The following is a 112,625-nucleotide window of genomic DNA, read 5'->3' on the forward strand; positions in this document are numbered from 1 at the left end:
CCCGCGGGGGTGGGGGCCGCGGGGGGGGCCCCTCACAGTGAGGAGTGCCAAAGCGCCCCCCCCCCCCCCCGCCGGGGGGCGCCGGGGGGGGGGCCCCCCCCCCCCGGGGCCCCCCCCCCCCGCGCCCGGCCCCGTACGCAAGGAGTTCCGTTCATGCGTCCGATGACCCGGGAACAGTGGCGGGCGTTCGTCCTGACCGGCACCCGCACCGGCAAGCTGGCCACCCACCGCAAGGACGGCCGACCGCACGTCACCCCGGTGTGGTTCCTCCTGGACGACACCGCCGACGGCCGTACCGAGGTGGTCTTCACGACCTGGCACGCCTCGGTGAAGGCCCACGCCCTGCGGCGGGAGCCGCGGTTCGCGCTCTGCGTGGACGACATGGAGGCGCCGTACGCGTACGTGACGCTCGAATGCACGGCGCGGTTCACCGAGGACCCGGCGGAGCTGAGGGAGTGGGCGACCAGGATCGGCGGCCGGTACATGGGCGGCGAACTGGCGCAGCGGTACGGGGAACGCAACTCGGTGCCGGGCGAGTACCTCGTACGGGCGAACGTCGATCACGTCATCGCCTACGAGGGCATCGCCTCCTGACGTCTCCCGGCACGGACTTCCCCCGTACACGCCGTACACCCGCACAGGCGTACACCCCCGTGCATGCGAAAGTCCGTACGCGCGTATACCTGTACCTCCGTACGTCCGTACGGCGTACGCCAAGTGAATCGACGTCAGGAGAGAAGACTGTGCGCACCGCCGCCGTGACCCCCCGAGGCGACCTGATCCGCTGGGTCGAGCTGCCGGGGGTCGAGCCGGTCCGTGTCTACGTCCACGGGCTGGGCGCCACCTCGCCGGCGTACTGGACCGAGACGGCGGTGCACCCGCTGCTCGCCGGGCACCGCTCCCTGCTGATCGACCTGCTCGGACACGGCATCAGCGACCGGCCCACGGACTTCGACTACTCCCTGGAATCGCACGCCGACGCGCTCGCCGAGGCGCTGACCGCCGCCGGTGCCGTCGGGGCCGAGGTGATCGCCCACAGCATGGGGGGCTCGGTGGCCGTCGTGCTGGCCGCCCGCCATCCCCGGCTGGTGTCGAAGCTGGTGCTCGTCGACGCCAACCTCGACGCCGCCGAGCCGGAGCGCGGCGCGGTCGGCAGCACCGGGATCGCCGCCTACACCGAGGAGGAGTTCCTTGCCGGCGGCTGGGCCGAGGTGCGGGACGCGGCCGGCGCGCACTGGTGGTCGACGATGCGGCTCGCGGGCCGCGAGGCCCTGCACCGCAGCGCCGTCCAGCTGGTCCGCGGCTCGGACCCGGTCATGCGGGAGCTGCTGCGGGACCTGAGGATCCCGCGGACCTTCCTGCTCCCGCGGGCCGCCGGCCCGCTGCCGGGCGCCGCGGAGCTCGTGGCGGCGGGCGTCGGCGTGGTCGAGATCCCGGACTGCGGGCACAACATCATGCTGGACAACCCGCAGGCCTTCGCCGAGGCCGCGGCGGCCGCGCTGGCCTGACCCGGACGCACGCCGACGGGCGGTGCCACCGCGCGGCCGGGCCTACCGCTCGGCGACCGGGTGCGGGACCGCCGCTCCCCGTGCCCCCCGCGGAGCCGTACCGCCCGCGACCGACCTGACCAGGTCCAGGGTGCTGAGGACCACCATCGCGACGCCCAGCGGCACATGGAGCGCCGGCAGGTGGGCGACGCCCAGGGCGACCTGGACCGAGGCGAGGACGAGGAGCCCGGAGGCGTACAGGATCGGCCGGGGGCCGCCGCCGCCCGGACGCCAGGCGACCACCGCGGCGACCACGTACAGCATCGAGGCGCCGTACATCACCCGTGAGCCGACGTCGTGCAGGAGCGCGCCCGTCGGGGAGACGAGCAGGGCTCCGGCGGTGCCCGCCTGGAAGAACAGGGCCAGGGTCTGGAGGGCGACCGCGACCTTGACGGTCCGGTGGAAGGCGGGGCGGGGGCTCGCGGTCGTGGGGACGGTCCGTCCGGGCATCTCCGGGTCCTTTCCGGTGCTGGGGGGCTCAGTGGAGGGTGAGGGAGGTCTCGGCCAGGACGTGGGAGAGCTTCTCGGGGTTGCGGACGTAGTAGAGGCCGCTGATCAGGCCCCCCTCGACGCGCAGTGCCATCACGCCGTCCAGTTCGCCGTCGACGCGCACGGCCAGCGCCGGGGCGCCGTTGACGACGGTCGGCTCGGTGGTGACCGTGGCGTCGTGCTTGCGGGTGCCGCCCAGGTAGAAGCGGGTGACCTTGTCGGCGCCGACGACCGGCCGGAGCGCGGCCCGCTTGATCCCGCCGCCGTCGCTGACGAGGACGACGTCGGGGGCGAGCAGCGCCAGGAAGCCCTGCGGATCGCGGGTCTCCAGGGCCCGCCGGAAGGAGTCCACGACCGCCCGCGCCTCCCGGGCCGACACCGCCGCGCGGGACCGCCGGGCGTCGACGTGCTTGCGGGCCCGGTGGGCGATCTGGCGGACGGCGGCCGGCGTCTTGTCGACGGCCGCCGCGATCTCCTCGTACCCGACCTCGAAGACCTCGCGGAGCACGAAGACGGCCCGCTCGGTCGGCGTGAGCGTCTCCAGGACCAGCATCATCGCCATCGACACCGACTCGGACAGCTCGACGTCCTCGGCGACGTCCGGCGCGGTGAGCAGCGGCTCGGGCAGCCACTGCCCGACGTACGCCTCGCGCCGCCGCTGTACGGTCCGCAGCCGGTTGAGGGCCTGGCGGGTGGTGATGCGGACCAGGTACGCCCGCTGGTCGTGGACCCGCGCCAGGTCCACGCCGGTCCAGCGCAGCCAGGTCTCCTGGAGGACGTCCTCGGCGTCGGCGGCCGAGCCGAGCATCTCGTACGCCACCGTGAAGAGCAGGTTCCGGTAAGCGACGAAGGCCTCGGTCGCCGGGTCCGTGGTGTGCTCGCCGTTCATCTCTCTCCCCGTTCTCGGTCCGCCGGATCAGACCGCGTGCTCGGGGGCGTCCGTCGTGCGGACCGCGCGCTCCCGCAGCCGCCGGGGCCGGACCTCGCCGCCCTTGGGCCAGGAGTGCGCACCGGGCTTGCGGGCCTCTTCGGTCAGGTGCTTGACGCTGAACGCGCAGGCGAGTTCCTTCAGCTTCGCGCCCGCGCGTCCGCCGACGTAGATTCCCATCGCCCGGTCGTCCTTGTGTGCGATTTGGAAGATCGCCGTGCGGCGGCCGAAGCTGAGGCACATCGCGTGGAACGCCAGGTCCACCGGCTCGGGGCGGCGGCCGTCGATCCGGGCCAGGACCGTGTCGGCCGCGTGCGCGCCGAGGCAGCCGGCCACATAGGCGCTCATCCGGAACGGCAGGTCCGACGGGGCCGCGCAGTCCCCGGCCGCGACGATCCGCTCGTCGTCCACGCTGGTCAGCGTCTCGTCGGTGAGCAGGCGCCCGACGGCGTCGGTGCGCAGTCCGCTGCGCGTCGCCAGGTCGGGGACGTCGAAGCCGGCGGTCCAGACGGTGAGGCCGCCGGGCACCACGCGGCCGTCGGCGAGCCGGACGGCCTCCGCCGTGACCTCGGTCACCTTCGTGCCGGGGCCGTCGAGCACGGTGACCCCGAGGGCGGCGAACCGGCGGGCGGCCGAGCGCCGCGCCCTGGGGTGCAGGTACGGCCCGAGGACGCCGCCGCAGACCAGCGTCACCGGGCGGCCGGCCTCGGCGATCTCGGCGGCCGTCTCGATGCCGGTCGGGCCGGCGCCGACGACGGTGGCCGGGGCGCCTGCGGGCAGGTCCGCGAGGGCGGCGCGCAGCCGCTCGGCCGATTCCAGCTCGGCGACGTGGTGGGCGTGGTCGGCGACGCCGGGGACCTCCGGGCGGGCGCCGGTGGAGCCGACGGCGTAGACGAGCCGGTCGTAGCCGACCGTGGCGCCCGACTCCAGGGTGACCACGCGCGCGCGGACGTCGATCCGGTCCACCGAGTCGACGACGAGCCGGACGCGCTCCGCCAGGACCTCCTCGTACCGGACGACCGCCGGGTGGCTGCCGCCGACCAGCTGGTGGAGGCGGAGCCGGGGGACGAAGGACGGACGGGGGTTGATCACCGTCACGTGCGCGTCCGCGCGTCCGCTGAGCCGGTTGGCCGCCATGACCCCGGCGTACCCGCCGCCGATCACGACCACTTCGGTGTTCCCGCCCATGGCGTCGTCTCCTTCGTCCAGGACCGCGCCCCGGACTTCTCCCGGGCCGGTCCCCTTCAGGGGTTCGACCACAGGACACCGGGCGGGCGACGACTGTGACGCGGTGTGACGCAGCTCACGCGCTCGTGGGTGGGATTCGGGGCAGGTGGGGTGCAGGTGAGGGCCGCGCTTCAGCGGAACGGACGGTTGCTGAGCTCTGAATCACGCGCTTTGCACCTTGTGGGTGATCTTCGGCCTACCTAAGGTCGGCCCCGCGCCACTGCCGCCACCACTCTGAGATGGCGTGAGGGTGAATTCGAGGTGGGGGTAGACCCAAGTGTCCAATCTGGTGCAGTCCGCGCCGCCCGCTGGCCGAATAGCGGGCCAGGAGCCCCTGCCTGCCCTGCCCGGAGTCCCACGAGCGCGGAAGCGCGGGCGCCTGTACGTCCTCGACGGCCTCCGCCTCGGCGCGGCGCTCATGGTGGTCGCCTTCCACTACACGGCGATCGGCGCCGAGGCATGGGACCGGCCCGCGTGGACGGTCTTCCCCGAGGTGTCCCGCTTCACCTCGTACGGCTACCTCGGCGTCCAGCTCTTCTTCGTGATCAGCGGCTTCGTCATCTGCATGAGCGCCTGGGGCCGGCCGCTCAAGGCCTTCTTCGTCTCCCGGGTCGTACGGCTCTATCCGGCCTACTGGTTCGCGGTCGTCGCGACCACGGTCACCCTCGCCGTCGTCCCGGGCGAACGGGCCCGCCTCGCCTGGCACGAGGTCCTCGCCAACCTCACGATGGTCCAGGAACCGCTCGGGGTCCGGCCCGTCGACGCGGTCTACTGGACCCTCTTCGCGGAGCTCCGTTTCTACCTGCTCTTCGCCGTCCTGGTGTGGATCGGCCTCACCTACCAGCGGGTGGTCCTCTTCTGCTGCGTCTGGGGCGCGGCCACGATCCTCACGGCCAAGGCCGAACCCGGACCGCTGCGGACGCTGGTCATGCCCGAGTACAGCTGGTTCTTCATCGCCGGAATGGCGTTCTACCTGATGTACCGCTTCCGCCCGAACCTGCTCCTCTTCGGCATCGTCGGCGTCAGCTTCTGCGCCTCGCTCGTGCCCTCCATGGAGAAGTTCCGGCACATCCCCCACATCAACGAGCAGGCCGGCTGGCCCGTGATCGCCGTGATCGCGGTGATCTTCGGGGTCATGGCGCTGGTCGCGACCGGGAAGCTCTCCGGCGCCCAGTGGCGGTGGCTGCCGGTCGCGGGGGCGCTCACCTACCCCCTCTACCTCCTGCACGAGTTCATCGGCTGGGAGGTCTTCGGCCACTTCTCGCCCCGCGGCGTCCATCCGTGGGTCCTCGTCGGCGCCACGACGGCCGGGATGCTGGTGCTGTCCTACCTGGTCCACAAGGCGGTCGAGACCCCCCTCAGCCGGTACCTCAAGCGCCGGCTCGCTTGACCCCTGGTCCGGGTATTGATCCGGACGGGTGGTGTTCATCGGAAGAACTGCGCGGACGCGGCGTCGCTCCGCGGGATCCGGGTGCGCATACAGATCATGAGAAAGGTATGTAAAGCGCGCAACCCGAAATGAACCATCCGAGAACGCCGCATCAGCGAAAGTGAGGGGCCATGGCCACCGCCAAGGTCAAGCAGTTCTGGACCGCCTTCATCTCCGTCCTCTTCGCCCTGCTCGCCTCCGTCGGCCTGGCGGCCCCCGCCGCCGCGCGGAGCCAGGCCCCGGTGACCCAGCCCGAGGAGCCGGCCGCCCCCGCCGCCGCCCCGGCCGCCGCCGAGCGCACCGCGAGGGTCGTGGCGCAGCGGCGGGCGGAGCCCTGGGCGCCGCTCCGCCGCGGCTCGCTGCCGCCCACCATCAAGCAGCGCATCGGCGCCGAAGCGCACGGCTCGTCTCCCGCCGCCCGCACGCTCCGCGCCGCCGCGCCGCTCGCGAGCGACCCCGTCGAGCTGACCCGACTGGCGCTCGCGACGGCCGCCTAGGGTGCGGGGAGAGCGGCACTCCTCCCTCTCCGCACCCCGCGTCGGCCGCGGATCCGGACGGGACGGTCCCCCGTCAACGGCGCTCGTCGGACTCCGTCGACCCGGTCTCCGGCTCCGCCTCGATCCCCGACGCACTCCCGGTCTCGGCCTCCACCACGCTCCCGGACTCCGCGACCACCCGCGTACTGGCCTCCGACTCGACGGACGCGGCAGCGCCCGACGCGGACGGCATGCCCGAGCCCTCGTCCACCTCCGTGGGCGCCGGCGGCTCGACCAGCCAGTCGGGATTGGCCTGCCTGTCCCACCACTTCCAGGCGGCGAACGCGCCGCCGACGAGCACGCCGAGCACGGCGAGCCCCCTCACGAGACGCCCGGTCCTGGCCCGGCGCTCCTGCTTCCTCACGATCTTCCGGACGTCGTCCGGCGTCACCTGACCGCGCAGCGCGGCCCAGGCGGCAGTGGAACGCGACCCGGCCTCCTCAAGGACGGGACCGGTCGCGGCGACCGCGTGCTCGACACGCGGAACGGTGTAGTCGGCCACCTGATGGGCGACGGAGCGGGTCCGAGCCGCAGCGCGATGCGCGGCCTCGTCGACCCGCGGCGGCACGTGCGGCGCCACATGCGCGGCGTACCGCACCCGCGCCTGCGCGCGCGCCTGCCGAGCGGCGCTCGACATCTTGGGCGCGAGCCGCACCCGCGCCTCCTGCGCATAGTGCGCGGCCTGGTCCTTGGCCGTGCCGGCGTACGGCGCCACCACGTCCGCGGCGTGCAGGACGCTTTCCTTCGCCGAATCCGCAGCGGCGCGCACGCTGTCCATGCGAGTCACGGGTTCCTCCTCCTCGGTGGCGAGCGATGTCGGGTTTTCGCCTTTCCATCCTTTTCGGCATCATGCCTGTCCGAACGAAGTCCGGCATGCGGGGCTGGCATCCGGGGCACGCGGGGGGAGCGGGCGGGCCGTTCGCGCCCGTCACGTCGTGCGAGGATCGACTCGCCAGAGCCGTGGACGCGTGAGGCGATCCGTTCCGCGGTGTGACGCGACCAGGGAGGGAAGGCGGACCGTGGCCATGCCGTACGCGATCCTCAAGACCAACGCGGGCGACATCGAGGTGCGCCTGCTGCCGTTCCACGCGCCGAAGACGGTGCGGAACTTCACCGAGCTCGCCTCGGGCGAACGCGAGTGGACCCATCCGGCCACCGGCCGGGTCTCCACCGACCCCCTCTACGACGGCACGGTCTTCCACCGGGTCATCGGCGACTTCATGATCCAGGGCGGCGATCCGCTGGGCACCGGCACGGGCGGCCCCGGCTACGAGTTCGCCGACGAGTTCCACCCGGAGCTCTGGTTCGACCGGCCGTACCTGCTGGCGATGGCCAACGCCGGGCCGGGCACCAACGGCTCCCAGTTCTTCATCACGGTCGGCCCCGCGACCTGGCTGAACCGCAAGCACACCATCTTCGGCGAGGTCGTGGACGCGAAGAGCCGCGCCGTCGTGGACGCCATCGCGCAGGTCCCCACCGATCCGCAGACCCAGCGGCCGCTGACCGACGTCGTGGTCGAGTCCGTGGTGATCGAGCAGCGCTGACCGGGAAGGAGGGGACCCCGCCCATGGACGCGCAGTCCGGACCGCCGCACTGCTACCGCCATCCCGGCACCGAGACCGGCATCCGCTGCACCCGCTGCGAGAAGCCCATCTGCCCGGAGTGCATGATCTCCGCCTCCGTCGGCTTCCAGTGCCCCGACTGCGTCCGCACCGGCTCGGGCACCGGGCACGCGGCCGACGCCAACCAGGCGAGGACGCTCGTGGGCGGCCGGGTCAGGACCGACGACCGGCTGATCACCAAGGCCCTCATCGGGATCTGCGTGCTCGTGTACGGGCTGGTGCTGATCCTCGGCGACCGGTTCGTCGACGAACTCGTGCTGATCGGGTACGCCTCCAACCCGCTCCTCGGCGAGGTCGTCGGCGTCGCGGACGGGGAGTGGTACCGGCTCCTCACCGCCACCGTCCTGCACCAGGAGCCCTGGCACATCCTCTTCAACCTGCTGGGCCTGTGGGTGATCGGCGGGATCGTCGAGCCGGAGCTCGGCCGGACCCGGTACGCGCTGCTGTGCCTGCTCTCCGGCCTGTCCGGCTCGGTCCTCGCCTATGCGGTGGCGGCCCCGAACCAGCCCTCGCTGGGCGCCTCGGGGATCGTCTACGGCCTCATCGGGGCCTGGGTGGTGCTGGCCCGCCGGCGGCGTCACGACATGCGGCCGGTGCTCCTCTTCGTGGGACTGTCCCTGTTGATGACGTTCACCCGTCCGGGGATCTCGTGGGAGGCGCACGTCGGTGGACTCGTGGCTGGCGCGCTGGTGACGTACGTGCTCGTGCGCGCACCCCGGGGCCGCCGCGAGCTCATCCAGTACGGCGCCTGTGGACTGGTGCTGCTCCTCGACGTGGGCGTCGCGGTGGGCAGGACCCTGGCGCTCACCTGAGCGGTCAGGGCTGTGGAAGAGCTGGGGAAGCGAGCTTTCCCCAGAGTTATCCACAGTGAGTGGCGAGTTCTCACAGTCGACTGGGCATGACCGAGCCCCCTACCTCTGAGCTGGGGTTTCTCCCGGGAGGCAGGGGGCTCCAGTCGTCTGTGGACGGGTGTTCGCGGTCATACCGGTGTCAACCCGGTGTGAGTTATCCACAGATCTTCGTAAGTTATCCAGTGCTGTGCACAACGCTGTGGATAAACTCAGGGGTGAGCTTGACGGCGACCGGGAAGACCCGCTAAGCGCCGCTCAGTGGCTCACTTCCACTGCGTGGAGACACCGAAGCCGGCGGCGATGAAACCGAAGCCGACCACGATGTTCCAGTTCCGGATCGACTCGACCGGAAGCGAACCGTCGGTGACGTAGAAGACCACGATCCACACCAGACCGATGGCGAACAGGGCCAGCATCACCGGGGCGACCCAGCTGCGGTTCGTCAGCTTGATGGTGGCGGCCTGCTTCGCCGGCGGCGGCGTGTAGTCGGCCTTCTTGCGGATCCGTGACTTCGGCACGAGGGACTCTCCTGTCGATGCGCTGCGTGACCGCGCAGGGAACTGTGGCTGTCGCCGGGATGTGACGTAGCAGGTCCACTGCGCCCCCCGGGCGTCCGTTAGCGTAGTGGTTCCGCGGCGCAGAAGGGGATCAGGGTACGTTGAGCAATTCCGCCGACACACCGGGCGAACCCCCCGTCGGACCGGGCGGGGCCGGCCGCTGGCGCCCCGTCCGCCTCCTCACCCTGGGCGTCTTCGCCCTCGCCGGGCTGCTCTTCGTCACGAGCTTCAACACCGCCAAGGGCACCAACATCCGCACGGATGCCTCCCTGCTGAGGCTCTCCGACCTGATCGAGGAACGCAGCCACAAGAACGCCGGCCTCGACGAGTCCACCGCCGTGCTGCGCGACGAGGTGGACACCCTCGCCGCCCGCGACGACGGCTCCACGGCCGCCGAGGACCGCCGCCTCAAGGCCCTGGAGACCGCCGCCGGCACCACCGAGATCTCCGGCCCCGGCCTCACCGTCACGCTGAACGACGCCCCGCCCGACGCCCAGGCCGCCCCCGGCTATCCCGAACCGCAGGCCAACGACCTCGTCATCCACCAGCAGGACCTCCAGGCCGTCGTCAACGCCCTGTGGGAGGGCGGCGCCGAGGGCATCCGGGTCATGGACCAGCGGCTCATCTCCACCAGCGCGGTCCGCTGCGTCGGCAACACCCTGATCCTCCAGGGCCGGGTCTACTCGCCGCCCTACAGGATCACCGCCGTCGGTGACCGCGGGAAGCTCGACAAGGCCCTCGCGGACTCCCCCGCGCTCCAGAACTACCAGCTCTACGTGAAGGCCTACGGCCTCGGCTGGAAGGTCGACGACCACAAGAACATCACCCTTCCCGGTTACACGGGCACGGTCGACCTCCACCAGGCCAGGCCCGCCGCATAGCCCGGTCCGGGACCGGTTGTCCACAGGCTTCGGACAGCTTCCCCCCGACGGGGTCCTCGCCCCGTACTCTGGTGCCCGTAACGAACGGAAGGGGCGGTCGGACGTCATGTACGGATGGATCTGGCGGCATCTGCCGGGCAACGCCGGGGTGAAGGCGCTGATCTCGGTCGTGCTGGTCCTCGCGGTCGTCTACGTCCTCTTCCAGTACGTGTTCCCCTGGGCGGAGCCTCTGCTTCCGTTCAACGATGTGACGGTGGACGGCCAGTGAGCGCGCGAATTCTCGTCGTCGACAACTACGACAGCTTCGTCTTCAACCTCGTGCAGTACCTCTACCAGCTCGGCGCCGAGTGCGAGGTGCTCCGCAACGACGAGGTGGAGCTGAGCCACGCCCAGGACGGCTTCGACGGCGTCCTGCTGTCCCCCGGGCCGGGCGCCCCCGAGCAGGCCGGCGTCTGCATCGACATGGTGCGGCACTGCGCCGCCACCGGCGTCCCGGTCTTCGGCGTCTGCCTCGGCATGCAGTCCATGGCCGTGGCCTACGGCGGCGTCGTCGACCGCGCCCCCGAACTGCTCCACGGCAAGACCTCGCCCGTGGTCCACGAGGGCAAGGGCGTCTTCGCCGGCCTCCCCTCGCCGTTCACGGCCACCCGCTACCACTCGCTCGCCGCCGAGCCCGCCGACCTGCCCGCCGAGCTCGAAGTGACCGCGCGGACCGAGGACGGCATCATCATGGGCCTGCGCCACCGCGAACTCCCCGTCGAAGGCGTCCAGTTCCACCCCGAGTCGGTGCTCACCGAGCACGGCCACCTGATGCTCGCCAACTGGCTGACGCAGTGCGGAGACGAGGGAGCGGTCGGCCGGTCCGCGGGGCTCGCGCCGGTGGTGGGCAAGGCCGTCGCGTGACGACGGGCTCGCCGTGGTTCCGGGCCTCCGGGCAGCCCGGGCCCGAGCCGATACCCGAGGACCACGGCCCCCAGGCTCCCGAGCAGCGCCCGTACGAGCAGGGCCGCTACGAGCAGCAGAGCCCCTCCTACGAGCAGCGGGACCCCTACGACCGGCAGGGCTCGTACGACCAGACCGGGTACGGCTACGAGCAGCAGGGCCCGTACCCGTATCCGTACCCGGCCGAGCCGTCGTACGGGGACGGCGGCGGCACGGCGACGGGTGCCGGATACCCGGACGGCCCCGGACACCAGGCACCGCACCCCTACGAGGCCCCCGTGCCGGGCTACGAGACACCGACGCCCGGCTACGCGACACCGGCGACGGGCTACGAGACGCCCGTGCCGGGGTACGAGACGCCGACGCCCGGCTACGGGGCCCCGGCCACCGCGTACGAGGCCCCGGCCGCCGGTCACGGGGCCCGTCCCGCCGCCCACCAGGCCCCGCGCGCCCCTGAACCCCCTCGGGAAGCCGTCCACGCGCCCGTGCGCGAGCCGTACGAGACCGACGGGACCCGGGAGATGCCCGCGCTCGTGGAGGAGGCCGAGAGGCCCGTGGAGGCCCTTCCCGGGCCCGGCCGGGCCGAGCGGCGGCGGGCCGCCGCCAAGCAGGGCCGAGGCAAGGGCCGCCCGACGGCCGGAGCGACCACGGGGGCGTCCGCCGACGGTGCCGCCGAACGCCCCCTCTCGCGGGTAGAAGCCCGCCGCGCCGCCCGGGAGGCGAAGGCCGCCAAGGACAGCGTCGGCGTCGTCGTCGGCGAGCTGTTCATCACCCTCGGCGTCGTCATGCTCCTCTTCGTCGCCTACCAGCTGTGGTGGACCAACGTGCTCGCCGGCCAGGAGACCGACCAGGCCAAGGAGCGCATCGAGGACACCTGGGCCAAGGGCGAGAACAAGCCGGACGTCTTCGCCCCCGGCGAGGGCTTCGCCATCATGTACATCCCCAAGCTGGACGTCGTCGTCCCCGTCGCCGAGGGCATCAGCAAGCCCAAGGTCCTCGACAAGGGCATGGTCGGCCACTACGGCGAGGGCAAGCTCAAGACCGCCATGCCCTCCGACAAGCAGGGCAACTTCGCGGTCGCCGGCCACCGCAACACCCACGGCGAACCGTTCCGGTACATCAACCGACTCAAGCCCGGCGACCCCATCGTGGTCGAGACCCAGGACGCCTACTACACGTACGAGATGGCGAGCATCCTCCCGCAGACCGCGCCCTCGAACATCGCCGTCATCGACCCGATCCCCAAGGGCTCCGGCTTCACCGAACCCGGCCGCTACATCACCCTCACCACCTGCACGCCCGAGTTCACCAGCACCTACCGCATGATCGTCTGGGGAAAGCTGGTCGAGGAACGCCCGCGCAGCAAGGGAAAGCCGACCGCGCTCGTAGGCTGATATGTCCTCCTTTCTCGATCTCCGGCGCCCATGACCGATGTCGTCCGCATGTTCTGGGGTCGAATGTGTGACCTTTCCGTGGTGGTGTCGTTGATCGGATGACAGCACCAGGGGTGAGGGGAGGGTGCCGGTGGCCCGGAGGTTGCCCTTGGGCGAGGGGGAGACGGCTCGTCCCGCCTGCGCGCCCGTTCTGCTCCGGTCAGGTGTGGACGAGAAGACCGGCGAGGTCCTCACCGGTGCCGTTCTGGCGGAGCGGGTGGGCTGGTGCGCCGATCTGGTGGCGGGAATGGCAAGAGTGCTGTTGTCCGGGCACTGGAACACCGCCGACGTGGACGCGCTGGCCTCGGGTGTGGACGCGACGGGCCGGGGCCTGCCGTCCCAGGCGTGGATGGCGCTGCGTCGTCTGGGCTGGGGTGTCGCCCCGCCGGACGGTGTGCGGGTGAACGACCGCATCGTGCGAATGGCGCAGGAGCAGGCCGGGCGGGTGCTGCGATCGGTGAAGTGGCGCGCCGATGTGGTGGCCGGGGTGCTGGCCTCGTGGCCCGCCGATCCGGACAGGCGCACACCGCAGGAGTGGGACACGGTACGTCGCGCGGTCCCCGGCGGGGAGTACCTGCCCTCGGGTGTGATCCGTTCCCGTACCCGCCAGATCGCCGCGTACGTGCGCGGGAGCGGGCGTCTTCCGGTCGATGTGTTCGAGCTGGAACCGTCGCCGGGTGCGTTGGGGATGCTGCTGCTCGCCGCGTGCGACGGCCAGCAGGCCACGATCGAGCGCGCCGACGACGGGCGCCGGGCGCTGCTGAGGCTGCAGCTCCCCGTTCGGCCCGACCCAGGCGCCTACGCGGACTGGAGCTGGGTGGCGTGCCCGCTCACACTGCCGCCCACGGTCCCGGCGAACGCGGTCCTTCACCCGCCCACCCTGCGCATCGCAGGCGGAAGGGTCCGGGCCGATCTGGCCTTCACCCATCCCGTGCCCAAGCCCCGGCGCAGCGGCCACACGGTGGCCCTGGGGGTGGACTGGGGTCTGAACACCCTGCTCAGCGCGGGCGCGCTCCGGCTGCACGACGACGGGAGGATCACCGCCCTCGCGGCGGGTGGGCAGTTCCGCGCCGCAGGTGTGCTGGCCAAGCAGCACCGGCTGCGCCGTACCTCGGAGCACCTGCACACCAAGACCCGCCACTACACCCGGCTCGCCGACCCCGCCCTGGACGGCCGGCAGGCCGTGCTGACCGAGGAGATCCGGCGCGTCGCACAGCGCCGCTCCCGTCTCAACGACGCCCTCGCCCGGAGTGCGGCCCGGTGGGCCGTGGACCAGGCCATCACGGCTGGGGCCACGGTCATCTATCTGGAAGACCTGCGCTCACTGGAAGCCGGTGGCATGGGCAGCACGACGAACACCCGCCTCTCACAGACCGTGCGCGGGCAGATCGTTCGGTGGACGCGGCACGTGGCCGCCGAGACCGGTATCGCCGTCGTCACCGTCCCGCCCCGCGACACCTCCCGGCACTGCCCGCACTGCCTGACCCCGCTGCGGCACCGCAAGGCCCCCGACCGGCCCGCCACACCCGGCTGGAAATGGGCCCTCTGCGCCGGCTGCGGTTGGCAGGGCGACCGCGACCAGGGCGCCTGGCGCCGCATTGCCGCCCGCGGCCTCACCCACCAGGCCAAGACCATCACCGACCGCACCAGCGGGCAGATGGCCATCCGCACGGTGGTCGACCGTCTCGAACGCGGAGCCGTCGTCACCACCGCACCGAAGACCAGCCGGGCGGACCGGTCCAAGACCGGCCTCACCCGGCCACGCACCAACCGCCCCGCGCCCAGGCGACGCGGGGTTCCCTTCCCGGAACGGCCTTCGGGCCGCACCGGCCGGCGTCCGGAGGGACACGCCCCAACGGGCCGACCACGACTGCCCCGTGCAGCCGACCGGTACCAGAGCGTGACCACGATCAGCGCACCCACCACCCGGCACAAGCCACGTGGGGCAGCACTGGGCGCGGGATTCCACCTCCACGCCCACGCCTCCCCACCTAGGTGGACAGCACCCATACCGGACCCTACGGTTCGGATGGGGTCGCTCGGCTGATCAGAGACGCTGAGACCCCACACCTCCAGAAGGGACGAGGGCCGACCCAGTGTCACGCGCGCGCAACCGGATCGCCGGGCTCATCAGCGTCTTCGGTGAACTCCTCATCACAGCCGGCCTCGTGCTCGGGCTCTTCGTCGTCTACTCGCTGTGGTGGACGAACGTCCTCGCCGACCGCGCCGCCGACAAGGAAGGCGCCCAGGTCCGCGGCGAATGGGCCGACCAGGGCCCCGGCGCCCTCGACACCAGGGGCGGCCTCGGCTTCCTCCACGTCCCCGCGTTCGGCGGCGAGGAGATCCTGGTGAAGAAGGGGACCGAGAGCGACGTCCTCAACAACGGCGTCGCCGGCTACTACACCGACCCGGTCAAGTCGGCGCTCCCGCAGGACGAGCGGGGCAACTTCACCCTCGCCGCCCACCGGGACGGGCACGGCGCCAAGTTCCACAACATCCACAAGCTGAAGAACGGCGACCCGATCGTCTTTGAATCCAAGGACACCTGGTACGTCTACAAGGTCTACAAGACGCTCCCGGAGACCACGAAGTACAACGTGGACGTCCTCCAGCCGGTCCCCGAGGAGTCCGGCAAGAAGGAACCCGGCCGGTACATCACCCTGACCACCTGCACCCCGATGTACACCTCCGACTACCGCTACATCGTGTGGGGCGAGCTGGCCCGTACGGAGAAGGTCGACGCGGACCGCACCCCACCGGCCGAACTCCGCTGACGGAGCGCCGAGCAGCCGGAAGGGGAGCGGCGGGAACGGGGAGAGCCCCGGAGTCCTCTTCGGGACTCCGGGGCTCTCCCCGTCTCGCTCGCGGTGGGGGCTCTAACTAGTCGAACCAGCCGCCGATGTTGTTCTCGCCGTTGTTGTCGCCGTTGTTGTCGCCTCCGGGCTGCCCGCCGTTCCCGCCGTTCCCGCCGGGGTTGCCGCCGCCGCCCACGTCCGCGGTGAACAGGGTGACCGAGCCGCCCTTGTCGACCGTCTGACCGCCGGCGGGAGCCGACTGGACGACACGGGCGTCGTCCTTGTCGACACCGGCCACCACGACCGACACGCCCTGGCTCTGGAACCAGTCCCGGACTTCCTTCAGCGTCTTCCCGGCGAGGTCGCCGGGGATGGTGACCGGAGTCGCCTGCGGGCCCTTGGAGACCTTCAGCTTGATCTCGACGTCCAGCGGCTGGTTGCTCGGGCCGCCCGGAGTCTGCTCCAGGACCATGCCCTTGGGCTGGTCGTTGTCGACCTCCTCCTGCTTCACGTTGGTGAAGCCGAGGCCGTTCAGCTGCTGGAGCGCCAGGCTGATGTCGCGGTTCCGCACGTCCGGCAGCTGCGTCAGCTTCTGCTTGGCGACGGTGAGGGTCACCTCGGAGTTCTTCTCGGCCTTGGTGCCGTTCTGCGGGTTCTGCCGCAGGACGGTGCCGGGGTCCTCCGAGGACTCCTCCTCCTCGACCTTGACCTTGAAGCCCTTGCCCTCCAGGGTCTCCTTCGCCCGCTGGAGCGACTGCTCCTGGACGTCCGGGACCTCGACGAGCGGCGCGCCCTCGGAGACCCACACCTGGATCGTGCCGTCGATCGGCATCTTGGCGGCGCCGTCGGAGGCCGGGTCCTGGCGGCAGATGGCGCCGGTGGGCTGGTCGCAGCGCTCCTTGCCGGCTTCCACCACCTGCACCTGGGCGTTGGTCGCGGACTTCTGCGCGTCGGGCACCGTCTGGCCGACGAGCGGCGGCACCAGCGTCTGCTGCGGGGTGTCGTTGGTGTCCATGAGGTACTTCGCGATGAAGATCGCGCCGACCAGGACCAGGACGCCGCAGAGGGCCAGCAGGATCGTCGAGGCGTTCGACTTCTTCTGGCCGCCGCGGCGGCGGTCCGGACGGTCGTCGTAGCCGTCGTGCCCGCCGTACCCACCGCCGTAGCCGTCCTGCTGGACGGGCGGCATCATCGTGGTCTGGCCGCCCGGGTCGGCCTGGCGCAGCGCCGTCGTCGGCTGGTCCTCCGGCGGGTAGCCGTAGCCGTTGTACGCCGGGGCGCCCGCCATGCCCATCGCGGCGGCGGCCGCGACCGGCTGCCCGTCGAGGCACGCCTCGATGTCCGCGCGCATCTCGTCGGCGGACTGGTAGCGGTAGTCGGGGTCCTTGACCAGCGCCTTGAGGACGATGGCGTCCATCTCGGGCGTGATCTCGGCGTCGAAGTTGCTCGGCGGCTGCGGCTCCTCGCGGACGTGCTGGTACGCCACGGCCACGGGGGAGTCCCCGATGAACGGCGGCCGGACGGTCAGCAGCTCGTAGAGCAGGCAGCCGGTGGAGTACAGGTCGGAGCGCGCGTCGACCTGCTCGCCCTTGGCCTGCTCGGGCGACAGGTACTGGGCGGTGCCGATGACCGCCGCCGTCTGCGTCATGGTCATGCCCGCGTCGCCCATGGCGCGCGCGATGCCGAAGTCCATGACCTTGACCTGGCCCGTACGGGTCAGCATCACGTTCGCCGGCTTGATGTCGCGGTGCACGATGCCGGCGCGGTGCGAGTACTCGAGGGCCTGGAGGATGCCGACGGTCATCTCCAGAGTGCGCTCGGGCAGCAGCTTGCGGCCCGAGTGGAGCAGCTCACGGAGCGTCGAGCCGTCGACGTACTCCATCACGATGTACGGGATGGAGACCCCGTCGACGTAGTCCTCGCCGGTGTCGTAGACGGCGACGATCGCCGGGTGGTTCAGGGAGGCGGCGGACTGTGCCTCACGGCGGAACCGGGCTTGGAAGGACGGGTCACGGGCCAGGTCGGCCCGCAGCGTCTTCACGGCGACGGTGCGGCCGAGCCGGGTGTCCTGGGCGAGGTACACCTCGGCCATGCCACCGCGGCCGAGCACCGAGCCCAGCTCGTACCGGCCGCCGAGGCGACGCGGCTCTTCCATAGCTAATCCAGCCCTCTCCGTCTGTCCCGACCGCACCCTGGGGTGGTCCGGCGGTGTGTGCTGTCCGCGCATACGGTACCGGCCCCGAAGAGCCGGACCGCGCGCGGAGGGCAGCTGATATCCGACCGGTACCTGGCGGGCACCGGCCCTTCGCACGATCAGCCGCGGCTCTTCAGAACCGCCTTCATGACCGCCTTGGCGATCGGCGCGGCGAGGCCGCCACCGCTGATGTCCTCACGGCCGACGCCCGCCGCGTCCTCGACGATCACGGCGACGGCGACCGGGGAACCCTGGTCGGTCTTGGCGTAGGAGATGAACCACGCGTACGGGCGCTTGGCGTTCTTCTCGCCGTGCTGCGCGGTACCGGTCTTGCCGCCGACCTTGACGCCGCTCATGTTGAGGTCGGCCTTGGAGCCGGTGCCCTTCGCGACGACGTTCTCCATCATCGCCTGGAGCTTCTGGGCGTTCTCCGGGGAGACCGGCCGGCTCATCTCCTCGGGGTCGTTCTGCTTGATCACGTCCAGGTTGGGGGCGCGCAGCTGGTCGATCATGTACGGCTTCATGAGCTTGCCGTCGTTGGCGATCGCCGCCGTGACCATGGCCATCTGGAGCGGGGTCGTCGCGGTGTTGAACTGGCCGATGGAGGAGAGCGCATTGCCACCGCGGTCGGCGTTCTTGTCGTAGACCGAGGCGGCGGAGCGGACCGGGGTGAACTGCTCGGCGTTGAAGCCGAACTTCTCGGCGGTCTCCACCATCTTGTCGCGGCCGACGTCGTCACCGAGCTTGGCGAAGACCGAGTTGCAGGAGATCCGCAGGGCCTCGTTGAGGCTGGCGTTGGCGCAGCCGCCCGAGTGGTTCTTCATCGGCAGCGTGGAGAGCGGGATCTTCCAGCCCTCGGGGGTGTCGGTCGAGGCGTCGATGTCCTTGACCTTGCCGGCCTCCAGCGCGGCGGCGGCGGTCACGACCTTGAAGACGGAGCCGGGGGGGTAGATCTCGCGCAGGGCGCGGTTCTGCTTGGGCTTGTTCTTGTCCTTCTCCAGGGCGACCCAGGCCTTCTCGTCCTTGCCCGAGTATCCGGCGAAGGACGACGGGTCGTACGAGGGGGTGGACGCCAGCGCCAGGATCTTGCCGGTCGACGGCTCGATGGCGACGACCGCGCCGGTGTTCTTCCCCAGGCCCTCGAAGGCGGCCTTCTGCGCGGCGCCGTTGAGGGTGGTGACGACGTCGCCGCCCTTCTTCTTCTCCCCGGTGAACATCGACAGGGTGCGGTCGAAGAAGAGCCGGTCGTCGTTGCCGGTGAGGATGCCGTCCTCGATCTTCTCGATCTGGTTGGCGTCGTACGCCTGGGAGGCGTAGCCGGTGACGGGGGCCCACATCGGGCCGTTCACGTAGGTCCGCTTGAACTTGAAGTACTCGTCGCCCGAGTCGACGGAGCCGGTGATCGGCTTCCCGTCGACGATGATGTTGCCCCGCTCGTTCGAGTAGCGCTCGATCTGGACCCGCCGGTTCTTCGGGTGCGCGTTCAGCTCGTCGGCGCGGACGAACTGGAGCCAGTTGTCGCGCAGGAGCAGGGCGAGGACGAGCAGGCCGCAGAAGATCGCGACCCGGCGCAGCGGCTTGTTCACGGACGGACCACCTGGGTCATCTCGGCGTCGGGATTCGGGGCGGGGGAGGGCGCCGGGCGGCGCGCGGTGTCGCTGATCCGGATCAGGATGCCGATCAGGGCCCAGTTGGCGATCACGGACGAACCGCCGTACGCGAGGAACGGCATCGTCATACCGGTGAGCGGGATGAGGCCCATCACACCGCCGGCGACGACGAACACCTGGAGTGCGAAGGCACCGGACAGGCCCATGGCGAGCAGCTTGCCGAAGGGGTCGCGGGCGGCGAGGGAGGTACGGATGCCCCGCTCGATGATCAGGCCGTAGATCAGCAGGAAGACCATCACGCCGGCCAGGCCCAGCTCCTCGCCGACGGTGGCGAAGATGAAGTCGGAGTTGGCGGCGAACTGGATCAGGTCGGAGTTGCCCTGGCCGAGACCGGTGCCGAGGATGCCGCCCGAGCCGAAGGACATGAGGACCTGGGTCATCTGGTCACAGGCGTACGCCATGTTGGAGCCCTCGGGCGCCGTCTTGAGGCACTCGAACGGATCGAGCCAGGCGGCCACGCGCGACTGGACGTGGCTGGCGGTGGAGCCGACGGCCACCGCGCCGGCGACGGCCATCAGCAGACCCATGACGATCCAGCTGGTCCGCTCGGTGGCCACGTACAGCATGATCACGAACATGCCGAAGAAGAGCAGCGACGTACCGAGGTCGTTCTCGAAGACCAGAATGAGGAGGCTGACCGCCCAGATCGTCAGGATCGGGCCCAGGTCACGACCGCGGGGCAGGTAGAGCCCCATGAAGCGGCGGCTGGCCAGCGCGAGGGCGTCCCGCTTCACCATCAGGTAGCCGGAGAAGAACACGGCGAGGACCAGCTTGGCGAACTCGCCGGGCTGGATGGAGAAGCCGCCGATACGGATCCAGATCTTGGCGCCGAAGACATCGGTGCCGAGACCCGGCACGAGCGGCAGCAGGAGCAGGAAGAGCGCCACGACCATGGAGATGTACGTGTAGCGCTGCAGGACGCGGTGGTCCTTCAGGAGCAGCAGCACGCCCACGAACATGGCGATGCCGATCGCGGAGTACATCATCTGGTTCGGCGCGGAGGGGCTGAAGGCCCCGTAACTGCGCTTCGCCAGGTCGATCAGCCGCGGCGACTGGTCCAGCCGCCAGATCAGCACCAGCCCCATGCCGTTGAGCAGGGTCGCCAGCGGCAGCAGCAGCGGGTCGGCGTACGGCGCCCACTTGCGTACGACGAGGTGGGCGACGGTCGCGAGGAGCGCCAGGCCGAGCCCGTAGCCGAGCATGCCGGACGGGACCTCGCCGTCCAGCGCGAGCCCCACGTTGAGGTACGCGAACACCGGGATGGCGACGGCGAAGGCGAGCAGCGCCAGCTCGGTGTTGCGGCGGCTCGGCGCCTCGATCGCGCCGATGGTGGTCGTGTTGGTGACAACGCTCATGGTGGTGAAAGGCCCCCTACGGGTCTTACTGCTTGCCGCAGTTCGAGGCCAGCTTCTGCTCCTCGGCGGTGAGGGTGGGACCCGGGCTCGGCGCGGGCGCGGTGGGCTCGGCTCCGGGCTTGGCGTCCGCGCCGTCGGCCGGCTTCTCGGCCTCGGCGGCGGCCTTGTCCTTCTCGGCCTTCTCCTTGGCCACGCGGCGCTCTTCGGTCTTCTTGCAGGCGGAGGCCTGCACGGACAGCTCGGAGATCTTCGTCTGGGCCTTGGCGAGGCTGCCGCCCGCGATGGTGTCCTCGACCTGCTTCCGCTGGTAGGCGGGGAGGTACTTGAGTTCGATCTCGGGGTGGTCCTTCTCGACCTCCGAGAGCTTCACCCACGCGAGGTCCTGGCTGATGCCCCGGTACAGCGCCACGTGCTCGGCGTTGGAGCCCACGTAGTACTGGGTCTGCGTCCAGCGCCAGCCGCCGTACGCGCCGCCGGCGAGGACGCCGAGGGCGAGGACGAGGATCAGGGTGCGGCCGATCCACCGCCGCCGCTTCCGCGGCTTGACGAAGTCGTCGTCCGCGTAGGCGTCGAAGGCGCCGGGCGGGGCGCCGCCGTAGCCGTGGTCGTCGCCGCTGCCGGGCGGGCCGAAGCCGCCGGCGGGCGGCTGGTGGTGAGGGGCGGTGCGGCCGAGGCCGGAGGCGCGGCCGGCCGGGGTCTGCATCGCGCCGCCGTCGTTCAGCTGCTGCTGGTTCTCGGCGACCGCGCCGACGACGACCGGGGTGTCGCTGAGGTGGCCGGCGAGGGTGTCGCCGCCGTCGACGTCGAGGACGTCGGCGACGATCACCGTGATGTTGTCGGGGCCGCCGCCGCGCAGCGCGAGCTGGATCAGCTCCTGCACGGTCTCCTGCGGGCCCTGGTAGCTGGCGAGGGTGTCCTCCAGGGTCTGGTGGGACACCACGCCGGACAGGCCGTCGGAGCAGATCAGGTAGCGGTCGCCGGCGCGGACCTCGCGGATGGAGAGGTCGGGCTCGACGTGGTCGCCGCTGCCGAGCGCGCGCATCAGGAGCGAGCGCTGCGGGTGGGTGGTGGCCTCCTCCTCGGTGATCCGGCCCTCGTCGACGAGCCGCTGGACCCAGGTGTGGTCCTGGGTGATCTGGGTGAGGACGCCGTCGCGCAGCAGGTAGGCGCGCGAGTCGCCGACGTGCACGAGGCCGAGGCGCTGACCGGTCCACAGCAGGGCGGTGAGCGTGGTGCCCATGCCCTCCAGCTGCGGGTCCTCCTCGACCATCATCCGGAGCTGGTCGTTGGCGCGCTGCACCGCCGTACCGAGCGAGGTGAGGATGTCGGAGCCCGGGATGTCGTCGTCGAGGACGACGAGCGTGGAGATCACCTCGGAGGAGGCGACCTCGCCGGCGGCCTGGCCGCCCATGCCGTCGGCGATCGCGAGGAGACGCGGACCGGCGTAGCCGGAGTCCTCGTTGCCCTCGCGGATCATGCCCTTGTGCGAGCCCGCGGCGAATCGCAGGGAGAGGCTCATGCCCACCTGCCCTGTCGCCGCTGCATCGGGGTACAGCCGGTCTCGACCCACACTGCCCACCCTCCGGTCGCTCCGGTCAGCTCGCTCATTGTCGTACTACTTCCGCAGCTCGATGACGGTCTTGCCGATGCGGATCGGCGCCCCCAGCGGAATCGGCGTCGCGGTGGTGAGGCGGGTCCGGTCGAGGTACGTGCCGTTCGTGGACCCGAGGTCCTCGACGATCCACTGGCCGTCCCGGTCCGGGTAGATCCGGGCGTGCCGGCTGGAGGCGTAGTCGTCGTCGAGGACGATCGTCGAGTCGTGCGCCCGGCCCAGGGTGATCGTCTGCCCCTGCAGGGCGACGGTGGTGCCCGTGAGGGTGCCTTCGGAGACGACCAGCTTGGTCGGGGCGCCGCGCCGCGACCGGCCACCGCCGGACGGCGGAGCCTGCTGCTGGCCGCGCTGCGGCGGCGGAGCGGCCTGGCGGCCGCCCTGCTGGGTGCGCGCCTCCTGGCGGCGCGAGCCGCGCTGGGTCACCCGCGTGCCGAACAGGTCACTGCGGATGACCTGGACGGCCACGATGACGAACAGCCACAGAACGGCCAGGAAACCCAACCGCATGACCGTCAGGGTCAGCTCTGACATTGCCCCCGCTTCACCCTTCGGCTTGCCGGTAAACGATGGTGGTGCTGCCCACGACGATCCGCGAGCCGTCGCGGAGCGTAGCGCGGGTGGTGTGCTGCCCGTCCACCACGATGCCGTTGGTGGATCCGAGATCCTGGATCGTCGAGGGCGTTCCGGTCCGGATCTCGCAGTGCCGGCGGGAGACGCCGGGATCGTCGATCCTCACGTCCGCGTCGGTGCTGCGGCCGAGGACCAGGGTCGGGCGGGAGATCTGGTGGCGATTGCCGTTGATCTCGATCCAGCGGCGCACCTGGGCGCCGCCGGGCGCCGCGGGACGGCCGCCGCCGGCGGGCCGGTGACCCGCGCCGCCGGGGGGCGGCGAGGCGGGCATCGGCGGGGCGCCGGGCGGGGGACCCTGCGGCGGGTACCCGTAGCCGCCCTGCCCCTGGTGCGGGCGGGGCTGCTGGTGGTGGGGCTGCTGCCCCGGCTGCGGCTGGGGCTGGGACGTGCTCGACGCGAGCGTACGGCTGCGCACCCGGTACAGACCGGTGTCGAGGTCGTCGGCCTTCTCCAGGTGGACCTTGATCGGCCCCATGAAGGTGTACCGCTGCTGCTTGGCGTAGTCGCGGACCAGCCCGGCGAGCTCGTCGCCCAGCTGTCCGGAGTAGGGGCTCAGGCGCTCGTAGTCGGGCGCGCTGAGCTCCACGATGAAGTCATTGGGGACGACGGTCCGCTCGCGGTTCCAGATCTGCGCGTTGTTGTCGCACTCGCGCTGGAGCGCGCCGGCGATCTCGACCGGCTGGACCTCGGACTTGAACACCTTGGCGAAGGTGCCGTTGACCAGGCCTTCGAGACGTTGCTCGAAACGCTTCAGGACTCCCATGGGGCACCTCCTCCGTCGTTGCCGTCCTGGTACTGCTTACTGATCGTATCCACGCGTCGGGAAATCGGCTGGTTCCCCTTCTCTGCCCTGTGGACGAGTGTCACCTCTCACAGGCCCTCCCCCAGGGATCGTAGAGGGGGCCTGTGGACAGTGTCCCGCACGAGACCGTCCGACAGGAGGGCGGAGGAGGTGAGCCGTCCCGCAGGACGGAGCCGCCGACGCCGCATCCTCCCGCTTCTCACCTGTCCCTCCCGACTCTCCCCTTCTCTCTGATCTCTCCCCTGTGTCCCTTCTCTCCTTCTTCTCCCGATCTCGGGAGGTGTCAGTCTCGGGCCGTGCCGGTCTCGGGAGGTCCCGGCTCCGGCTGTCCCGATCTCGGGCCGTCCCCCGCTCGGGAGGTACTGATCTCCGGCTGTCCCGGTGTCGCGCCGTCCCGGCCTCTTGACTCCCTCGCTCTCCTCCCTCTCCTCCCCCTCTCTGCTCTTCTCCTCTCTCCCCTCCGTCTCTTCTCGCGCCGGTCGGGTCGCCGGTGGGGACGTCGGAGTCTTCCTCCCCCTCTCCTCTGTTCGGCCCGAGGGGGGCCGAAACAACGGATGTGAATCCACCGTCTGCGACGTGCTAATCTTCAGATGTCGCCAGGCGCTCGCACCGAAAGGTGAGAGACCGGGAGACCACCCAATGCGCGGGTGGCGGAATAGGCAGACGCGCTGGATTCAGGTTCCAGTGCCCGAAAGGGCGTGGGGGTTCAACTCCCCCCTCGCGCACCAGACGGAAGCCCCGTAGGTCCCAGACCTACGGGGCTTCCGCGTTGTCCGGACACGGAAGTCGTACAGGTGACGCCTCGCCTTTCGTCGTTCAGGGTCGCGACGAAAGAGGGACGTTCCGGCCCGGCCGCGCTGCCTAGGGTGCGAGCGTGGAAGCGATGCGGGTGGGAACGGCGGCGAAGACGGAGGCCGGGCGCGGGATCGGGGCCAGGGCCGCCGCCGCGTGGAGATGGCTCGTGCCCGCCGGAGAATGGTCGCGGCGCAGGACCGTCGGAGAGGCGGCCCTCACCGCCGTCGTCGCGCTGCTCGCCGCCGGCACCGAGGAACTGCTCGGCGGCGAGGGCGCGCAGCTCGCCGCCGTCGCCCTCGCCGCGGCCGTACTGTCCCTGCTCCGCCGCCGCTTCCCCGCCAGCGTGCTCGTCGTCACCGCCGGGCTCGCGCCCGTCGTCCCCGGCCTCGGCCCGCTGCTGCTCGTCCTCGGCTGGTCCGCCGGCGGCCACATCGTCGGAGTCGGCCGGGCCCTGCACGCGTACGTCGCCGCCTACGTCCTCAACGTCGGCGCCACCCTGCTCGTCGGCTGGGACAAGCAACGGCTGCTCACCCTCGCCTTCATGGCGACCCTCTACTACCTGGGGACCACGCTCGCACCCGGCCTCGCCCACCGCTACTGGGCCCAGCGCCGCACCCTCCTGCACGCCCTCCAGGAGCGCAACGTGCGGCTGGTGAGCGAGCGGGCGATGATCGGGCGGAACGCCCGGCTGCGGGAGCGGCAGCGCATCGCCCAGGACATGCACGACAGCCTCGGCCACCAACTCGCCCTGATCGCCGTGCACACCGGCGCCCTGGAGGTGGACCGCGAGCTGAACGACCGGCAGCGCGAGATCGTCGGCGTGCTCCGGAACGCGTCCGTGACCGCCATGCACGAACTGCGGGAGGTCGTCGGCATACTCCGGGACGGCACCGAGGCCCCCGACCCCGACACCGGGCCCGTGGCCGCCGGCGACGAGACCGGGAGGGCGGCCCGGGGGATCGCCGGAATAGAAGGCCTCGTCGCCTCGGCGCGCGCCGCGGGGACCCGCGTGGAGCTGCGGCGGATCGGCGACGAGCGGCCCCTGGAACCGGCCGCGGGCCACGCCGCGTACCGCATGGCCCAGGAAGCGCTCACCAACGCCTACAAGTACGCGCCCGGCGCCCCCATCAGCGTCGAACTGCGCTACGAACCCGACACGTTCGTCGTCGAGATCTTCAACGAGGAGCCGGTCGGCGGCCCCGCGGAGAACGTCGTCAGCGGCGGCCAGGGGCTGGCCGGACTCGTCGAACGGGCCCGGCTCGTCGGCGGCATGTGCCACGCCGGCCCCGCCGACGGCGGTGGATTCCGGGTCGCCGGAATGCTGCCGTACGGCTCCGCGCCCAGCGGCGAATCAGCGCCTTTCGTCGACGCGGCCGACGACTTCCGGCAGCAGTCGGCGAAGCCCCTCGGGAGGAAGGGTCGTTCCGTACCGGTCGGAGAGCCCGACTGGACCTTCACGGAACGGGAGTTGGCGATGGCGCTGCACGGGGGCAAGACACGGAGCACCGGGGCGTCGATCGCGCTCGGCTGCGGCATCGCCTTCGCGGCGCTCGTCGTCCTGCTCGTCGCCGCGGGCTTCGGCCTCTACCACCTCGTCGGATCCTTCCAGGACTCCATGGTCACGCCCGACACGTACGAGTCGATCGAGGTCGGCACGGCCGAGGCCGACGTCCGGTCCTCGCTGCCCGACCCCGGCTCCCTCGGCGTCCTCGGCGTCAACGGCAAGGGAGGCCCCGCCAGACCCGAGGGTGCCGACTGCCTCGTCGTGCTCTCCACCGAGATGGGTGACGCGTTCGAGGAGGATCCCGTTTTCCGGTTCTGCTTCAAGGACGGCAAGCTGATCGAGAAGAAGTCGTACGTCGTGAGGCAGTAGCGCATCGGCGGCCCGTACCGAAGCGTTGGGGGAGGCGCAGTGCTGTCAGAGCGGACGGGACGGTCCGGACGGGCCGTCAAGGTCGTGGTCGCCGACGACGAGCCGCTGATCAGGGCGGGGATCCGGATGATCCTCAACTCCGATCCGGACATCCAGGTGGTCGCGGAGGCCGCGAACGGCCGCGAGGCCGTCGAGGCGGCCCGCGCGCACGCCGCCGACGTCGTGCTGCTCGACATCCAGATGCCCGTCCTCGACGGGCTCTCCGCCCTCCCGGAACTGCGCAGGGCCGCGCCTGCGGCCCGGGTCATCATCCTGACGACCTTCGGTGAACGGGAGAACGTGCTGCGGGCCCTGGAGCACGGCAGCGCCGGCTTCCTGCTGAAGGACACCGCGCCCACCGAGCTGATCGGAGCCGTACGGGCCGCGGCCGCGGGCGACGCCTACCTCTCGCCGGCGGCGACCCGGCACGTCGTCGAACGGCTCGCCTCCGGCCGCGAGACCGCCCGCGCCGAGGAGGCCCGCAGCCGGATCGCCGCCCTCGGCGAGAAGGAGCGGGACGTCCTCGCGGTCCTCGGCGAGGGCCTCTCCAACGCCGACGCGGGCCGTCGTCTCCACATGAGCGAGGCGACCGTGAAGACCTACGTCAGCCGCATCCTCGCCAAACTCCAGTGCGAGAACCGGGTCCAGGCGGCACTCCTCGCCCGCGACGCGGGGCTGTAGCAGGCGGAGGTCGTCCGGCGGGGCGGATCAGTCGAGTTCGGTCGGGCCTGCCGGACCCGCGGCGTTGTTGTAGCGGAGCAGATAGCCGGCGAACCGGTCCAGGTCCTCGCCGGACCAGTCCTTCAGGCGCTCCTGGTAGGCGGCGCGACGGTTTGCCTGCGCGGTCGCGAGCACCGCGAGACCGGCCTCCGTCGGGTGCAGCACCTGCACCCGGTGGTCCTCGGGGGCGGGCCGGCGCTCCACCAGGCCCAGTTTCTCCAGGCCGGCCAGCTGCCGACTGACCGTCGACTTGTCCAGCAGGTAGTGCGCCGCGAGGTCCGTGGCACGGCAGCCGCGCCGGTCCTCGATGTGGGACAGGAGCGTGTACGAGACCAGCGGGATCTCCGGGTGGACGCGGGCCGCGGAGGCCCGGGCCCGGCGCGCGAAGGCGGTCAGCTCGCGCTGGATGACATCCAGGGAGGCCTCGCGGGGGGCATCGGCCGCGGCGTCGCGCGAGGCGCCGGGGGCACCGGTCGCGGAGGCGGTGGGGGCGTCGGACATAGGGGCTCCCTCGGCGAGCTGGCCCGGCATGGGGTTTCAGTTGTATAGTACAACGGTTCTATGGTTGCAAAAGCCAACCATCTCGTCCACCGCCTTTCGGAGGTCACGGTGTCCACAGGACCGAACCCCACCACCGGAGCCCTACGGCACGTCCTCGGGCACCTCCTCACCCCCCTCCTCATGTGCCTGGGCATGGGCCTCGCCTACCTCGGCGCCTTCCACGCCCCCCAGCCCCACGACCTCCGCGTCGACATCGTCGGCTCGGGACCCGCCACCCAGGTCCTCGCCCAGACCCTCCACGACAAGGCCGACGGCGCCCTCGACGTCCGCACCGTCCCCGACCGCGCCACCGCCGCCACCGCCCTCCTCCACCAGGACAGCTACGGCGCGTACATCCCAGGCGACCACCCCGAGCTCCTCGTCGCCTCCGCCTCCTCCGACACCAGCGCCATGGCCGTCGAGAAGGTCTTCACCAAGGTCGCCGCCGGACAGGACGCCCCCCTCCAGGTCACCGACCTCGCTCCCACCGCCTCAGGCGACCCCACCGGACAAGGCGTCTTCTTCCTCCTCGTCGCCGTCAGCATCGGCGCCTACGCCTCCGTCGCCGTCATCGGCGCGGCCGGAGCCGCACTCCCCATGCGGATCCGCGCCCTCCTCGCCGCCGGCACCGCCCTCGTCGTCAGCCTCATCGGCACCCTCTTCGCAGGCCCCGTCTTCCACCTCGTCGACCACGGCCTCGCCGGCGTCTGGGCACTCTCCTGGCTCTACGCCACCGGCATCCTCCTCATCGGCGTCGGCCTCCACACCTACCTGCGCCGCTGGACCACGCTCGGCGTGATGGTCCTCTTCGTCATGCTCAACTTCACGAGCTCCGGCGGCATCTACCGCCCCGAGCTCCAGCCCGGCCTCTTCGGCTCCCTGCACGCCTTCTGGAACGGCGCCGGCCTCGTCGAAGGCATCCGCAGCCACGTCTACTTCGACGGACACGCCCTCGGCGGCCACCTCCTGGTCCTCGTTCTCTGGCTCCTCGCCGGAATCGTCCTCGTCGCCCTCGCCGGCCGCACCGAGGCCGCACGGACCGCGACCGCCACGGAAGCCGCACGGACCGCGACCGCCACGGAAGCGGCCACCCAGGAGACGGCGAAGCGGACGACGAAGGAGGAGGAGACGAAGCGGGAGGACAACCAGGAGACGAAGGAGGAGCGGGACGAGGACGCGGAGGAGGAAATGGAGGAAGCCGTCGCCGTCTGAACCCGCCTGACCAGGCACTCGACGGTTGTCCACAGGTAGTTGTCCACAGGGGGAGACGGGCGATCAAGACCGGCTGTACCGTCAGGACCCGAAGTCGTCGGACGCACTGTCCGGCCAGTCATCGGGGGAGGTCGTCCCATGGGCGAGATCCAGGCCGTCATGCCCGGACAGCGTGGCGGAACGGACGCGGAGCGCATCCCGCACGTGCCCGGATTCGTACGGCGCGGCACCGCGGAACACTCCGCCAAGGGGCGCGGCAAGCAGCTGCGCACCACCGTCCCCCGCGCCTCCCACGCCGATCTCGCCCTCCCCGCCGGACGCCCCGACGCCGCCCGCGCCGTCGAGGAGTCCAGCCGCGGCCGCGTCCCCGAACTCACCCCCCTCCGCGTCGGCCGCATGGCCGCCAACCCCTTCGCCTTCCTGCGCGGCTCCGCCGGCCTCATGGCCCACGACCTCGCCGGAACCCCCGTCACCGGCATCGCCGCACAGCTCTGCGGCGACGCCCACGCCGCCAACTTCGGCCTCTACGGCGACGCCCGCGGCCGGCTCGTGATGGACCTCAACGACTTCGACGAGACCGTCGTCGGCCCCTGGGAATGGGACCTCAAGCGGCTCGCCACCTCCCTCGTCCTCGCCGGCCGCGTCGTCGGCGCGGACGAGGCCACCTGCCGGGCCGCCGCCTTCGACACCGTCGGCGCCTACCGGCGCACCATGCGCCTCCTGGCCCGGCTCCCCGCCCTCGACGCCTGGAACGCGATACCCGACGAGGAGCTCGTCTCCCACACCGACGCCCGTGACCTCCTCGGCACCCTGGACCGGGTCTCCGCCAAGGCCCGCAACAACACCAGCGCCCGGTTCGCCGCCCGCTCCACCGAGGCCGTCGCCGACCCCGACGGCGGCGGACGCCGCTTCGTCGACGCGCCCCCGGTCCTGCGCCGGGTACCCGACGTCGAGGCCGCGGCCGTCACCGCCGCGCTCGGCGAATACCTGGAGACCGTCTCCGAGGACCGCCGACCGCTCCTGGCCCGGTACGCGGTCCACGACGTCGCCTTCCGGGTCGTCGGCACCGGCAGCGTCGGCACCCGCTCCTACGTCGTCCTGCTCCTCGACCACCGCGGCGAACCCCTCGTCCTCCAGGTGAAGGAAGCCCGCCCGTCCGTGCTCCTGCCCCACCTGCCGACCGGGTTCCCCGCCCCCGAACCCGGCCACGAGGGGCGGCGCGTCGTCCTCGGGCAGAAGCGCATGCAGGTCGTCAGCGACATCCTGCTCGGCTGGACCACGGTCGACGGGCGCCCCTTCCAGGTGCGCCAGTTCCGCAACCGCAAGGGCAGCGTCGACCCCGCCGCGCTCACCGCCGACCAGCTCGACGACTACGGCCGCATGACCGGCGCGCTCCTCGCCCGCGCCCACGCCCACAGCGCCGACCCGCGCCTGATAGCCGGCTACTGCGGCAAGAGCGAGGAGTTCGACGAGGCGGTCGCCTCGTTCGCGGTCGCCTACGCCGACCGCACCACCGCCGACCACGCCGACCTGCTCACGGCGATCCGCACCGGCCGCCTGGCCGCGGTAACGGGCGTCTGAGGTCGGAGGGGGAGACGGAAACGAGGGGGAGGGGAGGGGGGAGGGAGGGGGGAGGGCCCCCCTTGTGAGGACCTACGCTTGAGGGGTCGGGCCGGAACGAGGACGTGGGCAGGCGTGAACGTGAGCGAGGACCAGGACCAGGGCCACAACGAAGGCCGGGACGGGGACCGGCAGCAGGGGCAGGACCGGGAGCCGGAGTCGGGTCAGGGGCCGCAGCGGGAGCCGGAGCAGGGGCCGAACCCCGAGTCGCCGACGTCGTCGGAGCCGGGGGCCGGGCCCGGGGCGGATGCGGGCGCGGACACCGACGGGGAGCGGCCCGAGGCTCGGTTGGAGCGGGCCGTTCGGGTGGCCGAGCAGGCGCTGATCGAGTTCGAGATCGCGGTCGAGACCTTCCGGGTCGAGGTGGAGAACTTCTCGCGGCTGCATCACGAGAAGCTGGGGCCGATGTACGCGCGGCTCGACGAGCTGGACGCGTCGATCGCCGAGGCGCGGGCCGAGAAGAGCGGGGACCCGGAGGATCTGCGGCTGGCGCGGGAGGCGCGGGCCGCCGTGCTGCCGCTGCCGGGGGTCGAGGTGCTCTTCGACGACTGGATCGACTCCGACGGGCTCTCCGCCGAGGCGGCCGCGATGCTGACCGAGCGGCCGGTGCGGCCGCCGCAGCGGGTGCGGCCCAGCGAGGAGGTGCGCCGGCTCTACCGTGAGCTCGCCCGCAAGGCCCATCCCGATCTGGCGCGGGAGGAGGACGAGCGGAAGCGGCGGGAGGAGTTCATCACCCGCGTGAACGCCGCCTACGCGCGGAGCGACGAGGCGCTGCTGCGCGAGCTCGCCGAGGAGTGGGAGGCGGGTCCGGTGCCGGCCGAGGAGCGGCTCAGCGAGAGCGAGGAGCTCTACGCGCGGCTGGAGTGGCTGGCGCAGCGCAAGGATCTGCTGTCCGCGCTGGCGCAGGAGCTGGAGGAGAGCGCCATCGGTTCCATGCTGCGGCTGGCGCCGGAGGACCCGGACCGGCTGCTGGAGCAGATCGCCGAGCAGCTGCGCGGTCAGGTGTCCGAGCGCGAGGCCGAGCTGGCCGCGCTGGTGCAGTAGGTTTTTCGAGGTCGAGGCGGTTCCGCCGTACACGAGAGAAGGTCGTCCCATGAGTTTCGCCCCGCTGCCGTCGGTGCCCGCCGCGTCCGTTCCCGCCGATGCCCTGGTGCTCGACGTCCGGGAGGACGACGAGTGGGCGGCCGGCCGGGTCGAGGGCGCGGTCCACGTGCCGATGAGTGACTTCGTGGCGCGGTTCGCGGAGGTCGGCGAGGTGCTCGCCGAGCGCGGCCGCGCCTATGTGATGTGCCGGGTCGGCGGCCGGTCGGCGCAGGTCACGCAGTACCTGGTGCAGCAGGGCTACGACGCGGTGAACGTGGACGGCGGGATGGTGGCCTGGGAGGGCGCCGGGCGGCCCGTGGTCGCGGACGGCGGTCCCGGGTTCGTCGCCTGAGACGCGGTCGGGCCCTTGGACCGGCCAGAGTCCTGGTACGGCTGGGAGGCCTGAGACCGCCGGGAGTCCCGGCACGCCTTGGAGGCCTGAGACCGGCCAGAGTCCTGTGAGGGCTGAGAGGTCTGAGACCGCCGGGAGTCCCGGTACGGCTGACAGGTCTGGGACGGCTGGGGTAGCGGAAGAGCTCCGGCCGGTTGCAGTGGCTGGGGCGGTTCGAGGTGACTCGGGCCGGTGCGGCGCTTCCGGCGCGGGGTTCGCGTCCTCGGGGTGGCGGTCAGTCCAGCGGGTGGGCGGCGATGAGGTCGCCCAGGGTCTCCTCGTGGGCGGCGGCCGGGCCCAGGGAGAGTTCGAGGTACTTCGCCCAGGCGTGGTACCGGTGCAGCGGGTAGGCGGTGTCGGCTCCGAAGCCGCCGTGCAGGTGCTGGGCGGTCTGGACCACGCGGCGGTCCCCTTCCGCCGCCCAGATCTTGGCGACGGCGAGGTCCGCCTCGACGGGCAGGGCCGCTTCGGCGGCGGTGGTGACGCGCCACGCGGCCTGCCACAGGGTGGCCTCCATCGCGCGGAGGTCGATGTAGCGGTCGGCGGCCTGGACGGCGACGGCCTGGAAGGTGGCCACCGGGTGGCCGAACTGTTCGCGCTTCCCGGTGTACTGGCTCGTCATGGCGAGGACCTTCTCGCCGAGGCCGAGGCCGAGGCCGAGGCCGAGGGCGAGCGCGCAGGTGCCGGTGGTGAGCAGGGCGCGCAGCGACGGCCAGGCGTCGGCGGCGTCGAGGACGCGGTCGGCGGGGAGGCGGACGCCGTCGAGCCGCAGCCGGGCGAGGCGTTCGCCGTGGGTGCCGTACTGGGCGTCGAGGGTGAGGCCCGCGTGGTCGCGGGGGAGCAGGGCGAGGACTGTGCGGCCGTCGGCGGTGTGCGCGGGGACGGCGGTCAGATCGGCCTGGTGGGCCCAGGGGACGTGGTCGGTGGTGCCGTCGAGGATCCAGTGGTCGTCGTCGGGGCGGGCGGTGACGGATCGTTCGGCGGGCTCGTGGCCGGTGGCGCCGTGGGCGGCGGCCGTGAGGACCAGTCGGCCCGTGGCGGCCTCCGGCAGCAGGGCGGCGGCGGTGGCGGCTGGTGCGTGGTGCCCGAGGACGTGGGTGACGGCGGTGGTCTCCAGGAGGGGGACGCGGGCCAGGACGCGGGCGGACTCGCGCAGGACGAGGCAGAGGAGGTCGGTGGCGGCGAGCCGCTGCCACAGGCGGCGGTCGAAGTCGTCGGCGACGGCGGTGGGGGTGAGGGCGGGGCTGGGTACGGCGTCGGGGGCGACGTCGGCGAAGACGGTCCGGGCCGTCTCCGCGGCGGCCTGCTGCTCCTCGGTGAACGTGAAGTCCGTGGCCCGGTCCTTCCGTCGCTGTCCATCGCCCGTCCGCCGGCCCGTCGGGCACACGCGCCTGACGGGCCGTCAAGACAGAACAGGTTCCAGCGGAAGGGAATGGGCTCAGCGGTCGAAGTCGAGCTCCACCTCGGGGGTGGCCGGGTGGGACTGGCAGGCCAGGACGTAGCCGGCGTCGGTCTCTTCGGGTTCCAGGGCGAAGTTGCGGTCCATGCGGACCTCGCCGCCGACGACGAAGGCGCGGCAGGTGCCGCAGACTCCGCCCTTGCAGGCGTAGGGGGCGTCGGCGCGGGCGCGCAGGACGGTGTCGAGGAGGGCTTCGCCGCGCTCGACGGGCCAGGTGCCGGAGCGGCCGTGGAGGGTGGCCGTGAGGGTGGCGTGGGCGGGGGTGTCGGCGGTGGGGACCGGCGCGGGGCCGTTGCCGTCGTCGACGTGGAAGATCTCCTGGTGGACGCGGGCACGGTCGACGCCGAGGCCGCGCAGGGCCCGCTCGGCGCCCTGGACGAGGCCGAGGGGTCCGCAGAGGAACCAGCCGTCGATGGTGCCGACGGGGAGGAGGGCGGGCAGGAGGTCGGCGAGCCGCTCTTGGTCGAGGCGGCCGGAGGGGAGGCCCGCCTGCTGTTCCTCGCGGGAGAGCACGGTGACGAGCTGGAACCGGTCGGGGTGGCGGTCCTTCAGGTCGGCGACCTCGTCGAGGAACATCGTGGAGGCGGCGGTGCGGTCGCTGCGGATCAGGCAGAACCGGGCCTCGGGTTCGCGGTCGAGGAGGGTGGCGGCCATGGAGAGCACCGGGGTGATGCCGCTGCCGCCGGCGACGGCGGCGAAGTGGCCGGGGCGCGGGTCGAGGACGAAGCGGCCGGTGGGGGCCATGACGTCGACGGTGTGGCCGGGGGCGAGTTCCTTGAGGGCCCAGGTGGAGAAGGCGCCGCCGTCGACGAGGCGGATGCCGACGCGGAGTTCGGGCCGCTCGCCGGCGGGCGCGGCGGGGGAGCAGATCGAGTAGGTGCGGCGGATCTCCTCGCGGGACTCGTCGGTGCGGCGCAGGGCGAGGTGCTGGCCGGGGCGGTGCCGGAAGGTCTCGTGGAGCTCGTCGGGGACCGCGAAGGTGACGGCCACGGAGTCGTCGGTGAGCCGTTCGACCCGGCTCACCGGGAGCGGATGGAACATCTACAGCTCCTTGAAGTGGTCGAACGGTTCGCGGCAGGCGGCGCAGCGGCGCAGGGCCTTGCAGGCGGTGGAGGAGAAGCGGCTCAGGAGCTCGGTGTCCGTGGAGCCGCAGTGGGGACAGCGGATGGCCAGGGTGAGGGCGACGGGTCCGCCGGCGGGGCCCTGGGGGCGGGGCGGGGCGATGCCGAACTCGGAGAGTTTGCGGCGGCCTTCCTCGCTGATGTCGTCGGTGGTCCAGGCGGGGGCGAGGACGGTGACGACGGTGACCTCGGGGATGCCGTGTTCGTGGAGGGCGTGCTCGATGTCGGTGGACATCGTCTCCACGGCGGGGCAGCCGGTGTAGGTGGGGGTGAGGGCGACCTCGACGCGGCCGGGTCCGGTGATCTGGACGCCGCGGAGGACGCCGAGTTCGGCGAGGGTGAGGACGGGCAGCTCGGGGTCGGGGACGGCGCCCGCGATCCGCGCCAGCTCGGCCTCCAGGGGGGTGGCGGTGGTGGTCACCATGTCGCCCCCGGGTGGCTGCGGTGGAGGTGCTGCATCTCGGCGAGCATCCGGCCGAAGTGTTCGGTGTGGAGGCCCTGGCGGCCGGCGCCGGCGCGCCAGGCGCCGGTGCGGGGGCCGGTGGGGACGGTGAGGCCGGCGCGGGTGAGGACGCCGGTGACGGAGTCCAGCCAGGCGGCTTCGAGGGTGGTGGGGTCGAGGGCGAGGCCGTCGAGGGGCTGGAAGAGCTCGCCGGTGTACCGCCAGAGGGTGTCGCAGGCGGTCTGCATGCGGCGGTGGCTCTCGTCGGTGCCGTCGCCGAGGCGGAGGGTCCAGTGCTCGGCGTGGTCCTGGTGGTAGGCGACTTCCTTGACGGCCTTGGCGGCGAGTCCGGCCAGGGGGCCGCCGTCGGCGGCGAGCGCCGCGTACAGGAGTCGCTGGTAGGTGGAGAAGTACAGCTGGCGGGCGATGGTGGGGGCGAAGTCGCCGTTGGGCTGCTCGACCAGCTGGACGTTGCGGAAGTCGCGCTCCTCGCGGAGGAAGGCGAGTTCGTCCTCGTCGCCGGCGAGGGAGAGGAGGACGCGGGCCTGGCCGAGGAGGTCGAGCGCGATGTTGGCGAGGGCGACCTCCTCCTCCAGGACGGGGGCGTTGCCGGCCCACTCCCCCAGGCGCTGGGCGAGGACGAGGGCGTCGTCGCCGAGGGCGAGGGCCGCGGCGGCGACGGCGGGGTCGGTGCCCGGCGCGGGCGCCTTCGCGGTGGTGCCTTCACCCGCGGTGCGGACACCCGCGGCGGGGGTGCCGGTGGTGCGGGCGCCCGAGGTGGGGGCGCCGGTGGTGTCGGTGGCGGTCACAGGTGCTTCACCCCCTCCGGGATCTCGTAGAAGGTCGGGTGCCGGTAGGGCTTGTCGGCGGCGGGCTCGAAGAAGGGGTCCTTCTCGTCCGGGGAGGAGGCGGTGATGGCGGCGGAGGGCACCACCCAGAGGGAGACGCCCTCCATGCGGCGGGTGTAGAGGTCCCGGGCGTTGCGCAGGGCCATCTCCGCGTCGGGGGCGTGGAGGCTGCCGGCGTGGGTGTGGGAGAGCCCTCGGCGGGAGCGCACGAACACCTCCCACAGGGGCCAAGTGTCGCTGCTCATGCCTGTGCCTCCCCGTGCTGTCCGGTGTGCTTGCGCGCGTAGGCCGCGGCGGCCTCTCTGACCCAGGCGCCGTCCTCGTGGGCCTGGCGGCGCTTGGTGATCCGCTCGTCGTTGCAGGGGCCGTTGCCCTTGAGCACGTCCCAGAACTCGTCCCAGTCGATGGGGCCGAAGTCGTAGTGCCCGCGCTCCTCGTTCCACTTCAGGTCGGGGTCGGGGAGGGTGAGGCCGAGGGCCTCCGCCTGCGGGGCGGCGATGTCGACGAAGCGCTGGCGCAGTTCGTCGTTGGAGTGGCGCTTGATCTTCCAGGCCATCGCCTGGGTGGAGTGGGTCGACACGTCGTCGGGGGGGCCGAACATCATCAGGGACGGCCACCACCAGCGGTCCACCGCGTCCTGCGCCATGGCGTGCTGGGCCTCGGTGCCCCGGGAGAGGGCGAGCAGGGCTTCGTACCCCTGGCGCTGGTGGAAGGACTCCTCCTTGCAGACGCGGACCATGGCCCGGGCGTACGGGCCGTAGGAGCAGCGGCAGAGGGGGACCTGGTTGGTGATGGCGGCGCCGTCGACGAGCCAGCCGATGGCGCCGACGTCGGCCCAGGTGAGGGTCGGGTAGTTGAAGATCGAGGAGTACTTCTGGCGGCCGCTGTGGAGCTTGTCGAGGAGCTCGTCGCGGCTGACGCCGAGGGTCTCGGCGGCGCTGTAGAGGTAGAGGCCGTGGCCGGCCTCGTCCTGGACCTTGGCCATGAGGATGGCCTTGCGGCGCAGCGAGGGCGCGCGGGTGATCCAGTTGGCCTCGGGCTGCATGCCGATGATCTCGGAGTGGGCGTGCTGCGCGATCTGCCGGACGAGGGAGGCGCGGTACGCCTCCGGCATCCAGTCGCGCGGCTCGATGCGCTCGTCGGCCGCGACCGCGGCGTCGAACGCCGCCTCGCGGGCGGCCTGCGCCGCCGCGTCCGCGGCGTGTGCGCCGGGCGCTTCCGCGGTCACTGCCGTCCCTGCCGTCCCTGCGGTCATCGGACCCCCTACCGACCGATCGTTCGGTTGAATGACTTCAATGGTGGGTCGGCGGCCCGTATGGTGTCAACCCTGTGGATAACCGCCTGCTCCGATCGGGGCGCAGACGAGCGGGCCACCGGTGGGACGGGATCGGGTCGGGAAGCCCGGGATCGGGGTGGAATGAGCGCGCACATCGACGGCAGCGCGGAGCGACGGCCGACCGGGGGGATCCTGGCGCTGTCCATGCCGTACCAGGTGGTGGCGGCGGTGGCGCTGGCCTCCCTGGCGGTGCTCGCGGGCCTGCACCTGGCCATGGTCTTCCTGCACGTGGCGCCCTCGAACACGATCACCAAGCAGCACGGCCAGGCCGTCGACGACTGGATCTACCCCGAGTTCGAGCAGAACTGGAAGCTCTTCGCGCCCAACCCGCTCCAGCAGAACGTCTCTGTACAGGTCCGCGCCGAGGTGACCGGCGCCGACGGCGCCCGCCGCACCACCGGCTGGATCGACCTCACCGCCCAGGACGTCGAGGACGTCCGCGGCAGCGTCTTCCCGAGCCACACCCAGCAGAACCTGCTGCGCCGGGCGATCGACTGGTACGGCAACGCGCACGACGACGAGGGCCGCCCCAAGGGCATGCGGGGCCGGCTCTCGGAGGAGTACATGCGCCGGATCGTGCTGACGCGCATCGAGGGTCCCGGAGCGCGCGCGGACGTCGGTGGGACGGTGGAGCGGATCCAGCTCCGCCGCACCGTCACGCCCGTGGCCGCCCCGCACTGGAGCACCGAGAAGCGCTCCACCCAGCCCACGAGCCGGCTGATGCCCTGGTGGGAGATCACCGACGCCGACCGCCGCACGGAGACCAGCCGATGAACGCCGCCAGTCGCACGGAGCGCCGCCGATGACCGTCCCCAGCCCCGCACCGGCCGCGGCCCCGGCGCGCGTGCCCTTCGACCGCAAGCTGGCCCGGGCGGCGCAGACCGTCACCTCGCGCGCACTGGGCCCGTACCAGACCGCGATCGTCCGGATCGGCTTCTCGCTGACCTGGCTGTTCTTCCTGGTGCGCGAGTTCCCGCACCGGCACGAGATGTACGGCCCCGACGGCCCCTGGTCGTTCGAGCTGGCCCGCCGACTGATCGCCGACAACCGCGCGTTCACGGTCCTCATGTGGTCCGACGGGCGGCTCTGGTTCGAGGTGGTCTACGGCCTCGCGGTGGTCGCCGCCGTGCTGCTGCTCCTCGGCTGGCACACCCGGGCGGTGTCGGTGGTCTTCATGGTCGGCGCGCTGTCGCTGCAGAACCGGTCCGTCTTCCTCGGCGACGGCGGCGACAACGTGGTGCACCTGGTCTCGATCTACCTCACGCTGCTGCGCTGCGGTCAGGTGTGGTCGCTGGACGCCCGGCGGGCCGCCCGCGCGGCGGCCCGGGGCGAGGAGGCGGGCCGACGGGTCGAGCTCGTAGGCCCCGCCCTGTGGGTCGTCCTCGGCGGGTTCCTCGTCGCCGCGACCTGGTTCAGCCCGGTCACCGGCGAGTGGTGGCTGTACGTGCTGCTCTGGGTGCTCTGGCTCGGGCAGGGGCTGTGGTGGCTGGTCGAGCAGTACGCGCCCGGCGAGCCCCGCGTCCTGCTGGACGTGCTCGCGAACCTCGCCCACAACGCGACCCTCGTCGTCCTCATGGCCGAGGTCTGCCTCATCTACGCCACCGCCGGCTGGTACAAGATCCAGGGCTCGCGCTGGCAGGACGGCACCGCGCTCTTCTACCCCCTGCACCTGGACTACTTCACGCCCTGGCCGGCGCTCTCCGAGCTCCTCGCCTCCAGCGGGATCATGGTCATGCTGCTCAGCTACGGCACGGTGATCGTGCAGGTCGCCTTCCCGTTCACGCTGTTCAACCGCAAGGTGAAGAACGTCCTGCTCGTCGCGATGATGCTGGAGCACGCGGGCATCGCGCTGCTGCTGGGCCTTCCGGCCTTCTCGCTGGCGATGATCGCCGCCGACGCCGTCTTCCTGCCCACCGTCTTCCTGGTGTGGCTCGGCGCGCGCGTCGCCGGGGGCCGGGACCGGCTGCTGCGCCGGAAGCCCACCGCGGCGGAGCTGCCCCCGCCGCGCCCCGCGGAAGCGGAGCCGGGCGGGGAGACGGGCGGCGAGGCCGCTCCCCGTACCCTCGTGGGGTGAGCACCACCGAAGAGACCCCCGTCCCGGCCGGGGCCGAGCCGCTCCAGTACGACGAGGGGTACGGCCCCGAGGTCGGCGTCGGCCCGCACCCCGAGCCGTGGCCCGAGGACCCGCGCTACGATCGCGCCCTGCTGGCCGAGGGCGACCGGCGCAACGTGGTCGACGCCTACCGGTACTGGACGCGGGAGGCGATCGTCGCCGACCTCGACACCCGCCGGCACGACTTCCACGTGGCCGTGGAGAACTGGGGCCACGACTTCAACATCGGGTCCGTGGTGCGCACCGCCAACGCCTTCCTGGCCAAGGAGGTGCACATCGTGGGGCGCCGCCGTTGGAACCGGCGCGGCGCCATGGTCACCGACCGCTACCAGCACGTGCGGCACCACCCCGACACCGAGGCGCTCACCGCCTGGGCGGCGGCGGAGAACCTGCCGATCATCGGCATCGACAACCTGCCGGGCTCGGTGCCGCTGGAGCGGACCGTGCTGCCCCGCCGCTGCGTGCTGCTCTTCGGGCAGGAGGGCCCGGGGCTGACCGAGGAGGCCCGCCGCCACGTGCGGACGGTCTGCTCGATCGCCCAGTTCGGCTCCACCCGGTCGATCAACGCCGGGGCGGCCGCCGCGATCGCCATGCACGCCTGGATCCAGCGCTACGCCGACGTGCCGGCCCCCGAGTAGGGACCGGCACACCGGGGCGGGCCGCCGGGTCAGGCCTGGCGGCGCACCTCGACCACCCGGAAGCGGTTGGAGACGAAGGCGCCGTCGCACAGCGCCGCGTTCGCCGCCGGGTTGCCGCCCGAGCCGTGGAAGTCGGAGAAGGCGGCCGTCTGGTTCACGTACACCCCGCCCGTGAGGTTGAGCGAGAGCTGCGCCGACTCGTCGAGGCAGATCTCCTCGACGGCCCGCTCGGTGTCGGCGGAGGTCGTGTACGCGCCCACCGTCATCGCGCCCTTGTCGCGGATCGTGCGCCGCAGCAGCTCCAGGCCGTCGGCCGTGGAGTCGACCGAGACGGCGAAGGAGACCGGGCCGAAGCACTCGGAGAGGTACGCGGCCTCCGCGTCCGGCTTGGAGCCGTCCAGCTTCACCATGACGGGGGTGCGGACGACCGCCTCCGGGAAGTCCGGGTTGGCGACCTCGCGGGAGGCCAGGGCGACCTCGCCGAGATCGGCGGCCGCCTCCAGGCGGGCCTTCACGTCCGGGTTCACCAGGGCGCCGAGCAGGGCGTTGGCCCGGGCGTCGTCGCCGAGGAGCCCTCCGACGGCGGCGGCCAGGTCGGCCACCACCTCGTCGTAGGACTTGGGGCCCTGGTCGGTGGTGATGCCGTCGCGGGGGATCAGCAGGTTCTGCGGGGTGGTGCACATCTGGCCGCTGTACAGGGACAGCGAGAACGCCAGGTTGGACAGCATGCCCCGGTAGTCGTCGGTGGAGTCGATCAGGACCGTGTTGACGCCCGCCTTCTCCGTGTACACCTGCGCCTGGCGGGCGTTGGCCTCCAGCCAGTCGCCGAACTCGGTGGAGCCGGTGTAGTCGATGATCCGGATCTCCGGACGGACCGCGAGGGTCTTCGCGATGCCCTCGCCCGGACGCTCGGTGGCCAGCGCCACCAGGTTCGGGTCGAAGCCGGACTCGGCGAGGACCTCGCGGGCGATCTTCACGGTCAGCGCCAGCGGGAGGACCGCGCGCGGGTGGGGCTTCACCAGGACCGCGTTGCCCGTCGCGAGGGAGGCGAAGAGGCCCGGGTAGCCGTTCCACGTCGGGAAGGTGTTGCAGCCGATGACCAGGGCGACGCCGCGGCCGACCGGGGTGAACTCCTTGGACAGCTCCAGCGGGTCCCGCTTGCCCTGCGGCTTGGACCAGGCGGTCCGGCCGGCGGGGGTGCGGGTCTGCTCCTCGTACGCGTACGCCACCGCCTCCAGGCCGCGGTCCTGCGCGTGCGGGCCGCCGGCCTGGAACGCCATCATGAACGCCTGGCCGCTGGTGTGCATGACCGCGTGGGCGAACTCGTGGGTGCGGGCCGAGATCCGGGACAGGATCTCCAGGCAGACCAGGGCGCGCGTCTCCGGCCCGGCGTCCCGCCAGCCGGGCAGGCCCGCGCGCATCGCCGGCAGCAGCACGTCCACGTCCGCGTGCGGGTACTCGATGCCGAGCGCCGGGCCGTACGGCGAGACCTCGCCGCCCGTCCAGCCGTCGGTGCCCGGCTGGTCGAGCTCGAAGCGGCCGTTCAGCACCGCCTCGTGGGCGGCCAGGCCGGCGGCCGCGTCCAGCGAACCGTCCGCGCCGTACGCCTTCGGATGCTCGGGATGGGGCGACCAGTAGGCGCGGGTGCGGATGGTGGCGAGGGCCTGATCGAGTGTGGACCGGTGCTTCTCGGCCAGAACGTCGGTGATCGGCTGGGCGGTGGCCATGGAGGACCAACTCCTCGTCGAGCTGGGCAGGGAGACGCGTACGGAGTTAGAGTAACCGAACGATCGGTCGGGACAAGGGGGTCCGTCGATCCTGTGGAAAACCCATCGGGGAGGATCACTCCTATGAGCGCCGGCAGCGAAGCGGACACGCGGGTCAACGGAACCGTCAGGGGGAGCGCCACCATGGACGACGCGAGCACGGCGGGCGAGGCGATCGGGCGGGACCGGACCGTCGCCGTCGTCGGCACCGGCACCATGGGCCAGGGCATCGCGCAGGTGGCGCTGGTCGCCGGCCATCCGGTACGGCTCCACGACAGCGCCCCCGGCCGCGCGGCCGAGGCCGTCGCCGCGATCGGCGCCCGCCTGGACCGGCTCGTCGAGAAGGGGCGGATGTCGTCCGCCGACCGCGAGGCCGCCGCCGGCCGGCTGCACGCCGCCGCGGACCTCGCCGAGCTCGCCGACGCGGCCCTCGTGGTCGAGGCGATCGTCGAGGACCTGGCGGTCAAGAAGCGGCTCTTCGCCGACCTGGAGAAGGTCGTCGCCGACGACGCCCTCCTCGCCACCAACACCTCCTCGCTCTCCGTCACCGCCATCGCGGGAGGCCTGCGGCTGCCCGGCCGCTTCGTCGGCCTGCACTTCTTCAACCCGGCGCCGCTGCTCCCCCTCGTCGAGGTCGTCCGCGGCTTCGCGAGCGACGAGACCGCCGCCACGCGCGCGTACGAGACGGTGAAGGCCTGGGGCAAGACGCCGGTGCGCTGCGCCGACACCCCCGGGTTCATCGTCAACCGGATCGCACGGCCCTTCTACGCGGAGGCGTTCCGGGTGTACGAGGAAAGCGGCCTCGACCCCGCGACGATCGACGCGGTGCTGCGCGAGAGCGGCGGCTTCCGGATGGGCCCCTTCGAGCTGACCGACCTGATCGGGCAGGACGTCAACGAGGCCGTGACCCGGTCCGTGTGGGAGTCCTTCTTCCACGACCCGAAGTTCACGCCGTCGCTGGCGCAGCGGCGGCTGGTCGAGTCCGGGCGCCTCGGCCGGAAGACGGGCCACGGCTGGTTCTCGTACGCGGACGGCGCCGAGCGGCCCGAGCCGCGGACCGCGCCGCCCGCGAAGGCGCCGGAGCGGATCACCGTCCGCGGCGACCTGGGGCCGGCCGAGCCGCTGGTGGGGCTCTTCGAGGAGGCGGGGATCAAGGTCCGCCGCAAGAGGGGCGACGGCTTCGTCGAGCTGCCGGGCGGCGCGAAGCTCAGCCTGGTGGACGGCGAGACCTCCTTCGAGTACCACCGCGAGGACATCGTCTCCTTCGACCTCGCGTTCGACTACGCGGCCGCCACGCGGATCGCGCTCTCCGCCCGCGAGGACATCGACCCGGACGTGCTCGCCGAGGCGGTGGGCCTCTTCCAGGCCCTGGGCAAGAAGGTGTCCCTCGTCGGCGACCTGCCGGGCATGATCGTGGCCCGTACGGTCGCGATGCTCGCCGACCTCGCCGCCGACGCGGTCGGCCGGGGCGTGGCCTCCGCCGAGGACATCGACACGGCGATGCGGCTCGGCGTCAACTACCCGGCCGGCCCGCTGGAGTGGGCCGCGAAGGCGGGGCACCGCAGGCTCGCCACCGTGCTCGACGACATGGACACGCGGTACCCGGGCGCCCGGTACACACCGAGCCTCGCGCTCATGCGCCTGGGGTACGCCGAGGCAGCCCAGGAGGACCGATGACCACGGCCAGACGTGACACGTACACCCCCGAGACGCTGCTCTCGGTCGCGGTGCGGGTCTTCAACGAGCGCGGCTACGACGGCACCTCCATGGAGCACCTGTCCAAGGCCGCCGGCATCTCCAAGTCCTCGATCTACCACCACGTGACGGGCAAGGAGGAGCTGCTGCGGCGGGCGGTCAGCCGGGCGCTCGACGGGCTCTTCGCGATCCTGGAGGAGCCGGGCGCGGTGCGCGGACGGGCGGTGGAGCGGGTCGAGTACGTGACCCGGCGGACCGTCGAGGTGCTGATAGCGGAGCTGCCGTACGTGACGCTGCTGCTGCGGGTGCGGGGCAACACCGCGACCGAGCGGTGGGCGATGGAGCGGCGCCGGGAGTTCGACCACCGGGTGGCCGAGCTGCTCGGTGCGGCCGCCGCCGAGGGCGACCTGCGGTCCGACGTGGACATCCGGTTCGCGACCCGGCTCCTCTTCGGCATGATCAACTCGCTGGTGGAATGGTACCGGCCGCACCCGGACCAGACCGAGCGCGAGCAGCTCGCCGAGACCGTCGTCCACCTGGCCTTCGACGGGCTGCGGAAGGCCCGCTGACGGGCCTGGGGGCGGGGGCGTCGGGCGAGGGCCCGGGAGCGGATCCGGGGCCCTCTCGTACGACGTCCCCGTCCCCCCGGGCTTCCCGCGTCCCCCCCCCCGGGCTCCCCACGTCGTCTCCCGGGCCTCCCACGTCGTCTCCCGGGCTTCCGGCCCTCTCTGCGGGGCCTCTCGCCCTCTCCCCGGGCCTCCCTCGCCCGCTACCGGGTCTCTCCCGACGTTTCCGGGCCTCTCCGCCCCAGGGGCCCCTCGTGCCTCTTCGGGGGCGTCAGGGCCTCGGGTCGGCGTTCAGGTCCATCTCGTCGAAGACGAGCAGGGTCCGGGTGGACAGGACCTCGGGGATGGCCTGGAGGCGGGTGAGGACCAGCTCGCGCAGGGTTCTGTTGTCCGGGGTGTGGACCAGCAGGAGGACGTCGAAGTCTCCGCTGACCAGCGCGATGTGCGCGGCTCCGGGGAGCGCCTTGAGCTGCTCGCGGACGGTGCGCCAGGAGTTCTGGACGATCTTGAGGGTGATGTAGGCGGAGGCGCCGTGGCCGGCCCGCTCGTGGTTGATACGGGCGCTGAAGCCGCGGATCACGCCGTCGTCGATGAGCCGGTTGATGCGCGCGTACGCGTTCGCCCGTGAGACGTGGACCCGCTCGGCGACGGAGCGCACCGAGGCGCGGCCGTCCGTCTGGAGCAGTCGCAGGATGTCCCGGTCTATCGCGTCCAGCGGGCGCGCCGGGGCGGCGTGCGCCGGCGTGTCCGAGGGGGCGCTCAGCTCCTCGCCCGTGACGTCCCCGGCCGACTCGTCCGGGGCACCGCCCCGGACGTCGGCCATTTGTTCATCCGCCATGTGCCCCCGCCTCTCTCCGGTGGACGACCTGCCTCTATCCCAGGCCGTGGAGAACCGTTTGTCCACAGGCTGGAGGTGCCTGTAGCCAAAATGCCTCCACGACCGAACAATCGGTAGGTGAGGCGCGCCACACCCGCGCCACCCGCCTTCGGGTGTCATGCCCGCTCCCACGAGGAGGTGGACTCGTTGCAACAGCGCAGTTCGACAGTCCAGGAGCCGCTCGCCGAGACGGCCTACCGGCCCACGCCGCCGCCCGCCTGGCGGCCGCGGACCGATCCCGCCCCGCTGCTGCCCGACGCCGAGCCGCTGCGCGTGCTCGGCACGGACGCGGTCGCCGACGCCGACCCCGCGCTGCTGCGCCGGCTCTACGCGGAACTGGTCCGCGGCCGCCGGTACAACGCCCAGGCGACCGCCCTGACCAAGCAGGGCCGGCTCGCGGTCTACCCGTCCACCACCGGCCAGGAGGCGTGCGAGGTCGCCGCCGCCCTCGCCCTGGAGGAGCGGGACTGGCTCTTCCCGTCCTACCGGGACACCCTCGCGGCCGTCGCCCGCGGCCTCGACCCCGTACAGGCGCTGACCCTGCTGCGCGGCGACTGGCACACCGGCTACGACCCGCGGGAGTACCGCGTGGCGCCGCTGTGCACCCCGCTCGCCACCCAGCTGCCGCACGCCGTGGGCCTCGCCCACGCGGCCCGCCTGAAGGGCGACGACGTGGTCGCGCTCGCCATGGTCGGCGACGGCGGCACCAGCGAGGGCGACTTCCACGAGGCGCTGAACTTCGCCGCCGTCTGGCAGGCGCCGGTGGTCTTCTTCGTGCAGAACAACGGCTTCGCGATCTCCGTGCCCCTCGCCAAGCAGACCGCCGCCCCCTCCCTCGCCCACAAGGCCGTCGGCTACGGCATGCCGGGCCGCCTGGTCGACGGGAACGACGTGGTCGCCGTGCACCAGGTGCTCACCGAGGCCGTGGCACGCGCGCGTCGCGGCGGCGGCCCGACCCTGGTGGAGGCCATCACCTACCGGATCGACGCCCACACCAACGCCGACGACGCCACCCGCTACCGCGCGGAGGGCGAGGTCGAGGCCTGGCGGGCGCACGACCCGGTGCTGCTCCTGGAGCGCGAGATGACCGAGCGGGGCCTGCTCGACGAGGACGGCCGCCGCGCCGCCGCCGAGGCCGCCGAGACGATGGCGGCGGAGCTGCGCGAGCGGATGAACGCCGACCCGGTGCTCGACCCGATGGACCTCTTCACCCACGTCTACGCCGAGCAGACCGCGCAGCTGCGCGAGCAGGCGGCGCAGCTGCGGGCCGAACTCGAAGCGGAGGGCGAGAGCCGATGACGACGGCGACGACCGGCGCGGCCTCGAAGGCGGCGGGCCGGACCAAGCCGGCCACGATGGCGCAGGCGCTCCTGCGCGCCATGCGCGACGCGATGGCCGAGGACCCGACCGTCCACGTGATGGGCGAGGACGTCGGCACCCTCGGCGGGGTCTTCCGGGTCACCGACGGGCTCGCCAAGGAGTTCGGCGAGGACCGCTGCACGGACACGCCGCTGGCCGAGGCGGGCATCCTCGGCACCGCGGTCGGCATGGCCATGTACGGCCTGCGGCCGGTGGTCGAGATGCAGTTCGACGCGTTCGCCTACCCGGCGTTCGAGCAGCTCGTCTCGCACGTGGCGAAGATGCGGAACCGCACCCGCGGCGCGATGCCGATGCCGATGGTCATCCGGGTGCCGTACGGCGGCGGGATCGGCGGCGTCGAGCACCACAGCGACTCCTCCGAGATCTACTACATGGCCACCCCCGGCCTGCACGTGGTCACCCCGGCGACCGTCGAGGACGCCTACGGCCTGCTGCGGGCGGCCATCGCCTCCGACGACCCGGTCGTCTTCCTGGAGCCCAAGCGGCTCTACTGGTCCAAGTCCGACTGGTCTCCCGAGGCCCCCGCGCGCGTGGAGCCCATCGGCAAGGCCGTGGTCCGCCGGCCCGGCACCAGCGCCACCCTGATCACCTACGGTCCCTCGCTGCCGGTCTGTCTGGAGGCCGCCGAGGCGGCCACCGCGGAGGGCTGGGACCTGGAGGTCGTCGACCTCCGCTCGCTCGTGCCCTTCGACGACGAGACCGTCGCCGCGTCGGTGCGGCGCACCGGCCGCGCCGTCGTGGTCCACGAGTCCGGCGGCTTCGCCGGGCCCGGCGCGGAGATCGCCGCCCGGGTCACCGAGCGCTGCTTCCACCACCTGGAGGCGCCGGTGCTGAGGGTCGCGGGCTTCGACATCCCGTACCCGCCGCCGATGCTGGAGCGGCACCACCTGCCGGGCGTCGACCGGGTCCTGGACGCGGTCGCCCGCCTCCAGTGGGAGGCGGGGAACTGATGGCACAGGTCCTGGAGTTCAAGCTGCCCGACCTCGGTGAGGGACTCACCGAGGCGGAGATCGTCCGCTGGCTGGTGGCCGTCGGCGACGTCGTCGCGATCGACCAGCCCGTCGTCGAGGTCGAGACCGCCAAGGCGATGGTGGAGGTGCCGTGCCCGTACGGGGGCGTGGTCACCGCCCGCTTCGGCGAGGAGGGCACCGAACTGCCCGTCGGCGCCCCGCTGCTGACGGTCGCGGTCGGCGCGTCCGCCGACACGGGGGCGGCCGCCGCGGCGCCCGCGACCGCTTCCCCGTCCGGGACCTCGGCCGCGCCCGCCGCCGGGGCGGATCGGGACGCCGATCAGGCGGTGTCCTCGGAATACTCGGGCAATGTGCTCGTCGGCTACGGCACGGCGGGCCCCGCGGCCCGGCGCCGCCGGATCCGACCCCAGTCCCCGGCCGTCGCGCACACCACGCCGAACGCGACGGCCGGTCCCGCCCCGACGGCACCCGCCGCCCCGACGGCACCCGACGCGGCCGCCCCGGCGACGACGGCCGACGCCGCGCGGTCCGCGGGGCCGGTCCCCGTGATCTCCCCGCTGGTGCGGAAGCTGGCCCGGGACCGGGGCCTCGACCTGAGGGAGGTGCGCGGCTCGGGACCCGAGGGCCTGATCCTGCGCGCCGACGTCGAGCGGGCCCTCACCGCGCGCGAGACCCCCGCGGCACCTGCGGCACGGCCGGCGGCCGCCGCGACCGCGCCGGCCGCCGCCGTCCCCGGCGCCGAGCGGATCCCGCTGCGCGGGCTGCGCGGAGCCGTCGCCGACAAGCTTTCCCGGAGCCGTACGGAGATCCCCGACGCGACCTGCTGGGTGGACGCCGACGCCACCGAACTCATGGCCGCGCGGGCGGCGATGAACGCGGCGGGCGGGCCGAAGATCTCGCTCCTCGCCCTCCTCGCCCGGATCTGCGTCCACGCTTTGGCCCGCTTCCCCGAGCTCAACTCCACCGTGGACACGGCCGCCCGGGAGATCGTCCGGCTGCCCCAGGTGCACCTCGGCTTCGCCGCCCAGACCCCGCGCGGGCTCGTCGTCCCCGTGGTCAGGGACGCCGGGACCCGGACCGCGGAGTCGCTGACGGAGGAGTTCGCCCGGCTCACCGAGACGGCCCGGCAGGGCACGCTCACCCCGGCCGACCTCACCGGCGGCACGTTCACCCTCAACAACTACGGGGTGTTCGGGGTGGACGGCTCCACGCCGATCGTCAACCACCCCGAGGCGGCGATGCTCGGCGTCGGACGCATCATCCCCAAGCCCTGGGTCCACCAGGGTGAACTGGCCGTCCGTCAGGTGGTGCAGCTCTCGCTCACCTTCGACCACCGCGTCTGCGACGGAGGCACGGCCGGAGGCTTCCTCCGGTACGTCGCGGACTGCGTCGAACAGCCGGCGGTGCTGCTCCGCACGGTCTGACCGCCACCGCGCCCCGCCACCCCGCCGGCCGCCGCCGCGCGCCGGTGCGGGGTCCGGTGCCGGGCCCCGGCCGCCCGTCTCCGTCTCATCCAGGGGACCGGGCGGGCGGGCGTCGGGGGCGGCGGCCCATACTGCTGGGGTGACCACCGCATTCGACGCCGTCGTGCTCGCCGGAGGCGCCGCGCGGCGCCTCGGCGGTGCGGACAAACCAGGAGTACGCGTCGGCGGCCGCACCCTGCTCGACCGGGTGCTCACCGCCTGCGCCGGGGCGCGCCGGACCGTCGTCGTCGGCGCCCCCCGCCCGACCGTCCGCCCCGTCGGCTGGACCCGCGAGGAGCCGACCGGGACGGGGCCGGTGGCCGCCCTCGCCGCCGGCGCGACCGCGCTCGGGGACCCCGGCACCCTGCTCGTCCTCTCCGCCGACCTGCCCTTCCTCGGCGAGCGGACGGTGCTGCGGCTCCTCGCCGCGCTCGACGCCGACCCGGGAGCCGAGGGGGCGCTGCTCGTCGACGGGGACGGGCGGGAGCAGCCCCTCGTCGCCGTCTACCGGGGCGCGGCCCTGCGCCGGGAGCTCGACGGGCTCCGCCGGGCACGCGGGGAGCTCGACCACCTGCCGCTGCGGTCGCTCGTCGGGGGCCTGCGGCTCGTCCGGGTCCCGGCCGGAGCGGAGGAGCCCGCTGCCTCGTTCGACTGCGACACCTGGGAGGACATCGCCACGGCCCGGGCGCGCATCAGGGACCATGGGTCCGTGCTGGACGAATGGATCACCGCAGTCAAGACCGAACTGGGCATCGACCTGGACGTCGACACCGGCGTCCTGCTCGACCTGGCCCGGGACGCCGCCCACGGCGTCGCCCGCCCCGCCGCGCCCCTGACGACCTTCCTCGTCGGCTACGCGGCGGCCCGGGCCGCGCAGGGCGGTGCCGCCCCCGCAGAAGCCGTGGCCGAGGCCTCCCGCAGGGCCGCCGCCCTCGCCCTCCGCTGGGAAGCCGAAGCGGCCGAACAGGCAGGGCAGGCCGGACAGGGCGGGACGACCGCGCGGGCCGGGGAGGGCGAGCAGGCCGGGCAGCCGCCGCGGGACGCCACGGACGAGGCCGGATGACCGCCGGACAACCCGCCTCTCCCCCCACCCCCGCGCGGGCCCACGGGCACCATCGCGCCACCCCCTGGCCCGAGGCGCGTGCCCTCGCCGTCCTGGCGGGCACCGCGGCGCGGGCGGCGGTGGAGCGCCCGGCGGTGCGCGTGCCGCTCGGGCGGGCGCTCGGACGCACCCTCGCCGAACCGCTGCGGGCGCTCACCGATCTGCCCTCCTTCGACAGTTCCGCCATGGACGGCTGGGCGGTCGCCGGACCGGGGCCCTGGACGGTGCGCGAGGAGGCGGTCCTCGCCGGGCACGCCGGAGCCGCCGCCCTCGCCCCCGGGCAGGCCGTACGGATCGCCACCGGCGCCCGCGTCCCCGCCGGCGCCACCGCCGTCATCCGCACCGAACACTCCCGCACCGAGGAGCCGTACGACGAGGGCTCCCGCACCCAGGAGCCCCACACCGAGGACCCGTACGACGAGGACTTCCGCGCCCAGGAGTCCCGCAACGAGGAGACCCGCACCGAGGGCCCCGACACCCGGAAGTCCCCCGCCGAGACCGGAGCGGTTCTGCTGTACCCCCTCCGGGAGGTCGTGACCGGGCAGGACATCCGCCCGCGGGGCCAGGAGTGCCGGGCCGGTGACGAGTTGCTGCCCGCCGGGTCCCCCGTCGGTCCCTCCGTCCTCGGTCTCGCCGCCGCCGCCGGATACGACGAGCTCGTCGTGGCACCCCGCCCCCGGGTGGAGGTCCTCGTCCTCGGCGACGAACTGCTGGCGGAAGGTCTCCCCCACGAGGGGCTGATCCGCGACGCGCTCGGCCCGATGCTCGGCCCCTGGCTCACCGCGCTGGGCGCGGAGGTCCTGGCGACCCGCCGGATCCGGGACGACGCCGAGGCCTTGTACACGGCCGTCACGACGTCCGCCGCCGACCTCGTCGTCACCACGGGCGGCACCGCCTCCGGGCCCGTGGACCACGTCCACCCGGTCCTGGACAAGGCCGGAGCCACCCTGCTCGTCGACGGGGTGAAGGTCCGCCCCGGCCACCCCATGCTGCTCGCCCGGCTGGACGCGGGACGCCATCTCGTCGGGCTGCCGGGCAACCCCCTGGCCGCCGTCTCCGGCCTCCTCACCCTCGCCGCGCCGCTCCTGGGCGCCCTGGCGACGCCCCCGCCCGAGCCCCCCGCCGCCGCACCGGCCACGGCCCCGGCCGCCTCCGCGCCGAACCCGTCCCCGACCCGCGCCGCACCGAGCGACGTTCCCGCACCGAGCGACGTTCCCGCGCCGAGCGACTCGCGGGCGCCCCTCCGCGACCCCGTCCAGGGCCACCCGTACGACACCCGGCTCGTGCCCGTCGTGCACCGGGACGGCTTCGTCGTGCCCCTGCGGTACAACGGGCCGGCCATGCTGCGGGGCATCGCCGCCGCCGACGCCATGGCCGTGGTCCCGCCCGGCGGAGCCGAGCCCGGACAGCGCCTTGAGCTGCTCGCCCTCCCCCGGCCGACCGAGCCTCCGTTCGCTCAAGGAGCATGTTTCACGTGAAACTTCCCAACCGTGACGTCATGGCCCGCCATGCCGAAGAGAAGGTCACCGGGGCGCGGATCCATCTGCCCAGCCGCTCCGTGGACCCCCTCCGGCAGGTCGCCCGGCGTCTTCTCATGGCCCTCGGGGTGCTGTTCCTGACGGTCCTGATCGTCTACGTGGACCGCGACGGCTACCACGACAACGCCAACGAGACCGTCGACTTCCTCGACTGCGCCTACTACGCGACCGTCACCCTCTCCACCACCGGATACGGCGACATCGTCCCGTTCAGCGACTCCGCGCGACTCGTCAACATCCTGGTGATCACGCCCCTGCGCGTGCTCTTCCTCATCATCCTGGTCGGCACCACTCTCGAGGTCCTCACGGAACGGACCCGGGAGGAGTTCCGCCTCAAGAAGTGGAGGTCCCACTTGCGCGACCACACCGTGATCGTCGGCTTCGGAACGAAGGGGCGGTCCGCGATCCAGACCCTCTGCGCCACCGGCCTGCGCAAGGACCAGATCGTCATCGTCGACCCGTCCGGCAAGGTCATCGAGGCCGCCAACCTCGACGGCTTCGTCGGCGTCGTCGGCGACGGCACCCGCAGCGACGTCCTGCTCAGGGCCGAGGTCCAGCGGGCCCGCCAGATCGTCATCGCCACCCAGCGCGACGACACCGCCGTCCTGGTCACCCTGACCGCCCGCCAGCTCAACCGGGGCGCGAAGATCGTCGCCGCCGTCCGCGAGGAGGAGAACGCGCCGCTGCTCCGCCAGTCCGGCGCCGACGCGGTCATCACCAGCGCCTCCGCCGCCGGCCGGCTCCTCGGCCTCTCCGTGCTCAGCCCCAGCGCGGGCACCGTCATGGAGGACCTGATCCAGCAGGGCTCCGGCCTCGACCTGGTCGAGCGCCCGGTGACCAAGGCGGAGGTGGGCCGCAGCGTCCGGGAGACCGGCGACCTGGTGGTGAGCGTGCTGCGCGGCCACCGGCTGCTCGGCTACGACGACCCGGCGGCCAGCCCCCTCCAGCTCACGGACCGGGTCATCACCATCGTCCGGGCCACCCCCGGCGTTCCGCTCACCACGCCGCCGGAGGACTGAGCGTCCCCGACGGACCGGGAGTAGCCTCGCGCCCATGCATGCGATCACGATTCCGGAAGCCGGTGGCCCCGAGGCCCTCGTCTGGGCCGAGGTGCCCGATCCCGTGCCCGGCGAGGGCGAGGTCCTCGTCGAGGTGGTGGCCAGCGCCGTCAACCGCGCCGACGTCCTCCAGCGGCAGGGCTTCTACAACCCGCCGCCCGGCACCTCGCCCCACCCCGGCCTGGAGTGCGCCGGACGGATCACGGCCCTCGGCCCCGGGGTCTCCGGCTGGTCCGTCGGCGACGAGGTCTGCGCCCTGCTCGTCGGCGGCGGCTACGCCCAGCGGGTCGCCGTCCCCGCCGGCCAGCTGCTTCCGGTCCCGAAGGGCGTCGACCTGGTCACGGCCGCGGCGCTCCCCGAGGTCGCCTGCACGGTGTGGTCCAACGTCTTCATGATCGCCCACTTGCGGCCCGGGGAGACGCTCCTCGTGCACGGCGGGGCGAGCGGCATCGGCACGATGGCGATCCAGCTGGCCAAGGCGGTCGGCGCGAAGGTCGCCGTCACGGCGGGCAGCCCGGAGAAGCTGGCCCGCTGCGCCGAACTCGGCGCGGACGTGCTGATCGACTACCGCACCCAGGACTTCGTGGAGGAGCTCCACAAGGCCACCGACGGGGCGGGCGCGGACGTGATCCTGGACATCATGGGCGCCAAGTACCTGGACCGGAACGTCCAGGCCCTCGCGGTCAACGGCCGTCTGGTGGTCATCGGCCTCCAGGGCGGCGTCAAGGGCGAGCTGAACCTCAGCGCGCTCCTCGCCAAGCGGGCCGCCGTGATGGCGACGACGCTGCGCGCCCGCCCGCTCCAGGAGAAGGCGACGATCGTCGCGGCCGTCCGCGAGCACGTCTGGCCGCTGGTCGAGGGCGGCACGGTCCGCCCGGTCGTCGACCGGACGCTCCCGATGCCGGAGGCCGCCGAGGCCCACCGCGTCCTGGAGTCCGGCGCCCACGTCGGCAAGGTCCTGCTGCTCGCGCCGTAGCCGCCGGGGCGGTACGCGAAAGGGCCCGGCGCTTCCGAAGCGCCGGGCCCTTCCCCGTGACGACCGCCTTGCCGGCCACGGTCGATTCCCCGTGACGACCGCCTTTGCCGGCCGCGGTCGATCGCCTTTCGGACGCGTCCGATCCGGCCGACCCCTACAAGTACGGCCCCGAGCCGACCGCCCGGCCGTGGCCGCGGCCGCCGGGCTCGTCGTCGTCATCGTGTGAGGCGCCGGGCGGCAAGGCCCGCCGCATCTGCTCCAGTTGGGCGCGGGCCGCCATCTGCTGGGCGAACAGCGCCGTCTGGATGCCGTGGAAGAGGCCCTCCAGCCACCCGACCAGCTGGGCCTGCGCGATGCGCAGTTCCGCCTCGGAGGGGATGGCCTCGTCGGTGAAGGGGAGCGAGAGCCGCTCCAACTCCTCGACGAGCTCCGGCGCGAGGCCGTCCTCCAGCTCCTTCACCGAGCTGGCGTGGATGTCCTTCAGCCGGACCCGGCTGGCCTCGTCGAGGGGTGCCGCCCGCACCTCCTCCAGAAGTTGCTTGATCATGCTGCCGATCCGCATGACCTTCGCCGGCTGCTCGACCATTTCCGTCACCGGGACCTCACGGGGTTCGTCGTCGCCCTGGGCGCCGCCGAGAGCCATCCCGTCCTGTCCCACGATGAGGACCTGGGGGCTCTCCGGCGACCTGTCATTCCTCGGCATCTCCATGCCGCCATTCTCTCGCACACACGCTTCACCACCAGGTGTGCCCGGGGAGGAGGGTGATCCACCCTCCTCCCCGGGCACGGTCGGCCGCGGAAAGACGTCAGGTCGCCTCGCGGCGGGCCACCGCCCCCTTCGAGCGGGTCACCAGGGCGGCGAGCAGCGCCGCGCCGAGCGGGACGATGACGAGCAGCGCCCCGAGCGTCTCCCAGGGGATCACGATCGGCACGTACGGCGGGGTGAGATCACTGCCCCAGCCCTCCGCGAGGGTCTGCTCGTGGAAGCGGATCTGTTCGCGTTCCTCGGTGAGCCGCAGCCCGACCGCGGGAAGCAGTCCGGCGACGGAGCCGAGGACGACGCCCATCGCGGCGACCACCCCGCACTGGAAGCCGCTGAGGGTGCGGCGGACGCGCGGCGGGGCGCCGACGGCGGCCAGCGTCTTCAGGTCGGCCTCGGCGTCGGCCTGGGCGAGGCCGGTGGCGATGCCGGCGGCACCGATGGTGACCAGACCGGCGAAGACGGTCAGCGCGAGCAGGAAGATGCTGTCGTCGGAGACGTAGCCCTCCTCCACGGTGAGGTCGACCCCGGCACCGAGGGTGGCCAGTTCGGCGTCGAGCTTCTGGCGCTGCTCGCTGCTCGGCAGGGCGTCGGTGCTGAAGTAGGCGCCGACGGGCGCCGTGGCGAGGCCGGCGGCCTTGGCGGCCGCGGGGCTCATGAGGACCTGGAGTCCGTAGGAGTTCGGGTCGCCCGGCACCAGGTGGGCGGGGACGCGGGAGACCTTGCCCGGGGTGGGCTTGCGCGCCATCGCGGCCCGCTCGGCGGCCTTCAGGTCGGTGACCTGCTTGATGCCGATCGTGCCGTCCTTCTCCATCAGGGGCCGGGAGAGGACGACGGCCTTGCCGTCGGCGAGGGCGCGGACGGCGCCGGGGTCGTCGATGCCGAGGACCTTCAGGAGCCGGGCGTCGCCGACGAGGAGTCCGCCGTCGACGTAGACCCCGCCGCCGCCCGAGGTCTGCTTGCAGCGCCAGTCCTCGTGGATCATCGTGCGCCGCTGCTCGGGGGTGAACTTCTCGGACGGGTCGCTGCCGTCGGTGGTGGTCGCCCACATCGGGCACTCGTTGGCGGGCGGCATCAGCAGCTCGTACTGGCCGCAGCCGTCGCCGCCGCCCCAGGCGGGGCAGCCGGGCTTGCCGACGGTGACGCGGGAGACGTCGGCGCGGGTCTCGACGGAGAAGTAGCGCTGGACGGCGTCGGCGACGGCGGGGACGTCCCGGCCGCCCTCCTCCACCTGGAAGAAGGAGACGGCGCCGTGCGGCAGGCTGGCGGTGTACTGGGCCCGGTACTGGGCGTCGCTGCTCGACGTGAACGTGGCGACGGCGACGGTGCCGGCGACCGCGGCGAGGACGGCGGCGACCGCGGGCGCCGTGCGGCCCCGGTTGCGGACGGCGTCGCGGAGCGCGAGCCGCGGGGAGAGCGGCAGCCAGCGGCCGACCCGCCCGAAGAGCCCGACGATGGCGGGGGTCATGGCGACCACGCCCAGCTCGGCGACGGCGGAGCCGCCGGCGACGATGATGAACTGGTCGGTGACGACGGAGCCGTAGAGGGCGATCGCCGCGCCGAGGAGCAGCGCGATCAGGCCGACGACGGGCAGCACCTTGCTGGTGGAGCGGACGCCGCGGCGGCCGGTGAGCGAGGCGAGCACGGTCTGCCGGGAGGCGGTGACGGCCGGGACGATGGCGGCGAGCAGGCCGGTGAGGACGGCGAGCAGCGCGATGCCGAGGAGTTCGAGCGGCCGGACGTCGAAGGCGCCGAACCGCTGCCCCATGAAGTCCTCCAGGAACGGCTGGAGGACGAGGGTGAGGAGCAGGGCGAGCACCGTGCCGACGACGGCGGCGGAGACGCCGATGACGAGGCCGCCGCTGAGGACGATGGCGCGGATGTGGCTGCGGGAGCCGCCGTTGGCGCCGACCAGGCCGAGCTGGCGGCGGGAGCGGCGGGCGCCGACCGCGAACGCGGGTCCGGCGAGCAGGCAGATCTCCAGCATCGCCAGGCCGACGACGGTGGCGAGGGAGGCGAGGAGCATGGCGTCGGCGCCGTCGCTCGACCGGAAGTCGCCCCAGCCGTCCTGCTGGTAGAGCGGGACCTCGGAGTCGGCGGGCGGGTCGAGCTGGACGGCCCGGGAGGTGACCGAGACGCCCTTGGCGTTGATCGCCTGTACGTCGTTCCACGTGAAACCACCGGGACGCTGCACGAGGTACGAGGTGGTGGAGCCGGGCGCGAGCGCCCCCGCCTTCTCCGCGGCCTTCCCGTACGGGGCGAGGAAGGCCCCGGGCAGCGCGGTGATCTGCGCGGTGTCCAGTTCGTCGGGGAGCTCGTAGGAGCCCACGATCCGGTACGGCCGGTCGAAATTGCGAGCGGAAACGGTCGAGCCGACGGAGAGCCCGCTCTTCTCCAGGAACGCCGAGGTGGCGATGACCTCGTCGGCCTTCTCGGGGTGGCGCCCGTCGAGGAGCGTGACGATGCCCCGGGCCATCGGGTCGGCGGTCTTCAGCTCCCGGACGTCGGTCTGGAGCAGGCCGTGCACGGTGGTGAGCTTGGCCGCGCCCTGGGTGTCGGTGATCCAGCGGGCCCCGGCCGGTATGACCTTGCCGGGGTCGGTGGAGCCGCTGGGCCAGGGCTCGTTCTCCGCCGGTTCCCTCGCCGGATAGACGTTGTCGCCGTCGGGCGACTGGTGGACCGCGACCTCGCCGAAGCCGGGGTCGCGGAAGGCGGCGTCGGCGGCGCCGATCGACCGCTCCAGGCGTTCGGTGACGGAGAGTTCGGAGCTGCGGATGGTGAGGTCGGCGGCGCTGACCCCGAGGATGGGGAGGGCGATCATCGCGAGGACGAGCGAGCTGCGGCCCTTGGCGCGCCAGGCGTCGCGGCGGGCGATGCGGATCGCCGCCCGCCAGGAGTGGAACCAGGTCTTCACGCTTCCGCCACCCGGCCCGTCAGGAGGGAGTCGGCCTCGCTGCGCACGGTCTGGTCGACGATGGCGCCGTCGCGCAGGAAGACGACCCGGTCGGCCCAGGCGGCGAACCGGGGCTCGTGGGTGACGAGGACGCCGGCGGCACCCGCGTCGCAGCGGGAGCGGAGCAGGGCGAGGACGGACTCGCCGGTCTCGGAGTCGAGGGCGCCGGTGGGCTCGTCGGCGAGGACGAGGCGGCGGTCGCCGACGAGGGCGCGGGCGATGGCGACGCGCTGCTGCTGACCGCCGGACATCTCGTCGGGGAAACGGTCGGCGAGGTGCCCGAGCCCCATCTCCTCCAGGGCGGCGAGCGCCTCCACGCGTGCCTTGCGGGCCGACACGCCGTCGAGCTCGCGCGGCAGGGAGACGTTCTCGGCGGCGGTCAGGGCGGGGATGAGGTTGTAGTCCTGGAAGACGTAGCCGATGCTGCGGCGGCGCAGGGCGGCGAGCTCCTTCAGTCCCGCGGTGGTGATGTCGGTGCCCTCGACGATCACCTGTCCGGAGGTGGGGGTGTCGAGGCCGCCGGCGATGGTGAGGAGCGTGGACTTGCCGGAGCCGGACGGCCCCATGACGGCGACGAGTTCGCCGGGGTGCACGTCGAGGTCGATGCCGCGCAGGGCGTGCACCTCGGTGGCGCCGGACCCGTGGACCCGGGTCAGGTTCTGCAGGCGCAGCACGGGCTGCGCGGCGAGCGGTGTGGACATGAAGGGTCCCCCTAGGGTGCGCGGAGAACGCACGGTGAGCGGTGTGATGGAAGAGCGGACGGAGTCGTACGGGGGCTCGGGCCCCGGTCAGCGGGCCCGGCCCGCGGCCCCGCCCCGCGGAGCCACCCCCGACCCGGCCCCCACGCCCCCGACGCCCGTCCCCGCCCCGGGCCCGGGCCGGGCCCCCGCGTCCTCGGCACCCGTCCCGGAGGCGGGTGCGGGGGCGGTGGGGGCAGGGGCGGTGGCGGAGAGGCGGATCAGCCGGGACTCGCAGTGGTCGAGCCAGCGGGCCTCGGCCTCGGTCTGGAAGATCAGTTGTTCCAGGACGAGGAGCCAGGCGATGTCGTCGCGTTCGCGGCTGCCGGTGCCTTCGAGCGCGGTGAGGGCCTGGGCCTTGAGGCGGGTGTAGTCCTGCATGGCCTTCACGGTGTGGCGGCGCTGGGACTGGATGACCTCGCGGATGTCGACGCCGGGCGCCCCGACGGCCATGGCGAGCTTGATGGCGAGCTCGTCGCGGGCGGGACTGGTGCGGTCCACCGGCTGCTCGAACCAGGTGCGCAGTTCGGTGCGGCCGGCGTCGGTGATCGCGTAGAGAGCGTGGCCGGCGCCGTCCTCGCCGTTCTGGGCCACGAGGCCGTCCCGTTCGAGCCGGCCGAGGGTCGTGTAGACCTGTCCGACGTTGAGGGGCCAGGTGGAGCCGGTGCGGGACTCGAACTCGGTGCGCAGCTGGGAGCCGTAGCGGGGGCCGTGCTCGAGGAGGGCGAGGAGCCCGTGGCGGATCGACATACCGAGTATGTATACCGGGTATGTCGAGGCCGGCAACCGTCCTGAGAGGGAGGCGGAGGGTCCGCCTCAGGAGGGACCGGGGGTGGCCGGACGGGCCGTCAGCGGCGGCGGAGCCGCAGCCCGAGGAAGCCGAGGCCGAGCCCCATGAGGGTGAGCCCCACGCCGAGGGTGAGCAGCGGAACGGGCTGGTCGGGGGTGGTGCCGGGGGTCCGCAGGGCGAGCTGCGGGACGGTGGCGGGGTGGGTGGCGCGGGCCGCTTCGGGGCGGCCGGCGGCGTCCTCCCCGGGTACCGTCGCGTCCTCCTCGGGGAGCGGGTCCCCGGCGGATTCTGTTGCGGTTCTGTCACGTGAGGAGGGGGCGGATCCGGAGGTGTCGGTGGGTTCCTCGGTCGTCGGGTCGGGCGTCGCGGGTTCGCTGCGGCCGGGTCGGGGGAGGCCCTCGCCGACGGGCCGCCCGGCGAGCGAGGGGGAGCCGGTGGGCGCCGGTGCGTCACTGGTGCGGGCGGCGGGCTTCCCGGGCCGGGGCATGGCGCCGCTCGTGGGGGAGGCCGGGGCCGTGGTGGGCGGGGCGGTGGTGCCGGTCGCGGCGGGGGTGCCGGTGGCGGTTCCGGTGCCGGTGGGGCCCGGCCGGCCGGTGGCGCCCTGCCCCGGGGGCGTACCCGGTCGGGTGGTGGCGGGGGTGCCGGTCGCGGTGGGCGGGGCGGCCGGGGAGGAGGGGGCGGCGGGGCTGGAGGCGCCGGGCGCGGTGGGCCCGGCGGTGGGGCCGTGGGCGGCGGCCACGGTGCCGCCGTACAGGGTGAAGGCGCAGGCCAGGGCGGGGGCGAGGGTGGCCGTACGGAGGGCGGTGCGGGAGCCGAGGCCCGCCGCCCGCACCTGTCCGACGGCCCTGGCCCGTGCCGGTCCGCGCACCTGTCGGCGTGCCCGTACCCGTCCGCGTACCCGTACGCCACCGCTTCCGCCGTGTGTGGGAGCCACCGGGAATCCCTCCCTGCCGTGCCGCCGAGGTGTCCGACTCAGCGTCACATGTCGGGACGATTCCGGCATCCCGGACTGCTACTGCTGCGGGTTCCCGGTGGAGACGTCCAGGGTGAACTCGGCGTCCTCCGCGGAGATGTCCGTGCCGGCCTTCGGGTACTGCTGGAGGACCGTGCCCTCGCCGTAGGTGTTCTCGTTCACCGGGATCTCCTTGGTGACCTTCCAGCCGGCGGCCCGGAGGCAGTCCTTCACCGAGGTGATGTTCTTGTAGGTGAGGTCCGGCACCTCGAACTTGTCGGGGTCGTCGCTCGACTCCCGCGGTTCGGTGCAGTCCTTCGTGTCGATGGTCTTCGACAGGTCCGGGCCCTTGTGGCCGGGGGCGTCCGTCTGGGTCTGGGTCTGACCGGTGCCGCCGGTCGCCCCGCCGGTGCCGCCCGCGGTGGGGTCCTGCTCCTTCTCCCACGGCTTGAGGGCGATCAGCGTGCCGCCCACGGCGACCAGGACGACGAGGACCGCGCCGATGAGCACCGGCATGTTCCGGCGGGGCGCCGGGGCGGCGGGGGCGGGCGCGTAGGAGACCGGCGGCGGGGTCTGGAAGGAAGGCGCCGGCGCCTGCTGCGGGTAGCCGTAGCCCGGGCCGGGCGCCGGGGTCGGCGGGCCGTACGGGCCGGGCTGCTGCGCCGGCTGGTACGGCTGCTGGACGTGCGGGGCGGGGGTGTGCGGCGGCGGGGTCTGGCCGACCGGCGGGAAGACGGCCGAGCCGACGCCCGAGCCGCTGCTGACCGGGGCCCCGGCGACGATCACCGGGGCGGCGGACTGGCCGGCCGAGAGCACGCGCAGGCACTCGTCGCGCATGGCGGCGGCGCTCGGGAACCGCTCGTTCGGGTTCTTCCGCAGCGCGCGGGCGACCAGCGCGTCCATCGCGGGCGTCACCGACCGGTTGACCGAGGACGGGGCGACCGGCTCCTCCTGCACGTGCGCGTAGGCGATGGCCAGCGGCGAGTCCGCGTCGAAGGGCAGCCGGCCCGTCAGCAGCTGGAAGAGCATGATGCCGACCGAATAGAGGTCGGAGCGGGCGTCCACCGGCCGGCCCAGGGCCTGCTCGGGGGAGAGGTACTGCGGGGTGCCGACGACCATGCCGGTCTGGGTCATCGAGGTGACGCCGGACTGCATGGCGCGGGCGATGCCGAAGTCCATGACCTTCACGACGCCGCGCTTGGTCATCATCACGTTGCCGGGCTTGATGTCGCGGTGGACGAGCCCCATCTCGTGGCTGACCTCCAGGGCGGCGAGCACGTCCGCCGTCACCTTCAGCGCCTTGTCGGCGGGCATCGCCCCGTACTGGCGCACGTCGGCGGCGAGGGCCGAGCCGAGCGGCTGCCCCTCGACGTACTCCATGACGATGTACGGCATCAGTCCGCCGTCGAGGGTGTCCTCGCCGGTGTCGAAGACCGAGACGATGTTGGTGTGTGAGAGCTTCGCCACGGCCTGCGCCTCGCGGCGGAACCGCTCGCGGAAGGACGCCTCGCGGCCCAGCTCGGTGTGGAGCGTCTTGATCGCGACCTGTCGGTCCAGCGCGCTGTCGTACGCGAGGTAGACCGAGGCCATGCCGCCCTCGCCGAGGAGGTCGCGCAGCTGGTAGCGGCCGTTCGCGACCGAACCGCCCGCGTAGCGGCCGCCCTGAGCGCCGTCGTGGCTCATGTGTGCTGTCCCCCTGCGCCCCGCGGCGTCGGTCCGTCGGCTTCCGGCCGGAAGTCCGTGTCCGGCTTGATTCTGCGCCAAGTCTGCCCGAGGCCCCTGACACGTCAAGCCGAGTGCCCGTTCCGTGACCCTCTGCACCGCCCGCGTCGCGCAGGGGTCGGGTGAAACTCCCGGAATTTGCACAGGCGTACACGAGAAGGGTTGGATGGCCGGTCATCGCGGACCGTGTTGTCGTACGAAGCCTGTAGCGTGACGACTGGACACACGGCACGCACAGACGACGGCGAGGACTCATGGAACCCGGATCCGACGCAGGTGGCGGTGTGCCGGGCGCCGCTGGGGAGTCGTGGGGGCTCGGGCGGGTCGTCGGCGACGGCCGCTACCGCCTGACACACCGTCTGGGGCGCGGCGGCATGGCCGAGGTCTTCGCCGCCGAGGACGTGCGGCTCGGCCGCACCGTGGCGGTGAAGCTGCTCCGCTCCGACTTGGCCGAGGACCCGGTCTCCAAGGCGCGGTTCACGCGCGAGGCGCAGTCGGTCGCGGGCCTCAACCACCACGCGATCGTGGCGGTGTACGACTCCGGCGAGGACGTCGTGGAGGGCCGCCCCGTGCCCTACATCGTGATGGAGCTCGTCGAGGGCCGCACCATCCGCGACCTGCTGGTCAGCGCGGAGGCGCCCGGCCCCGAGCAGGCGCTGGTGATCGTCTCCGGCGTCCTGGAGGCGCTGGCGTACTCGCACCAGCACGGCATCGTGCACCGCGACATCAAGCCGGCCAACGTGATCATCACGAACACCGGCGCCGTGAAGGTCATGGACTTCGGCATCGCCCGCGCCCTGCACGGCGCGCAGGCGACGATGACGCAGACCGGCATGGTCATGGGCACCCCGCAGTACCTCTCCCCGGAGCAGGCGCTCGGCAAGGCCGTCGACCACCGCTCCGACCTGTACGCCACGGGCTGCCTGCTCTACGAACTGCTTTCGCTGCGGCCCCCCTTCACCGGCGAGACGCCGCTGTCGGTGGTCTACCAGCACGTGCAGGACATCCCGGTCCCGCCGTCCGAGGTCCGCGGCTCGACGCCGCCGGAGCTGGACGGCCTGGTGATGCGCTCGCTCGCGAAGGAGCCGGACGACCGGTTCCAGAGCGCCGAGGAGTTCCGCGGGCTGATCCAGTACGGCCTGGAGATGCTCCGCCAGCAGGGCGGCCACACCGGCACCTGGAGCACCGGCCCGGTGGCCGCGCACGAGGGCGGCCACACCCCCGGTCACGGCATGGCGGCGACGACGGCCATGGGTCACCCGCCGCTGGGCGAGACCGCCCAGGGCCAGATCCTCCCGCTGCCCAACCCGGACGACGGCGGCTACTACGACGGCACGGGCAGCACCGGCGGCTACGGCCCCGGCGGCGGGAACGGCGGCTACGGCGGCCAGGACGGCGGCGGGGGCAAGCGGACCCGGATGGTGCTGTTCGCGGCGCTCGCGCTGGTCGCGATCGTCGCGGGTGCCGTCTTCGCGGTGCGCATGGCCGGGGGCGGGGGCGAGAAGAAGACCCCGGTGACGACGCCGACGACGGTCTCGTCCGCGCCGTCCACGGCCTCCGAGGAGCCCACCCCGTCCGAGGAGCCGTCCGAGAACACCTACGAGCCGCCGTCCAGCGGCGACGGCGGCACCACGCAGAACCCGTGGCCGCCGACCACGCAGCGGCCGACGACCGCGCCGACCCCGACGCAGGAGCCGACGACCGCGCCGACGCCGACGGGCGAGCCGACGACCGCGCCGACCCCGACGGACGAGCCGACGACCGCGCCGACCCCGACGGGCGGCACGACGACCGCGCCGACGGACGGCGGCGCCACCGGCGAGCCCGACCCGACCGGCGGCGACAACGGCGACCCGGAGCCCCCGCCGACCGGCGGCCCGGAGGGCGACACGGGGTCCACCCCGTAACCGCCTTCCCGGGGACGGCGGACGTCAGGCGGCGAAGGCGTCCCGGACGGCGTCGTACTCCCGGGTCCACCACACGGCCAGGGCCGACACCGCGGGGAACTGCGGGTCGGCCCTCTGGTCGTGCAACTGGTAGCGCCAGCGCAGCGTCCAGAAGTCGTTGAGCCGCTCCCACCACACCCGGTGCACCGCCGCGGCCAGCTCGGCGCCGTCGGCGCCGGCGGCCCGCCGGTAGGCGCGCGCGTAGGCCCGCACCTTCTCCAGGTCCAGCTCGCCGCCCGGCCGTACGAAGAAGATCGCGGCGGCCCGGACGGCCTCCTCGGCCCGGGGGCGGACGCCGAGGCGGTCCCAGTCGACGATGGCGGCCGGTTCCGCGCCCCGGTAGAGCAGGTTCAGCGGGTGGAAGTCGCCGTGCACCCAGCCGGCCGTGGCGGGCGCCGGAGGGCGCCGGTGCGCGTGCTGGGCGAGCAGCCGGCGCCGTTCCCGCAGCCGGTGCTCGGCGAGGACGTCGAAGCCGTCGTACGGGCGGTGGGCGCGGGCCAGGCGGATCAGCTCGGCGATGTCGGCGAAGGTGTCCTCGGGGCGGGCGCTGTCGTGCCGTTCGTCGGCCGGCGGGGGCTCCATGACCCGGTCGAGGGTGGTGTGGACGCGGCCGAGGAGGGCGCCGAGGCGGCGGGAGCCGCCGGTGCTGAGCTGGGCGCCGTCGCGGTGCCGGCCCTCGATCCAGGGGTGCAGGGCGTAGCAGCGGCCGCCGATGACGGCGACCGTGCGGCCGCGGCTGTCGGGGAGCGGCGGGGCCACCGGCAGGCCGAGGGCGTGCAGCCGCTGGGTGGCGCGGTGCTGTCGGGTGATGGTGGCCCGGTCGGCGGTGGGGGCGTCGAGGTGCTGTTTGAGGAAGTAGCGGCCGCGGGTGGTGGCGAGGCGGTAGCCGCGGTTGAGCAGGCCCTCGGTGACGGGGACGCAGGACAGGGGCTCGCCGGCGTGCGGGTGCCGGCGCAGCAGGGCGCCGACCGGAGGAGCGGAATGTTCAGATGAGCGCGGCACCCCGCAGATGGTAGATCACGTCACGTGATCGAGCGGTCGCGGTGGGGAGTTGCCCCCGGGGCCGTAGTCCATGGTGTGCACGGTGACGAACTGGGGTTCGATGCGCAGGTAGACCGGGGCGAAGGGCTCGCCGTCCACGGTCCGCGGCTCGGGGCCGAAGGCGGCCCGTTCGGACTCGGTCGGCTCGACGAGTTCGGCGGTTCCGGTGAACTGCACCGAGCAGAGGGTGCCCGACTCCGGATCGAGGTCGTCCGCCCCGTAGGCGACGACGCTGCCGCTGCACGCCTGGTGGTGGCCGAGCCCCTCGTGCATCCGGATCAGGACGCCGCCGTCGGAGACGATGTGCCGGGCGGGCGCGACGAAGGGCATCGCCCGCATGCTCGTGGCGATCCGGCCGTACGGCGCACGGCCGAGCAGTTCGATCGCGCGGATCTCCTCGGTGGACATCCCCCCACTCTCCGCCACCGGCGCCCGTCGGGAAAGGGGCCGGGGCCCCGCCCGGCCGGGGACGTAGGTCCCGAACGCCGTCCGGACGGGCACGGAGGCCTCCGAACGCCGTCCGCGGGCCCCGGGATGCTCCGCCGGGGGGAGGCGGGCCTCAGTGCCGTTCGGCCTGCAGGCGGGCCACGTACGCCGCCGCCTGGGAGCGCCGCTCCATGCCGAGCTTCGACAGCAGGCTGGAGACGTAGTTCTTGATGGTCTTCTCCGCGAGGTGGAGGCGCTCGCCGATGGCCCGGTTGGTGAGGCCCTCGCCGATCAGGTCGAGGATCTTCCGCTCCTGCTCGGTGAGGTGGGCGAGCCGGTCGTCCCCCTTCGGGTGGTTGCCGTCCCGCAGCCGCTCCAGGACCCGCGCCGTCGCCACCGGGTCGAGCAGGGACCTGCCGGCCGCCACGTCCCGGACGGCGTTCAGCAGTTCGTTGCCCCGGATCGCCTTGAGGACGTATCCGGAGGCCCCGGCCATGATCGCGTCGAAGAGCGCCTCGTCGTCCGCGTACGAGGTCAGCATCAGGCACTTGATCGACTCGTCCTGGGAGCGCACCTCGCGGCAGACCTCGACACCGCTGCCGTCGGGCAGCCGCACGTCGAGCACCGCCACGTCGGGACGGGTCGCGAGGATCCTGACCAGGGCGTCCGCGGCGGTTCCGGCCTCACCGACCACCTCGATGTCGTCCTCCACGGAAAGCAACTCGTGGACGCCGCGCCGGACGACTTCATGGTCATCCAGCAGAAATACCCGGATTTTTCCTTCTTCGCGCACGGGGTCAGTCTCACATATTGGCTCTTCCGGTGCCCGGGGTGTGCGGGTTACGGTGCCGGATGTTCCGACGACGGTGTCGGGCCGTTGCCCAACGCGCTGACCAGGGCGAGCTTCCGCTTTTCCGAATTTACTTGGAAATCCAAGCAAATTCCCAGGTCAAGAGGGGTTTCGCAGGAATGCGGCGTGATGGGTAACGTGCCTTCTGACGGCGTTCGCCGGGACAACTGTCACGCCCGACCCCGGCCGCGTCGCACCCACCCCGTGCGCAGGGTACGGATAAGGCGGAGAGCCGCACTGGCCCACCGGCGAACCCGGGGGCCGGACCGACGGAGGAGCACGCACGTGACCGTGGAGAGCACTGCCGCGCGCAAGACGACGCGACGCAGCAGCGGCGCCAAGCGCACCACCGGCGCCAGCGCCGGCGCAAAGAAGGCCGACCAGGCCCCGGCCGGGGAGCCCGAGCTCGTACAGCTGCTGACGCCCGAAGGCGAGCGGGTCCAGCACCCCGACTACGACATCGACCTGAGCGCCGAGGAGCTGCGCGGGCTCTACCGCGACATGGTCCTCACCCGCCGCTTCGACGCGGAGGCGACCGCGCTCCAGCGCCAGGGCGAGCTGGGCCTGTGGGCCTCGCTCCTCGGGCAGGAGGCCGCGCAGATCGGTTCGGGCCGCGCCCTGCGGGACGACGACTACGTCTTCCCGACCTACCGCGAGCACGGCGTGGCCTGGTGCCGCGGCGTCGACCCCACCAACCTGCTGGGCATGTTCCGCGGTGTGAACAACGGCGGCTGGGACCCCAGCACCAACAACTTCCACCTGTACACGATCGTCCTCGGCTCGCAGACCCTGCACGCCACCGGCTACGCCATGGGCATCGCCAAGGACGGCGCGGACTCCGCCGTGCTCGCCTACTTCGGCGACGGCGCCTCCAGCCAGGGCGACGTCAACGAGTCGTTCGTCTTCTCGGCGGTCTACAACGCCCCGGTCGTGTTCTTCTGCCAGAACAACCAGTGGGCGATCTCCGAGCCCATCGAGAAGCAGACCCGCGTCCCGCTCTACCAGCGCGCCCGCGGCTTCGGCTTCCCCGGCGTCCGCGTCGACGGCAACGACGTCCTCGCGTGTCTGGCCGTCACCCGCTCGGCCCTGGAGCGCGCCCGCCGCGGCGAGGGCCCGACGCTGATCGAGGCGTTCACCTACCGGATGGCCGCCCACACCACCTCCGACGACCCGACCCGCTACCGCCGCGACGCGGAGCGCGAGGCGTGGGAGGCGAAGGACCCGATCCTGCGCCTGCGGGCGTACCTGGAGAACGAGGGCCACGCCGACGCGGCCTTCTTCGAGGAGCTGGAGGCCGAGAGCGAGACCCTCGGCAAGCACGTCCGCGAGGTCGTCCGCGCCATGCCGGTCCCCGACCACATGGCCATGTTCGACCACACGTACGCGGACGGGCACGCGCTCGTCGACGAGGAACGCGCGCAGTTCGCCGCCTACCAGGCGTCCTTCGCGAACGGAGAGGCCGAGTAATCATGGCTGTTCAGAAGCTTCCCCTCGCGAAGGCGCTCAACGAGTCGCTGCGCAAGGCCCTGGAGACCGACCCCAAGGTCGTCGTCATGGGCCTGGACGTCGGCAAGCTCGGCGGTGTCTTCCGCATCACCGACGGCCTCCAGAAGGACTTCGGCGAGGACCGCGTCGTCGACACCCCGCTCGCCGAGTCCGGCATCGTCGGCACCGCGATCGGCCTCGCGCTGCGCGGCTACCGCCCCGTCGTGGAGATCCAGTTCGACGGCTTCGTCTTCCCGGCGTACGACCAGATCGTCACCCAGCTGGCGAAGATGCGGGCCCGCTCGCTCGGCACCGTGAAGATGCCGGTCGTCATCCGCATCCCGTACGGCGGCGGCATCGGCGCGGTCGAGCACCACTCCGAGTCGCCCGAGTCGCTCTTCGCGCACGTCGCGGGCCTCAAGGTCGTCACCCCGGCGAACTCCTCCGACGCCTACTGGATGCTCCAGCAGGCGATCCAGAGCGACGACCCGGTCATCTTCTTCGAGCCCAAGCGCCGCTACTGGGACAAGGGCGAGGTCGACACCGAGGCCATCCCCGGCGAGCTCCACAAGGCCCGGGTCGCCCGCGAGGGCACCGACCTGACCCTGCTGGCCTACGGCCCCATGGTGAAGACCTGCCTGGAGGCCGCAGCGGTCGCCGCCGAGGAGGGCAGGTCGATCGAGGTCGTCGACCTCCGCTCGGTCTCCCCGCTCGACTTCGACACCATCCAGACCTCGGTCGAGAAGACCGGGCGCCTGGTCGTCGTCCACGAGGCGCCGGTGTTCTTCGGCTCCGGCGCGGAGATCGCCGCCCGGATCACGGAGCGCTGCTTCTACCACCTGGAAGCCCCCGTCCTGCGGGTCGGCGGCTACCACGCGCCGTACCCGCCGGCGCGCCTGGAGGAGGAGTACCTGCCGGGCCTGGACCGCGTGCTCGACGCCGTCGACCGCTCGCTGGCGTACTGAGGAGAGCACGACCATGACGATCCGCGAATTCAAGATGCCCGACGTGGGCGAGGGCCTGACCGAGGCCGAGATCCTCAAGTGGTACGTCCAGCCCGGTGACACCGTCACCGACGGGCAGGTCGTCTGCGAGGTGGAGACGGCCAAGGCCGCTGTGGAGCTGCCGATCCCCTTCGACGGCACCGTCCACGAGCTGGTCTTCCCCGAGGGCACCACGGTCGACGTCGGCCAGGTCATCATCTCGGTGAACGTCGGCGGCGCCGCCCCGGCCGAGGCGCCGGCCCCGGCCGCCGCCCCCGCCGCCGAGGCCCCGGCGCCGGTCGCGGCCCCCGCCCCCGCCCCCGCGGCGGAGGCCGAGCCCGAGGGCCGCCAGCCGGTCCTCGTCGGCTACGGCGTGGCCGCGAGCTCCACCAAGCGCCGGGCCCGCAAGGCGGCCCCGGCCGCCTCCGTCCCGGCCCCGGCCGCCGCCGCGCCCGTCGCGGTGGTGCCCGAGCAGCTGAACGGGCACGCCCCGGCCGGCCCGCGTCCGCTGGCCAAGCCGCCGGTGCGCAAGCTCGCCAAGGACCTCGGCGTGGACCTGGCCTCGGTCGTCCCGACCGGTCCGGACGGGGTCATCACCCGCGAGGACGTGCACCGTGCCGCGGCCCCGGCCGAGGTGCCCGCCCCGGCCCCCGTCGAGGCCGCGCCCGCTCCCGTCGCGGCTCCGGCCCCGGCCGCGGCCCCGGTCGTCGAGGCCGGTGCGCGGGAGACCCGCGTCCCGATCAAGGGCGTCCGCAAGGCGACGGCGGCGGCGATGGTCGGCTCGGCCTTCACCGCCCCGCACGTCACCGAGTTCGTGACCTTCGACATCACGCGCACGATGAAGCTGGTCGAGGAACTCAAGGCCGACAAGGACATGGCCGGCCTGCGGATCAACCCGCTCCTCCTCATCGCCAAGGCCGTCCTGGTCGCGGTCCGCCGCAACCCGGAGATCAACGCGGCCTGGGACGAGGCGGCGCAGGAGATCGTCCTCAAGCACTACGTGAACCTGGGCATCGCCGCGGCCACCCCGCGCGGTCTGATCGTGCCGAACATCAAGGACGCGCACGCCCAGACCCTGCCGGAGCTCTCCCGCTCCCTCAGTGAGCTGGTCGCCACCGCCCGCGAGGGCAGGACGACCCCGGCGGCGATGCAGGGCGGCACCTTCACCATCACCAACGTCGGCGTCTTCGGCGTCGACACCGGTACGCCCATCATCAACCCGGGCGAGTCCGCGATCCTCGCGGTCGGCGCGATCAAGCTCCAGCCCTGGGTCCACAAGGGCAAGGTGAAGCCGCGTCAGGTCACCACGCTGGCCCTCTCCTTCGACCACCGCCTGGTCGACGGCGAGCTGGGCTCCAAGTTCCTGGCCGACGTGGCCGCGATCCTGGAGCAGCCGAAGCGGCTCATGACCTGGGCGTAGTGCCCCACCCGCACGTGTCCCGTTTCACGTGAAACAGGCCCGTCCGCGATGCGGACGGGCCTGTTAGTTGCACACCCCTTGTATCTATGCTGTGCGCATGCCCTCAGCCGCGCCGCCCTCCACCGAGCAGCCCGCCACACGCCCCGTCAGGCGGCCGCCCGCCGCCGAACGCGTCTACAGCCACGTCAAGCGGGCGGTCCTCGAACGTCGTTACGAGGGCGGGACCCTGCTCACCGAAGGGGAGCTGGCGGAGGCCGTGGGCGTCTCCCGGACCCCCGTCCGCGAGGCGCTGCTCAAGCTGGAGATGGAAGGGCTGCTGAAGCTCTACCCGAAGAAGGGGGCCCTCGTCCTCGCCGTCTCCGCCCAGGAGATCGCCGACGTCGTCGAGACTCGGCTGCTCGTCGAGGAGTTCGCCGTGCGGCGGGCCGTGCCCGCACCGCCCGCCCTCCTCGCCCGGCTCGAAGAGCTCCTCGCCGAGCAGGAGCTCCGGGCGACCGCCGGCGACCTCGCCGAGGTCGCCGACACCGACCGCTGCTTCCACGCCGAGATCGTCCGGCACGCCGGCAACGAGATCCTCGCCCGGCTGTACGACCAGCTCCGCGACCGGCAGCTCCGCATGGGCGTCGCCGTGATGCAGGCCCACCCCGACCGGGTCGCCCAGAACATCGCCGAGCACGCCGAGATCCTCGACCGCCTCCGCGCCGGCGACGCGGACGGTGCCGCCGCCGCCGTCCGCGGCCACCTCGGCCGCGTCGGCGCCCTGGTCCGGGGTGAGGGCCGGTGAGCCGCGACGGACACGGCTCGGCCGTCAGCCTCCCCGGCGACCCGCCCGGCGGCCGGCGCGCCGCCCTCGTCTGGAGCGTCGGCGTCGGCGTCTACTTCGTCGCCGTCATCTTCCGCACCTCGCTCGGCGTCGCCGGACTCGACGCCGCCGACCGCTTCCACGTCGGCGCCTCCGCGCTCTCCACCTTCTCCATACTCCAGCTGCTGGTCTACGCGGGCATGCAGATACCCGTCGGCCTCATGGTCGACCGGCTCGGCACCAAGAAGGTCCTCGCCCTCGGCGTCGTCCTCTTCACCCTCGGCCAGCTGGGCTTCGCGCTCTCCCCCACGTACCCCATGGCCCTCGCCTCCCGCGCCCTCCTCGGCTGCGGCGACGCCATGACCTTCATCAGCGTCCTGCGCCTCGGCGGCCGCTGGTTCCCGGCCCGCCGCGGCCCGCTCATCGCCCAGCTCGCCGGCCTCATCGGCATGGCCGGCAACCTGATCTCGACGGTCGTCCTCTCCCGCGCCCTGCACGGCCTGGGCTGGACCACCACCTTCGTCGGCAGCTCCCTCGCCGGCGTCCTCGTCCTGGTCCTGCTCCTGGCCTTCCTCAAGGACCACCCCGAGGGCCACGAACCCACCCCGGTGCACCACGCGGGCGCCGCCTACGTCCGCCGGCAGATCGCCGCGTCCTGGCGCGAGCCCGGCACCCGCCTCGGCCTGTGGGTGCACTTCACCACCCAGTTCCCCGCGATGGTGTTCCTGCTGCTGTGGGGGCTGCCGTTCCTCGTCGAGGCCCAGGGCCTGTCCCGCGGCACCGCGGGCGAACTGCTCACCCTCGTGGTGCTCTCCAACATGGCCGTCGGCCTCGCCTACGGGCAGATCATCGCCCGGCACGGCGGCGCCCGCGCCCCGCTCGCCCTCGGCACGGTCGCCGCCACGGCCCTGCTGTGGGCGGCCACCCTCGCGTACCCCGCCGACCACGCCCCGATGTGGCTGCTCGTCACCCTCTGCCTGGTCCTCGGGGCCTGCGGACCGGCCTCCATGATCGGCTTCGACTTCGCCCGCCCGGCCAACCCGCCGGAGCGTCAGGGCACCGCCTCCGGGATCGTCAACATGGGCGGTTTCGTCGCCTCCATGACGACGCTGCTCGCCGTCGGCGTGCTCCTCGACGCGACGGGCGACGACTACCGGATCGCTTTCTCCTCCGTCTTCGTCCTAGAAGCGCTCGGCGTCGCGCAGATCCTCCGCCTCAAGTCCCGCACCCACCGGCGCGAGCGCGAACGCCTCGTCGCCAGCCGGGTGGAGGCCGTCCACGTGCCCGTCTGAGGACCACTCAGTTCGGCGTCACCGCGAAGTGGCGCAGGATCGCGGCGGCCAGGTCCGCGTCGCCCTCCACCTTGACCCGGTCGGCCACCTCGGCCGGCCGGACCCGGCCGCAGGCCAGGCGCACGTACGTCTCCCAGTCCGTCGCCAGAGTCACCGCAGGGCCCAGCGACGGCGCCCCGTCGATCGTGCCCCGCCCCTCCGCGTCCACCCGCACCGTCCGCAGGAACTCCACCGGACCCGTCACGTCCACCACGACCGCCGAGCTCGCCGGCGCGCCCGCGTCCTTCGCGACCACCTTCGGCAGCGCCTGCAGGAGCATGTCCCGCACCACGAACGCGCCCGGCGAGTCCAGGTTCCCCGGCACCCCCAGCGCGAACCGCAGGTCCTGCTCGTGCACCCAGGTGTCGAAGGCCCGCAGCCGGTAGCCCTGCTCCAGGGTCTGCTCACCGCCCAGCGGCGCCCGGATGACGTGGTCGGGCGAGCGGTTCTCGTTCCGCAGCCGGCGGGCCCGGCGGATCAGGACGTACTCCAGCTCCGAGGTCATCTCCGGCGCCGTGTGGTGCCGGCGGACGTCGACCTGCACCTCCATGTAACGGGCGAAGTCACTGCGCACGTGGAACAGGTCGCGGGGGAGCGAGTGGATCGGCCGCGGGTCCCCGAGCATCTCGGTCTCCATGCCGATCACGTGCGACACGATGTCGCGGACCGACCAGCCCGGGCACGGGGTCGCCCGGTTCCACTCGCCCTCCACGAGCGGCTGCACCAGCTCGGCTATCGCTTCGAGGGAGTGGGTCCAGGCGTCGGCGTAGTTCTGGAGGCTGGGATGGACGGTCACGGGACCCCTCGACGTTCTTCGGTACGGGCTGAAAACACGACTAGCGCGACGGTGGAATGGGAGGCTCGGACGCTAAGTTACGCTCCCCGGGAGCACCCCGGCAGTGCTTTCGTGTGACGATCGTAGGCCGGTGTTGACGGCTTCAACGCCAGGACGGTGGTAGTGTGCGCGCCTCGCTGATCCAGATCGCGGTAGACCCGGACGAACCGGTCGCCGACCGGCGGGCCCGCGCGGCCCGCCTCGTACGGGAGGAGCACGGGGCCGCGGACCTCGTCGTCCTCCCTGAACTGTGGCCCACGGGAGCATTTTCGGCCGATCTCTGGGCCGCCGAGTCGGAGCCCCTCCACGGCCCCACCTACACGACCATGGCCCACGCCGCCCGGGACGCCGAGGTCTGGCTGCACGCCGGCTCCTTCGTCGAGGCCGCCGGCGGCTCCCTCTACAACACCTCCCTCGTCTTCTCTCCCGACGGCGAACTCGCCGCCTCCTACCGCAAGATCCACCGCTTCGGCTTCGACCAGGGCGAGGCCGTCCTCCTGGCCGCCGGCGAGGACCTGGTCACCTTCGACCTGCCGCACCTCACCGTCGGTGTCGGCACCTGCTACGACCTGCGCTTCCCCGAGCTCTTCCGCGGCCTCGTCGACGCCGGCGCCGAGGCCTTCGTCGTCCCCGCCGGCTGGCCCGCCCGCCGCCGCTCCCACTGGCGGCTCCTCGCCCAGGCCCGCGCCGTCGAGAACCAGGCGTACGTCCTCGCCTGCGGCACCGCCGGCACCCACGCGGACGTCGAACAGGCCGGACACTCGCTGGTCGTCGATCCGTGGGGAGAGATCCTCGCCGAGGCCGGACCCGGCGAGGAGGTCCTGCGGGCCGTCCTCGACCCGGCGAAGCCCGCCGCGATCCGCGAGGACTTCCCCGCCCTCAAGGACCGCGTCCTGGGAGTCGCCGCGCCCCGCCGCACCCCCGCCCGATGAGCCCGGACCCCCGGGACACCGGCGCCGACGCCGTCGCCGCCTTCGCCGGGCTCTTCGGGCCGCCGCCCGAGGGCCCCGCGATACCCGTCGACTGGACCGCCGTCGAGGAGTGGATCGGGCTCCGGCTGCCCGCCGACTACAAGGCGATCGCCACCGTCTACGGCCCCGTCCTCCTCGGCGAGCGGTTCTGGATCCAGACGCCGTACGCCGACGCGCACGGCCTCTTCGACTACGGCCGCTTCGTCCAGGAGTACCGCCGCATGGCGCCCGGCGTCCTCCCCCTGGGCGAGACGCGCACCTCCGGCGCCCTCTTCTGGGACACCTCCGCCTCCGACGACCCCGACGCCTGGCCGGTGCTCCTCCACGACCCGCACGAGAAGGACCGGGGCCGCGACCCCTGGCGCCGCACCGGCGCCACCCTGCTGCCCGCCCTCGCGCTCCTCGTCGGCGAGGGCCTGCCCCGGACCCTCGCCCGCAGCGCCCGCGCCGAGGACGCCACCGGGCCGTGGGTCCCGCCGCCGCGCCGCCCCGCGCCGACGGCCGCGCAGCGGGCCGCGTTCGCGAGCGGCGGCACCGGCCTCGACACCCTCCTCGCGGCCGTCCCGCCGCCCCCGGAGCCGTATCTCGGCCCGCGCGACTGGGAGTGGACCTACGACCAGCTCGGCACCGAACTCCCGGGCGAATACGTCCGCCTGATGGAGGCGTACGGCGGCGGCGTCTGGTGCGACTGGTTGCGCTTCCCGCTCCCCTGGGGCACCGACCCGTACGACCTGGCGCCCTGGGCCGAGTGGTACACCGGCAACTACCGCTCCCTGCGCGCCGACCACCCCGAGTTCCATCCGCTGGCCGTCTGGCCCGAACCCCGCGGCTTCCTGCCCTTCGCCTCCACCATCGACGGCGACCAGCTCGGCTGGCTCGCCGACGGCGACGACCCGGAGACCTGGCCGCTGATCATCGACCCCCGCCACGCGCGCGTGGGCCCGCCGCTCACCGGCACCCTCACCGGGACGCTCCTCTCCTGGCTGCGCGGCGAACTCGCCGTCGAGGGCCTGCCCGCCCTCGCGTACCCGCACGAGGACCCGATCGAGCAGGTCACGTACAAACCTCGGACGGCGCCCGGGCGGTGAGGCCCGGGCGCTCCCGGGCCCGTGCTCAGGAGGCGAGTTCGGCGGCGTCCGGGAGGAGGTCCGTCAGCGACTGCCACAGCCGCTTCGGCGTCACCCGGCGCAGCCGGAAGGCGCTCTGCGGCGTCACCGACCCCTCGGCGACCGGCTCCGCCGGCAGCTCGCGCAGCCAGTAGCCCAGCGGCCCGCAGTCCCAGGCCGCCACGATCCGCGCCACGACCTCCCGCCGCTCCTCGGGGCCGCCCTGCCACGCGGCCGTCACGCGCCACTGGGAGCGCAGCTCGACGATCAGGTCCGCCAGCGGGGCGGCCGGCCCGCCCGCCGCCTCCAGGGCCGCCGCCACCAGCGCCCGCTCGTCCGCGCCCGGCGTCGACGCCGCCTTCTCCAGGGCGGCCAGGCCCGCCTCCAGGGCTCCGATCGTCGTCTCCACGACCGCCTCGTCCGCCGGCGCTCCGCCGGACTGGCGGAGCGCGACCAGGTCGGCGAGCGTCCACACCACCGTCCGCGGCTCCACGAGCCGGTAGACCGCCTCCTCCTCGCCCGGCCAGCTCTCGTGGCAGACGACGTGCTCCTCGCCGATGAGGAGACCGTGCTGCAGGCTGCCCTGGCGGCCGCCGGCCTCCAGGGAGACGATCACGTTCGGCTGGACGACGGTCTTCATCAGGGGCAGCAGCAGGGCGGACAGCTCCCCGCCGGCGTTGATCAGACCGGCCTCCCGCAGCGCCGCCCGCGCGCCCTCCAGGGCCTCCGGGACCGGCTGCCCGGTCGCCATCTGGGCCAGCACGAACACATGGTCGTCACCGAGGCGGAAACGGGACCGGGTCACATCGAAGGAAGGCATCTTTTCGCTCACTCGCTCGGAAGAAGGAAAGGGGGTGGGGAAGGAGGGCGGGTCAGTACTGCGATTCCGCGAACAGGTGCGTCACCCGCGAGATCCCCGCCTTCACGGCGCCCAGCCGCGTCAGCGCCGACCGGTCCACCCCCGCGAAGATCAGCGCCAGCGACAGGTCGCCGCCCTCCGCCCGGCCGGCGACTTGCACCTGGAGGCGCTGCTTCTTGCCGCGGCCGGACTCCCGGACGGTGACGGTGACGCCGGGGTCCTCGTCGTCCGGCAGGCGGGTGAGGACGTAGCCGCGCTTGTCGAGCGCGGAGAGCCGGTAGTCGTCGCCCGCGTACCGCAGGTGCAGGGCGCGCTGGTCGAGGGTGAGGCCCGCGCGGTTGCGGGACATCGGGACGACCCGGTCGCCGACGCGGAGGGTGGACCGGTTGAGGGTGGGCAGCTTCACGACGTCGGTGTGGATCCCGCGCGCCTCGAAGGAGGCCGTCGGGAGCATGCCGCCCCGCAGCTCGGAGACGACGGCCGACTCCGCGTTGCTCCGGGGCAGCGGAGCGGTGAGGACGATCTCGCCGAACTCCCGCGAGTCCCCCTTGAAGCCGGCCCGGTAGTCGTGCCGGCCCCCCTCCTTCCACCGGTGCAGCTCGAAGGGGGTGACGTCCGTGTGCATGATCCCTGTGTCCCTCTCGGTCGAATCCCGGCCGCTGCTCAGTCGAACGGGTTCAGCGCGCTGCCCAGCTTCTTCGCGCCGTCCTTGATCCCGTCGCCGATGTCGGACGCCTTGTCGCCGACCCAGTCGCCCGCCTGTTCCAGACCCTTGCCGATGGCCTCGTGGTTGTCCCAGATCAGGGCCGCGCCGTAGGCGACGCCCGTACCGATCGCGAGGCCGAGGGTGACCGGCGTCGGGGCGACGGTGAGCGCCGTCATCGACGCGCTGAAGGCCGTGCCGGTCAGGTCCGAGGCGAACTTCGCCGGGTCCGCCTTGATCATGTCGGTGTTGTACGTGGTCAGGTTGGCCACGCCGTAGGCGGTGGCCGCGACGCCGCCGACCACACCGGCGCCGCGCAGCCAGCCGGCCGCCTTCGCCGCGTTGGCGAGGCCGCCGTTCTGCGCGACCTTGATCAGGTTGGCCTCGGCGGCCGTCGGCATGAAGAACGAGCCGTTCCGCATGAACCCGCCCCACATGGCGGCCTCGTCGGAGCCGGTGAGCGCGGTGGCGAGGCCCGGCGGCACCTTGCTGAGCAGACTGCCGGGCGCGGCGCCCGCGAGCCGCATGTTGAAGTGCTTGGAGAGGAAGGTGCCGGGCGCGGTCGGATGCACGAACGGCGGCCGCAGCGCCTTGGACAGCTTGTACGAGTACATGCCGACGGCCGTCAGCGCGCCGGTGAACGCGCCCGCCGTGATCGTCCCGTTGGTGAACTTGGTGACGAGCTCGGCGAGTTGCGGATTGCCGGTGAGCCGGGTGAGACCTTCCTTCTGGAGCCGCTTGACGTAGTCGTCGAGCGTCTCGTTGTCCTTCATCTCCAGCCAGGCCAGGTCCATCCGGTCGGCCTTGGCCTTGTCGTCGGCCGCGGCGACCTTGTCGGCACCGGCGTTGAAGCCGGTCCCGCGCGTCTCGTCGTTCTTGCCGCCGCCGGCGTCCTTCACCACGGCCTCCAGGTCCTTCTTCAGGTCCTGGTCGGCGAGGTCGAAGGCCTTCACGCAGCCGTCGAGCTGCTCGGCCCAGGCGGTCTCTGCCTCCCGGATGCTCCTGGCGTAGTCCGGGTCGTGCGCGACGGCCTGCCGCTCGCCCGGGGTGAGCCGCCCGTAGTCGTAGGCGACCCGGCCCTCCTCGGACACCTTCATGCCGGCCTTCACCGCGTCGGCGCGGGCCGACTCCAGCTGCTTCTTCAGCTCGACGAACTGCTGGTGACCGTTGCGCAGCAGCGTCGCGGTGGCCTTCGCCTGGGTCTGGGCCGCCTGGTACTCGTACCGGGTCGCGGCGAAGTTGGTCCGCGCGGCGTTGGCGCTCACGCCGATCCAGGCCGGGGAGTCGGGCAGCGTCTGCACGCTGTCCCGGTAGCGCCCCTCGACCCGGTGCAGCTCCTTCGCCATCTCGTCCCACTTGTCGGCGGCGGCGGAGAGCTTGCCCAGGTCGGTGGTCATTATCTCGGAGTAGGTCAGCATGTCGGCACCCTCCTCAGTAGCCGGAGATCGAGGAGACCGGCGGCACGCCCGCGATCTGCGCGCGGACGCCCACGTCCTGACCGGAGAGGGTGGTGATGGTGCCGCGCAGCGCGCCCTTCTCGTGCGCGAGCCGCCCGAGCAGCGCCTTGACCTGGTTGTTCCAGGTGGTGTCGACCGTCTTCAGGCCCGCGGCGACGGACCAGCCGCCGAAGGCGGAGACGGCCGCGGTGGTGGCCTCGTCGGCCCACCGGGCGGCCTTGCCCGTGGCGGGCTCCAGCTCGGTCTCGATGGTGTTCGCCGCCGCCCGCTTCTTCTCCGGCGAGGTCTGCAGATCCGGGGCGCCGCCTCCGATGCCGCCCCGGCCGCCCGTGCCGTCGTCCAGCTGGTTCAGGCGCATGGCCCCCGGCCCTCCGGCCGGCGCCGGCGCGGCGGACCCGATGGACCCCGGGCCGGAAGATTCCTCGTCAAAACCCATCTCGCGAAGCCCCCATGGCGGTACGACGGACAGCACTTTGCAGATGCACCCGTATGTTTCCCGGTCCGAGCGCAGGAAACAAGCCGCGTTGGCCAGAGCCTTACAGGACCCACCCGGCTCCGCTGCCCGATCGCTACCGCCGCATCCCCTCTCCCCGCCGCCCTTGCCCGTACCGCACCCCCCGTCGGTTCCTCCCCGTCAGTCCCCTCCCCGCTCGGCCATCCGGATCACGCACACCGCCACCGCGATGAGCAGGGACGCGTCGGCGTCCTCGCGGAGGACGTCCACCGCGTAGGTGTCACGCACGCGGAACCAGCGGCGGGAGATGTGCGCGAGGAGTTCGCCCTCGTACTCGACGGCGAACTCCCGGTCCAGGATCCGGCCGCTGACGTCCAGCTCGGTGCCGTCCGCGAGCGTCACGCGGTAGTGGTTGCGCAGCAGCGAGAGCCGCTTGCGGCGGATGGTCGCCAGCGGGTGCTCGTCCCGTTCGATCGTCATCGCGTCCCGCAGGCTGAGGAGCTTCTGCCGCAGCGTGACGAGCACCCGCCCCTCGGGATCCTTCAACTCCAGCGTGTCGCGCAGCCGCAGGGCCTTGCCGTCGACGAGGAACGCGGGCCGACCGTTCTCGTCCTCGATCCAGTAGTCGTCACCGATCGCGAAGATCTTGTCCCTTACGAGATATTTCATGGTGAATGTCTCCCTCTCGCTGTTTCACGTGAAACAAGGGGAGAGGGCAGGAAGGGGCGGAATCACGCGAAGTAGCGGGTGAAGGCCTCGGGCCCGGTGCCCAGCACCTCCCCGAAGGGCGCGTCGAGCTGATGGATCAGCAGCACGGTGAAGGCGATGAATCCGGCCAGACCCATCACCATCACTACATGGGTGGCGCTGCGGCTGATCCCGAAGATGAACATGAAGGCCAGGGTGAGGAAGCCGCCGAGGATCAGCCCCGTCCACAGGATCGGCGACAGCCGCTCCTGCGCGGCCGCCTCCCGGCTGCGCCGGGCGTCGTCCACGTTGCTGAGCTGGGCCAGTACTTCCTGCGCGGCGATCTGCTGCGAGACGGTGGCGGTGTCGCCGACTTCGCCGGCCTGCCGGAGCTGTTCGAGCAGCCGCCAGCCGGAGGGGTCGAGCGGATGCCGGGCGGCCATCATCGGCCACTCGACGTCCACGACGTGGTCGGCGTACGTCCGCGCCGCCTCCCGCAGCGGCTCGCGCCGGTCCTCAGGGAGGGCGTCGGCGAGCAGATACGTCTGGTGCAGGGCGCTCGCCTCGGCCTGGACGTTGTCCGAGGCGGAGGAGCGGGTGTCCCAGACGGAGACCAGGCACAGGCCGAGCACGATGGCGTACAGCACCGAGACCATCATGGCGATGTACTCGGCGACGTCCTCGCGCGGCTCCTCGTCCTCGCCGGCGGGGAAGAGCCGCGTCTTGACCACGACGGCGAGCGCGCCGAGCACGGCGACCCCGACGATGACGAAGAGCGTTTCGAACAGGGCCACGGGTCAGGTCCTCCGGTTCCCGAGGAGCGCGGCGGCGAGGGCCGCCGGCACCAGGATCAGCAGCAGCATCACGACCACCCCCATCTCGTCCGCCTCCCGCCCCCGCCGCCGCAACCGGCCGAGGAACCCCTCGTCGGCGAGCGTCGCGGCCCGCCGCGCGGCCTCGGGCGGGGTACGCCCCCCGGTCGACGCCTCGCCGGTGGCACCGGTGCCACCTGCCCCGCCGGTACCGCCGCTCCCACCGGAGCCGCCCCCGTCGGCGCCCCCCGGCACGGCGGGACCGGGCTCCACCAGTCCCTCACCGACGCCCGCGCCAGCCCCGGCACCCGCACCGGCCCCGCCGGCACCGGCACCGCCCCCGGCACCGGCACCAGCGCCCGCACCGGCCCCCGCCCCGACCCCGGCCTCCCCGGGGGCGGCGGCCCCGCCGAGGCCCGGAAGGGCATCGGCCCCGGGCGGCCCCAGGGGAAGCACACCCGTCAGCGGAGGTACGGGCGCGGCGGCGACACCCCCCGGCGCACCCGGCGCACCAGGCACACCAGCCGCCCCCAGAGCCCCCGCCGCAGGCGCCCCGGGTGCGCCGGGCGCCCCGGGCGCCCCGACGACAGCCGACCCCCCGGGGCCCGCCGCTGGCGCCTCCCCTCCGGGCGAGGGCACGGGCGCAGGCCGGGGCTTCGGAGCCGGCGGGGGCTCCGGCACCGTGAAGGAGGCGTCGGCGCGGGCGGTGAGCAGGGGCGCGCCCAGACGGCGCCCGTCGGGGGCGTACGTGGTGATCCGGTCGGAGCCGGTGGCGACACCGGTACTGCGGTGGACGCCCGGCGGGCGGAGCACGGTCGCGGTGCAGCGCGCGGAGGCGCCGGGGGCGAGCAGGGGAACGATCCCGGCCCGCCCGCCGCAGTCCAGTTCCCGGCCGGAGAGCCGGAGCGCGGGATCGGCCAGGCGCACGTCGTACAGGGCGTGGGCGCCGGTGTTGGAGACGGTGTACGTCAGGGTGGCCCGGCCCGTCGCGGCGACCGGCGCGAAGGCCGCGCGCCCGGCCCGCCCGGCCCCGGTCCGCGGTGCGGCGACGGCGACCCGCTCGCGGAGGACGAGTGACGAGGCGATGCCGGTGTAGCCGCCGCGGCCGCTCGCACGGGCGGTCAGCCCGAGGGAGGGGATCGACCCCTCGGCGCGGACGGGGGCGTCGTGGGGCCCGGGAAGGGCACGGAAACGGGCGGTGCACTCCATGGAGGTGAGCCCGACGAGGATCCGCCGGGGGCAGCGCGGGACGACACCCGCGGGGAGCCCGGGATCGTCGACCCGCACCGCGTACAGATCGGCCCCGCTCCGGTTCACGAGCCGGTACCGCTTCACCACCTCGGCCCCCGCCCGCACCGGGACCGGCCCCTCACCGCCGTCCCGGCCGTTGACGACGACGCTCAGCCGCAGCCCCTTGCTCCCGGCCCCGTCGGCCCAGGCGGCGCCTCCGCCGGAGAACACGAGGCACGGCACTACGAGCACCCCGGCGAGCACCCCGACCAGGGTCCCGGCCCCCACCCGGACGCCCCGCCCGGCCCGCGCCACGCGCCCCCGCCTCACCCGGAAGCGGGAGTAGTCCGATGATCTGCCCGCACACGTCATGCGCCCATGCCACCCCCCGCCCCACCCCCCACCCGCACCAGGACACGCCCGCATCCCCCCACCCGGCCCCACCGATCCACCCGTACGCCCGCGACAGGCCCTTCACGGCCCGTTCACGGGCGGATGGCAAGCTTGAAGGATGAACGACGCTGCCCCGGCGCCCACCCCCGCGCCCGCCCCCCGTTCCCGCGCCCGTGTCCGTGCCCCCGAGCTGATCGGCAAGGGCGGTTGGCTCAACACCGGCGGGAAGGACCTGAAGCTCGCCGACCTCCGAGGTCGCATATTGATCTTGGATTTTTGAGAGTAGGCAACAGGACACCGAACTCTTCGTCACACTGAGTGTGTGCACCAAGCCACGATCTGTGATCTCTACCTCCGTCTGTCCCTCGACCGGGACGGCAAGACCGCGATCGAACGGCAGGAAGCCGACTGCCGTGCCTGGGCCGAACGCAACGGACTGACCGTCCGCAAGGTCCACATAGACAGAGGGCGCTCCGGCTACAAGACCGTTGAGCGCAAGGGCTTCGACGCCGCGCTGGCGGCCGTCACAGCGGGCGTCGTCGGCACGCTGATCGTCTGGAAACTGGACCGCCTGTCCCGCAAGGGCATCGGCCAGGTGGGCAAGGTGCTGGACGACATCGAGAAGGCCGGCGGCCGTCTCGTCTCAGTCGTGGACGGTCTCGACACCTCGAACGACTCGGCGCGCATGGTCGTTGCCATGCTCGCCGAGCTCGCTCGGTCCGAGTCGAAGAATCTCGGCACACGAGTCGGCCATGCCAAGCGCTACCTACGCAGCAAGGGCCAGTGGATCGGCGGACAGCCTCCGTACGGGCTGCTCATCGACCCGCAGACCAAGAAGCTCGCCCATGACCCGGAGCACGCCGTCTACGCCCGTCTGATCGCGGATGAAGCGCTCGCCGGAACGTCGCTGGTCAAGATCGCCCGACTCCTCAACGAGTACGAGATCCTTTCGCCCAGGGGCGGGCAGTGGAACGCGGCCAGCATCATGCAGCTCCTGCGCTCCCCAGCGTTCGCCGGCCTGATGCCGGAGACCGAGACCGTCGAGACGGACGACGGCGAGCGGAAGTACACAGGCAGGGTCTTCCCATACCGCGATCCCCAGACCCTCGACACGGTCGAGATCGGTGAGGGGATCATCACGGTCGGAGAGCGTGAACAGATCATCCGCACCCTGGAATCCAGGACGTTCGTGCACGCAGGAATGCGGCGGCCGAAGCCCGAGGGGACGGCGCTGCTCACGGGACTCGTCTACTGCGCGGTTCCTGGCTGCGGTCGCCGGATGCACCGTGTGGGAGGCAGCTATCAGTGCATGGCTCGCCGCGCGGGCAACCAGTGCATCGGAGCGTCGGCGCTGGCTGAGGCGGTTGACCAGTACGTGACGGAACAGTTCCTCACCAAGCTCCCAGCGCTCGAACCGGACGACCCGCTGCTTGTCGCGATCGCAGATCGCTGGGTGCACCGCGTGGACCCGGAGACCTTCGCGAAACGTGATGCTCTCACTGCGGAGATTCAGGACGAGGAAGCCCGCCTGGCTGATCTGGAGGATGCACGCTACGTGCGTGGTGAGTTCAGTGGCGCGGCTGCCGTGGAGCGCTACAACAGGCTTTCAGAGCGCCTGAGGGGACGAATCGACGGCCTCCGCGTCGATCTTCAGAGACTTCCCGTGCCATCCGTGGACGTGTCTCCGATGCTCGACGGCGTCACCCTGCGAGAGGCGTGGGCGGATGCGACGAACGAGGACAGGCGCGAACGGCTGTCGCTCGCCATAGACCGCGTTGAGGTGACCAAGGGAGTGCGCGGACAGCGGATCATCCCCGAGCAACGCATCCAGATCCATTGGGCGAAGCTGACGGTGGCCAACACCGCCGGCTGAGCGCCACGGCAAGCCCCCCGCTGTCGGCAGCGGACAGGCGTGACGAAGTGACGAAATGACGCTCCCGTCCGGTTACCTCTAATAGTGGCGGTGGTCGAGCGTGCCCAGTGAGGGGGTCAGTCACCGACCTGGTGTTCCACGCGGTGGCGGATGTACTCGTCCGGATGGGACCGGGCTATCGCCACGGCCGCGTCCACCAGGTCGTGCAGCTCCGGCGGATAGGCCGACTTCCGGAGCGGCAGGCCCGGCAGGATGCAGCGCCGGACGTCCAGGTGCTCGTTGCTCACGAACTCGCGTAGCGCGGTTTCGTACCACTCGGCCCCCACGGTCGGGGCGTCGTCGGGCTCCGCCGGACCGGTGGCTGCGGGGTGCTCCGCCCGTACGCTGGGCATACGCAGGGGTAGAGCCGACCAGTACCAGGCATTCGCCGCGCCCGCCCGCTCGAGGTCCGTGCCCGCCCGCAGGTATTCGAGCAGCGAGGCCTGGACCCGCCTGTGCCCGAACGCGTTCAGCGCCGGCTCGAGGAAATGGCGGTTGAAACTCGGGTCGGGGTCGTAGACGGCTGCCTTGATCAGCGTCTGGAAGGACTCCTCGGAAAGGATCAGGTCCCGGCGGCAGGCCTTGTACAGCGCCGTCCGAGCATGTTTCACCCAGGTTCGTGGATCGCCGCGCTGCGGCTCGTAAGCGACATCGAGCCCGAGGACCCGGACGACCTCCGCCACACATCCGGCGAACACCTCCCTGCGGTTCTCCACGGGCCCCGGCCGCGCCATGAACCCCTGCACCGTCCGCGTCGTCTCGCCAGCTGCCGTCTCGTTCTCGTACGTAGCCAACCTTCGCTCCCCTGTCGTAGGTCCTGCCGTACGCGTGTGATCCGATGTTCATACCAGGATGGCAAGCTTGAAGGATGAACGATGCTGCCCCGGCGCCTGCCCCTGCGCCCGCACCCCGCAAGCGTGCCCGTGTCCGTGCCCCCGAGCTGATCGGCAAGGGGGGCTGGCTGAACACCGGCGGCAAAGAGCTCACCCTCGCCGACCTGCGAGGTAAGTGCGTTGTTGTGGATTTCTGGACCTTCTGCTGCATCAACTGCCTGCACGTCCTCGACGAGCTGCGGGAGCTGGAGGAGGAGCACCGGGACACGCTGGTCATCGTGGGGGTGCACTCGCCGAAGTTCGTGCACGAGGCCGAGCACCAGGCGGTCGTCGACGCCGTGGAGCGGTACGAGGTGCACCACCCGGTGCTCGACGACCCGGAGCTGGCGACCTGGAAGCAGTACGCCGTGCGGGCCTGGCCGACGCTCGTGGTGATCGACCCCGAGGGGTACATCGTCGCCCAGCACGCCGGTGAGGGGCACGCCAACGCGCTCCGGACGCTGGTGGAGGAGCTGGAGGCGGAGCACGAGGCGAAGGGGACGCTGCGGCGCGGCGACGGGCCGTACGTGCCGCCGGAGCCGGTCGCGACCGATCTGCGCTTCCCGGGGAAGGCCGTCGTCCTCCCGGGCGGGAACCTCCTCGTCTCCGACACCACCCGGCACCAGCTGGTCGAGCTGGCCGCCGACGGCGAGACCGTGGTGCGCAGGATCGGTGGCGAGGGCGTCTTCCGGGAGCCGCAGGGTCTCGCGCTGCTGCCGGACGGGACGGTCGTCGTCGCGGACACCGTGCACCACGCGCTGCAGCGGTTCGATCCGGCGACGGGCGAGGTGGAGCGGATCGCCGGCACCGGCAGGCAGTGGTGGCAGGGTTCGCCGACCTCCGGGCCCGCGCTCGACGTGGACCTGTCCTCGCCGTGGGACGTCGCCTGGTGGCAGGGCAAGGTGTGGATCGCCATGGCCGGCGTGCACCAGATCTGGACGTACGACCCCGGGACGAAGACCGTCGAGGTCGCCGCGGGCACGACGAACGAGGGGCTCGTCGACGGCCCCGGCGCCGAGGCCTGGTTCGCGCAGCCGTCCGGGCTGGCCGCCGCCGGCGACCGCCTCTGGATCGCCGACTCGGAGACCAGCGCCCTGCGTTTCGTCGACACGGACGGCGCCGTGCACACCGCGGTCGGCACCGGGCTGTTCGACTTCGGGCACCGGGACGGCGCCGCCGACCAGGCGCTGCTCCAGCACCCGCTCGGCGTGACCGCCCTGCCCGACGGCTCGGTCGCGGTCTCCGACACGTACAACCACGCGCTGCGCCGCTACGACCCGACCACCGGCGAGGTCACCACGCTCGCGACGGACCTGCGCGAGCCCAGCGACGCGGTCCTCGTCGGCGACGACATCGTCGTCGTCGAGTCGGCGCGCCACCGCCTCACCCGGCTGCGGCTCCCCGAGGAGGCCGTGCGGGTGGAGGCGGTGGCCCACCGCACGAAGCGGGAGGCGACCGACGTCGCGCCCGGCGCCTTCCGGCTCGACGTCGTCTTCCAGGCGCCGACGGGCCAGAAGCTGGACGAGCGGTACGGCCCCTCGACCCGCCTGCTGGTCTCCTCGACCCCGCCGGAGCTGCTGCTCTCCGGGGAGGGGACGGGTACGGACCTCTTCCGCGACCTGGAGCTGAACCCGGACCTCGCGGAGGGCGTCCTGCACGTCTCCGCGATGGCCGCGTCCTGCGACGACGACCCGGCCAACGAGTACCCGGCCTGCCACGTCCACCAGCAGGACTGGGGCGTCCCGGTGCGGATCACGGGAGACGGCGCGAGCCGCCTCCCGCTGATCCTCGCGGGCATGGACGCCTAGGCGTCGGCGCTCAGCCCTCCAGGAAGGCGACCAGGGCGTTGGCGAGGAGGTAGGGGTCCTCGGCGCCGCAGAGTTCCCGGGCGCTGTGCATGGAGAGGATCGCCACGCCGATGTCGACGGTGGTGATGCCGTGGCGGGCGGCCGTGATGGGGCCGATCGTGGTCCCGCAGGGCATGTCGTTGTTGGAGACGAACGACTGCCACGGCACGCCCGCCTTCTCACACGCGGCGGCGAAGAGGGCGCGGCCGGTGCCGTCGGTGGCGTACCGCTGGTTGACGTTGACCTTGAGGATCGGGCCGCCGTTGACGCGCGGGTGGTGCGTCGGGTCGTGCCGCTCCGCGTAGTTGGGGTGGACGGCGTGGCCGGTGTCGGAGGAGAGGCAGACGGTGCCGGCGAAGGCGCGGGCCCGGTCCTCGTAGCCGCCGCCGCGGGCGTAGACGGAGCGCTCCAGGACGGTGCCGAGGAGGGGGCCCTGGGCGCCGGTGTCGGCCTCGGAGCCGTTCTCCTCGTGGTCGAAGGCGGCGAGGACGGGGATGTACGGGAGGTCGTCGCGTCCGGCGGCCTCGATGAGCGCGGCGACGCCGGCGTGGACGGAGATCAGGTTGTCCATGCGGGGGCCGGCGACGAGTTCGCGGTCGCGGCCGAGGTAGGCGGGGGCGTCGACGGCGTGGACCATGAGGTCCCAGCCGACCACGTCCTCGGCGTCGACGCCGGCCTCGCCCGCGACGAAGTCGACGAGGTCGCCCTCGTGGACCTCGCCGGTGCCCCACACGGGCTGCATGTGGCGCTGGCGGTCGAGCTTGAGTCCGTCGTTGGCGGCGCGGTCGAGGTGGATGGCGAGCTGCGGGACGCGCAGCAGCGGCCGGTCGACGTTGACGAGGCGGTGGCTGCCGTCGCGGAGGGTGAGGCGGCCGGCGAGCCCGAGGTCGCGGTCGAGCCAGGTGTTGAGGAGGGTGCCGCCGTAGATCTCCACGGCGATCTGCCGCCAGCCCTGGGTGCCCATGTCGGGGCGGGGCTTGACGCGCAGGTTGGGGGAGTCGGTGTGGGCGCCGACGATCCGGTACGGGGTGTGCGGGGCGGCGCCCTCGGGCACGTACCAGGCGATGATCGCGCCGCCGCGGATGACGAACATCCCGCCGGTGCCCGCGGGCTTGCCCGCCGATGTCGCCGCGTCCCACGCCGCGGTCTCCTCGACGCGGCGGAAGCCCGCCTTCTCCAGCCGGTCCGCGGTGTTGGCCACCGCGTGGTACGGCGAGGGGGAGGCCGCGAGGAAGGACATCAGGTCATCGGTGTGCCCGGGCCCGAAGGGTGCGGACGCCGGTCGGGAAGCTGCGCTGCTCATGCGCCCACCTTACGGGGACCCCTCTCGACCCCCCGGAGCCGGTCGTGAGCCCGGCCGCCGCGCCCCGGAGACGAGCCGGGCCCCGGAAAAGGGCGGAACGGCCCGCCCCCCTCCCCGGGGACGGGCCGTTCCAGTAAGGACGAGATGCGTTCGGTACCGGGGTACTAGAACGCGGCCTCGTCCAGGTCCATGAGGCTGCCGTCCACGCCGTCGGCGAGGAGGCGCTCGGTGGAGACGCCGGGCAGGACGTTCGCGGCGAAGAACTTCGCGGCGGCGATCTTGCCCTGGTAGAAGGGGACGTCCTTGCCGGTGGCGCCCGAGGCGAGCTTCTCGGCGGCGACGGCCGCGCCCTTGAGGAGCAGGTAGCCGACGACGACGTCGCCGGAGGCCATGAGCAGGCGGGTGGTGTTGAGGCCGACCTTGTAGATGTTCTTGACGTCCTCGCCGGTGGCGGTGAGGTCGGTGATCATCTTGCCGACGATCGCCTCCAGGTCGACGGCCGCCTTGGCGAGCGCGTCGCGGGCGGCGGCGAGCTCGTCGCCGCCGGTGCCGACCGCGAGGAACTTCTTGATCTCCTCGGAGAGGGTGTTCAGCGCGGCGCCCTGGTCGCGGACGATCTTCCGGAAGAAGAAGTCCTGGCCCTGGATGGCGGTGGTGCCCTCGTAGAGGGTGTCGATCTTGGAGTCCCGGATGTACTGCTCGATCGGGTACTCCTGGAGGAAGCCGGAGCCGCCGAAGGTCTGGAGCGACTGGGCGAGCTGCTCGTAGCCCTTCTCGGAGCCGTAGCCCTTCACGATCGGCAGGAGCAGGTCGTTGAGGCCGTGGAGGGCCTTGGCGTCCTCGCCGGCCGCCTCCTTGACCTGGATGGCGTCCTGCACGGAGGCGGTGTAGAGGACGAGGGAGCGCATGCCCTCGGCGTACGCCTTCTGCGTCATGAGCGAGCGGCGGACGTCGGGGTGGTGCGTGATGGTGACCTTGGGGGCCGCCTTGTCCATGAAGTTGGCCAGGTCGGTGCCCTGGACGCGCTCCTTGGCGTACTCCAGGGCGTTGAGGTAGCCCGTGGAGAGGGTGGAGATCGCCTTCGTGCCGACCATCATGCGGGCGAACTCGATGATGAGGAACATCTGGCGGATGCCGTCGTGCTTGTCGCCGATGAGCCAGCCCTTGGCGGGGTGCTTGTCGCCGAAGGTCATCTCGCACGTGTTGGAGGCCTTGAGGCCCATCTTGTGCTCGACGTTGGTGGCGTAGACGCCGTTGCGGGCGCCGAGCTCGCCGGTCTCCCAGTCGAACTCGTACTTCGGGACGAGGAAGAGGCTCAGGCCCTTGGTGCCGGGTCCTGCGCCCTCGGGGCGGGCGAGGACGTAGTGGAGGATGTTCTCCTCCATGTCGTGCTCACCGGAGGTGATGAAGCGCTTGACGCCCTCGATGTGCCAGGAGCCGTCCTCCTGCTGGATGGCCTTGGTGCGGCCGGCGCCGACGTCGGAGCCGGCGTCGGGCTCGGTGAGGACCATCGTGGAGCCCCAGCGGCGCTCGACGGCGATCTGGGCGGCCTTCTTCTGCTGCTCGTTGCCCTCGGTGTAGAGGATGCCGGCGAACGCGGGGCCGGAGGAGTACATCCAGATGGCCGGGTTCGAGCCGAGCAGCAGCTCCGCGTAGGCCCAGATCAGGGAGCGCGGGGAGACGGTGCCGCCGATCTCCTCGGGGATGCCGAGGCGCCAGTACTCGGACTCCATGAAGGCGTTGTACGAGGCCTTGAAGGTGGCCGGGACCGGGGCGGTGTTGGTCTCCGGGTCGAAGACCGGCGGGTTGCGGTCGGCGTCGGCGAAGGACTCGGCCAGCTCGTTCTCGGCGAGGCGGCGGATCTCGTCGAGGATGCTCTTGGCGGTGTCGACGTCCATCTCCTCGAACGGACCGGTGCCGTACACCTTGTCGCGGCCGAGCACCTCGAAGAGGTTGAACTCGATGTCGCGGAGATTCGACTTGTAGTGCCCCATGGCGACGGCTCCGTAAAGATCGGGGAGGGATTCCTCGTACCGAGGGCCACCCGCTTCCTACTCACGGGTAGCGCACTTTTCTCTACGATGATGCTACCCACCGGTAATAAGAGCAACCCCCAGCGGGTGATCTGTGACGCAGTAGGCTCAGGGCCCATGTACGGCTACGAGCAGAATCCGGGTGCGCAGCAGCAGTACGGGATGCCGGGGGGCATGCAGGGCGGGATGCCGAACGGCATGCAGGGGGGCGTTCCCGGCGGGTACGGCCAGCAGCAGGCCCCGCTCTATCCCGAGCCCTCGCCGCCCTCCCTCGCCGACGCCGTACGCGCCTTCACCACCGGCACCATGTCCGCCGAGGACTTCCAGCAGATCTTCGCCGGCTCCAAGGTCTACTGCCCGCGCGGCGACAACCCCGGCTTCCTCGCCCTGCACAACACCCAGCATCCGGTGATCCCCATGTTCACCACGCTGAAGGAGCTGCGGCGGTACGCCGGCAAGGAGTCGAAGTACTTCGTGATCACCGGTGCCGAGGTGATCGACCTCCTCCCGACCGGCTACGGCTTCGTGCTCGACATGGAGGGCGACCACCGGATGGTCTTCGACGCGAAGGCCGTGGAGCAGATGGTGGACTTCGCGATGCGGCGGATGTACGGCTGACCCATCCTGAGACCAGGAGAAGAGAGCGCCCGGGAGGAATTCCTCCCGGGCGTTCCGCGTTCCGGGTGGCAGGAAGTTCATCATTCAACTAAAGTGGGGGCACGAGGACAGGCCGGAAGGCCATCGAGCCCTCAGGCCGTACGAAGGAGGTCCCGCCATGCCCGCCGTGACTGTCGAGAACCCGCTCACCCTGCCGCGCGTCGTCGCCCCGGCCGACGCCACCCCGCGCCCCGTGCTCGCCGTCACCACGGCCCCGCAGGGCTTCGAGGGCGAGGGCTTCCCGGTCCGCCGGGCCTTCGCGGGGATCAACTACCAGTACCTCGACCCGTTCATCATGATGGACCAGATGGGCGAGGTGGAGTACGCGCCGGGCGAGCCCAAGGGCACCCCCTGGCACCCCCACCGCGGCTTCGAGACCGTCACCTACATCGTCGACGGCATCTTCGACCACCAGGACTCCAACGGCGGCGGCGGCACCATCACCAACGGCGACACCCAGTGGATGACCGCCGGCTCCGGCCTCCTCCACATCGAGGCCCCGCCGGAGTCCCTGGTCGTCTCCGGCGGCCTCTTCCACGGCCTCCAGCTGTGGGTGAACCTGCCCGCCAGGGACAAGATGATGGCCCCCCGCTACCAGGACATCCGCGGCGGCCAGGTCCAGCTCCTCACCTCCCCCGACGGCGGCGCGCTGCTCCGCGTCATCGCCGGCGAGCTCGACGGCCACCAGGGACCCGGCATCACCCACACGCCGATCACGATGATCCACGCCACCCTGCGCCCCGGCGCCGAGATCACCCTGCCCTGGCGCGAGGACTTCAACGGCCTCGCGTACGTCATGGCCGGCCGCGGCACCGTCGGCGCCGAGCACCGCCCCGTCCACCTCGGCCAGACGGCCGTCTTCGGCCAGGGAGGCTCGCTCACCGTCCGTGCCGACGAGAAGCAGGACGCGCACACCCCGGACCTGGAGGTCGTCCTCCTCGGCGGCCGGCCCATCCGCGAGCCCATGGCCCACTACGGCCCCTTCGTGATGAACACCCAGGCCGAACTCCGCCAGGCCTTCGAGGACTTCCAGGCGGGCCGCCTCGGCACCGTCCCGGCCGTCCACGGCATGGGCGAGTAACACCCGGAAGACTCCCGGGGCATCCCCCGCGCCCCGGGGAGCGACATGACGGGCCGTCGCCCGGACGGCCCGTCATGTCCGCGTTTCCCGCGCGATGGTGTGATCTTATGGACGGGTGCAGACCAGTCGAGCGCCCCTCCTGCCCGAGCCCGCCCGCAAGCTGGCCGCCTGGTGCGCCGTGGCGCTGCTCGTCGCCGGGGTCGCCGCCGTCTTCGTCTGGCTCTGCGTGGTCTTCAAGGCCGCCGTGACTCCGGTGCTCCTCGCCATCCTCGGGACGGCGCTGCTCGGGCCCCTCTACCGGCGGCTGCTGCGGATGAGGGTGAGTCCGTCCCCCGCCGCCGGGATCACCGTCCTCGCCGTCCTCGTCGTCGTCGGCGGAGCCACGTACATCGTCGTCGCCGCGCTGATCGAGACCGGGGACCAGATCGTCGCCTCGCTGCGGCGGGCCGCCCTCGACATCGCCGAGCACTTCGGGGCCGCCGGGACCTCCCTGGAGGACCTCGCCGAGAACGCGCGGACGCTGCTGGAGAAGTTCGGCGGGACCGCCGCCTCCGGCGTCATCTCCGGCATCAGCGTCGTCGGCCAGATGCTCGCCACCGCCGTCCTCGCCCTCCTCCTGATCTTCTTCTTCCTCCGCGACTCCGACAAGGCCGCCGGCTCCCTGCGCGCCCTCGTCCCCGCCGGCACCGGCGACACCGCCGAGGCCATGGCCCGCCGCGCCTTCGAGGCCGTGGAGGGCTTCATGCGCGGCACCACCCTCGTCGCGCTCGTCGACGCCGTCCTCATCGGCGTCGGCCTGCTCGTGCTCCAGGTGCCCGGCGCCGTCGGACTCGCCGCGCTCGTCTTCGTCACCGCCTACATCCCCTACCTCGGCGCCTTCCTCTCCGGCGCGGTCGCCGTCCTCGTCGCCCTCGCCGACCGCGGCTTCGTCATCGCCCTGTGGGTCCTCGGCGTGGTCCTCGCCGTCCAGGTCATCGAGGGCAACGTCCTCCAGCCGATGGTCCAGAGCCGCACCGTCCAGATGCACCCGGCCGCCGTCATGCTCGCCATCACCGCCGGCGCCTCCGTCGCCGGGATCCTCGGCATGCTCCTCGCCGTCCCGCTGACGGCCGCCGCCACCGGGATCCTCGGCGAACTCCGGGCCCGGTACGGCTCCGGCCCGGCGCCCGAGCCGGCCCCCGGCCCGGACGCCGGGCCGACCGGCTAGACCGCCGCCGCGCCCGGCTCGAAGGACTTCAGCATGGCCTCCAGGGCCGCCTGGTCGGGGCCGACGAAGGGATCGGAGTCCGGCGCCGCCGCAAGCGTCTCCAGCATCCGGTCCGTCATCCGCACGGCCGGCGGCAGATGCGTGCAGAGGACGATCTCCGGGTTCGCCTCCCGCAGCGGCGCCAGGGTCGCCCGGTACTTCTCCGGGTCCACCAGGTGCACCCACGGGCTGTCGAGCGTCGCCCACAACAGCTGCGAGGCCCGCAGCTCCTCCGGCTTCAGGTCGCTCGCGTGCCCGCTCTCGGCGAGTTCGGCCGTCGGCATCGGCCCGCCGAAGCAGTCCGAGCTGAAGGCGATCCGGGTGCGGTCGTCGTAGAAGCCGACGGTCGCCGGACTGTCGAAGAGCGGCGGCCGGAAGGCGTGCAGTCCCCGGTCGCCGACGTCGAGGGTCTGCCCCGGGTTGAGGAAGTACACCCGGTCCATCGGCAACGGCCGCTCGGTCGTCATGATGCCGAAGCCCAGGAAGGTGGTGATCACGCGCGCGTGCGGGGCGGCCTCCAGGAGGTCGAAGATGCCGCCGGTGTGGTCGCGGTCCGGGTGGGAGAGCCAGATCCAGCGCACGTCCGCGGGGTCGATCACCCCGGCGAGCGCGGCGACGAAGTCCCGGTCGGCGAGCGACAGTCCGGTGTCGACGACGACGGGTTCGGCGGCGGTCAGTACATAGGCGTTGACGGGGATGTGTCCGATCCCCGGCACTTCCAGGCTGTCGGCCAGGACGGTGGTGTCACTGCCGACCTTGTGGGTGTCCATGGCGTGCTCCGTGGTCCCCCCGGCGGCCGTACGCCTCCAGTCTCCGCCGCCCGGACGCACCCCGCGCGCGGAGGGGGCGGGGTCAGGCGGGCGCGGGGGATGCCCGGCTCGCGTACGGGCGGGGGTCCGCCTCGCGTAGGGCCTCCGAGCGGAGGCCCCGCCCCGGGTACCGGCGGAGGCGCCCCCCGTACCGGCCCGGAGGCGCCCCCGTACCGGCCCGGAGGCGCGGGGGAAGCAGCGCCCTACGGGCAGCAGCCCTCCGGTCCCGTCGGCTCCGTCAGTTCGAACCAGATCGTCTTGCCCTCGCCGCGCGGCGCGACGCCCCACGCCTCGGCCAGCATCTCCATCAGGACCAGGCCGCGGCCGCTGGACGCCATCTCGCCCGGGTGCCGCTTGTGGGGCAGTTCGTCGCTGGCGTCGGAGACCTCGATCCGCAGCCGGCGGGCCTTGTCGCCGCAGGAGACCTCCGCGGTGAGGAGCGCGTCGCCGTCGGTGTGGACGAGGACGTTCGTCACCATCTCGGAGACCATCAGGACGGCCGCGTCCAGCTGGTCCTCGTCCGTCCAGTCGTGCAGCAGCTGCCGCACCTGCTCGCGCGCCTCCGCGATCCGCTCCGGCTCGGCCTGGGCGATCGTCATCAGGGTGCGGCGCGGGGTCTGCCGTGCCGTCGTCGCGGGCCGGCGGGACAGCAGCAGGACGGCGATGTCGTCCTCGCGCCGGTCCGCGAGCGGGCCGGTGGTGTGGTGGGAGCCGGGCCCGTGGACGGCCTCCACGAGGGAGTCGGCCAGCTCCTCCAGGTCGTCGCCCCGGTGCGCCTCCAGCAGCCGCTTGACCCGCTCCCAGCCGGTGTCGAGGTCGTGCCCGCCGGTCTCCAGGAGGCCGTCGGTGCAGATCATCAGGGTCTCGCCGGGATCCAGGGTGAGCCGGGTCGTGGGGTAGTCGGCGTCCGCGTCGATGCCGAGCGGGAGCCCGCCGGCCGTCGGCCTCAGCAGAACCGTTCCGTCGACCATGCGGACCGCCGGGTCCGGGTGGCCCGCCCGGGCGATGTCCACCGTTCCCGTCTCCAGGTCGACCTCCAGGTACAGGCAGGTCGCGAAGCGCGGCCCGCCGCCGGGCGCCCCCGGCCCGTCGGCGCCCTCGTACCCGTCGTTCACCCCGTACAGGAACCGCGAGGCCCGCGACAGCACCGCGTCCGGCCGGTGGCCCTCGGAGGCGTACGCCCGCAGCGCGATCCGCAGCTGCCCCATGAGGGCCGCCGCCCGCACGTCGTGCCCCTGGACGTCCCCGATGACGAGCGCGATCCGGCCCGCGCCGCCGCCCGTACCGCCGTCCGTGCCGCCGGGCAGCCGGATCATGTCGTACCAGTCGCCGCCGACCTGGAGACCGCCGCCGGTCGGCACGTACCGCGCCGCCACCTGGATCCCCGGGATCCCCGGCCCGAGCACCGGCATCATCGTCCGCTGGAGGCCGAGCGACAGCTCGCGCTCCGACTCCGCGACCCCGGCCCTGGCCAGCGCCTGCGCCAGCATCCGCGCCACCGTGGTCAGCACCGACCGCTCGTCCGGCGTGAACGCCACCGGGTGCTTGAAGGCCGCCATCCAGGCGCCCATGGTCCGCCCCGCCACCACCAGCGGCACGAACGCCCACGACTGCCGTTCGAACGGCTCCGCCAGCGGCCACGTCGTCGGGAAGCGGCGCCGGTACTCCTCCGGGGACGGCAGGTAGATCGCCCGCCCGGACCGCACCACCTCCGCCGCCGGGTAGTCGGTGTCCAGCGACATCGACGTGAAGGGGCCCTCGTCGCCGTCCCGCTGCCCGTGGTGCCCGATCACCGTCAGCCGGTCGCCCGACATCCCGAAGACCGCGAGCCCGTCCGGCGAGAAGCCGGGCATCGACAGCGAGGCCGCCACCCGCAGCACCTCGGCCGTGGACCGCGCCTCCGCCAGGGCCCGCCCCGCGTCGAGCAGGAACGCCTCCCGCGAGCGCCGCCAGTCGCCGGTGATCGCCGTGTGCGGGCCGGCCGTCCCCGGCTGCGGGTCCGCCACCTCCTGGAGCGTCCCGACCAGCTCGTAGTGGCTCCCGTCGATCAGCGGCTTGGACCGGCTCCGCACGGTCCGGATCACCCGGCCCTGCTCGTCCATGATCCGCAGCCGGGCCTCGGCGAGCGTGTCCTCGGCGACCGCGAGGCTGACGACGCCGTCGATCTCGTTCCAGTCCACCGGGTGGAAGCGGGAGCGCACCGCCGCCTCGCTGAGCCGCACCGGCTCGGCGGGCAGTCCGAGGAGCCGGGCGGCCTCGGCGTCGAGCGAGACGATCCCGGAAGCGTTGTCCCAGCGCCACAGGCCGGTGGCGATCGCGGCCAGGACGTCCTCGATGCGCATTGCCCCACTTTATGAATATCGGACCGCGTGTCGCCACCGAGAGTATTCGAATCGCGATCTTGGGTGTCCCGGTAGGCTTGGGAAGGCCCTGGCACTGCCCCGGGCCGAGGTTTCTCTCCACCGATCCCGAAGACTGGATGAACGACGATGCATCGGTACAGGTCCCACACCTGCGGCGAGCTCCGCGCCTCTGACGTCGGCACCGACGTCCGGCTGAGCGGCTGGCTGCACAATCGGCGCGACCTGGGCGGCATCCTCTTCATCGATCTGCGCGACCACTACGGCATCACGCAGCTCGTCGCCCGCCCCGGCACCCCGGCCTACGAGGCCCTCGACAAGCTGACGAAGGAATCCGTCGTCCGCGTCGACGGCAAGGTCGTCTCGCGCGGCGCGGAGAACGTCAACCCCGAGCTGCCCACCGGCGAGGTCGAGGTCGAGGTCGGCGAGGTCGAGGTCCTCGGCGCCGCCAAGCAGATCCCCTTCACCATCAACGCCGACGACGGCGTCAACGAGGAGCGGCGCCTGGAGTACCGCTTCCTCGACCTGCGCCGCGAGCGCATGCACCGCAACATCATGCTGCGCTCCGCCGTCATCGCCGCCATCCGCTCCAAGATGGTGGCCCTCGGCTTCAACGAGATGGCGACCCCGATCCTCACCGCGACCTCCCCCGAGGGCGCCCGTGACTTCGTCGTCCCGTCCCGCCTCAACCCGGGCAAGTTCTACGCGCTCCCGCAGGCCCCGCAGCAGTTCAAGCAGCTGTTCATGATCTCGGGCTTCGACCGCTACTTCCAGATCGCGCCCTGCTTCCGCGACGAGGACGCCCGCGCCGACCGCTCGCCCGGCGAGTTCTACCAGCTCGACGTCGAGATGAGCTTCGTCGAGCAGGAGGACGTCTTCCAGCCGATCGAGAAGCTCATGACCGAGCTCTTCGAGGAGTTCGGCGGCGGCCGCCACGTCACCTCCCCCTTCCCGCGGATCCCGTTCCGCGAGTCGATGCTGAAGTACGGCAACGACAAGCCCGACCTGCGCACCTCCCTCGAACTCGTCGACATCTCCGACGTGTTCGAGAACTCCGAGTTCAAGGCCTTCGCCGGCAAGCACGTCCGCGCGCTCGCCGTCCCGGACACCGGCGACCAGCCGCGCAAGTTCTTCGACTCCCTCGGCGACTTCGCGGTCTCCCTCGGCGCGAAGGGCCTGGCCTGGGTCCGCGTCGGCGAGGGCAACGCCCTCACCGGCCCCATCGCCAAGTTCCTCACCGAGGAGAACGTCAAGGTCCTCACCGAGCGCCTCGGCCTCGCCCCCGGCCACGCGATCTTCTTCGGCGCCGGCGAGTTCGACGAGGTCTCCAAGATCATGGGCCCGGTCCGGGTCGAGGCCGCCAAGCGCGCCGGCCAGTTCGAGGAGAACGTCTTCCGCTTCGCGTGGATCGTCGACTTCCCGATGTACGAGAAGGACGAGGAGACCGGCAAGATCGACTTCTCGCACAACCCCTTCTCCATGCCCCAGGGCGGCCTGGAGGCCCTGGAGACGAAGGACCCGCTGGACATCCTCGGCTGGCAGTACGACATCGTCTGCAACGGCATCGAGCTCTCCTCCGGCGCCATCCGGAACCACGAGCCCGACATCATGTTCAAGGCCTTCGAGATCGCCGGCTACAGCCGCGAGACCGTCGAGACCGAGTTCGCCGGCATGCTCCGCGCCTTCCAGTACGGCGCCCCGCCGCACGGCGGCATCGCCCCCGGCGTCGACCGCATCGTGATGCTCCTCGCCGACGAGCCCAACATCCGCGAGACCATCGCCTTCCCGCTCAACGGCAACGCCCAGGACCTCATGATGGGCGCCCCCACCGAGCTCGACGAGTCCCGCCTGCGCGAGCTGAACATCCAGCTCCGCAAGCCGGTCGAGAAGAAGACCGCCGACGACCGCCCGGTGACGGAGTCGGTCCACCCGGACGCGGCGCGGTAAGGCCCCCTCGTACGAAGGGCCCGGAATCCTCACGGATCCCGGGCCCTTCGTCATCCGGCGGCGACGGACTCCCACCGCACCTCACCGTCGTGCAGCACACCCGTCCGTACGAGCCCGGCGGCGCGGGCGACGGCGGCGGAGGCGGCGTGGTCGGGGTGGACGTGCGCGACGACGGTACGGCCCCGGTCCCGCAGCCACCCGACGAGCGCGCGGGCCGCCTCGGAGGCGTACCCCCGCCCCTGCCAGGCGGTCCCGACGACCCAGGCGACCTCGGCCCCGTCCCCGACGACGGTCGCCTGCACGGTCCCCACGAGCCGCCCGTCCTCCCGGGCCCGCACCACCCAGTTGCACCAACTGGTCCCGGGCTCCGGCGCCCCCGCCACCCACCGCGCGTACCGCGCCCGCAATTCCTCCAGGCCCTCCGGCGCACCCCCGATGAAGGCGTGCAGCGCGGGGTCGTTCAATACCGCGGCCATCTCCTCGGCATGCCCGACCTCCAGCGGCACGAGGTCCAACCGCTCCCCGGCCGGGATCGCCTCGGCGACGACACTTTCCGACATCCTCGACTCCTCTTGCGCGAGTGCTCCGGCTCAAGGCCCTCCGTCGTTCCCGCCTGGGGATGTGGTGGCGCGGCTCAGTCGACGCCGTTGGTGTAGGCAGAAATCCGTGAAATGTAGGCCATTTCCGCGACGGCGTGCAACCGGATCGGAACGGATTCGATCCCCAGCGTGATTCCGTCCTGGGCTCGCAGGGAGATCGACACCACAGGGTTCGAAGCGAACCCGTTGAGCGAGACGCTTCGCAGACCGGAGAGGCCCAAGGTGACCTGGACCGTATTGAAGCCTTGGACACTCCACTTCTTCGGAGGCTGCTTCGGAAAGGACGGCATGTCGAACCTCAGGTTCAGCGCCGGACCTTCGCGAAGGATTTCGACCTCGTGGAGCGACACGTTTGCGAGGTCAGGAACATGTCCTCCGTAGATTCTCTCGAATCCTGCGGAGTCGGTGAGAAGGGAGATCCATGTCATCCGCTTGTCCTGTCAGTAGTCATAGTGTCTCGCCGTGCCGGGAACATGTCCGGTCCGGGTGTTCTCGATGGGCCTGACGTTGAAATGGCTGCCCTGGTCTCCTTGGCCGCCCTCGCCGTAGTAGTGACCTGCGGCGTGGTCCTGGATCATGACACGGCTGCCGTCCGCCCGGGTGAAGATGTATTCGCGCGTCATGACGAACTGATTGTTGTCGTCCAGTATCCGGTTGCCATCACGATCGGTCATGGGAACCCGTTGGATTTCGTCAGGATGCTGCCACATGGGAATTCCCAAATGTTGTTTGGCCTTCCGAAACGCCTCTCTTCTGCTCTCGGAGGTGTCATGACTGGGATCCTCGCACGGACTCAGACCAAGAGGGTCGCTCCATGTGTTCGGGTTGTGGACGTACGTGGACGGGTCGTCCGCCGGAGCGAGGCCCAGAGGGTCCTGGGTGAGGTAGTGGGCGGATTCCGGGTCGTAGTAGCGGAAGTAGTTGTAGTGGAGGCCGGATTCGGGGTCGAAGTACTGGCCCGGGAAGCGGAGGGGGGTGTAGGCGGTGGCCGTCTTGTTCCAGGTGGTGGTGCCCCAGAGTGTGGCGCGGGTGCGCCAGGCCAAGTCGCCGGATTCGGAGACGAGTTCCGTCGGGGTGCCGATGAGGTCCGTGACGATCGCGAAGAAGCGGTCCTCGTCCGTGTCCGTGCGGCGTTCCGTCTGGGCGAGGGGGCGCAGGCCCGCGTGGTCCCAGGTGAGGACGACGTTCTCGGTCGTCTGCTCGCAGAGGGTCGTGCCGTCCCAGGTGAAGTGGACCGTTTCCAGGTCGGAGTGCTTGGAGATGCGGTCCAACGGTCGGCCCGTACCGCCGTGACGCGGCCCGCGCCGTCCAGGTCGAAGTGGCGGGTGCCGGGGAGGGCGACGCCGGCGGAGGCGCGCTCGGGGTGGACGTGGACGACGGCGGTACGGTCCTGGTCCCGCAGCCACCCGACGAGCGCGCGGGCGGCCTCGGAGGCGTACCCCCGCCCCTGCCAGGCGGTCCCTACGACCCAGGTGACCGCGGCGCCGTCCCCGACGGCGACGCTCCCTCGACTTCAGACCATGCCTACCTCCGGAGTCGTTTCACGAGGCTCGGTGTTCGTCTCGCGGTGGGGGAGGCCGCAGCGATGGGGTGTCACCGCCTAAACGGCACTCAGTCGGCGGAACTCGTGTGCCGGGAGGGGGAACAGGGTGGAGAGGATGCTCGACTTCAGTTCTCCGTCGAGGCAAGAAGCGAGGAACTGGGTGCACGTGACAGGGAAATGCTCCCAGCGTTCGCCCCGGGCCTCGTTCACCATGACCGTCCATCGATCAGGATCGACGCCTGGGCGGACGAGCCAGTAGAGGAACTCCCCGTTATCCGTGGTGGCCCAGGGTAGGACCCGGGCCCCCTTGGTCTCGAGTTCTGTGGGCTTCTTCTCGACCTCCCACAGGTATTCGAGGTCCTCCGCCTGGTCCCTCGCCCACTTGATGAGGTCATAATGCTTGTTGGGGCATTCCGGCTCAAAGGCGTAGAGGTAGTCGTCCCATTTGCTTCCGCCGTAAATGCCGATGAATTCCTTGTAATCGGAAGGGAGCTCGGATCCCAAGGTGGCCTCGAACGCATCCCAGGCCTTCGTCACAGGCCCTTCGGGTGCCGGGGTGATTTCGAGCAGTCGAGAAATTCCACTTGTCATGCGTGGGTACCTTTCCCAGGTGTCATAAATTCGATCTGTGGAGGATCCTAATTCGATTGCTGCATCCAATCGGCCCTCGGCTGGTTCGGTATGAACGCAGTATTCGTGAGCTCGGTGACACCGGCGGTTCTGTGCTGGGTGAACTGAAATCCGCCCGCGCGTCGAGGTGGTCCCGGAGCGGCTCGTCGATGAGGCCGGCGTTCTGGGCCTGGTCCAGCTGCGCGTCGAGGACGTCGTAACCGGTGTTCTTCCAGATCTGCTTGACCTCTTCATGGGCGGTGCTGAAGGACTCGCCGCTCCAGTCCGGGTCGTCCCACGGCAGCTGGTCGCGGATGGTGTCCCAGCGCATCTGCTTGACCTCGTCCTCGGAGAGGTGCGGGTTGCCGTTGAGGGAGTTCACGCCGATCTTGATCGTGTCCTTGACGTAACGATCCTGCTCGGCGAACGAGCCCGCCGACAGGCCGACCCCCTGTGCGAAGGCGTTCCCCCGCAGCGTCAGATCGCGGACGCCCCACTCCCACCGCTCGCAGAACGTCTCCAGCACGGAGGTGAGCCCCGGATGCCCCAACTCCAGCCCTGTCAGAGCGAGATCGGAGAATCCGCGTCCCATAGTCGCCGACCCGATCATGCCGAGCTCCTTCAGCTCCGCATGCGCCAGGTCGATGCCTTTCGCTATCGCCGCCAGCGCCTCCGGCGGCGCGGCCAGATCAGGTTCGTTCCCGCTCATCGCTCCCCCGTCTCCCCTGCCTCTTCCAGATCGACCGCCACCGAGTCCGGGACGATCCCCGCCACCGGCGGGAACACCATTCCGTCGGCGCTGCCCGCGTCGAGGGCGACTCCGCCCGGACCGGGCAGCATCGGAACCATCGCGTCGAGCAGCCGCGCACCGAGGACCGCGCGGTACGACCACTCCCGGCCGGCCTCTCCGCGTGCCTCGGCGAACCGGGCGAGCGCCTCCTCGTTCGAGAACGCGTAGATCCACCGGACCCCCTGGAAGTCTGCCGTCCAGGGACTGTCGTGCTCGTCGAGGGGCACCAGGACCGCCGTCCGTCGGAATTCGCCGAGCAAACGGGCAAATTGGCGCCGTGCCGCTGACGTCGCGTCGATCGGCCGTTGTACCGCAGCGATCCGATCAGCCGGAGTGGGTGGTGCAGAGTCTGTCAAGTCGGTGATTCTGGAGTGCTGTTGAGGTCCGGCAGCACTCTCCCCGTTGTCCTTCACACAGGAAGGGTGTCACGTCGGGGTTTTCGCCAGCAACGATTCGGCCGGTCGTGGGGCGGTCAGGAGGGCGGTGGTGGGGGCCGGTACGCGGACGGTACGGGGTCGGGGTTGCCGCACGTGGGGCAGGGGGTCGCGGGTGGGGCTCGGAAGCAGGTGTCGCAGGTCTCGCAGTGGAGGAGGGGGCGCGGCGGCGGAGCCGCCGGGGGTGGGGCGGTGAGTGGGGGTGCCGGGGGGAGGTTGACGGTGAGGCGGTGGGCCAGGAGGGCGGCGGGGCGGCGGAGGCGTTCCGCGGGCAGGTCGGTCGACAGGGCGTCGCGGACGGTCTCGGGCGGGACGCCGCGTTCCAGCCAGGCCGCCACCCCGGGGGCGAGGTGCTCGGCGTCGGCCTCGGAGACGTACAGGCGGGGGTCGGCGTTCCGCAGGTCGACGAGGACGGCGAGAGCCGCGCGGAGGAGGTCCTGGGCGGGAAAGCCGGGGCGGGGGACGGAGGGGAGGGAGCGGGGCGAGCGGGGCGAGCGGGTGGTGGTGGGTGTGGGCGGGGGCGTGGGCATAGGGCGGGGGGCCGGGGGTGATGCCCGTCGGCGTGGCGGTTGCGGCTGCGGTCGGTGCTCCGGGGCGGGCCGCTGGGCGGGTTCCTGGGGGCGGGGGCGGCCGGGCGCGGGGGTGCCGGGGCTGTGGCAGATGACCGTCTGGGTGATCAGTCGGCCCCTTGCCGTGCGGATCACCGTGCGGCGCAGGTAGCCATGCTGTTCCAGGGCGTGGAGGGCGTCCGCGACCTTCTGCCGGCTGAAGCCGAGGCGGTCGGCGAGACACCTGATGGTGACGGAGGTGCCTTCGGGGACGGACATCATGTGGCAGCCGACCGCGATCGCCACGCCACCGATGGTGGGGTGCTGGAGCAGGCGGTTGCTGATGACCGTGAAGTCGCGGGTGTGGCGGGTGGTCTCGTGGACCGCTCCGCGAGAAGTACCCCGGGAAGAGTGGTTCTTGGCGTGTGAGCGGGGCGAGGCCGGAGCGCGGCGGCTAGGCTGGAGAGCATCCATCGGGAAGTGGGTTTGACTTCCTGCTTGGTAGGCCCTCGCACTGGGACGGCAATCCCGGCGGGGGCCGACGCATTTCTGCGGTCGGGTGGGTTCTTTCGCTGAGCGTAGGGCACGTAACCTGGCTCGAACCGCCTCCCGTTGGCATATTCACTCGCGGGAGTGACCGCGCTCCCACGCGGCGGTCGGGGTGGGTGGGGGGAGTTCTTTCCCCGGTTCTTCGTCTTTCGGTTCTTGGGTGGTTGAGTGCCCGCGAGCTCGGCGGCCGGTCCTCCGGAGCCCGGTCCGGCGGGCTCCGGAGGACCGGGCCGTCGATGCCTCCGGTGGTGTCATCCGCCCGAGTGATCGAGCTCCGCCCACACCGTCTTCCGGGGCGGCGGGCCCGGCGTGACCCCCCAGCGGTCCGACAGCCTTTCGACCAGCAACAGCCCCCGGCCGCAGCTCGGTTCGGGCAGCACGTCCCCGCGGGTGTCGCTGACCTCGATCCGCAGCGTTCCCGGCCGGAACGCCAGGGCGAGACGGAAGTCGCGGCCGGCGACCCTGCCGTGCGTCACCGCGTTCGCCGTCAGCTCGGCGATGACCTGGGCGACCGCCTCGGTGACGGCGTACGGGAGGTCCCGGCGGAGCCGCAACCACTCCAGGGCCAGGAGGCGGGCGAGCCTCGCCCCGCGTGGAGTCGGGGAGAGCTGGAGGTCGAACTGGTCCTCGGTGGGCGGGAGTCGAAGCGTCCCGTTCTTCTCGTTCACGCCACCGAGCGTGGCCGCGTACGGCTAGCGTGAACGGTCACTCCGCCGATACGTAGGGTGACTGTCCGGGGCTTGTCCACTGCTGTCCGGTCTGTCGGGGACCGCGTGGCGGGTAGGGGGTTGCGGCCACACAGGACACGCGGAGGGGTGCGGGATGTCGGTTGACGAAAGCGGTTGGGAAGTCGATCCGGACGACGAGTGGGGTGTCGCCGTCGTCGCGACGGTGGGTCGCCAACTGCGGTTGCGCCGAGAGGCGGTGGGCATGCGCGCCGCCGAGTTCGCGGAAGCGGTCGGTTACGGCGAGGACCTCGTCTACAAGATCGAGGGCGGCAAGCGGATCCCGCGCCCCGAGTACCTGGACAAGGCGGACGAGGTGCTGCGGGCTGAGGGCTTGCTGTCGGCGATGAAGGACGACGTGGCGAAGGTTCGGTACCCGAAGAAGGTGCGGGAGCTGGCGAAGCTGGAGGCGAGGGCGGTGGAGATGCAGTTGTACGACCCGCTCAACATCCACGGCTTGTTGCAGACACCCGAATACGCACGCGCGCTGCTGATGATGAGGCGTCCGGCCTATACGCAGGACGAGGTGGAGCGGTACATGGCCGCTCGCGTCGCTCGTAAGTCCGTGTTCGACCGGGAGCCGGCGCCCGAGCTGAGCTTCGTCCTGGAAGAGGGAACCCTTCGCCGCCCGCTGGGAGGACGGGCGGTACTCCGTCGTCAGCTCGAACACCTGCGGGAGGTGGCACGGGAACGGCAGGTGGAGCTTCAGGTGATGCCGATGAACCGCGAGGAGCACGCGGGCCTGGCGGGTGGCATCGAGGTGCTGAAGTTCGAGGACGGGACGGCGGTGGGTCGGTCACCCGCAGTTGCCAACGGGCGGCCCGTGACCGACCTCCGGCAGCTCCGTATTCTGGAACTGCGCTATGGGATCATCCGGACGCAGGCCCTCACTCCCAGTGAGTCCGCCGCCGTCATCGAGCGACTGCTAGGAGAGACATGACGCGCAGCACCTCGTCAGGGGATGTCTCTGATTCGGTCTGGTTCAAGAGTTCCTACAGCAGCAGTAGCGAAGGCGACTCGTGCGTCGAGGTCGCCGCCGCTCCCGGTGCCGTGCGCGTCCGGGACTCCAAGGACCTCGGTCTTCCCCAGCTCGTCCTCTCCCCGGAGGCCTGGGCCGGGTTCGTCGGGTTCGCGCGTCACGGCGGCTGATCCGGCCGCCGGTCTCGCCGTCGGGTTTCAGTGGGCGTGCTCCTTCAGGAACGCCCCCGCCAGGGCCGCCGCCTCCTCTTTCGTGGGGGCGGCGGTCGTGGCGCTTCTGGTGCCGTCGGCGGCCGTGGCCGTCCACGTCCAGGTGTCGTCGGAGGGGGCGAGCTCCGCACGGCCGCCGAAGAGGGCGAGGGTGGTGGCGCCGGGGGCCGGGCGGGTCACGGCGTCGGGCCATTTCTTGCGGGCGCCCTGGCGGGTGATGCCCCAGACGGCGCCCAGCTGTTCGTAGCTCGCGCCGTACGAGCCGGCCGTGCCGGCGGCGACGGCGGTGAGGCGCTTGACCTCCTGGTCGACCACCTTCCAGGCGGCGAGGACGGAGAGCGCGATGTCCACCGGCTCGCCGTGCCACATCTGCTGCTCGGGCTGCCCGGTCGTGCGGGCGCGGAGGGCTGCGGCGAGGGGGTTCAGGGCCTCGTACAGCGCGGATTCGAGGCCGGTCAGTTCTTCCGCGGGAAGCTGCTCCGAGAACGTCATGAGGGAACTCTAGTTTACGGAGCCCCTCTTTGGGAACTTTTGTTTACGTGAATCGTGAGTTCGTGTTCTCCGCCTTCGCCGTCACACCCTCGCCGTCCGCTCCGTCACTCCGGTGTACGGCCCCTCCCGGGGGCCACGACCGGAGGAGTCCCGATGTCCACCACCGCCACCGTCGTCACCGCCGTCGCCGCCTTCATGGCGGGGTTCTCGGGCGTCTCGGTACTGGTCCGGGCGGCGTTCGTCGTCGGGCCGCTCGGCGCGTACGGGGTGCCGGAGGCGGCCTGGAACCTCCTCGGGGTCCTCAAGCTTGCCGGGGCGGCTGGGCTCGTCGTCGGGTTCTTCGTGCCGGTGGTCGGGACGCTCGCCGCGGTCGGCCTGGTCCTGTACTTCGCCGGGGCGGTGATCACCGTGGTGCGGGCCCGCGCCTACGGGCACGTGCTGTTCCCGCTGGTCTACATGGCCCCCGCGGTGGCCGCGCTGGCCCTCGCGTAACCTCCCCCGGTGACACGAACCCGTACAACGACCACCCGATGGCGCTCGCGCGCCGCCGCCGCGACGGTGTCGGCGCTGGGCCTGCTCGGCCTCACCCTGACGGCGGCTCCGCCCGCCGCCGCCGCGACCCCGGTCGCGCCCATGGACGCCACGAAGATGCGGCTCACCGCGAGCGGCTTCACCGAGCGCAGGGCCGCCATCGACGACCTGGAGGCCTCCGGGAAGGTCACCAGCTTCCCCGGCCGGACCGCGCTCTCGCCGCTCTTCGACCCGGGCGTCACCGGCGGTGTCACCGGCACCTCCGGGCTCTGCCACACCAGCAACCTCAACACCGCCTACAGCATCGGCGGCTTCTGCTGGAACAAGGAGGACGACGTCTCCAGCACGTGGACGCCGCAGGGCTTCACCGGCTCCCACGACGCCCAGCCCACCGGCACCTGGGACGGCAGGTACCTCTACATCGCCTCCTGGCACAACGCGGACGACACCCGGGCCCGCATCACCGTCGTCGACAACAGCAGCCCGAACGTCGCGCCGGTCTACCACCGCATCCTGCTCGTGGACCCGTACGGCTCCGGAGACGCGGCCGGCTACCGGGCCGTGGGCGACAGGACCAGCCCCGCCCTCCCGCGCCCGGGCGGCCACGCCGACGGCGTCACCTGGTACGGCAACAAGCTCTTCGTCGCCACCGGGCACCAGATCCAGGTCTACGACCTCCGCCACCTGTGGAAGACGACCCGCGACGCCACCAAGGTCGGTGTCGTCGACGGCACGGCGTACTCCGGGGACCACGACTGGGCCCTGCCGATGATCGGCATGTACTCCAACGGCGCCTACGGCGCGGCCTGCACGGACACCGCGCCCTGCCTGACCTCGCTCAGTCTCGACCGCACGGGCACCGACAGCCTGATCACCTCCGAGGTCGGGGCGACGGGCGGCCGTCCCCTGGTCCGCTGGCCGCTCAACGCCACCGACGCGCTCCTCGACACCGACGGCGCCGACAACCACACCGGCGAGGTGCAGGCGAGCGCCGCGTACCGCGTCCCCGTCTGGAAGGTGCAGGGCGCCGCGACCGACGGCACGTACTACTACTTCAGCGGCGAGTGCCCCGAGTACGCCGGCACGACCGACTCCGACGTCCCGTACTGCATCCACCGGGCCAAGCCCGGCGAGGCGCCGCACGTCCTCACCAAGGCGCCGCCGCTCACCCAGAACCTCTCCTGGTCCCCGGCGGTGCACCGCCTGTGGGGGATCAACGAGCGGGCGAACTACTCGGGGCCGGGCAAGCGGGTCGTCTTCACTCTGAACCCGCCGTACAACTAGCGGGGACCGACGACGGCGAAGGCCGCCGGACCCCGTTCTGCCAGGGGCCGGCGGCCTTCGTTCGCGTACGCGCGGACGTCAGTCCTTCTTCGGGTCCTCCAGGCGCGGGAAGAGGACCGCGCCCTTCGTGACCGTCGCGCCGGCCGGGAGCTGTCCCCAGCGGGCCGCGTCCTGCACCGGCTGGGCGGCCAGGGCGCCGAGGGACGCCTCGGCGCCGAGGGAGTCCCAGAGCTTCTGGGAGGTCTCCGGCATGACCGGGTTGAGGAGGACGGCGACGGCGCGCAGGGACTCGGCGGCGGTGTAGAGGATCGTCGCCAGGCGGGCCTTCCCCTCGGGAGACTCGTCCTTGGCGACCTTCCACGGCTCCTGCTCCGTGATGTAGCCGTTGACCTGCTTCACGAAGTCGAAGATCGCCAGGATGCCGGCCTGGAAGTCCAGTTCCTCGCCGATCTTGGCGTCGGCCGTCGCGACCGCCTTCGCCAGGCCGTCCTGGACCGCCTTCTCGGCGTCGCCGTCGGCCGTCGAGGCCGGCAGCTCGCCGCCGAAGTACTTGCCGACCATCGCCGCCACGCGGGACGCGAGGTTGCCGTAGTCGTTGGCCAGCTCGGAGGTGTAGCGGGCGGAGAAGTCCTCCCACGAGAACGAGCCGTCCTGACCGAAGGCGATGGCCCGGAGGAAGTACCAGCGGTACGCGTCCACGCCGAAGTGCGAGGTCAGGTCCTGCGGCTTGATGCCGGTCAGGTTCGACTTCGACATCTTCTCGCCGCCGACCATCAGCCAGCCGTTGGCCGCGACCCTGCCCGGGACCGGGAGGCCCTGCGCCATCAGCATCGCCGGCCAGATCACCGCGTGGAAGCGGAGGATGTCCTTGCCGATGAGGTGGACGTTCGCCGGGAAGGTCTCCTCGAACTTCTCCGGGTTCTCGTTGTAGCCGACCGCCGTGGCGTAGTTCAGGAGAGCGTCGATCCAGACATAGATCACGTGCTCCTTGTCCCACGGGACCGGGATGCCCCAGTCGAAGGTCGAGCGCGAGATGGAGAGGTCCTCAAGACCCTGCTTGACGAAGTTCAGGACCTCGTTGCGGGCGGACTCCGGCTGGATGAAGCCCGGGTTCGCCTCGTAGAAGTCGAGCAGCTTCGGGCCGTACTCGCTCAGCTTGAAGAAGTAGTTCTCCTCCTTGAGGATCTCCACCGGCTTCTTGTGGACGGGGCAGAGCTTGGTGCCGTCCTCCGCCTCGATGAGATCGCCCGGGAGCTTGAACTCCTCACAGCCGACGCAGTACGGGCCCTCGTAGCCGCCCTTGTAGATCTCGCCCTTGTCGTACAGGTCCTGCACGAACTCCTGGACGCGGTCCGTGTGACGCTTCTGCGTGGTGCGGATGAAGTCGTCGTTCGCGATGTTCAGGTGCTCCCAGAGGGGCTTCCAGGCCTCCTCGACGAGCTTGTCGCACCAGGCCTGGGGCGTGACGTCGTTCGCCTCGGCCGTGCGCATGATCTTCTGACCGTGCTCGTCCGTGCCGGTGAGGTACCACACCTTCTCGCCGCGCTGACGGTGCCAGCGCGTGAGCACGTCGCCTGCGACGGTCGTGTAGGCGTGGCCCAGGTGAGGAGCGTCGTTGACGTAGTAGATGGGGGTCGTGACGTAGAACGCCTTCGCCCCCTGCTTCTCGGATCCAGTGGCCGCCATGGTCGAAATCCTAACGGGCCCACGAAGATCGACTCACATCGATGAGCAGGGGGCGGAACGAGGGGTTCAGCGGGTGTTCAGAGGGAGAGGGCGGAGAGGATCCCCCGGTAGAACTCCGCGTGCGGGGTCTCGGCCGGCGTCGGGCCCGCGAAGTGGGTCGCGGTGCGGACGGCGGTGAGCTTCCGCAGGTAGTCGAAGGCCTTGCCGTCCTCCTCGCCCCAGGCCGTGAAGCGCCAGTGCACGGGACGGTCGGCGGCCTCCGCCAGGGCCTGCGTCGCGGCGGTACGGGACTCGGGCGCGCCGTCCGTCTGGAAGATCACCAGCGCGGGGCGGGCCGGGTCGGACTTCTCGTGGTGGGCCAGGAGCTCCTCGACGGCACGGTGGTAGTTCGTCCGGCCGAGGCGGCCGAGGCCGGCGTTGATCTCCTCCACGCGGGTGGGGGTGAGGTCGGCCGGGGTGAGGTCGACGACCCCGTCGACGTCGGTCGAGAAGAAGACCGTCGTCACCGTCGCGTCCTCGTCCAGGTGCGCGGCGAGCGCGACGGCCTGCTCGGCGAGGCGCTGCACGGAGCCGTCCTTGAAGTACCCGCGCATCGACCCGGACCGGTCGACGACCAGGTACACCCGTGCCCGCGCCCCCGCGAGGCCCTCCTTCCGCAGGACGCCCCCGGCGGCCTTGTACGCCTCCACCAGCGCGGGCGTCCCGACCGCCTTCACCCGCGCGAGCGCCACCGCGGGCGCCTGCGCGGCCTTGCCGGTGTCGGGGGCGGTGCCGGTGCCGGTGCCGGTGCCGGTGCCGGTTGCGGCGTGGCTGTCGGTGTCGGTGTCGTCGTCGGTGCCGGGGGTGGTGTCGCCGGTGGGCTGCGCGTCCGCCTCCGTCGCGGCGGCGACGGGCTGCGCCTCGGCCGGTACGGCCTCCGGGGCCGGGTCTGCGGCGGGGGTGGGCTGCGGCTCGGCCGCGGCCTCGGGCTCGGCGCCGACCGGGGCGGCGTCGGCCGCCGGGTCAGTGACGGCCGCGGCGTCGGGCTCGGTGCCGGCCTCCGGCTCCGCCTCGGGGGCGGCCGTGTCGGCTTCCGCCTCCGGTGCGGCCTCGACGGGAGCCGCTTCGGTGACGGCCCCGGTGTCGGTGTCGGTGTCGGTCTTGGTCCCGGTCTCCGGGGTGGGCTCCGCCTCGGCGGGGGCCGACGGTGCGGCTTCCGCCGCCAGGCCGGCCTCGGGCCGCGCCGTGGCCGCGGTCTCCGCCTCCGGCGCCGTGTCAGCCGCCGGGTCGGCGGTCGGCTCCGTGTCGGGGGAGGTCGCTACCGCCTCCGCCTCGTCCGTGGTCCCCGCCTGCGGGGCGGTGCCGGTCGCCGGATCGGAGGCCTGCTCGGCCTCGGCGGCGGCCTCGGTGTCGGCCGCCGGTGCGGCCTGTGCCTGCGCCTCCGGCGCGGTGTCCACTGCCGGGGCGTCTGCCGGCTCAGCCTCGGTCTCGGTGGACGGCTCGGTCCGCGCCTCTGCCTCCGGCGCGGCGTCGGCCGCCGGGTCGGTGATCGGGTCAGCCTCGGCGGCGGTCTCGGTCTTGGTCTCGGTCTCGGCCGACGGCTCGGTCTTCGCCTCTGCCTCCGGCGCGGCGTCGGCCGCCGGGGCGTCTGCCGGCTCCGCGTCGGTGGAGGTCGCTACGGCCTCCGCCTTCGGCTCGGCGTCGGGAGCCGCCGCTTCCACATCCGCCTTGGGCGCGTCCGCATCCGCGCCCGCCTTCAGCGCATCCGTACCCGCGTCCGCATCCGCCTTCGGCGACTCCGCGTCCGCCCCCTCCAGCGTCTCCGCATCCGCCCTCGGCGACTCCGTCTCCGCCCCCTCCACCTGGCCCCTCCGGGCCTTCGGGATCTGGGGGTTGTCGAAGGCGGCGGCCACCAGGTCGTCCGCGGCCTTGCGGGCTGCCGACTCCGGGGCCTCCGGCGCCGCCTGGGCCTCGGGGGCCGCCGCGGTCCTCGGCGGGAGCGGCGATTCCTCGGGCGCCGGGCTCAGGGGCTCCGGTTCGCGGGACTGGGGAGGGACGGAAGGAGTCGCGGGATCTTCGCGGTCGCGGCCGAATACCTTGCGCAGCAAGCTCCGAATACCCATGGGCGAACCCTTTCGCATGAGTTGGATGCGGTATGCGTCCTTCATCCCTGGCCAGGGCGGACACGTAAGGTTAGCGGCCGCGTCCGCCGGTTCCCGGGACCCCGTCGGTCACGGTTGCCGTGCATTCATCCGGCGTTCACTCCGCCGCTGCCCGCGTGCAGATGTGCACACATACCGTCACGGCCGAACGGATTCCCGACACCATGTCGGCGCAGTGCTGCGCCGGAGGAGGACCAAGTGCGCAAACTGCTGCCGCTGATCGGTACGAACCCGCACGGAGGCGGCCGTTCCGCCCTCACCTGCCGGTTCCGGTGTGGTGACGCCTGCTTCCACGAGGTGCCCAACACCAGCGACAACGAGTACGTCGGCGACGTCATAGCCGGTGTGCTGTCGCGCCGTTCCGCGCTCCGCGCCGCCGCCGTCGTGACCGTCGCCTCGGCTGCCGGCGGTGCCGTGGTGCTCGGCGGGGCGCCCGCCGCCGAGGCGCACCCGGGTAGGAAGCCCGCCCCCAAGGCGGACGGTGCCCGCGGGCTCCGGTTCGCTCCCGTCGCGCCCAACACCACCGACGCGGTGACCGTGCCGGCCGACTACGGCCAGAACGTCGTCATCCGCTGGGGCGAACCGATTCTGCGCGGTGCGCCCGCCTTCGACTCCGAGAAGCAGACCGCCGCGGCGCAGGCCGGGCAGTTCGGCTACAACAACGACTTCCTCTCCCTGCTGCCGCTGCGCGGCGAGCGCGGGCGACAGGTGCTCGTCGCCAACCACGAGTACACGGACGAAGTCCTGATGTTCCGCGGTTACGACTCCGAGAACCCGACCCGCGAGCAGGTCGAGATCGCCTGGGCCGCGCACGGCCTCTCCGTGGTCGTGGTGCAGGAGGAGCACCGGACGGGCAAGCTCTCCCCGGTGTCCCGGCACTACCTGAACCGTCGTCTGCACACCACGAGCGAGTTCGAGCTGACCGGGCCCGCCGCCGGTTCCGCGCTGGTGCGGACCTCGGCCGACCCGGAGGGCCGTACCGTCCTCGGCACGCTCAACAACTGCGCCGGCGGCACCACCCCGTGGGGCACGACCCTCCACGGCGAGGAGAACTTCAACCAGTACTTCGCCCACGGCTCGTCCGCCACGGACAAGCGGTACGGCGTCGGCACCGGCGCCTCCGAGCGCAAGTGGGAGCGGTTCGACAGGCGCTTCGACCTCGCGCAGGAGCCGAACGAGGTCCACCGCTTCGGCTGGGTCGTCGAGCTCGACCCGTACGACCCCGAGTCCACCCCGCGCAAGCGCACCGCGCTCGGCCGCTTCAAGCACGAGGCCGCGCAGCCCCGGCTGACCGCCGACGGCCGCCCGGTCGTCTACATGGGCGACGACGAGCGGTTCGACTACTTCTACAAGTTCGTCTCCTCGAAGCGGATGATGAAGGGCGAGTCGCGGAAGGCGCGCGCCCACAACCTCACCCTCCTCGACGAGGGCACCCTGTACGTCGCCAAGCTCACCGGCGACTCCCCGGCCGCCGAGATCGACGGCACCGGCAAGCTCCCGAACGACGGCGAGTTCGACGGTTCCGGCACCTGGATTCCGCTGGCCACGGCCACCGGGGACGGCGCCGTCTCGCACGTCCCCGGCATGACCGCCGAGGAGGTTTTCGTCTTCACGCGCCTCGCCGGTGACAAGGTCGGCGCCACGAAGATGGACCGCCCCGAGGACGTCGAGCCGTCGCCGCGCTCCGGTCGCGTCTACGTCGCCCTGACGAACAACTCGAACCGCGGCAAGGGCACCAACCCGGGCGCGGACGAGGCCAACCCGCGCAACCTCAACAAGCACGGGCAGGTCCTGGAGCTGGCCGAGCACTGGGACGACCCGTCGTCGGACGGCTTCGCCTGGCGCCTCTTCCTCGTCGCCGGCGACCCGAACGACCCGGCCACCTACTTCGCGGGCTACCCGAAGGAGAAGGTCTCGCCGATCTCCTGCCCGGACAACGTGGCCTTCGACCCGCACGGCAACCTGTGGATCTCCACCGACGGCAACCAGCTCGGCTCCCACGACGGCCTCTTCGGCGTCGCCGTGCACGGTGACCGCCGGGGCGAGCTGAAGCAGTTCCTCACCGTGCCGCGCGGCGCCGAGACCTGCGGCCCGATCATCCAGGACCGCCGCGTCCTGGTCGCCGTGCAGCACCCGGGGGAGATCGACGGCGCCTCCGTCGAGAACCCGGCCTCCACCTGGCCCGACGGGCCAGGCAAGATCGTCCGCCCGTCGGTCGTCGCCGTCTGGCGCACCGACGGCCGCGACATCGGCGTCTGAGACCGGGTACGGCCCGGGGGTGGCGTCAGGCCACCCCCAGGCCCTCCCGGAAGCGGACGAACTGCTCCTCCGGGTCGCCCGTGTACGCCCACGGGACCCACGCGGCCCGCACGCCGAGCAGGCCCATCAGCTCCCGTGCCAGCTCCACCTGCCCCGCGTAACAGGCGGCGTGGGCGAGGAAGTTGAGCTCGCCCACCTCCTCCGGCCGGATCGGCAGGTCCGGGTCCCGGCCGCCGATCCAGCGGTCGTGGGTGCGCCGCAGCTCGGTCACCGCCAGCTCGTGCTTCCAGTGCTGGTCGAAGCCGCGCACCGGGCCGCGCCCCAGGGCGCCGTCCGCGATGTAGCGGTACTCC

At 72.3% G+C, this 112,625-nt stretch carries 103 protein-coding genes, 1 tRNA gene and 1 pseudogene (1 of these 105 cut by a window edge); 51 read left to right on the plus strand and 54 right to left on the minus strand.

Going from position 1 to position 112,625, the window contains the following annotated elements; genetic code table 11:
- The first annotated feature begins 162 nt into the window (after positions 1–162).
- Both ACFZCF_RS12040 and ACFZCF_RS12045 read left to right on the plus strand, forming a co-directional pair.
- Positions 163–594, plus strand: coding sequence for a PPOX class F420-dependent oxidoreductase (locus ACFZCF_RS12040; protein ID WP_388443492.1), 432 nt, complete (start codon positions 163–165; stop codon positions 592–594).
- Positions 595–743: 149 nt separating this feature from the next.
- Positions 744–1,508 carry an alpha/beta fold hydrolase gene (locus ACFZCF_RS12045; RefSeq protein WP_388442474.1) on the plus strand — a complete coding sequence of 255 codons (765 nt, stop codon included), beginning with the start codon at positions 744–746 and terminating at the stop codon, positions 1,506–1,508.
- 42 nt (positions 1,509–1,550) lie between these two features.
- On the opposite strand, the gene ACFZCF_RS12050 is transcribed toward ACFZCF_RS12045, so the two are convergent.
- Genes ACFZCF_RS12050 through ACFZCF_RS12060 form a run of 3 tightly spaced genes read right to left on the minus strand, consistent with a single transcriptional unit; the run spans position 1,551 to position 4,152 of the window.
- Positions 1,551–1,997, minus strand: coding sequence for a hypothetical protein (locus ACFZCF_RS12050; protein ID WP_388442477.1), 447 nt, complete (start codon positions 1,995–1,997; stop codon positions 1,551–1,553).
- Between the two features lie 28 nt (positions 1,998–2,025).
- Positions 2,026–2,925, minus strand: coding sequence for an RNA polymerase sigma-70 factor (locus ACFZCF_RS12055; RefSeq protein ID WP_391286330.1), 900 nt, complete (start codon positions 2,923–2,925; stop codon positions 2,026–2,028).
- Positions 2,926–2,952: 27 nt separating this feature from the next.
- Positions 2,953–4,152: an FAD-dependent oxidoreductase gene (locus ACFZCF_RS12060; RefSeq protein WP_391286332.1), complete on the minus strand. Its 1,200-nt coding sequence runs from the start codon at positions 4,150–4,152 to the stop codon at positions 2,953–2,955.
- A 316-nt stretch (positions 4,153–4,468) separates the two neighbouring features.
- Here ACFZCF_RS12060 and ACFZCF_RS12065 point away from each other — a divergent pair, with 316 nt between their 5' ends.
- Positions 4,469–5,581 carry an acyltransferase family protein gene (locus ACFZCF_RS12065; RefSeq protein ID WP_391286334.1) on the plus strand — a complete coding sequence of 371 codons (1,113 nt, stop codon included), beginning with the start codon at positions 4,469–4,471 and terminating at the stop codon, positions 5,579–5,581.
- 170 nt (positions 5,582–5,751) lie between these two features.
- Positions 5,752–6,117 (plus strand): DUF6344 domain-containing protein, encoded by a 366-nt coding sequence (locus ACFZCF_RS12070; RefSeq protein WP_391286336.1) that lies wholly within the window; start codon positions 5,752–5,754, stop codon positions 6,115–6,117.
- Positions 6,118–6,190: 73 nt separating this feature from the next.
- On the opposite strand, the gene ACFZCF_RS12075 is transcribed toward ACFZCF_RS12070, so the two are convergent.
- A complete protein-coding gene (locus tag ACFZCF_RS12075) occupies positions 6,191–6,943 on the minus strand; it encodes a DUF5324 family protein (RefSeq protein WP_388442488.1) in 753 nt (250 codons plus the stop codon).
- Between the two features lie 238 nt (positions 6,944–7,181).
- Here ACFZCF_RS12075 and ACFZCF_RS12080 point away from each other — a divergent pair, with 238 nt between their 5' ends.
- Both ACFZCF_RS12080 and ACFZCF_RS12085 read left to right on the plus strand, forming a co-directional pair.
- Positions 7,182–7,700: a peptidylprolyl isomerase gene (locus ACFZCF_RS12080; RefSeq protein WP_388443498.1), complete on the plus strand. Its 519-nt coding sequence runs from the start codon at positions 7,182–7,184 to the stop codon at positions 7,698–7,700.
- Between the two features lie 23 nt (positions 7,701–7,723).
- Positions 7,724–8,590, plus strand: a complete 867-nt coding sequence (locus ACFZCF_RS12085) for a rhomboid family intramembrane serine protease (RefSeq protein ID WP_391286339.1) — start codon at positions 7,724–7,726, stop codon at positions 8,588–8,590.
- A 302-nt stretch (positions 8,591–8,892) separates the two neighbouring features.
- Here the strand turns inward: ACFZCF_RS12085 and crgA are convergent, their stop codons facing one another.
- Complete coding sequence (crgA, locus tag ACFZCF_RS12090) at positions 8,893–9,147, minus strand: cell division protein CrgA (RefSeq protein WP_388442494.1); 255 nt, start codon at positions 9,145–9,147, stop codon at positions 8,893–8,895.
- Positions 9,148–9,287: 140 nt separating this feature from the next.
- Here crgA and ACFZCF_RS12095 point away from each other — a divergent pair, with 140 nt between their 5' ends.
- The 6 genes from ACFZCF_RS12095 (at position 9,288) to ACFZCF_RS12120 (ending at position 15,216) form a co-directional block, all read left to right on the plus strand.
- A complete protein-coding gene (locus ACFZCF_RS12095) occupies positions 9,288–10,067 on the plus strand; it encodes a DUF881 domain-containing protein (RefSeq protein ID WP_388442497.1) in 780 nt (259 codons plus the stop codon).
- A gap of 106 nt (positions 10,068–10,173) precedes the next feature.
- Positions 10,174–10,335, plus strand: coding sequence for a hypothetical protein (locus ACFZCF_RS12100; RefSeq protein ID WP_391286342.1), 162 nt, complete (start codon positions 10,174–10,176; stop codon positions 10,333–10,335).
- On the plus strand, positions 10,332–10,970 hold the full coding sequence (locus ACFZCF_RS12105) for an aminodeoxychorismate/anthranilate synthase component II (protein WP_169092882.1): 639 nt from the start codon (positions 10,332–10,334) through the stop codon (positions 10,968–10,970). Before ACFZCF_RS12100 ends, ACFZCF_RS12105 begins: the two co-directional genes overlap by 4 nt.
- Positions 10,967–12,403 carry a class E sortase gene (locus ACFZCF_RS12110; RefSeq protein ID WP_391286344.1) on the plus strand — a complete coding sequence of 479 codons (1,437 nt, stop codon included), beginning with the start codon at positions 10,967–10,969 and terminating at the stop codon, positions 12,401–12,403. Before ACFZCF_RS12105 ends, ACFZCF_RS12110 begins: the two co-directional genes overlap by 4 nt.
- A 205-nt stretch (positions 12,404–12,608) precedes the next feature.
- Positions 12,609–14,489, plus strand: coding sequence for a zinc ribbon domain-containing protein (locus tag ACFZCF_RS12115; RefSeq protein WP_391286346.1), 1,881 nt, complete (start codon positions 12,609–12,611; stop codon positions 14,487–14,489).
- Between the two features lie 49 nt (positions 14,490–14,538).
- Positions 14,539–15,216: a class E sortase gene (locus ACFZCF_RS12120; RefSeq protein ID WP_388442502.1), complete on the plus strand. Its 678-nt coding sequence runs from the start codon at positions 14,539–14,541 to the stop codon at positions 15,214–15,216.
- Positions 15,217–15,322: 106 nt separating this feature from the next.
- Here the strand turns inward: ACFZCF_RS12120 and pknB are convergent, their stop codons facing one another.
- The 6 genes from pknB to ACFZCF_RS12150 all read right to left on the minus strand — a co-directional run bounded on the left by pknB (position 15,323) and on the right by ACFZCF_RS12150 (position 23,461).
- Positions 15,323–17,392, minus strand: coding sequence for a Stk1 family PASTA domain-containing Ser/Thr kinase (gene pknB / locus ACFZCF_RS12125; protein ID WP_388442505.1), 2,070 nt, complete (start codon positions 17,390–17,392; stop codon positions 15,323–15,325).
- A gap of 158 nt (positions 17,393–17,550) precedes the next feature.
- Positions 17,551–19,017, minus strand: coding sequence for a penicillin-binding transpeptidase domain-containing protein (locus ACFZCF_RS12130; protein ID WP_391286349.1), 1,467 nt, complete (start codon positions 19,015–19,017; stop codon positions 17,551–17,553).
- Positions 19,014–20,456 carry an FtsW/RodA/SpoVE family cell cycle protein gene (locus ACFZCF_RS12135; protein ID WP_388442511.1) on the minus strand — a complete coding sequence of 481 codons (1,443 nt, stop codon included), beginning with the start codon at positions 20,454–20,456 and terminating at the stop codon, positions 19,014–19,016. The genes ACFZCF_RS12130 and ACFZCF_RS12135 overlap by 4 nt, the downstream gene beginning before the upstream one ends.
- 25 nt (positions 20,457–20,481) lie before the next feature.
- Positions 20,482–21,975 (minus strand): Stp1/IreP family PP2C-type Ser/Thr phosphatase, encoded by a 1,494-nt coding sequence (locus ACFZCF_RS12140; RefSeq protein ID WP_391286351.1) that lies wholly within the window; start codon positions 21,973–21,975, stop codon positions 20,482–20,484.
- A 96-nt stretch (positions 21,976–22,071) separates the two neighbouring features.
- A complete protein-coding gene (locus ACFZCF_RS12145; protein ID WP_169092888.1) occupies positions 22,072–22,599 on the minus strand; it encodes an FHA domain-containing protein in 528 nt (175 codons plus the stop codon).
- Between the two features lie 10 nt (positions 22,600–22,609).
- Positions 22,610–23,461: an FhaA domain-containing protein gene (locus ACFZCF_RS12150; protein WP_388442518.1), complete on the minus strand. Its 852-nt coding sequence runs from the start codon at positions 23,459–23,461 to the stop codon at positions 22,610–22,612.
- A 680-nt stretch (positions 23,462–24,141) separates the two neighbouring features.
- On the opposite strand from ACFZCF_RS12150, the gene ACFZCF_RS12155 reads away from it, so the two are divergent.
- The 3 genes from ACFZCF_RS12155 (at position 24,142) to ACFZCF_RS12165 (ending at position 26,888) form a co-directional block, all read left to right on the plus strand.
- Positions 24,142–24,228 (plus strand) — tRNA-Leu (locus ACFZCF_RS12155).
- A gap of 155 nt (positions 24,229–24,383) precedes the next feature.
- A complete protein-coding gene (locus tag ACFZCF_RS12160; RefSeq protein WP_391286672.1) occupies positions 24,384–26,168 on the plus strand; it encodes a histidine kinase in 1,785 nt (594 codons plus the stop codon).
- A gap of 39 nt (positions 26,169–26,207) precedes the next feature.
- A complete protein-coding gene (locus ACFZCF_RS12165) occupies positions 26,208–26,888 on the plus strand; it encodes a response regulator (protein ID WP_391286354.1) in 681 nt (226 codons plus the stop codon).
- A 27-nt stretch (positions 26,889–26,915) separates the two neighbouring features.
- On the opposite strand, the gene ACFZCF_RS12170 is transcribed toward ACFZCF_RS12165, so the two are convergent.
- The gene (locus ACFZCF_RS12170; protein ID WP_391286356.1) at positions 26,916–27,428 is read right to left on the minus strand and encodes a MarR family transcriptional regulator; all 513 of its coding nucleotides are present in this window, start codon (positions 27,426–27,428) and stop codon (positions 26,916–26,918) included.
- A 108-nt stretch (positions 27,429–27,536) separates the two neighbouring features.
- On the opposite strand from ACFZCF_RS12170, the gene ACFZCF_RS12175 reads away from it, so the two are divergent.
- The 4 genes from ACFZCF_RS12175 to ACFZCF_RS12190 all read left to right on the plus strand — a co-directional run bounded on the left by ACFZCF_RS12175 (position 27,537) and on the right by ACFZCF_RS12190 (position 31,734).
- Positions 27,537–28,679, plus strand: coding sequence for a hypothetical protein (locus ACFZCF_RS12175; RefSeq protein ID WP_391286358.1), 1,143 nt, complete (start codon positions 27,537–27,539; stop codon positions 28,677–28,679).
- 138 nt (positions 28,680–28,817) lie between these two features.
- Complete coding sequence (locus tag ACFZCF_RS12180) at positions 28,818–30,260, plus strand: DUF2252 family protein (protein ID WP_391286360.1); 1,443 nt, start codon at positions 28,818–28,820, stop codon at positions 30,258–30,260.
- A gap of 327 nt (positions 30,261–30,587) precedes the next feature.
- Positions 30,588–31,343: a hypothetical protein gene (locus ACFZCF_RS12185; protein ID WP_391286673.1), complete on the plus strand. Its 756-nt coding sequence runs from the start codon at positions 30,588–30,590 to the stop codon at positions 31,341–31,343.
- Between the two features lie 49 nt (positions 31,344–31,392).
- Complete coding sequence (locus ACFZCF_RS12190; RefSeq protein WP_189944798.1) at positions 31,393–31,734, plus strand: rhodanese-like domain-containing protein; 342 nt, start codon at positions 31,393–31,395, stop codon at positions 31,732–31,734.
- 274 nt (positions 31,735–32,008) lie between these two features.
- On the opposite strand, the gene ACFZCF_RS12195 is transcribed toward ACFZCF_RS12190, so the two are convergent.
- Genes ACFZCF_RS12195 through paaA form a run of 6 tightly spaced genes read right to left on the minus strand, consistent with a single transcriptional unit; the run spans position 32,009 to position 36,898 of the window.
- On the minus strand, positions 32,009–33,160 hold the full coding sequence (locus tag ACFZCF_RS12195; RefSeq protein ID WP_391286363.1) for an acyl-CoA dehydrogenase family protein: 1,152 nt from the start codon (positions 33,158–33,160) through the stop codon (positions 32,009–32,011).
- Positions 33,161–33,211: 51 nt separating this feature from the next.
- Positions 33,212–34,273, minus strand: coding sequence for a 2Fe-2S iron-sulfur cluster-binding protein (locus ACFZCF_RS12200; RefSeq protein ID WP_391286365.1), 1,062 nt, complete (start codon positions 34,271–34,273; stop codon positions 33,212–33,214).
- The gene (gene paaD / locus ACFZCF_RS12205; protein WP_388442536.1) at positions 34,274–34,777 is read right to left on the minus strand and encodes a 1,2-phenylacetyl-CoA epoxidase subunit PaaD; all 504 of its coding nucleotides are present in this window, start codon (positions 34,775–34,777) and stop codon (positions 34,274–34,276) included.
- Entirely contained in the window at positions 34,771–35,604 is an 834-nt protein-coding gene (gene paaC, locus ACFZCF_RS12210) for a 1,2-phenylacetyl-CoA epoxidase subunit PaaC (protein ID WP_391286368.1), read from the minus strand. The genes paaD and paaC overlap by 7 nt, the downstream gene beginning before the upstream one ends.
- Positions 35,601–35,888, minus strand: a complete 288-nt coding sequence (gene paaB, locus ACFZCF_RS12215; RefSeq protein ID WP_030493720.1) for a 1,2-phenylacetyl-CoA epoxidase subunit PaaB — start codon at positions 35,886–35,888, stop codon at positions 35,601–35,603. Before paaB ends, paaC begins: the two co-directional genes overlap by 4 nt.
- Positions 35,885–36,898: a 1,2-phenylacetyl-CoA epoxidase subunit PaaA gene (gene paaA / locus ACFZCF_RS12220; RefSeq protein ID WP_388442542.1), complete on the minus strand. Its 1,014-nt coding sequence runs from the start codon at positions 36,896–36,898 to the stop codon at positions 35,885–35,887. Before paaA ends, paaB begins: the two co-directional genes overlap by 4 nt.
- 162 nt (positions 36,899–37,060) lie before the next feature.
- Here paaA and ACFZCF_RS12225 point away from each other — a divergent pair, with 162 nt between their 5' ends.
- From ACFZCF_RS12225 to ACFZCF_RS12235, 3 genes are read left to right on the plus strand one after another with little or no spacing between them, the layout of a single operon-like run.
- Positions 37,061–37,753, plus strand: coding sequence for a DUF5819 family protein (locus ACFZCF_RS12225; RefSeq protein ID WP_391286371.1), 693 nt, complete (start codon positions 37,061–37,063; stop codon positions 37,751–37,753).
- Positions 37,754–37,781: 28 nt separating this feature from the next.
- Positions 37,782–39,053 (plus strand): HTTM domain-containing protein, encoded by a 1,272-nt coding sequence (locus ACFZCF_RS12230; protein WP_388442547.1) that lies wholly within the window; start codon positions 37,782–37,784, stop codon positions 39,051–39,053.
- Positions 39,050–39,730 (plus strand): TrmH family RNA methyltransferase, encoded by a 681-nt coding sequence (locus ACFZCF_RS12235; protein ID WP_391286373.1) that lies wholly within the window; start codon positions 39,050–39,052, stop codon positions 39,728–39,730. Before ACFZCF_RS12230 ends, ACFZCF_RS12235 begins: the two co-directional genes overlap by 4 nt.
- A 29-nt stretch (positions 39,731–39,759) precedes the next feature.
- On the opposite strand, the gene paaN is transcribed toward ACFZCF_RS12235, so the two are convergent.
- A complete protein-coding gene (gene paaN, locus ACFZCF_RS12240; protein WP_388442552.1) occupies positions 39,760–41,457 on the minus strand; it encodes a phenylacetic acid degradation protein PaaN in 1,698 nt (565 codons plus the stop codon).
- A gap of 183 nt (positions 41,458–41,640) precedes the next feature.
- On the opposite strand from paaN, the gene ACFZCF_RS12245 reads away from it, so the two are divergent.
- Both ACFZCF_RS12245 and ACFZCF_RS12250 read left to right on the plus strand, forming a co-directional pair.
- Positions 41,641–43,173, plus strand: coding sequence for a 3-hydroxyacyl-CoA dehydrogenase (locus ACFZCF_RS12245; protein ID WP_391286674.1), 1,533 nt, complete (start codon positions 41,641–41,643; stop codon positions 43,171–43,173).
- Positions 43,170–43,760: a TetR family transcriptional regulator gene (locus ACFZCF_RS12250; protein ID WP_391286375.1), complete on the plus strand. Its 591-nt coding sequence runs from the start codon at positions 43,170–43,172 to the stop codon at positions 43,758–43,760. Before ACFZCF_RS12245 ends, ACFZCF_RS12250 begins: the two co-directional genes overlap by 4 nt.
- Before the next feature lie 268 nt (positions 43,761–44,028).
- Here the strand turns inward: ACFZCF_RS12250 and ACFZCF_RS12255 are convergent, their stop codons facing one another.
- Positions 44,029–44,595 carry a winged helix-turn-helix transcriptional regulator gene (locus tag ACFZCF_RS12255; protein ID WP_391286377.1) on the minus strand — a complete coding sequence of 189 codons (567 nt, stop codon included), beginning with the start codon at positions 44,593–44,595 and terminating at the stop codon, positions 44,029–44,031.
- A 186-nt stretch (positions 44,596–44,781) separates the two neighbouring features.
- Here ACFZCF_RS12255 and pdhA (ACFZCF_RS12260) point away from each other — a divergent pair, with 186 nt between their 5' ends.
- The 7 genes from pdhA (ACFZCF_RS12260) (at position 44,782) to ACFZCF_RS12290 (ending at position 53,122) form a co-directional block, all read left to right on the plus strand.
- Entirely contained in the window at positions 44,782–45,933 is a 1,152-nt protein-coding gene (gene pdhA / locus ACFZCF_RS12260) for a pyruvate dehydrogenase (acetyl-transferring) E1 component subunit alpha (RefSeq protein ID WP_388442561.1), read from the plus strand.
- Positions 45,930–46,964, plus strand: a complete 1,035-nt coding sequence (locus ACFZCF_RS12265; RefSeq protein ID WP_391286380.1) for a transketolase C-terminal domain-containing protein — start codon at positions 45,930–45,932, stop codon at positions 46,962–46,964. Before pdhA (ACFZCF_RS12260) ends, ACFZCF_RS12265 begins: the two co-directional genes overlap by 4 nt.
- On the plus strand, positions 46,964–48,409 hold the full coding sequence (locus ACFZCF_RS12270; RefSeq protein WP_391286381.1) for a 2-oxo acid dehydrogenase subunit E2: 1,446 nt from the start codon (positions 46,964–46,966) through the stop codon (positions 48,407–48,409). The genes ACFZCF_RS12265 and ACFZCF_RS12270 overlap by 1 nt, the downstream gene beginning before the upstream one ends.
- 139 nt (positions 48,410–48,548) lie before the next feature.
- Entirely contained in the window at positions 48,549–49,511 is a 963-nt protein-coding gene (locus tag ACFZCF_RS12275) for an NTP transferase domain-containing protein (RefSeq protein WP_391286383.1), read from the plus strand.
- Positions 49,508–51,028 carry a molybdopterin-binding protein gene (locus ACFZCF_RS12280; protein ID WP_391286385.1) on the plus strand — a complete coding sequence of 507 codons (1,521 nt, stop codon included), beginning with the start codon at positions 49,508–49,510 and terminating at the stop codon, positions 51,026–51,028. Before ACFZCF_RS12275 ends, ACFZCF_RS12280 begins: the two co-directional genes overlap by 4 nt.
- Positions 51,016–52,107 (plus strand): potassium channel family protein, encoded by a 1,092-nt coding sequence (locus ACFZCF_RS12285; protein WP_388442575.1) that lies wholly within the window; start codon positions 51,016–51,018, stop codon positions 52,105–52,107. The genes ACFZCF_RS12280 and ACFZCF_RS12285 overlap by 13 nt, the downstream gene beginning before the upstream one ends.
- A 34-nt stretch (positions 52,108–52,141) precedes the next feature.
- Positions 52,142–53,122: a zinc-binding dehydrogenase gene (locus ACFZCF_RS12290; RefSeq protein WP_391286388.1), complete on the plus strand. Its 981-nt coding sequence runs from the start codon at positions 52,142–52,144 to the stop codon at positions 53,120–53,122.
- Between the two features lie 154 nt (positions 53,123–53,276).
- On the opposite strand, the gene ACFZCF_RS12295 is transcribed toward ACFZCF_RS12290, so the two are convergent.
- From ACFZCF_RS12295 to ACFZCF_RS12320, 6 genes are all read right to left on the minus strand, one after another.
- Positions 53,277–53,831: a proteasome activator gene (locus tag ACFZCF_RS12295; protein WP_391286390.1), complete on the minus strand. Its 555-nt coding sequence runs from the start codon at positions 53,829–53,831 to the stop codon at positions 53,277–53,279.
- Positions 53,832–53,928: 97 nt separating this feature from the next.
- Positions 53,929–56,796 (minus strand): FtsX-like permease family protein, encoded by a 2,868-nt coding sequence (locus ACFZCF_RS12300; RefSeq protein ID WP_391286392.1) that lies wholly within the window; start codon positions 56,794–56,796, stop codon positions 53,929–53,931.
- The gene (locus ACFZCF_RS12305) at positions 56,793–57,536 is read right to left on the minus strand and encodes an ABC transporter ATP-binding protein (RefSeq protein ID WP_388442585.1); all 744 of its coding nucleotides are present in this window, start codon (positions 57,534–57,536) and stop codon (positions 56,793–56,795) included. The genes ACFZCF_RS12300 and ACFZCF_RS12305 overlap by 4 nt, the downstream gene beginning before the upstream one ends.
- Before the next feature lie 87 nt (positions 57,537–57,623).
- Positions 57,624–58,322: a helix-turn-helix transcriptional regulator gene (locus ACFZCF_RS12310; RefSeq protein WP_391286394.1), complete on the minus strand. Its 699-nt coding sequence runs from the start codon at positions 58,320–58,322 to the stop codon at positions 57,624–57,626.
- Between the two features lie 98 nt (positions 58,323–58,420).
- Complete coding sequence (locus tag ACFZCF_RS12315) at positions 58,421–59,230, minus strand: hypothetical protein (protein ID WP_391286396.1); 810 nt, start codon at positions 59,228–59,230, stop codon at positions 58,421–58,423.
- A 144-nt stretch (positions 59,231–59,374) separates the two neighbouring features.
- Positions 59,375–60,997, minus strand: a complete 1,623-nt coding sequence (locus tag ACFZCF_RS12320) for a protein kinase (RefSeq protein WP_388442595.1) — start codon at positions 60,995–60,997, stop codon at positions 59,375–59,377.
- A 293-nt stretch (positions 60,998–61,290) separates the two neighbouring features.
- Between ACFZCF_RS12320 and ACFZCF_RS12325 the strand changes: the two genes are divergently transcribed.
- Positions 61,291–62,943: a protein kinase gene (locus ACFZCF_RS12325; RefSeq protein ID WP_391286399.1), complete on the plus strand. Its 1,653-nt coding sequence runs from the start codon at positions 61,291–61,293 to the stop codon at positions 62,941–62,943.
- Positions 62,944–62,967: 24 nt separating this feature from the next.
- On the opposite strand, the gene ACFZCF_RS12330 is transcribed toward ACFZCF_RS12325, so the two are convergent.
- The 3 genes from ACFZCF_RS12330 to ACFZCF_RS12340 all read right to left on the minus strand — a co-directional run bounded on the left by ACFZCF_RS12330 (position 62,968) and on the right by ACFZCF_RS12340 (position 65,242).
- Entirely contained in the window at positions 62,968–63,984 is a 1,017-nt protein-coding gene (locus ACFZCF_RS12330) for a phosphotransferase (RefSeq protein WP_391286401.1), read from the minus strand.
- 15 nt (positions 63,985–63,999) lie between these two features.
- Positions 64,000–64,431 carry a pyridoxamine 5'-phosphate oxidase family protein gene (locus ACFZCF_RS12335; protein WP_391286402.1) on the minus strand — a complete coding sequence of 144 codons (432 nt, stop codon included), beginning with the start codon at positions 64,429–64,431 and terminating at the stop codon, positions 64,000–64,002.
- 151 nt (positions 64,432–64,582) lie between these two features.
- Entirely contained in the window at positions 64,583–65,242 is a 660-nt protein-coding gene (locus tag ACFZCF_RS12340) for a response regulator (RefSeq protein ID WP_388442607.1), read from the minus strand.
- Positions 65,243–65,584: 342 nt separating this feature from the next.
- Between ACFZCF_RS12340 and pdhA (ACFZCF_RS12345) the strand changes: the two genes are divergently transcribed.
- The 5 genes from pdhA (ACFZCF_RS12345) (at position 65,585) to ACFZCF_RS12365 (ending at position 71,281) form a co-directional block, all read left to right on the plus strand.
- Positions 65,585–66,766: a pyruvate dehydrogenase (acetyl-transferring) E1 component subunit alpha gene (gene pdhA, locus ACFZCF_RS12345; protein WP_388442610.1), complete on the plus strand. Its 1,182-nt coding sequence runs from the start codon at positions 65,585–65,587 to the stop codon at positions 66,764–66,766.
- Between the two features lie 2 nt (positions 66,767–66,768).
- Positions 66,769–67,749 (plus strand): alpha-ketoacid dehydrogenase subunit beta, encoded by a 981-nt coding sequence (locus ACFZCF_RS12350; protein ID WP_388442613.1) that lies wholly within the window; start codon positions 66,769–66,771, stop codon positions 67,747–67,749.
- Between the two features lie 13 nt (positions 67,750–67,762).
- Positions 67,763–69,187: a 2-oxo acid dehydrogenase subunit E2 gene (locus ACFZCF_RS12355; RefSeq protein ID WP_391286406.1), complete on the plus strand. Its 1,425-nt coding sequence runs from the start codon at positions 67,763–67,765 to the stop codon at positions 69,185–69,187.
- Between the two features lie 97 nt (positions 69,188–69,284).
- The gene (locus ACFZCF_RS12360) at positions 69,285–69,971 is read left to right on the plus strand and encodes a GntR family transcriptional regulator (protein WP_388442618.1); all 687 of its coding nucleotides are present in this window, start codon (positions 69,285–69,287) and stop codon (positions 69,969–69,971) included.
- A complete protein-coding gene (locus ACFZCF_RS12365) occupies positions 69,968–71,281 on the plus strand; it encodes an MFS transporter (RefSeq protein WP_391286408.1) in 1,314 nt (437 codons plus the stop codon). The genes ACFZCF_RS12360 and ACFZCF_RS12365 overlap by 4 nt, the downstream gene beginning before the upstream one ends.
- A gap of 7 nt (positions 71,282–71,288) precedes the next feature.
- Here the strand turns inward: ACFZCF_RS12365 and ACFZCF_RS12370 are convergent, their stop codons facing one another.
- A complete protein-coding gene (locus tag ACFZCF_RS12370; RefSeq protein WP_388442624.1) occupies positions 71,289–72,116 on the minus strand; it encodes a maleylpyruvate isomerase family mycothiol-dependent enzyme in 828 nt (275 codons plus the stop codon).
- A 164-nt stretch (positions 72,117–72,280) separates the two neighbouring features.
- Here ACFZCF_RS12370 and ACFZCF_RS12375 point away from each other — a divergent pair, with 164 nt between their 5' ends.
- Together ACFZCF_RS12375 and ACFZCF_RS12380 are read left to right on the plus strand one after the other, a co-directional pair.
- Complete coding sequence (locus tag ACFZCF_RS12375; protein WP_391286410.1) at positions 72,281–73,087, plus strand: nitrilase-related carbon-nitrogen hydrolase; 807 nt, start codon at positions 72,281–72,283, stop codon at positions 73,085–73,087.
- Positions 73,084–74,214, plus strand: coding sequence for an SMI1/KNR4 family protein (locus ACFZCF_RS12380; RefSeq protein ID WP_391286412.1), 1,131 nt, complete (start codon positions 73,084–73,086; stop codon positions 74,212–74,214). Before ACFZCF_RS12375 ends, ACFZCF_RS12380 begins: the two co-directional genes overlap by 4 nt.
- A gap of 25 nt (positions 74,215–74,239) precedes the next feature.
- On the opposite strand, the gene ACFZCF_RS12385 is transcribed toward ACFZCF_RS12380, so the two are convergent.
- From ACFZCF_RS12385 to ACFZCF_RS12415, 7 genes are all read right to left on the minus strand, one after another.
- Positions 74,240–75,052 carry a histidine kinase gene (locus ACFZCF_RS12385; protein ID WP_388442632.1) on the minus strand — a complete coding sequence of 271 codons (813 nt, stop codon included), beginning with the start codon at positions 75,050–75,052 and terminating at the stop codon, positions 74,240–74,242.
- A gap of 52 nt (positions 75,053–75,104) precedes the next feature.
- The gene (locus ACFZCF_RS12390; protein ID WP_388442634.1) at positions 75,105–75,716 is read right to left on the minus strand and encodes a hypothetical protein; all 612 of its coding nucleotides are present in this window, start codon (positions 75,714–75,716) and stop codon (positions 75,105–75,107) included.
- Positions 75,717–75,754: 38 nt separating this feature from the next.
- On the minus strand, positions 75,755–77,212 hold the full coding sequence (locus tag ACFZCF_RS12395; protein ID WP_391286415.1) for a hypothetical protein: 1,458 nt from the start codon (positions 77,210–77,212) through the stop codon (positions 75,755–75,757).
- 13 nt (positions 77,213–77,225) lie between these two features.
- Positions 77,226–77,609 (minus strand): hypothetical protein, encoded by a 384-nt coding sequence (locus tag ACFZCF_RS12400; protein WP_388442640.1) that lies wholly within the window; start codon positions 77,607–77,609, stop codon positions 77,226–77,228.
- Between the two features lie 276 nt (positions 77,610–77,885).
- Positions 77,886–78,374 (minus strand): LURP-one-related/scramblase family protein, encoded by a 489-nt coding sequence (locus ACFZCF_RS12405; RefSeq protein ID WP_388442643.1) that lies wholly within the window; start codon positions 78,372–78,374, stop codon positions 77,886–77,888.
- Positions 78,375–78,436: 62 nt separating this feature from the next.
- Complete coding sequence (locus tag ACFZCF_RS12410) at positions 78,437–79,186, minus strand: hypothetical protein (protein WP_388442645.1); 750 nt, start codon at positions 79,184–79,186, stop codon at positions 78,437–78,439.
- A 3-nt stretch (positions 79,187–79,189) separates the two neighbouring features.
- The gene (locus tag ACFZCF_RS12415) at positions 79,190–80,677 is read right to left on the minus strand and encodes a hypothetical protein (protein WP_391286418.1); all 1,488 of its coding nucleotides are present in this window, start codon (positions 80,675–80,677) and stop codon (positions 79,190–79,192) included.
- A gap of 268 nt (positions 80,678–80,945) precedes the next feature.
- Between ACFZCF_RS12415 and ACFZCF_RS12420 the strand changes: the two genes are divergently transcribed.
- Positions 80,946–81,107: a hypothetical protein gene (locus tag ACFZCF_RS12420; protein WP_391286685.1), complete on the plus strand. Its 162-nt coding sequence runs from the start codon at positions 80,946–80,948 to the stop codon at positions 81,105–81,107.
- Between the two features lie 42 nt (positions 81,108–81,149).
- Positions 81,150–82,700, plus strand: coding sequence for a recombinase family protein (locus ACFZCF_RS12425; RefSeq protein ID WP_391286420.1), 1,551 nt, complete (start codon positions 81,150–81,152; stop codon positions 82,698–82,700).
- A 116-nt stretch (positions 82,701–82,816) separates the two neighbouring features.
- On the opposite strand, the gene ACFZCF_RS12430 is transcribed toward ACFZCF_RS12425, so the two are convergent.
- The gene (locus ACFZCF_RS12430) at positions 82,817–83,533 is read right to left on the minus strand and encodes a hypothetical protein (RefSeq protein ID WP_391286422.1); all 717 of its coding nucleotides are present in this window, start codon (positions 83,531–83,533) and stop codon (positions 82,817–82,819) included.
- Between the two features lie 74 nt (positions 83,534–83,607).
- Here ACFZCF_RS12430 and ACFZCF_RS12435 point away from each other — a divergent pair, with 74 nt between their 5' ends.
- The gene (locus ACFZCF_RS12435) at positions 83,608–85,419 is read left to right on the plus strand and encodes a thioredoxin-like domain-containing protein (RefSeq protein ID WP_391286424.1); all 1,812 of its coding nucleotides are present in this window, start codon (positions 83,608–83,610) and stop codon (positions 85,417–85,419) included.
- A gap of 10 nt (positions 85,420–85,429) precedes the next feature.
- Here ACFZCF_RS12435 and ACFZCF_RS12440 read toward each other — a convergent pair whose 3' ends face one another.
- Positions 85,430–86,761 (minus strand): M18 family aminopeptidase, encoded by a 1,332-nt coding sequence (locus tag ACFZCF_RS12440; protein ID WP_388442654.1) that lies wholly within the window; start codon positions 86,759–86,761, stop codon positions 85,430–85,432.
- Positions 86,762–86,925: 164 nt separating this feature from the next.
- A complete protein-coding gene (locus tag ACFZCF_RS12445; RefSeq protein ID WP_391286427.1) occupies positions 86,926–88,755 on the minus strand; it encodes an acyl-CoA dehydrogenase C-terminal domain-containing protein in 1,830 nt (609 codons plus the stop codon).
- 156 nt (positions 88,756–88,911) lie between these two features.
- Here ACFZCF_RS12445 and ACFZCF_RS12450 point away from each other — a divergent pair, with 156 nt between their 5' ends.
- The 3 genes from ACFZCF_RS12450 (at position 88,912) to ACFZCF_RS12460 (ending at position 91,739) form a co-directional block, all read left to right on the plus strand.
- Positions 88,912–89,412, plus strand: coding sequence for an SseB family protein (locus ACFZCF_RS12450; RefSeq protein WP_388442660.1), 501 nt, complete (start codon positions 88,912–88,914; stop codon positions 89,410–89,412).
- A 157-nt stretch (positions 89,413–89,569) separates the two neighbouring features.
- Positions 89,570–90,532 carry a pirin family protein gene (locus tag ACFZCF_RS12455; RefSeq protein ID WP_391286429.1) on the plus strand — a complete coding sequence of 321 codons (963 nt, stop codon included), beginning with the start codon at positions 89,570–89,572 and terminating at the stop codon, positions 90,530–90,532.
- Between the two features lie 115 nt (positions 90,533–90,647).
- Positions 90,648–91,739: an AI-2E family transporter gene (locus ACFZCF_RS12460; RefSeq protein ID WP_391286431.1), complete on the plus strand. Its 1,092-nt coding sequence runs from the start codon at positions 90,648–90,650 to the stop codon at positions 91,737–91,739.
- On the opposite strand, the gene ACFZCF_RS12465 is transcribed toward ACFZCF_RS12460, so the two are convergent.
- Positions 91,736–92,548: an MBL fold metallo-hydrolase gene (locus ACFZCF_RS12465; protein ID WP_388442669.1), complete on the minus strand. Its 813-nt coding sequence runs from the start codon at positions 92,546–92,548 to the stop codon at positions 91,736–91,738. The two genes, ACFZCF_RS12460 and ACFZCF_RS12465, sit on opposite strands and share 4 nt — an antisense overlap.
- A 242-nt stretch (positions 92,549–92,790) precedes the next feature.
- Positions 92,791–94,929: a SpoIIE family protein phosphatase gene (locus ACFZCF_RS12470; RefSeq protein WP_391286434.1), complete on the minus strand. Its 2,139-nt coding sequence runs from the start codon at positions 94,927–94,929 to the stop codon at positions 92,791–92,793.
- Positions 94,930–95,076: 147 nt separating this feature from the next.
- On the opposite strand from ACFZCF_RS12470, the gene aspS reads away from it, so the two are divergent.
- Positions 95,077–96,894 (plus strand): aspartate--tRNA ligase, encoded by a 1,818-nt coding sequence (gene aspS / locus ACFZCF_RS12475; protein ID WP_388442675.1) that lies wholly within the window; start codon positions 95,077–95,079, stop codon positions 96,892–96,894.
- Positions 96,895–96,944: 50 nt separating this feature from the next.
- On the opposite strand, the gene ACFZCF_RS12480 is transcribed toward aspS, so the two are convergent.
- From ACFZCF_RS12480 to ACFZCF_RS12515, 8 genes and pseudogenes are all read right to left on the minus strand, one after another.
- Positions 96,945–97,454, minus strand: coding sequence for a GNAT family N-acetyltransferase (locus ACFZCF_RS12480; protein ID WP_391286436.1), 510 nt, complete (start codon positions 97,452–97,454; stop codon positions 96,945–96,947).
- A 74-nt stretch (positions 97,455–97,528) separates the two neighbouring features.
- On the minus strand, positions 97,529–97,921 hold the full coding sequence (locus tag ACFZCF_RS12485) for an Imm50 family immunity protein (protein ID WP_391286438.1): 393 nt from the start codon (positions 97,919–97,921) through the stop codon (positions 97,529–97,531).
- Positions 97,922–97,933: 12 nt separating this feature from the next.
- Positions 97,934–98,737: pseudogene (locus ACFZCF_RS12490) on the minus strand (HNH/endonuclease VII fold putative polymorphic toxin); the annotation flags it as partial.
- 356 nt (positions 98,738–99,093) lie between these two features.
- The gene (locus tag ACFZCF_RS12495) at positions 99,094–99,627 is read right to left on the minus strand and encodes an SMI1/KNR4 family protein (RefSeq protein WP_391286440.1); all 534 of its coding nucleotides are present in this window, start codon (positions 99,625–99,627) and stop codon (positions 99,094–99,096) included.
- A gap of 22 nt (positions 99,628–99,649) precedes the next feature.
- On the minus strand, positions 99,650–100,354 hold the full coding sequence (locus tag ACFZCF_RS12500; protein WP_391286442.1) for a hypothetical protein: 705 nt from the start codon (positions 100,352–100,354) through the stop codon (positions 99,650–99,652).
- Positions 100,351–100,848 carry an SseB family protein gene (locus ACFZCF_RS12505; RefSeq protein ID WP_391286444.1) on the minus strand — a complete coding sequence of 166 codons (498 nt, stop codon included), beginning with the start codon at positions 100,846–100,848 and terminating at the stop codon, positions 100,351–100,353. Before ACFZCF_RS12505 ends, ACFZCF_RS12500 begins: the two co-directional genes overlap by 4 nt.
- 59 nt (positions 100,849–100,907) lie before the next feature.
- A complete protein-coding gene (locus ACFZCF_RS12510; RefSeq protein ID WP_391286446.1) occupies positions 100,908–101,723 on the minus strand; it encodes a helix-turn-helix domain-containing protein in 816 nt (271 codons plus the stop codon).
- 494 nt (positions 101,724–102,217) lie between these two features.
- Positions 102,218–102,634: an ATP-binding protein gene (locus ACFZCF_RS12515; protein WP_391286448.1), complete on the minus strand. Its 417-nt coding sequence runs from the start codon at positions 102,632–102,634 to the stop codon at positions 102,218–102,220.
- A 154-nt stretch (positions 102,635–102,788) separates the two neighbouring features.
- Here ACFZCF_RS12515 and ACFZCF_RS12520 point away from each other — a divergent pair, with 154 nt between their 5' ends.
- Entirely contained in the window at positions 102,789–103,631 is an 843-nt protein-coding gene (locus ACFZCF_RS12520; protein ID WP_391286450.1) for a Scr1 family TA system antitoxin-like transcriptional regulator, read from the plus strand.
- Entirely contained in the window at positions 103,628–103,840 is a 213-nt protein-coding gene (locus ACFZCF_RS12525; protein ID WP_391286452.1) for a DUF397 domain-containing protein, read from the plus strand. The genes ACFZCF_RS12520 and ACFZCF_RS12525 overlap by 4 nt, the downstream gene beginning before the upstream one ends.
- A 27-nt stretch (positions 103,841–103,867) precedes the next feature.
- On the opposite strand, the gene ACFZCF_RS12530 is transcribed toward ACFZCF_RS12525, so the two are convergent.
- Positions 103,868–104,371 (minus strand): hypothetical protein, encoded by a 504-nt coding sequence (locus ACFZCF_RS12530; RefSeq protein WP_391286454.1) that lies wholly within the window; start codon positions 104,369–104,371, stop codon positions 103,868–103,870.
- Positions 104,372–104,524: 153 nt separating this feature from the next.
- On the opposite strand from ACFZCF_RS12530, the gene ACFZCF_RS12535 reads away from it, so the two are divergent.
- Positions 104,525–104,863, plus strand: coding sequence for a DoxX family protein (locus ACFZCF_RS12535; RefSeq protein WP_391286455.1), 339 nt, complete (start codon positions 104,525–104,527; stop codon positions 104,861–104,863).
- 9 nt (positions 104,864–104,872) lie between these two features.
- The gene (locus ACFZCF_RS12540; RefSeq protein WP_391286457.1) at positions 104,873–106,186 is read left to right on the plus strand and encodes a hypothetical protein; all 1,314 of its coding nucleotides are present in this window, start codon (positions 104,873–104,875) and stop codon (positions 106,184–106,186) included.
- A 78-nt stretch (positions 106,187–106,264) separates the two neighbouring features.
- Here ACFZCF_RS12540 and metG read toward each other — a convergent pair whose 3' ends face one another.
- Both metG and ACFZCF_RS12550 read right to left on the minus strand, forming a co-directional pair.
- Positions 106,265–107,872 (minus strand): methionine--tRNA ligase, encoded by a 1,608-nt coding sequence (metG, locus tag ACFZCF_RS12545; protein ID WP_388442704.1) that lies wholly within the window; start codon positions 107,870–107,872, stop codon positions 106,265–106,267.
- Positions 107,873–107,949: 77 nt separating this feature from the next.
- Positions 107,950–109,959 carry a VWA domain-containing protein gene (locus ACFZCF_RS12550; RefSeq protein ID WP_391286460.1) on the minus strand — a complete coding sequence of 670 codons (2,010 nt, stop codon included), beginning with the start codon at positions 109,957–109,959 and terminating at the stop codon, positions 107,950–107,952.
- A gap of 252 nt (positions 109,960–110,211) precedes the next feature.
- On the opposite strand from ACFZCF_RS12550, the gene ACFZCF_RS12555 reads away from it, so the two are divergent.
- Positions 110,212–112,272: an alkaline phosphatase PhoX gene (locus tag ACFZCF_RS12555; protein ID WP_391286461.1), complete on the plus strand. Its 2,061-nt coding sequence runs from the start codon at positions 110,212–110,214 to the stop codon at positions 112,270–112,272.
- 25 nt (positions 112,273–112,297) lie between these two features.
- Here the strand turns inward: ACFZCF_RS12555 and ACFZCF_RS12560 are convergent, their stop codons facing one another.
- A protein-coding gene (locus tag ACFZCF_RS12560) for a hypothetical protein (protein WP_388442713.1) crosses the window boundary here: on the minus strand, positions 112,298–112,625 show its final stretch. 662 nt of this gene lie beyond the right edge of the window; 328 of the gene's 990 nt are visible here — the last part of the coding sequence; its start codon lies off the right edge, out of view — the gene reads right to left on this strand; it ends in the stop codon at positions 112,298–112,300.

The organism is Streptomyces sp. NPDC007945, assembly GCF_042958885.1.
Lineage (GTDB): Bacteria > Actinomycetota > Actinomycetes > Streptomycetales > Streptomycetaceae > Streptomyces.

What these genes read in the sequence shown, in the direction of transcription:
- ACFZCF_RS12040 (WP_388443492.1), top strand. Translation starts at nt 163, where the DNA reads ATGACCCGGGAACAGTGGCGGGCGTTCGTCCTGACCGGCACCCGCACC.
- ACFZCF_RS12050 (WP_388442477.1), bottom strand. Translation starts at nt 1,997, where the DNA reads ATGCCCGGACGGACCGTCCCCACGACCGCGAGCCCCCGCCCCGCCTTC.
- ACFZCF_RS12055 (WP_391286330.1), bottom strand. Translation starts at nt 2,925, where the DNA reads ATGAACGGCGAGCACACCACGGACCCGGCGACCGAGGCCTTCGTCGCT.
- ACFZCF_RS12060 (WP_391286332.1), bottom strand. Translation starts at nt 4,152, where the DNA reads ATGGGCGGGAACACCGAAGTGGTCGTGATCGGCGGCGGGTACGCCGGG.
- ACFZCF_RS12070 (WP_391286336.1), top strand. Translation starts at nt 5,752, where the DNA reads ATGGCCACCGCCAAGGTCAAGCAGTTCTGGACCGCCTTCATCTCCGTC.
- ACFZCF_RS12080 (WP_388443498.1), top strand. Translation starts at nt 7,182, where the DNA reads ATGCCGTACGCGATCCTCAAGACCAACGCGGGCGACATCGAGGTGCGC.
- ACFZCF_RS12085 (WP_391286339.1), top strand. Translation starts at nt 7,724, where the DNA reads ATGGACGCGCAGTCCGGACCGCCGCACTGCTACCGCCATCCCGGCACC.
- ACFZCF_RS12100 (WP_391286342.1), top strand. Translation starts at nt 10,174, where the DNA reads ATGTACGGATGGATCTGGCGGCATCTGCCGGGCAACGCCGGGGTGAAG.
- pknB (WP_388442505.1), bottom strand. Translation starts at nt 17,392, where the DNA reads ATGGAAGAGCCGCGTCGCCTCGGCGGCCGGTACGAGCTGGGCTCGGTG.
- ACFZCF_RS12135 (WP_388442511.1), bottom strand. Translation starts at nt 20,456, where the DNA reads ATGAGCGTTGTCACCAACACGACCACCATCGGCGCGATCGAGGCGCCG.
- ACFZCF_RS12140 (WP_391286351.1), bottom strand. Translation starts at nt 21,975, where the DNA reads ATGAGCCTCTCCCTGCGATTCGCCGCGGGCTCGCACAAGGGCATGATC.
- ACFZCF_RS12145 (WP_169092888.1), bottom strand. Translation starts at nt 22,599, where the DNA reads ATGTCAGAGCTGACCCTGACGGTCATGCGGTTGGGTTTCCTGGCCGTT.
- ACFZCF_RS12150 (WP_388442518.1), bottom strand. Translation starts at nt 23,461, where the DNA reads ATGGGAGTCCTGAAGCGTTTCGAGCAACGTCTCGAAGGCCTGGTCAAC.
- ACFZCF_RS12160 (WP_391286672.1), top strand. Translation starts at nt 24,384, where the DNA reads ATGCGGGTGGGAACGGCGGCGAAGACGGAGGCCGGGCGCGGGATCGGG.
- ACFZCF_RS12170 (WP_391286356.1), bottom strand. Translation starts at nt 27,428, where the DNA reads ATGTCCGACGCCCCCACCGCCTCCGCGACCGGTGCCCCCGGCGCCTCG.
- ACFZCF_RS12180 (WP_391286360.1), top strand. Translation starts at nt 28,818, where the DNA reads ATGGGCGAGATCCAGGCCGTCATGCCCGGACAGCGTGGCGGAACGGAC.
- ACFZCF_RS12190 (WP_189944798.1), top strand. Translation starts at nt 31,393, where the DNA reads ATGAGTTTCGCCCCGCTGCCGTCGGTGCCCGCCGCGTCCGTTCCCGCC.
- ACFZCF_RS12200 (WP_391286365.1), bottom strand. Translation starts at nt 34,273, where the DNA reads ATGTTCCATCCGCTCCCGGTGAGCCGGGTCGAACGGCTCACCGACGAC.
- paaD (WP_388442536.1), bottom strand. Translation starts at nt 34,777, where the DNA reads ATGGTGACCACCACCGCCACCCCCCTGGAGGCCGAGCTGGCGCGGATC.
- paaB (WP_030493720.1), bottom strand. Translation starts at nt 35,888, where the DNA reads ATGAGCAGCGACACTTGGCCCCTGTGGGAGGTGTTCGTGCGCTCCCGC.
- paaA (WP_388442542.1), bottom strand. Translation starts at nt 36,898, where the DNA reads ATGACCGCAGGGACGGCAGGGACGGCAGTGACCGCGGAAGCGCCCGGC.
- ACFZCF_RS12225 (WP_391286371.1), top strand. Translation starts at nt 37,061, where the DNA reads ATGAGCGCGCACATCGACGGCAGCGCGGAGCGACGGCCGACCGGGGGG.
- ACFZCF_RS12230 (WP_388442547.1), top strand. Translation starts at nt 37,782, where the DNA reads ATGACCGTCCCCAGCCCCGCACCGGCCGCGGCCCCGGCGCGCGTGCCC.
- paaN (WP_388442552.1), bottom strand. Translation starts at nt 41,457, where the DNA reads ATGGCCACCGCCCAGCCGATCACCGACGTTCTGGCCGAGAAGCACCGG.
- ACFZCF_RS12245 (WP_391286674.1), top strand. Translation starts at nt 41,641, where the DNA reads ATGGACGACGCGAGCACGGCGGGCGAGGCGATCGGGCGGGACCGGACC.
- ACFZCF_RS12250 (WP_391286375.1), top strand. Translation starts at nt 43,170, where the DNA reads ATGACCACGGCCAGACGTGACACGTACACCCCCGAGACGCTGCTCTCG.
- ACFZCF_RS12255 (WP_391286377.1), bottom strand. Translation starts at nt 44,595, where the DNA reads ATGGCGGATGAACAAATGGCCGACGTCCGGGGCGGTGCCCCGGACGAG.
- ACFZCF_RS12265 (WP_391286380.1), top strand. Translation starts at nt 45,930, where the DNA reads ATGACGACGGCGACGACCGGCGCGGCCTCGAAGGCGGCGGGCCGGACC.
- ACFZCF_RS12270 (WP_391286381.1), top strand. Translation starts at nt 46,964, where the DNA reads ATGGCACAGGTCCTGGAGTTCAAGCTGCCCGACCTCGGTGAGGGACTC.
- ACFZCF_RS12280 (WP_391286385.1), top strand. Translation starts at nt 49,508, where the DNA reads ATGACCGCCGGACAACCCGCCTCTCCCCCCACCCCCGCGCGGGCCCAC.
- ACFZCF_RS12285 (WP_388442575.1), top strand. Translation starts at nt 51,016, where the DNA reads ATGTTTCACGTGAAACTTCCCAACCGTGACGTCATGGCCCGCCATGCC.
- ACFZCF_RS12290 (WP_391286388.1), top strand. Translation starts at nt 52,142, where the DNA reads ATGCATGCGATCACGATTCCGGAAGCCGGTGGCCCCGAGGCCCTCGTC.
- ACFZCF_RS12295 (WP_391286390.1), bottom strand. Translation starts at nt 53,831, where the DNA reads ATGGAGATGCCGAGGAATGACAGGTCGCCGGAGAGCCCCCAGGTCCTC.
- ACFZCF_RS12305 (WP_388442585.1), bottom strand. Translation starts at nt 57,536, where the DNA reads ATGTCCACACCGCTCGCCGCGCAGCCCGTGCTGCGCCTGCAGAACCTG.
- ACFZCF_RS12310 (WP_391286394.1), bottom strand. Translation starts at nt 58,322, where the DNA reads ATGTCGATCCGCCACGGGCTCCTCGCCCTCCTCGAGCACGGCCCCCGC.
- ACFZCF_RS12320 (WP_388442595.1), bottom strand. Translation starts at nt 60,997, where the DNA reads ATGAGCCACGACGGCGCTCAGGGCGGCCGCTACGCGGGCGGTTCGGTC.
- ACFZCF_RS12325 (WP_391286399.1), top strand. Translation starts at nt 61,291, where the DNA reads ATGGAACCCGGATCCGACGCAGGTGGCGGTGTGCCGGGCGCCGCTGGG.
- ACFZCF_RS12335 (WP_391286402.1), bottom strand. Translation starts at nt 64,431, where the DNA reads ATGTCCACCGAGGAGATCCGCGCGATCGAACTGCTCGGCCGTGCGCCG.
- ACFZCF_RS12350 (WP_388442613.1), top strand. Translation starts at nt 66,769, where the DNA reads ATGGCTGTTCAGAAGCTTCCCCTCGCGAAGGCGCTCAACGAGTCGCTG.
- ACFZCF_RS12355 (WP_391286406.1), top strand. Translation starts at nt 67,763, where the DNA reads ATGACGATCCGCGAATTCAAGATGCCCGACGTGGGCGAGGGCCTGACC.
- ACFZCF_RS12360 (WP_388442618.1), top strand. Translation starts at nt 69,285, where the DNA reads ATGCCCTCAGCCGCGCCGCCCTCCACCGAGCAGCCCGCCACACGCCCC.
- ACFZCF_RS12380 (WP_391286412.1), top strand. Translation starts at nt 73,084, where the DNA reads ATGAGCCCGGACCCCCGGGACACCGGCGCCGACGCCGTCGCCGCCTTC.
- ACFZCF_RS12385 (WP_388442632.1), bottom strand. Translation starts at nt 75,052, where the DNA reads ATGCCTTCCTTCGATGTGACCCGGTCCCGTTTCCGCCTCGGTGACGAC.
- ACFZCF_RS12390 (WP_388442634.1), bottom strand. Translation starts at nt 75,716, where the DNA reads ATGCACACGGACGTCACCCCCTTCGAGCTGCACCGGTGGAAGGAGGGG.
- ACFZCF_RS12395 (WP_391286415.1), bottom strand. Translation starts at nt 77,212, where the DNA reads ATGCTGACCTACTCCGAGATAATGACCACCGACCTGGGCAAGCTCTCC.
- ACFZCF_RS12400 (WP_388442640.1), bottom strand. Translation starts at nt 77,609, where the DNA reads ATGCGCCTGAACCAGCTGGACGACGGCACGGGCGGCCGGGGCGGCATC.
- ACFZCF_RS12405 (WP_388442643.1), bottom strand. Translation starts at nt 78,374, where the DNA reads ATGAAATATCTCGTAAGGGACAAGATCTTCGCGATCGGTGACGACTAC.
- ACFZCF_RS12420 (WP_391286685.1), top strand. Translation starts at nt 80,946, where the DNA reads ATGAACGACGCTGCCCCGGCGCCCACCCCCGCGCCCGCCCCCCGTTCC.
- ACFZCF_RS12435 (WP_391286424.1), top strand. Translation starts at nt 83,608, where the DNA reads ATGAACGATGCTGCCCCGGCGCCTGCCCCTGCGCCCGCACCCCGCAAG.
- ACFZCF_RS12440 (WP_388442654.1), bottom strand. Translation starts at nt 86,761, where the DNA reads ATGAGCAGCGCAGCTTCCCGACCGGCGTCCGCACCCTTCGGGCCCGGG.
- ACFZCF_RS12445 (WP_391286427.1), bottom strand. Translation starts at nt 88,755, where the DNA reads ATGGGGCACTACAAGTCGAATCTCCGCGACATCGAGTTCAACCTCTTC.
- ACFZCF_RS12450 (WP_388442660.1), top strand. Translation starts at nt 88,912, where the DNA reads ATGTACGGCTACGAGCAGAATCCGGGTGCGCAGCAGCAGTACGGGATG.
- ACFZCF_RS12455 (WP_391286429.1), top strand. Translation starts at nt 89,570, where the DNA reads ATGCCCGCCGTGACTGTCGAGAACCCGCTCACCCTGCCGCGCGTCGTC.
- ACFZCF_RS12465 (WP_388442669.1), bottom strand. Translation starts at nt 92,548, where the DNA reads ATGGACACCCACAAGGTCGGCAGTGACACCACCGTCCTGGCCGACAGC.
- ACFZCF_RS12470 (WP_391286434.1), bottom strand. Translation starts at nt 94,929, where the DNA reads ATGCGCATCGAGGACGTCCTGGCCGCGATCGCCACCGGCCTGTGGCGC.
- aspS (WP_388442675.1), top strand. Translation starts at nt 95,077, where the DNA reads ATGCATCGGTACAGGTCCCACACCTGCGGCGAGCTCCGCGCCTCTGAC.
- ACFZCF_RS12480 (WP_391286436.1), bottom strand. Translation starts at nt 97,454, where the DNA reads ATGTCGGAAAGTGTCGTCGCCGAGGCGATCCCGGCCGGGGAGCGGTTG.
- ACFZCF_RS12485 (WP_391286438.1), bottom strand. Translation starts at nt 97,921, where the DNA reads ATGACATGGATCTCCCTTCTCACCGACTCCGCAGGATTCGAGAGAATC.
- ACFZCF_RS12495 (WP_391286440.1), bottom strand. Translation starts at nt 99,627, where the DNA reads ATGACAAGTGGAATTTCTCGACTGCTCGAAATCACCCCGGCACCCGAA.
- ACFZCF_RS12500 (WP_391286442.1), bottom strand. Translation starts at nt 100,354, where the DNA reads ATGAGCGGGAACGAACCTGATCTGGCCGCGCCGCCGGAGGCGCTGGCG.
- ACFZCF_RS12520 (WP_391286450.1), top strand. Translation starts at nt 102,789, where the DNA reads ATGTCGGTTGACGAAAGCGGTTGGGAAGTCGATCCGGACGACGAGTGG.
- ACFZCF_RS12525 (WP_391286452.1), top strand. Translation starts at nt 103,628, where the DNA reads ATGACGCGCAGCACCTCGTCAGGGGATGTCTCTGATTCGGTCTGGTTC.
- ACFZCF_RS12530 (WP_391286454.1), bottom strand. Translation starts at nt 104,371, where the DNA reads ATGACGTTCTCGGAGCAGCTTCCCGCGGAAGAACTGACCGGCCTCGAA.
- ACFZCF_RS12535 (WP_391286455.1), top strand. Translation starts at nt 104,525, where the DNA reads ATGTCCACCACCGCCACCGTCGTCACCGCCGTCGCCGCCTTCATGGCG.
- metG (WP_388442704.1), bottom strand. Translation starts at nt 107,872, where the DNA reads ATGGCGGCCACTGGATCCGAGAAGCAGGGGGCGAAGGCGTTCTACGTC.